At 42.2% G+C, this 114,440-nt stretch carries 116 protein-coding genes and 1 riboswitch (2 of these 117 running past the window's edge); of the genes, 96 read left to right on the forward strand and 20 right to left on the reverse strand.

What is annotated here, in order from left to right; translation table 11 throughout:
- Together AC0L46_RS11850 and AC0L46_RS11855 are read left to right on the forward strand one after the other, a co-directional pair.
- A protein-coding gene (locus AC0L46_RS11850) for an SDR family oxidoreductase (protein ID WP_473503824.1) crosses the window boundary here: on the forward strand, positions 1 to 55 show its end. It extends 821 nt beyond the left edge of the window; only the last 55 of its 876 coding nucleotides appear in the window; its start codon lies off the left edge, out of view; the stop codon is at positions 53 to 55.
- A gap of 51 nt (positions 56 to 106) precedes the next feature.
- On the forward strand, positions 107 to 517 hold the full coding sequence (locus tag AC0L46_RS11855; RefSeq protein WP_473503826.1) for a hypothetical protein: 411 nt from the start codon (positions 107 to 109) through the stop codon (positions 515 to 517).
- A 97-nt stretch (positions 518 to 614) separates the two neighbouring features.
- Here AC0L46_RS11855 and AC0L46_RS11860 read toward each other — a convergent pair whose 3' ends face one another.
- Both AC0L46_RS11860 and AC0L46_RS11865 read right to left on the reverse strand, forming a co-directional pair.
- Positions 615 to 2,534: a beta-ketoacyl synthase gene (locus AC0L46_RS11860; RefSeq protein WP_473503828.1), complete on the reverse strand. Its 1,920-nt coding sequence runs from the start codon at positions 2,532 to 2,534 to the stop codon at positions 615 to 617.
- Positions 2,535 to 2,638: 104 nt separating this feature from the next.
- Entirely contained in the window at positions 2,639 to 3,511 is an 873-nt protein-coding gene (locus AC0L46_RS11865; protein ID WP_473503830.1) for a glucosaminidase domain-containing protein, read from the reverse strand.
- Between the two features lie 383 nt (positions 3,512 to 3,894).
- Between AC0L46_RS11865 and AC0L46_RS11870 the strand changes: the two genes are divergently transcribed.
- The 3 genes from AC0L46_RS11870 to AC0L46_RS11880 all read left to right on the forward strand — a co-directional run bounded on the left by AC0L46_RS11870 (position 3,895) and on the right by AC0L46_RS11880 (position 6,760).
- The gene (locus AC0L46_RS11870) at positions 3,895 to 5,052 is read left to right on the forward strand and encodes a GGDEF domain-containing protein (RefSeq protein ID WP_473503832.1); all 1,158 of its coding nucleotides are present in this window, start codon (positions 3,895 to 3,897) and stop codon (positions 5,050 to 5,052) included.
- A 443-nt stretch (positions 5,053 to 5,495) separates the two neighbouring features.
- Positions 5,496 to 6,143, forward strand: a complete 648-nt coding sequence (locus AC0L46_RS11875; RefSeq protein ID WP_473503834.1) for a TetR family transcriptional regulator C-terminal domain-containing protein — start codon at positions 5,496 to 5,498, stop codon at positions 6,141 to 6,143.
- Positions 6,140 to 6,760 carry a LysE family translocator gene (locus AC0L46_RS11880; protein WP_473503836.1) on the forward strand — a complete coding sequence of 207 codons (621 nt, stop codon included), beginning with the start codon at positions 6,140 to 6,142 and terminating at the stop codon, positions 6,758 to 6,760. The genes AC0L46_RS11875 and AC0L46_RS11880 overlap by 4 nt, the downstream gene beginning before the upstream one ends.
- Positions 6,761 to 6,847: 87 nt before the next feature.
- Here the strand turns inward: AC0L46_RS11880 and upp are convergent, their stop codons facing one another.
- Entirely contained in the window at positions 6,848 to 7,504 is a 657-nt protein-coding gene (upp, locus tag AC0L46_RS11885) for a uracil phosphoribosyltransferase (RefSeq protein WP_317002987.1), read from the reverse strand.
- Between the two features lie 263 nt (positions 7,505 to 7,767).
- Between upp and lon the strand changes: the two genes are divergently transcribed.
- Positions 7,768 to 10,209 (forward strand): endopeptidase La, encoded by a 2,442-nt coding sequence (gene lon, locus AC0L46_RS11890; RefSeq protein WP_473503838.1) that lies wholly within the window; start codon positions 7,768 to 7,770, stop codon positions 10,207 to 10,209.
- Positions 10,210 to 10,350: 141 nt separating this feature from the next.
- Positions 10,351 to 11,730, forward strand: coding sequence for an MATE family efflux transporter (locus AC0L46_RS11895; RefSeq protein ID WP_473503840.1), 1,380 nt, complete (start codon positions 10,351 to 10,353; stop codon positions 11,728 to 11,730).
- Between the two features lie 10 nt (positions 11,731 to 11,740).
- On the opposite strand, the gene AC0L46_RS11900 is transcribed toward AC0L46_RS11895, so the two are convergent.
- On the reverse strand, positions 11,741 to 12,505 hold the full coding sequence (locus AC0L46_RS11900; protein ID WP_473503842.1) for a TlyA family RNA methyltransferase: 765 nt from the start codon (positions 12,503 to 12,505) through the stop codon (positions 11,741 to 11,743).
- Positions 12,506 to 12,626: 121 nt separating this feature from the next.
- Between AC0L46_RS11900 and AC0L46_RS11905 the strand changes: the two genes are divergently transcribed.
- The 4 genes from AC0L46_RS11905 to AC0L46_RS11920 all read left to right on the forward strand — a co-directional run bounded on the left by AC0L46_RS11905 (position 12,627) and on the right by AC0L46_RS11920 (position 16,298).
- Positions 12,627 to 13,466, forward strand: coding sequence for a sulfurtransferase (locus tag AC0L46_RS11905; protein ID WP_473503844.1), 840 nt, complete (start codon positions 12,627 to 12,629; stop codon positions 13,464 to 13,466).
- Positions 13,467 to 13,578: 112 nt separating this feature from the next.
- Complete coding sequence (locus AC0L46_RS11910; RefSeq protein ID WP_414680516.1) at positions 13,579 to 14,748, forward strand: nucleotide sugar dehydrogenase; 1,170 nt, start codon at positions 13,579 to 13,581, stop codon at positions 14,746 to 14,748.
- Positions 14,749 to 14,802: 54 nt separating this feature from the next.
- Positions 14,803 to 15,870, forward strand: a complete 1,068-nt coding sequence (locus tag AC0L46_RS11915) for a CDP-glycerol glycerophosphotransferase family protein (RefSeq protein WP_473503847.1) — start codon at positions 14,803 to 14,805, stop codon at positions 15,868 to 15,870.
- Positions 15,871 to 15,884: 14 nt separating this feature from the next.
- The gene (locus AC0L46_RS11920) at positions 15,885 to 16,298 is read left to right on the forward strand and encodes an FAD synthase family protein (RefSeq protein WP_473503849.1); all 414 of its coding nucleotides are present in this window, start codon (positions 15,885 to 15,887) and stop codon (positions 16,296 to 16,298) included.
- A gap of 53 nt (positions 16,299 to 16,351) precedes the next feature.
- Here the strand turns inward: AC0L46_RS11920 and AC0L46_RS11925 are convergent, their stop codons facing one another.
- Positions 16,352 to 17,167 carry a glycosyltransferase family 2 protein gene (locus tag AC0L46_RS11925; RefSeq protein WP_473503851.1) on the reverse strand — a complete coding sequence of 272 codons (816 nt, stop codon included), beginning with the start codon at positions 17,165 to 17,167 and terminating at the stop codon, positions 16,352 to 16,354.
- A gap of 83 nt (positions 17,168 to 17,250) precedes the next feature.
- Positions 17,251 to 18,384 carry an AGE family epimerase/isomerase gene (locus AC0L46_RS11930; protein WP_473503853.1) on the reverse strand — a complete coding sequence of 378 codons (1,134 nt, stop codon included), beginning with the start codon at positions 18,382 to 18,384 and terminating at the stop codon, positions 17,251 to 17,253.
- Positions 18,385 to 18,482: 98 nt separating this feature from the next.
- Here AC0L46_RS11930 and hldE point away from each other — a divergent pair, with 98 nt between their 5' ends.
- From hldE to AC0L46_RS11960, 6 genes are all read left to right on the forward strand, one after another.
- Entirely contained in the window at positions 18,483 to 19,910 is a 1,428-nt protein-coding gene (gene hldE / locus AC0L46_RS11935; RefSeq protein ID WP_473503855.1) for a bifunctional D-glycero-beta-D-manno-heptose-7-phosphate kinase/D-glycero-beta-D-manno-heptose 1-phosphate adenylyltransferase HldE, read from the forward strand.
- Complete coding sequence (msbA, locus tag AC0L46_RS11940) at positions 19,911 to 21,695, forward strand: lipid A export permease/ATP-binding protein MsbA (protein ID WP_473503857.1); 1,785 nt, start codon at positions 19,911 to 19,913, stop codon at positions 21,693 to 21,695.
- 2 nt (positions 21,696 to 21,697) lie between these two features.
- Positions 21,698 to 22,924: a 3-deoxy-D-manno-octulosonic acid transferase gene (locus AC0L46_RS11945; protein WP_473503859.1), complete on the forward strand. Its 1,227-nt coding sequence runs from the start codon at positions 21,698 to 21,700 to the stop codon at positions 22,922 to 22,924.
- A gap of 22 nt (positions 22,925 to 22,946) precedes the next feature.
- Positions 22,947 to 23,064, forward strand: a riboswitch (TPP riboswitch).
- Positions 23,065 to 23,121: 57 nt separating this feature from the next.
- Positions 23,122 to 24,135 carry a thiamine ABC transporter substrate binding subunit gene (gene thiB / locus AC0L46_RS11950; RefSeq protein WP_473503861.1) on the forward strand — a complete coding sequence of 338 codons (1,014 nt, stop codon included), beginning with the start codon at positions 23,122 to 23,124 and terminating at the stop codon, positions 24,133 to 24,135.
- An 11-nt stretch (positions 24,136 to 24,146) separates the two neighbouring features.
- Positions 24,147 to 25,739: a thiamine/thiamine pyrophosphate ABC transporter permease gene (thiP, locus tag AC0L46_RS11955; RefSeq protein ID WP_473503863.1), complete on the forward strand. Its 1,593-nt coding sequence runs from the start codon at positions 24,147 to 24,149 to the stop codon at positions 25,737 to 25,739.
- The gene (locus AC0L46_RS11960) at positions 25,726 to 26,430 is read left to right on the forward strand and encodes a thiamine ABC transporter ATP-binding protein (RefSeq protein ID WP_473503865.1); all 705 of its coding nucleotides are present in this window, start codon (positions 25,726 to 25,728) and stop codon (positions 26,428 to 26,430) included. Before thiP ends, AC0L46_RS11960 begins: the two co-directional genes overlap by 14 nt.
- 9 nt (positions 26,431 to 26,439) lie before the next feature.
- Here AC0L46_RS11960 and AC0L46_RS11965 read toward each other — a convergent pair whose 3' ends face one another.
- A complete protein-coding gene (locus AC0L46_RS11965) occupies positions 26,440 to 27,333 on the reverse strand; it encodes a DMT family transporter (protein WP_473503867.1) in 894 nt (297 codons plus the stop codon).
- Positions 27,334 to 27,344: 11 nt separating this feature from the next.
- Positions 27,345 to 28,238, reverse strand: coding sequence for a DMT family transporter (locus AC0L46_RS11970; protein WP_473503869.1), 894 nt, complete (start codon positions 28,236 to 28,238; stop codon positions 27,345 to 27,347).
- 320 nt (positions 28,239 to 28,558) lie between these two features.
- Here AC0L46_RS11970 and rpsF point away from each other — a divergent pair, with 320 nt between their 5' ends.
- The 7 genes from rpsF to AC0L46_RS12005 all read left to right on the forward strand — a co-directional run bounded on the left by rpsF (position 28,559) and on the right by AC0L46_RS12005 (position 33,732).
- On the forward strand, positions 28,559 to 28,963 hold the full coding sequence (gene rpsF / locus AC0L46_RS11975) for a 30S ribosomal protein S6 (protein WP_317003010.1): 405 nt from the start codon (positions 28,559 to 28,561) through the stop codon (positions 28,961 to 28,963).
- Positions 28,964 to 28,989: 26 nt separating this feature from the next.
- Positions 28,990 to 29,220, forward strand: a complete 231-nt coding sequence (gene rpsR / locus AC0L46_RS11980; protein WP_024023215.1) for a 30S ribosomal protein S18 — start codon at positions 28,990 to 28,992, stop codon at positions 29,218 to 29,220.
- A gap of 21 nt (positions 29,221 to 29,241) precedes the next feature.
- Positions 29,242 to 30,105, forward strand: coding sequence for a hypothetical protein (locus AC0L46_RS11985; protein WP_414680503.1), 864 nt, complete (start codon positions 29,242 to 29,244; stop codon positions 30,103 to 30,105).
- Positions 30,106 to 30,127: 22 nt separating this feature from the next.
- Positions 30,128 to 30,571 (forward strand): 50S ribosomal protein L9, encoded by a 444-nt coding sequence (gene rplI / locus AC0L46_RS11990; RefSeq protein WP_317003012.1) that lies wholly within the window; start codon positions 30,128 to 30,130, stop codon positions 30,569 to 30,571.
- A gap of 111 nt (positions 30,572 to 30,682) precedes the next feature.
- A complete protein-coding gene (gene dnaB, locus AC0L46_RS11995) occupies positions 30,683 to 32,068 on the forward strand; it encodes a replicative DNA helicase (RefSeq protein ID WP_473503871.1) in 1,386 nt (461 codons plus the stop codon).
- A 102-nt stretch (positions 32,069 to 32,170) separates the two neighbouring features.
- The gene (locus tag AC0L46_RS12000) at positions 32,171 to 32,971 is read left to right on the forward strand and encodes a PAS domain-containing protein (protein ID WP_473503873.1); all 801 of its coding nucleotides are present in this window, start codon (positions 32,171 to 32,173) and stop codon (positions 32,969 to 32,971) included.
- 35 nt (positions 32,972 to 33,006) lie between these two features.
- Entirely contained in the window at positions 33,007 to 33,732 is a 726-nt protein-coding gene (locus tag AC0L46_RS12005; protein WP_473503875.1) for a methyl-accepting chemotaxis protein, read from the forward strand.
- A gap of 104 nt (positions 33,733 to 33,836) precedes the next feature.
- Here AC0L46_RS12005 and bioA read toward each other — a convergent pair whose 3' ends face one another.
- Together bioA and AC0L46_RS12015 are read right to left on the reverse strand one after the other, a co-directional pair.
- Complete coding sequence (bioA, locus tag AC0L46_RS12010) at positions 33,837 to 35,126, reverse strand: adenosylmethionine--8-amino-7-oxononanoate transaminase (RefSeq protein WP_473503877.1); 1,290 nt, start codon at positions 35,124 to 35,126, stop codon at positions 33,837 to 33,839.
- Positions 35,127 to 35,201: 75 nt separating this feature from the next.
- A complete protein-coding gene (locus AC0L46_RS12015) occupies positions 35,202 to 35,510 on the reverse strand; it encodes a ComF family protein (RefSeq protein WP_473503879.1) in 309 nt (102 codons plus the stop codon).
- Between the two features lie 475 nt (positions 35,511 to 35,985).
- Here AC0L46_RS12015 and bioB point away from each other — a divergent pair, with 475 nt between their 5' ends.
- From bioB to AC0L46_RS12215, 40 genes are all read left to right on the forward strand, one after another.
- Positions 35,986 to 37,065, forward strand: coding sequence for a biotin synthase BioB (gene bioB / locus AC0L46_RS12020; RefSeq protein WP_473503881.1), 1,080 nt, complete (start codon positions 35,986 to 35,988; stop codon positions 37,063 to 37,065).
- Positions 37,049 to 38,236: an 8-amino-7-oxononanoate synthase gene (gene bioF / locus AC0L46_RS12025; RefSeq protein WP_473503883.1), complete on the forward strand. Its 1,188-nt coding sequence runs from the start codon at positions 37,049 to 37,051 to the stop codon at positions 38,234 to 38,236. Before bioB ends, bioF begins: the two co-directional genes overlap by 17 nt.
- A 9-nt stretch (positions 38,237 to 38,245) precedes the next feature.
- Positions 38,246 to 39,049, forward strand: coding sequence for an alpha/beta fold hydrolase (locus tag AC0L46_RS12030; protein WP_473503885.1), 804 nt, complete (start codon positions 38,246 to 38,248; stop codon positions 39,047 to 39,049).
- Positions 39,033 to 39,851 carry a malonyl-ACP O-methyltransferase BioC gene (gene bioC / locus AC0L46_RS12035; protein WP_473503887.1) on the forward strand — a complete coding sequence of 273 codons (819 nt, stop codon included), beginning with the start codon at positions 39,033 to 39,035 and terminating at the stop codon, positions 39,849 to 39,851. Before AC0L46_RS12030 ends, bioC begins: the two co-directional genes overlap by 17 nt.
- A 3-nt stretch (positions 39,852 to 39,854) precedes the next feature.
- Positions 39,855 to 40,532, forward strand: coding sequence for a dethiobiotin synthase (gene bioD, locus AC0L46_RS12040; protein ID WP_473503889.1), 678 nt, complete (start codon positions 39,855 to 39,857; stop codon positions 40,530 to 40,532).
- 96 nt (positions 40,533 to 40,628) lie between these two features.
- Complete coding sequence (locus AC0L46_RS12045; RefSeq protein ID WP_317003023.1) at positions 40,629 to 41,099, forward strand: helix-turn-helix domain-containing protein; 471 nt, start codon at positions 40,629 to 40,631, stop codon at positions 41,097 to 41,099.
- A complete protein-coding gene (locus AC0L46_RS12050) occupies positions 41,099 to 42,253 on the forward strand; it encodes a sensor histidine kinase (RefSeq protein WP_473503891.1) in 1,155 nt (384 codons plus the stop codon). The genes AC0L46_RS12045 and AC0L46_RS12050 overlap by 1 nt, the downstream gene beginning before the upstream one ends.
- Before the next feature lies 1 nt (position 42,254).
- A complete protein-coding gene (locus tag AC0L46_RS12055; RefSeq protein ID WP_473503893.1) occupies positions 42,255 to 43,601 on the forward strand; it encodes a sigma-54-dependent transcriptional regulator in 1,347 nt (448 codons plus the stop codon).
- Positions 43,602 to 43,705: 104 nt separating this feature from the next.
- Positions 43,706 to 44,065: a flagellar hook-basal body complex protein FliE gene (gene fliE / locus AC0L46_RS12060; protein ID WP_473503895.1), complete on the forward strand. Its 360-nt coding sequence runs from the start codon at positions 43,706 to 43,708 to the stop codon at positions 44,063 to 44,065.
- A gap of 28 nt (positions 44,066 to 44,093) precedes the next feature.
- Positions 44,094 to 45,758 (forward strand): flagellar basal-body MS-ring/collar protein FliF, encoded by a 1,665-nt coding sequence (gene fliF, locus AC0L46_RS12065; protein ID WP_414680490.1) that lies wholly within the window; start codon positions 44,094 to 44,096, stop codon positions 45,756 to 45,758.
- A 3-nt stretch (positions 45,759 to 45,761) separates the two neighbouring features.
- Positions 45,762 to 46,772, forward strand: a complete 1,011-nt coding sequence (gene fliG / locus AC0L46_RS12070; RefSeq protein ID WP_414680489.1) for a flagellar motor switch protein FliG — start codon at positions 45,762 to 45,764, stop codon at positions 46,770 to 46,772.
- 7 nt (positions 46,773 to 46,779) lie between these two features.
- Positions 46,780 to 47,583 carry a FliH/SctL family protein gene (locus AC0L46_RS12075; RefSeq protein ID WP_473503898.1) on the forward strand — a complete coding sequence of 268 codons (804 nt, stop codon included), beginning with the start codon at positions 46,780 to 46,782 and terminating at the stop codon, positions 47,581 to 47,583.
- A 2-nt stretch (positions 47,584 to 47,585) separates the two neighbouring features.
- Positions 47,586 to 48,917 (forward strand): flagellar protein export ATPase FliI, encoded by a 1,332-nt coding sequence (fliI, locus tag AC0L46_RS12080; protein WP_473503900.1) that lies wholly within the window; start codon positions 47,586 to 47,588, stop codon positions 48,915 to 48,917.
- 55 nt (positions 48,918 to 48,972) lie between these two features.
- The gene (gene fliJ, locus AC0L46_RS12085; RefSeq protein WP_317003028.1) at positions 48,973 to 49,404 is read left to right on the forward strand and encodes a flagellar export protein FliJ; all 432 of its coding nucleotides are present in this window, start codon (positions 48,973 to 48,975) and stop codon (positions 49,402 to 49,404) included.
- A 42-nt stretch (positions 49,405 to 49,446) separates the two neighbouring features.
- Positions 49,447 to 51,282 carry a hypothetical protein gene (locus tag AC0L46_RS12090; RefSeq protein ID WP_473503902.1) on the forward strand — a complete coding sequence of 612 codons (1,836 nt, stop codon included), beginning with the start codon at positions 49,447 to 49,449 and terminating at the stop codon, positions 51,280 to 51,282.
- 2 nt (positions 51,283 to 51,284) lie between these two features.
- The gene (locus AC0L46_RS12095; RefSeq protein ID WP_473503904.1) at positions 51,285 to 53,165 is read left to right on the forward strand and encodes a hypothetical protein; all 1,881 of its coding nucleotides are present in this window, start codon (positions 51,285 to 51,287) and stop codon (positions 53,163 to 53,165) included.
- Between the two features lie 27 nt (positions 53,166 to 53,192).
- Positions 53,193 to 53,495 carry an STAS domain-containing protein gene (locus tag AC0L46_RS12100; RefSeq protein ID WP_414680483.1) on the forward strand — a complete coding sequence of 101 codons (303 nt, stop codon included), beginning with the start codon at positions 53,193 to 53,195 and terminating at the stop codon, positions 53,493 to 53,495.
- Positions 53,496 to 53,500: 5 nt separating this feature from the next.
- Complete coding sequence (locus AC0L46_RS12105; RefSeq protein ID WP_473503906.1) at positions 53,501 to 55,204, forward strand: SpoIIE family protein phosphatase; 1,704 nt, start codon at positions 53,501 to 53,503, stop codon at positions 55,202 to 55,204.
- 51 nt (positions 55,205 to 55,255) lie between these two features.
- Positions 55,256 to 56,794 carry a flagellar hook-length control protein FliK gene (locus tag AC0L46_RS12110; protein ID WP_473503908.1) on the forward strand — a complete coding sequence of 513 codons (1,539 nt, stop codon included), beginning with the start codon at positions 55,256 to 55,258 and terminating at the stop codon, positions 56,792 to 56,794.
- Positions 56,795 to 56,912: 118 nt separating this feature from the next.
- Positions 56,913 to 57,410 carry a flagellar basal body-associated FliL family protein gene (locus AC0L46_RS12115; protein ID WP_414680480.1) on the forward strand — a complete coding sequence of 166 codons (498 nt, stop codon included), beginning with the start codon at positions 56,913 to 56,915 and terminating at the stop codon, positions 57,408 to 57,410.
- 5 nt (positions 57,411 to 57,415) lie between these two features.
- On the forward strand, positions 57,416 to 58,393 hold the full coding sequence (fliM, locus tag AC0L46_RS12120) for a flagellar motor switch protein FliM (protein WP_473503910.1): 978 nt from the start codon (positions 57,416 to 57,418) through the stop codon (positions 58,391 to 58,393).
- A gap of 1 nt (position 58,394) precedes the next feature.
- Positions 58,395 to 58,853, forward strand: a complete 459-nt coding sequence (fliN, locus tag AC0L46_RS12125; RefSeq protein WP_473503913.1) for a flagellar motor switch protein FliN — start codon at positions 58,395 to 58,397, stop codon at positions 58,851 to 58,853.
- A gap of 98 nt (positions 58,854 to 58,951) precedes the next feature.
- Complete coding sequence (gene fliO / locus AC0L46_RS12130) at positions 58,952 to 59,272, forward strand: flagellar biosynthetic protein FliO (RefSeq protein WP_414680477.1); 321 nt, start codon at positions 58,952 to 58,954, stop codon at positions 59,270 to 59,272.
- A complete protein-coding gene (gene fliP, locus AC0L46_RS12135; protein ID WP_473503915.1) occupies positions 59,269 to 60,006 on the forward strand; it encodes a flagellar type III secretion system pore protein FliP in 738 nt (245 codons plus the stop codon). Before fliO ends, fliP begins: the two co-directional genes overlap by 4 nt.
- Before the next feature lie 3 nt (positions 60,007 to 60,009).
- Positions 60,010 to 60,279 (forward strand): flagellar biosynthesis protein FliQ, encoded by a 270-nt coding sequence (gene fliQ / locus AC0L46_RS12140; protein ID WP_414680476.1) that lies wholly within the window; start codon positions 60,010 to 60,012, stop codon positions 60,277 to 60,279.
- Complete coding sequence (fliR, locus tag AC0L46_RS12145) at positions 60,279 to 61,061, forward strand: flagellar biosynthetic protein FliR (protein ID WP_414680475.1); 783 nt, start codon at positions 60,279 to 60,281, stop codon at positions 61,059 to 61,061. The genes fliQ and fliR overlap by 1 nt, the downstream gene beginning before the upstream one ends.
- Positions 61,054 to 62,190 carry a flagellar biosynthesis protein FlhB gene (flhB, locus tag AC0L46_RS12150; protein WP_473503918.1) on the forward strand — a complete coding sequence of 379 codons (1,137 nt, stop codon included), beginning with the start codon at positions 61,054 to 61,056 and terminating at the stop codon, positions 62,188 to 62,190. Before fliR ends, flhB begins: the two co-directional genes overlap by 8 nt.
- A gap of 34 nt (positions 62,191 to 62,224) precedes the next feature.
- Positions 62,225 to 64,345: a flagellar biosynthesis protein FlhA gene (gene flhA, locus AC0L46_RS12155; RefSeq protein ID WP_473503920.1), complete on the forward strand. Its 2,121-nt coding sequence runs from the start codon at positions 62,225 to 62,227 to the stop codon at positions 64,343 to 64,345.
- A gap of 100 nt (positions 64,346 to 64,445) precedes the next feature.
- The gene (gene flhF / locus AC0L46_RS12160; RefSeq protein WP_473503922.1) at positions 64,446 to 65,732 is read left to right on the forward strand and encodes a flagellar biosynthesis protein FlhF; all 1,287 of its coding nucleotides are present in this window, start codon (positions 64,446 to 64,448) and stop codon (positions 65,730 to 65,732) included.
- A 113-nt stretch (positions 65,733 to 65,845) separates the two neighbouring features.
- The gene (locus tag AC0L46_RS12165) at positions 65,846 to 66,583 is read left to right on the forward strand and encodes an RNA polymerase sigma factor FliA (protein WP_414680471.1); all 738 of its coding nucleotides are present in this window, start codon (positions 65,846 to 65,848) and stop codon (positions 66,581 to 66,583) included.
- 55 nt (positions 66,584 to 66,638) lie between these two features.
- A complete protein-coding gene (locus AC0L46_RS12170; RefSeq protein ID WP_207923232.1) occupies positions 66,639 to 67,019 on the forward strand; it encodes a chemotaxis response regulator CheY in 381 nt (126 codons plus the stop codon).
- Positions 67,020 to 67,028: 9 nt separating this feature from the next.
- Positions 67,029 to 67,811, forward strand: a complete 783-nt coding sequence (locus AC0L46_RS12175; RefSeq protein ID WP_414680470.1) for a protein phosphatase CheZ — start codon at positions 67,029 to 67,031, stop codon at positions 67,809 to 67,811.
- Positions 67,812 to 67,823: 12 nt separating this feature from the next.
- Positions 67,824 to 70,070, forward strand: coding sequence for a chemotaxis protein CheA (locus AC0L46_RS12180; RefSeq protein WP_473503925.1), 2,247 nt, complete (start codon positions 67,824 to 67,826; stop codon positions 70,068 to 70,070).
- A 26-nt stretch (positions 70,071 to 70,096) separates the two neighbouring features.
- Entirely contained in the window at positions 70,097 to 71,161 is a 1,065-nt protein-coding gene (locus AC0L46_RS12185) for a protein-glutamate methylesterase/protein-glutamine glutaminase (RefSeq protein WP_414680468.1), read from the forward strand.
- Entirely contained in the window at positions 71,161 to 71,898 is a 738-nt protein-coding gene (locus tag AC0L46_RS12190) for a flagellar motor protein (RefSeq protein WP_473503927.1), read from the forward strand. Before AC0L46_RS12185 ends, AC0L46_RS12190 begins: the two co-directional genes overlap by 1 nt.
- The gene (locus AC0L46_RS12195) at positions 71,891 to 72,709 is read left to right on the forward strand and encodes an OmpA family protein (RefSeq protein WP_414680466.1); all 819 of its coding nucleotides are present in this window, start codon (positions 71,891 to 71,893) and stop codon (positions 72,707 to 72,709) included. The genes AC0L46_RS12190 and AC0L46_RS12195 overlap by 8 nt, the downstream gene beginning before the upstream one ends.
- Before the next feature lie 69 nt (positions 72,710 to 72,778).
- On the forward strand, positions 72,779 to 73,555 hold the full coding sequence (locus tag AC0L46_RS12200; RefSeq protein ID WP_317003051.1) for a ParA family protein: 777 nt from the start codon (positions 72,779 to 72,781) through the stop codon (positions 73,553 to 73,555).
- Between the two features lie 6 nt (positions 73,556 to 73,561).
- The gene (locus AC0L46_RS12205; protein WP_473503929.1) at positions 73,562 to 74,440 is read left to right on the forward strand and encodes a chemotaxis protein CheW; all 879 of its coding nucleotides are present in this window, start codon (positions 73,562 to 73,564) and stop codon (positions 74,438 to 74,440) included.
- Positions 74,441 to 74,476: 36 nt separating this feature from the next.
- Positions 74,477 to 74,968, forward strand: a complete 492-nt coding sequence (locus tag AC0L46_RS12210; RefSeq protein ID WP_317003053.1) for a chemotaxis protein CheW — start codon at positions 74,477 to 74,479, stop codon at positions 74,966 to 74,968.
- Between the two features lie 21 nt (positions 74,969 to 74,989).
- Complete coding sequence (locus AC0L46_RS12215) at positions 74,990 to 75,400, forward strand: DUF2802 domain-containing protein (RefSeq protein ID WP_317003054.1); 411 nt, start codon at positions 74,990 to 74,992, stop codon at positions 75,398 to 75,400.
- Here the strand turns inward: AC0L46_RS12215 and AC0L46_RS12220 are convergent.
- Both AC0L46_RS12220 and fliK read right to left on the reverse strand, forming a co-directional pair.
- Positions 75,397 to 75,639 (reverse strand): EscU/YscU/HrcU family type III secretion system export apparatus switch protein, encoded by a 243-nt coding sequence (locus AC0L46_RS12220; RefSeq protein ID WP_347983058.1) that lies wholly within the window; start codon positions 75,637 to 75,639, stop codon positions 75,397 to 75,399. The two genes, AC0L46_RS12215 and AC0L46_RS12220, sit on opposite strands and share 4 nt — an antisense overlap.
- On the reverse strand, positions 75,639 to 77,267 hold the full coding sequence (gene fliK, locus AC0L46_RS12225) for a flagellar hook-length control protein FliK (RefSeq protein ID WP_473503932.1): 1,629 nt from the start codon (positions 77,265 to 77,267) through the stop codon (positions 75,639 to 75,641). Before fliK ends, AC0L46_RS12220 begins: the two co-directional genes overlap by 1 nt.
- Before the next feature lie 107 nt (positions 77,268 to 77,374).
- Here fliK and ccmA point away from each other — a divergent pair, with 107 nt between their 5' ends.
- From ccmA to AC0L46_RS12285, 12 genes are all read left to right on the forward strand, one after another.
- Positions 77,375 to 77,989: a cytochrome c biogenesis heme-transporting ATPase CcmA gene (gene ccmA, locus AC0L46_RS12230; RefSeq protein ID WP_473503934.1), complete on the forward strand. Its 615-nt coding sequence runs from the start codon at positions 77,375 to 77,377 to the stop codon at positions 77,987 to 77,989.
- Entirely contained in the window at positions 77,986 to 78,648 is a 663-nt protein-coding gene (gene ccmB, locus AC0L46_RS12235; RefSeq protein WP_473503936.1) for a heme exporter protein CcmB, read from the forward strand. Before ccmA ends, ccmB begins: the two co-directional genes overlap by 4 nt.
- A complete protein-coding gene (locus AC0L46_RS12240; protein WP_473503938.1) occupies positions 78,648 to 79,394 on the forward strand; it encodes a heme ABC transporter permease in 747 nt (248 codons plus the stop codon). The genes ccmB and AC0L46_RS12240 overlap by 1 nt, the downstream gene beginning before the upstream one ends.
- 22 nt (positions 79,395 to 79,416) lie before the next feature.
- Positions 79,417 to 79,560, forward strand: a complete 144-nt coding sequence (ccmD, locus tag AC0L46_RS12245) for a heme exporter protein CcmD (RefSeq protein WP_473507140.1) — start codon at positions 79,417 to 79,419, stop codon at positions 79,558 to 79,560.
- On the forward strand, positions 79,560 to 80,015 hold the full coding sequence (gene ccmE, locus AC0L46_RS12250; RefSeq protein ID WP_473503940.1) for a cytochrome c maturation protein CcmE: 456 nt from the start codon (positions 79,560 to 79,562) through the stop codon (positions 80,013 to 80,015). The genes ccmD and ccmE overlap by 1 nt, the downstream gene beginning before the upstream one ends.
- A gap of 24 nt (positions 80,016 to 80,039) precedes the next feature.
- A complete protein-coding gene (locus AC0L46_RS12255; protein WP_473503942.1) occupies positions 80,040 to 81,986 on the forward strand; it encodes a heme lyase CcmF/NrfE family subunit in 1,947 nt (648 codons plus the stop codon).
- Positions 81,979 to 82,488 (forward strand): DsbE family thiol:disulfide interchange protein, encoded by a 510-nt coding sequence (locus tag AC0L46_RS12260; RefSeq protein ID WP_473503944.1) that lies wholly within the window; start codon positions 81,979 to 81,981, stop codon positions 82,486 to 82,488. Before AC0L46_RS12255 ends, AC0L46_RS12260 begins: the two co-directional genes overlap by 8 nt.
- Entirely contained in the window at positions 82,485 to 82,895 is a 411-nt protein-coding gene (locus AC0L46_RS12265; RefSeq protein ID WP_473503945.1) for a cytochrome c-type biogenesis protein, read from the forward strand. The genes AC0L46_RS12260 and AC0L46_RS12265 overlap by 4 nt, the downstream gene beginning before the upstream one ends.
- The gene (locus AC0L46_RS12270; RefSeq protein ID WP_473503947.1) at positions 82,892 to 84,073 is read left to right on the forward strand and encodes a tetratricopeptide repeat protein; all 1,182 of its coding nucleotides are present in this window, start codon (positions 82,892 to 82,894) and stop codon (positions 84,071 to 84,073) included. Before AC0L46_RS12265 ends, AC0L46_RS12270 begins: the two co-directional genes overlap by 4 nt.
- A 65-nt stretch (positions 84,074 to 84,138) precedes the next feature.
- Positions 84,139 to 85,170, forward strand: a complete 1,032-nt coding sequence (gene zipA, locus AC0L46_RS12275; protein ID WP_473503949.1) for a cell division protein ZipA — start codon at positions 84,139 to 84,141, stop codon at positions 85,168 to 85,170.
- 97 nt (positions 85,171 to 85,267) lie between these two features.
- Positions 85,268 to 87,286, forward strand: a complete 2,019-nt coding sequence (ligA, locus tag AC0L46_RS12280; protein WP_473503951.1) for an NAD-dependent DNA ligase LigA — start codon at positions 85,268 to 85,270, stop codon at positions 87,284 to 87,286.
- Positions 87,286 to 87,522, forward strand: a complete 237-nt coding sequence (locus AC0L46_RS12285; protein WP_473503953.1) for a YheU family protein — start codon at positions 87,286 to 87,288, stop codon at positions 87,520 to 87,522. Before ligA ends, AC0L46_RS12285 begins: the two co-directional genes overlap by 1 nt.
- A 38-nt stretch (positions 87,523 to 87,560) precedes the next feature.
- On the opposite strand, the gene cysE is transcribed toward AC0L46_RS12285, so the two are convergent.
- The gene (gene cysE / locus AC0L46_RS12290) at positions 87,561 to 88,376 is read right to left on the reverse strand and encodes a serine O-acetyltransferase (RefSeq protein WP_317005958.1); all 816 of its coding nucleotides are present in this window, start codon (positions 88,374 to 88,376) and stop codon (positions 87,561 to 87,563) included.
- Between the two features lie 116 nt (positions 88,377 to 88,492).
- Here cysE and AC0L46_RS12295 point away from each other — a divergent pair, with 116 nt between their 5' ends.
- A complete protein-coding gene (locus AC0L46_RS12295; protein WP_414680451.1) occupies positions 88,493 to 88,822 on the forward strand; it encodes a hypothetical protein in 330 nt (109 codons plus the stop codon).
- A gap of 49 nt (positions 88,823 to 88,871) precedes the next feature.
- On the opposite strand, the gene mnmC is transcribed toward AC0L46_RS12295, so the two are convergent.
- Both mnmC and AC0L46_RS12305 read right to left on the reverse strand, forming a co-directional pair.
- Positions 88,872 to 90,866: a bifunctional tRNA (5-methylaminomethyl-2-thiouridine)(34)-methyltransferase MnmC2/FAD-dependent 5-carboxymethylaminomethyl-2-thiouridine(34) oxidoreductase MnmC1 gene (gene mnmC, locus AC0L46_RS12300; protein ID WP_473503956.1), complete on the reverse strand. Its 1,995-nt coding sequence runs from the start codon at positions 90,864 to 90,866 to the stop codon at positions 88,872 to 88,874.
- Positions 90,856 to 91,410 carry a peptidylprolyl isomerase gene (locus tag AC0L46_RS12305; RefSeq protein WP_414680449.1) on the reverse strand — a complete coding sequence of 185 codons (555 nt, stop codon included), beginning with the start codon at positions 91,408 to 91,410 and terminating at the stop codon, positions 90,856 to 90,858. Before AC0L46_RS12305 ends, mnmC begins: the two co-directional genes overlap by 11 nt.
- Before the next feature lie 78 nt (positions 91,411 to 91,488).
- Between AC0L46_RS12305 and AC0L46_RS12310 the strand changes: the two genes are divergently transcribed.
- Positions 91,489 to 91,770 (forward strand): Rdx family protein, encoded by a 282-nt coding sequence (locus AC0L46_RS12310; protein WP_317003071.1) that lies wholly within the window; start codon positions 91,489 to 91,491, stop codon positions 91,768 to 91,770.
- A gap of 80 nt (positions 91,771 to 91,850) precedes the next feature.
- Here AC0L46_RS12310 and AC0L46_RS12315 read toward each other — a convergent pair whose 3' ends face one another.
- Entirely contained in the window at positions 91,851 to 92,147 is a 297-nt protein-coding gene (locus tag AC0L46_RS12315; RefSeq protein WP_414680448.1) for a YciI family protein, read from the reverse strand.
- Between the two features lie 152 nt (positions 92,148 to 92,299).
- Between AC0L46_RS12315 and AC0L46_RS12320 the strand changes: the two genes are divergently transcribed.
- From AC0L46_RS12320 to AC0L46_RS12350, 7 genes are all read left to right on the forward strand, one after another.
- Positions 92,300 to 93,151, forward strand: a complete 852-nt coding sequence (locus tag AC0L46_RS12320) for a PHP domain-containing protein (RefSeq protein ID WP_473503958.1) — start codon at positions 92,300 to 92,302, stop codon at positions 93,149 to 93,151.
- Positions 93,152 to 93,198: 47 nt separating this feature from the next.
- The gene (locus AC0L46_RS12325) at positions 93,199 to 93,819 is read left to right on the forward strand and encodes an L-threonylcarbamoyladenylate synthase (RefSeq protein WP_414680446.1); all 621 of its coding nucleotides are present in this window, start codon (positions 93,199 to 93,201) and stop codon (positions 93,817 to 93,819) included.
- Between the two features lie 117 nt (positions 93,820 to 93,936).
- Positions 93,937 to 94,833 (forward strand): 23S rRNA pseudouridine(2605) synthase RluB, encoded by an 897-nt coding sequence (gene rluB, locus AC0L46_RS12330; RefSeq protein ID WP_347983037.1) that lies wholly within the window; start codon positions 93,937 to 93,939, stop codon positions 94,831 to 94,833.
- A gap of 37 nt (positions 94,834 to 94,870) precedes the next feature.
- Positions 94,871 to 95,326, forward strand: coding sequence for a DUF1499 domain-containing protein (locus tag AC0L46_RS12335; protein ID WP_414680445.1), 456 nt, complete (start codon positions 94,871 to 94,873; stop codon positions 95,324 to 95,326).
- 81 nt (positions 95,327 to 95,407) lie between these two features.
- A complete protein-coding gene (locus tag AC0L46_RS12340; protein WP_414680444.1) occupies positions 95,408 to 96,124 on the forward strand; it encodes a response regulator in 717 nt (238 codons plus the stop codon).
- A 6-nt stretch (positions 96,125 to 96,130) separates the two neighbouring features.
- Positions 96,131 to 96,484 (forward strand): hypothetical protein, encoded by a 354-nt coding sequence (locus AC0L46_RS12345; protein WP_473503962.1) that lies wholly within the window; start codon positions 96,131 to 96,133, stop codon positions 96,482 to 96,484.
- 5 nt (positions 96,485 to 96,489) lie between these two features.
- The gene (locus AC0L46_RS12350; RefSeq protein WP_473503964.1) at positions 96,490 to 97,644 is read left to right on the forward strand and encodes an ATP-binding protein; all 1,155 of its coding nucleotides are present in this window, start codon (positions 96,490 to 96,492) and stop codon (positions 97,642 to 97,644) included.
- 36 nt (positions 97,645 to 97,680) lie between these two features.
- Here AC0L46_RS12350 and AC0L46_RS12355 read toward each other — a convergent pair whose 3' ends face one another.
- Together AC0L46_RS12355 and argF are read right to left on the reverse strand one after the other, a co-directional pair.
- Positions 97,681 to 98,607: a LysR family transcriptional regulator gene (locus AC0L46_RS12355; protein WP_473503966.1), complete on the reverse strand. Its 927-nt coding sequence runs from the start codon at positions 98,605 to 98,607 to the stop codon at positions 97,681 to 97,683.
- 88 nt (positions 98,608 to 98,695) lie between these two features.
- Positions 98,696 to 99,601: an ornithine carbamoyltransferase gene (gene argF / locus AC0L46_RS12360; RefSeq protein WP_473503968.1), complete on the reverse strand. Its 906-nt coding sequence runs from the start codon at positions 99,599 to 99,601 to the stop codon at positions 98,696 to 98,698.
- A gap of 262 nt (positions 99,602 to 99,863) precedes the next feature.
- Here argF and grxD point away from each other — a divergent pair, with 262 nt between their 5' ends.
- Positions 99,864 to 100,193 carry a Grx4 family monothiol glutaredoxin gene (gene grxD, locus AC0L46_RS12365; protein WP_317003082.1) on the forward strand — a complete coding sequence of 110 codons (330 nt, stop codon included), beginning with the start codon at positions 99,864 to 99,866 and terminating at the stop codon, positions 100,191 to 100,193.
- Between the two features lie 59 nt (positions 100,194 to 100,252).
- On the opposite strand, the gene AC0L46_RS12370 is transcribed toward grxD, so the two are convergent.
- Both AC0L46_RS12370 and AC0L46_RS12375 read right to left on the reverse strand, forming a co-directional pair.
- Positions 100,253 to 101,206 (reverse strand): LysR family transcriptional regulator, encoded by a 954-nt coding sequence (locus tag AC0L46_RS12370; RefSeq protein WP_317003083.1) that lies wholly within the window; start codon positions 101,204 to 101,206, stop codon positions 100,253 to 100,255.
- Positions 101,207 to 101,333: 127 nt separating this feature from the next.
- The gene (locus tag AC0L46_RS12375) at positions 101,334 to 102,221 is read right to left on the reverse strand and encodes a LysR substrate-binding domain-containing protein (protein ID WP_414680441.1); all 888 of its coding nucleotides are present in this window, start codon (positions 102,219 to 102,221) and stop codon (positions 101,334 to 101,336) included.
- 268 nt (positions 102,222 to 102,489) lie between these two features.
- Here AC0L46_RS12375 and AC0L46_RS12380 point away from each other — a divergent pair, with 268 nt between their 5' ends.
- The 10 genes from AC0L46_RS12380 to cbiE form a co-directional block, all read left to right on the forward strand.
- A complete protein-coding gene (locus tag AC0L46_RS12380; RefSeq protein WP_473503970.1) occupies positions 102,490 to 103,086 on the forward strand; it encodes a YitT family protein in 597 nt (198 codons plus the stop codon).
- Positions 103,087 to 103,341: 255 nt separating this feature from the next.
- Entirely contained in the window at positions 103,342 to 104,532 is a 1,191-nt protein-coding gene (locus AC0L46_RS12385) for a response regulator (protein WP_473503972.1), read from the forward strand.
- Positions 104,529 to 105,122: an EAL domain-containing protein gene (locus AC0L46_RS12390; protein ID WP_473503974.1), complete on the forward strand. Its 594-nt coding sequence runs from the start codon at positions 104,529 to 104,531 to the stop codon at positions 105,120 to 105,122. Before AC0L46_RS12385 ends, AC0L46_RS12390 begins: the two co-directional genes overlap by 4 nt.
- Before the next feature lie 29 nt (positions 105,123 to 105,151).
- Positions 105,152 to 107,845, forward strand: a complete 2,694-nt coding sequence (locus AC0L46_RS12395) for a hybrid sensor histidine kinase/response regulator (protein ID WP_473503976.1) — start codon at positions 105,152 to 105,154, stop codon at positions 107,843 to 107,845.
- A 216-nt stretch (positions 107,846 to 108,061) separates the two neighbouring features.
- Complete coding sequence (locus AC0L46_RS12400) at positions 108,062 to 109,810, forward strand: ATP-binding protein (protein ID WP_473503978.1); 1,749 nt, start codon at positions 108,062 to 108,064, stop codon at positions 109,808 to 109,810.
- Positions 109,807 to 111,171 carry a cobyrinate a,c-diamide synthase gene (locus AC0L46_RS12405; protein WP_473503980.1) on the forward strand — a complete coding sequence of 455 codons (1,365 nt, stop codon included), beginning with the start codon at positions 109,807 to 109,809 and terminating at the stop codon, positions 111,169 to 111,171. The genes AC0L46_RS12400 and AC0L46_RS12405 overlap by 4 nt, the downstream gene beginning before the upstream one ends.
- A 2-nt stretch (positions 111,172 to 111,173) precedes the next feature.
- Entirely contained in the window at positions 111,174 to 112,301 is a 1,128-nt protein-coding gene (locus tag AC0L46_RS12410) for a cobalt-precorrin-5B (C(1))-methyltransferase (protein ID WP_473503982.1), read from the forward strand.
- Positions 112,298 to 113,095, forward strand: a complete 798-nt coding sequence (locus AC0L46_RS12415) for a precorrin-6A/cobalt-precorrin-6A reductase (RefSeq protein ID WP_473503984.1) — start codon at positions 112,298 to 112,300, stop codon at positions 113,093 to 113,095. The genes AC0L46_RS12410 and AC0L46_RS12415 overlap by 4 nt, the downstream gene beginning before the upstream one ends.
- On the forward strand, positions 113,092 to 113,745 hold the full coding sequence (locus AC0L46_RS12420; protein ID WP_473503986.1) for a precorrin-8X methylmutase: 654 nt from the start codon (positions 113,092 to 113,094) through the stop codon (positions 113,743 to 113,745). The genes AC0L46_RS12415 and AC0L46_RS12420 overlap by 4 nt, the downstream gene beginning before the upstream one ends.
- A gap of 11 nt (positions 113,746 to 113,756) precedes the next feature.
- On the forward strand, positions 113,757 to 114,440 hold the 5' portion of the coding sequence (gene cbiE / locus AC0L46_RS12425; RefSeq protein ID WP_473503988.1) for a precorrin-6y C5,15-methyltransferase (decarboxylating) subunit CbiE. It continues 648 nt past the right edge of the window; 684 of the gene's 1,332 nt are visible here — the first part of the coding sequence; its start codon is at positions 113,757 to 113,759; the stop codon falls past the right edge of the window.

The following is a 114,440-nucleotide window of genomic DNA, read 5'->3' on the forward strand; positions in this document are numbered from 1 at the left end:
ACCATGGCGCTCAAAACTACGAAATTTGGTTAAAGAATTATATCAAGCGCAGTAATCGGTGGGCTTGAGGTGCTCATAAATCGAAAAGGTGGATGATGTGTATAGAATGAATTTTAAAGCAATAATCTTGGTATTTGTTTTTCAGATCATTGCTGGCGTGCTTTGGTATGCATCAACCCCTTCATTATTTTTAGGGCGATCATTGCTGGAGGATGTTAGCCAGCAACAGCCGGAAGCTAAAGTTGTCTTGATGTTCGCTTTTTCTGCTTTTATGTATTTGTTGTTCATTGCTTGGTTGTTAGGAAAAGTTCAGATTCCATCTATCTTTGGGCGATTCTGTTTGGTGGTGGGGATATGGATTTTTATTGTACTTCCAAACTTGTTCTTCGTGAGTTTGCACTTAGAACTTGGCCCATCTGAAGAAATGTATCTTTTATCTTATGGTTTGGTGAACACTCTGTTGGCCGCTTTAATACTACCTTTGTCCCGAACTTCCAGATCGATATTTAAAGATTAGAAATTCGTTGTAGAAGAAGAGTTGCCGTAGAAAGGTATTTATTCAAAGAAGAGATCAGCCAACACCTTATTTTAGATGTTGGCTGATAAATGAACGCTTATTTCAAATCGCTAAATTCATTTTCGATATCGCTTAGATTTACTGCAACATCGTATCCAGGTAGCTGGATTTCATTGCTAGAAATGTCTAGATCTTCACCACCAAGTACATTGAAGCCGAATTTATAAATAGGCAAAGCTTCACCTTTAATCGCTGCTTGATTGTATTGCTCTGCTGCGTCAAGTACCTTGGCATTCTTTGCTTTGTACTCGTCTATCTGCCCAGCGTTATAGCGTTTCTCTAGCATTTTCATCGTCTGATTTGGTGACAGCAAAACCGCTGTTGCATTATTTCCGCCGAAACCTTTTGAGTTAAGAAGAGCAGCGTCAAAGTAATCTTTGCCGTACGCTTCATGCTTCAGTTGAAATTTCAAACCGTCTTGATAAACGTCATCTGCTATTGCATGAGATGTTGTGATTCCAGGTAAAATACCGTCTTTCCAAACACCGAGAGATAAATGAAGTTGATCTCCGCCAGCGGTTCCTTGGGAATGTCCTAAGAAAGCTTTCATGGCAACAACGGGAATATCGGTCGCTCCAAAGCTGGTGGCTGCTTTGCTCAGTACGTGAGATTCCGTCACTCTGTTTTGCGGTGTGCTAGTACCATGAGCTTGAATGAAAGTACGCTGAGTTAAGCCATCATTACCAATGATGTTTTGCAAATACGCCATGGCTTTGCTCATGGTTAGGTAGTTGCCAATGCCAGGTGCAGAGATGGATTTTTTGTGCCCATCAGCATAAGAGAATACAGCAGGAATCGCGCCGTAAATTTCCGCTCCAAGCTCGATGGCAAGTTCATCATCCATAAGCAATGTCCACTGGCTTGACTCGCCAATAGTAAAGCCGCAGTTTTGTGCAAAAGGACGACAGCTGCGAGTATGGTCTGGCTCTGCTTGATTACTGATTTGGTCTAAGGCAAGAAGAGCTGTGTCTTCTGCCAAAGCTCCCATAGTTCTAAAGCCTTCAATGATTTCAGCTGTAATTGGAGCATCACTGCCACCAACCATAGCAACACGGAATTTTCCTGATTTGATGCCATCGATGGCTTTTTCTAAGTTGAAAAAGTAGGTTGCACATGCACCGATAGAAGTACCAACACTTCCGACGCTGCCTAGTATGTAGGCATTAACGAAGTCAGCAGGCATTTGAGCATAGCCTAAAGGAAGGTGTTTTGATGTCGTGCGCTTACCCATTAGGGCAGACTTAAGCATACCACCAAAGCCAAGGTCGTCCATTTGGCCAATGGAGTTTGCAGCATAAACAGCCATTTGATCAGGAGCCACTTTGCTACGAATAACTTCCCAGTCGATTCCGCTGCTTTTTATTGCATCAGATGCGCCATATACCGTCATTTGTAAGCCGCGAGGATGGTTGCGGCTCTGGTAAAGCTTGGAAGGGTCAAACCCTGTTGGCAATTGTCCAGCAGCTTTAACAGATAAAGGTCTTGTGTCTTTTATAAAGGTTTCTAAGCTTCCATCGACAACAACTTCGCTCAGTGTGTCTGAGATTTCAGTGACTTGCCAATTTGTTGGGCGCTCTTTTGGTAGTGAGCGAGTTTTTGTTGTAAAGCTTAATTTTTTATCAGGAGTACTGGCGTTCAACGTCGTCGATTTATGTAGCACAACATTATCTACATCGAAAAGGTCAGGGTGAATACGACGAATTAATGTGCGAGCGAGTAAAGAGTCACCAATGCTGTCGATAAGGGATGCAGAATCTAATGATTCTCCGCTCTCTGTGTGCCACATGCCATTTTTGTATTCTGCCATATTGGTCAGAGTGGCAAGATCTAGTAAAACGTCCTGCTGGATAGAGCTTGGTAAAAGGTCAAAAACAATTCGGCGATATGCTTGATGTGAAGAAGTACGACCAGCCGAATTTATTCCGCCAAAGCCAACAATAACAGGTAAACGGGCCAATTGAATTTCCTCGTTTGGTGAGTGGGTAAAATATTACGGTATTGTAATGAAGGGGGGCACTCTTAGCCACCCCATAGAAGAGATTTCCTAATACTTATATGGATTTATTGCGCTTTTGGATTGGGTTGTGATTTGTTAAAGCGCCACAGTTTGTTGTAACTGATAAGTCCTTCAATTTCTTCAACATAAGCGTGGCCTCTCTCAGAATAGTGCTCTAGGCCATGAACCAGAATTAAGCCTGTTATGGCTTTACCTTTTTGGCGTAACGTTGCACGAGCGGCTCTGAGCTCTTTGTAAGCTGCGTTACTGTTTAGGTTATCTATGTAGGCAAAAACAGACTCTCTTGCATCGTGGAATTTACGAACTTCATGATCTGCACCATCATTTCTGGAGGCTGGAACTAACCCACAGCCTTTTCGGAAACACCATTGGCCAAAAAAGTTATTGCCTTCAGTGGCAAAGCGAGATGTGCCCCAAGCAGACTCATTAGCTGCCTGTGCTAATACAAGTGACACTGGAATAATGTCTACACGATGTAACAAGTCTTTCAAATCCGTTTTTGAGTACTCTTCACGCTGCTTTAGTTTGTGGAACTTGCGCAATGCGCTAATCCATTCTTTATCTTCAGTGGACATTTTCTTACTAGTGTTTATTAAAGCTGTAATACGCTTTCGGTCAGCTAGGTTGAGGCGGTTTTTTTCGTGTGCAAACGGAGCAAGGTAATTAAAAAAGGCTTCTTTTCGAGCCTTAATGTTTGCAATGCTCAAAAAGTCGGGAGCTTGTGTCTGAACAGGATGAGACTTAAAGTAGATTTTTTCATACGGGCTTGCATCGCCATCATCTTCTTCTTGAGATTCATCTACATCGTCTTGTACTAGGCTTAAGTTGTCTTGGCTAGTGTAATTAACGGCAATGCCAAGAATCACTAACATAAGAATGATGATAGAAAACGATGTGTCTAAGCGTTTGTTTTTCATAAAAAACCACAAGTCTCAAGTCAATTCTAAATATAGACGCTTCAAGCATAAAGTCTTAAAGAATCAGTAAGGAAAATGTAAAAAAAGTATTACCATTATCCTTAAAACAAACAGGTTTTAATAGACTTATTCTACGGCTTTTATTTTCTTTAAATGTGTTTCCTTAATTGCCCTTCGACAAAGTTTCTTTTGTACCTTTAATGAAGTATTTCGATCTTATTGTTTTCATTGAAGAATTCACTTTTAGGGTAGCGGCCTAATCTTGTCGTATTTCTTTCTGTAAGCCTGATATAGAATAGTTAAAATGAAGTAATGCAAATAAATTGTAATCAAGGCACTATATTTGTCATTGTGAGTTAAAGGGTCGATAGGTCTAAAGTTTTATGTCTGAGCGTTTGAAGTCACTGTTGGCACCGTTTTTAATCCTCATTGTTAGTGTGTATGCTAGTTTATATGTAAACCACTTGTCATCTTTATGGCTTGGTTTGTTGCCTTTGTTACCTGTGATTTTAGCCGGTGTGGGGATTCTACTCTCGTGGCATTTCAACAAAGGTCGTGTCCTCCTCTTGGTTCTTTTGCTCTTGATTCCGAAGTTATATGGCGACTTTGACCAAGACGCGTCTCTAACGGCTTATTTAGTGGTTTCATGTTTTTGTATTGCTTTGCTTGGATTTGTTCAAGAACGAGGCTTTTTTAATCGATTTGCCATCAATCGCGGCTTATTCATTTTGATGTTGGTGAGCTGGTGTTATGCCATTGAACGTAATTGGGTATCGTTTGCTTTCCTAGATAAAGCTTTCTTTCAGACGGCAACCACTTGGTCCGTTGTTCTACTTTGGTGTGTGTTGGCGGTGAGCCTATCTGCGATCAGTGTTGCTTGGTGGTTAAGCGGTGATGCTTTTAGGGCCTGCGGTTTGATGAGTATTGTAAGTCTGCTGATCATCAGTCATTTCGCGATATCAGATATTCAATTTGATGCACTCCTTTCTGCTCAGTTTTTACTGTGGATTTGGTTTTTGCTGATGGAAAGTCACCGTATGGCTTACCTTGATGATATGACCAAATTGCCAGGCAGGCGTGCGTTAAATGAAAAGTTGGTTGGTCTGCCAAAGCAATATGCATTAGCTATGGTGGATGTTGATCACTTCAAGAAGTTTAACGACACTTATGGTCATGATATGGGAGATAAAGTGTTAAAGAGTGTTGCGACTCAATTGAAGCGTTTTTCTAGCCCAGGACGAGCTTTTCGTTATGGTGGGGAGGAATTTACCGTAGTTTTTCGTCATGATCGAATTGATGAAATCGTAGAAGTTTTAGAATTGGTTCGTGAAAACATACAAGAAACGTTAGTCCAAGTACTGGAGCCAAAAAAGAAGCGAGAGATAGATGTTAACGTTACGGTAAGTATTGGCGTTGCTTTTGCTGATCTAGGAGAGCTTCCAGATTCTGTACTAAAAAGGGCAGATGAGGCCTTGTATCGTTCTAAAAAGAAAGGTCGAAACCTTGTTTCTAAGTCTTTACCTCCTAAAAAAGCACAATAAACTAAAAAAAATTGATCGATCGGTCAATTTTTTATCTTCTACCTATTGCACTGTGAAATCAGCTGCATATAATCAATGTATGACTTACATAAGCCATTGTGTTTTTCTCTGAAAATGAAGGATCAAAGCACAGTGTGTTTTCGGTAGATTTTTCTTTCTACTGACGATGGTTTTTCCATCGATTCAAAACATTGATTCTGCAATGCTTTCATTGCGATCAATCACAGCGCCAACGTGGTGTAGCAGTTAGCCTAGTGACGAATGCCTATAGTCACGCAGGTCTCTGCTACGAGGGGAAATGGGGGGCTTCGGCTCCCTTTTTTTATGCTGCTAATTTCTTCGTGCTTATTCTAAAAAATGTTATCCTACTTGCTTATGATTTATATCGAATGACTTCAGTATGAAGGCTTTTTTAGTGTATCTGTGAGCAGTGAGGCATATCCTTGACTAAAACAACAAGAGCAAAAGATCAGCTAAAATCCCATATTAGAGAGCAGAACCAAGCGCTTATTTTAGAAACATCAGAGCGTGTTTTTGCGCGCCAAGGTTTAGCGAAAACGACAACACAAATGATTGCGAATGAAGCTGGGCTGCCAAAGGCGAATATTCATTATTATTACCGCTCTAAGAAAGACTTATTAGAAGCAGTCCTTGAGCGTATTTTGCGACTTTGGCTGGATTCGGTAAGCGAATTTAATGTTGAAGATGGGCCTAGAATTAATCTTACTCGTTATATTAGTGAGAAAGTTGATCAATCTCGAATGAACAAAAATGCTTCTAAAGTGTTTGCGATGGCGTTGATTGGAGAAGAGCCGTTTGTGCTCGATTATTTAAAACGTTTGTTTGTCACTGAATTGGCTCGTGAAAAAGCGACGCTACAAACTTGGATTGATCAAGGTCTGATGAAACCTGTCTCTACTGAGCACCTTTTTATCAGTATTTGGGCGATGACTCAGACGTATGCTGATTTTGACGCGCAGGTGAAAATTGTTTTGCAAAAAGACACTCTAGAAGATTCCGACTATGAAGAAGCAAAACAGTTTATTACTCGTATGGTATTAGCCAGTTGTGGCGTGGAGTTAGAGGAATGACACTAGAAAGCGGTATTACTTTTTTCTTTGCAATTTTGATTTTTGCGGTGACGCCAGGTCCAGGTGTGTTTGCTGTGATCGCTAAAAGCATGACAAAAGGTGCGCGCGCCAGTGTTTCTCTTTGCCTTGGCATGGTGATGAGTGACATTGTTTATTTGGTGATGGCTTGTTTTGGTCTGGCTGCGATTGCGTCTACTTGGGAAGGTGTTTTCTTGGCGATTCGCTATATTGGTGCTGCGTATCTTATTTATCTCGGTTGGAAAATGTGGGTGGCGCCAGTAGTCACGTCTTCTGAAGATTTTACTCAGCTTGAATCAAAAAGCGAAGTAGCCAGCTTTATACAAGGCTTTATGATTTCTGCATCGAACCCTAAAGTGATTCTATTTTATATCGCCTTTTTACCGACTTTTATGGATTTAACGGTATTAAGTGGTTTTGACATTGTGATTGCGGCGGTACTGGCTTTCACCGCTCTGATGCTGGGAATCAGTTCAATTTCTGTCGGGGCTTCACAAGCCAGACGTTTAATGAAATCTGAGCGTTCAATGAAGAGACTGAATCGTACGTCAGGTGGAATCATGGGAAGTGCTGGTGCTTTTCTAGCCCTGAAAAGCTGATTGTTTGATCTTGTTTGTATATTGCAGAAGAGCCTCTTTTCTTAACCCGAAAAGAGGCTCTTTTTTAGTACTTTAGTGGTTTGGTGATTATCGAGTTCCGTAGATGCGATCGCCAGCATCGCCAACACCTGGGCGAATGTAGGCATGATCATCCAATCCACGGTCGATTGCACCTATGTACATTGCAACATCTGGATGAGCTTTTTTGAATGCTTCTATGCCTTCTGGAGCCGCAAAAAGGCAGATGAAGCGTATGTCTGTTGCCCCCATTTCTTTCATTTTATCGATGGCCATAATTGCTGAATTACCTGTTGCAAGCATAGGGTCGACCACAATGATGGTGCGCTCATTCACGGAATGCGGCATTTTCAAATAATATTCTACCGGTTGCTTGGTGTCTGGGTCTCGATACAAGCCAACATGGCCAACGCGCGCAGAAGGAGACAGTTTAAGAACGCCTTCTGCTAAGCCGTTGCCAGCTCGCATAATGGTCACGATACAAAGTTTCTTTCCTTTTAGCGCAGGGCACATTGCTTTTTCGAGAGGGGTTTCGATTTCAATATCCTGAGTTTCTAAGTCGCGCGTTGCTTCGTAGCCAATTAGAGTCCCAAGTTCTTCCACTAACATACGGAATTCTCTCGTGCTGGTATTTTTGTCGCGTAGGCTGGTGAGTTTGTGTTTTACAAAAGGGTGCTCGATTACAAAAATATCATTGTAGGTACTAAGTAGTTCATCGCGGGTCATCGGCCTGTCCTTTATTTTGAACTGTGGAGGTAAGGTGGGTTTGTGCTGTGCTTATACTTTTTATAATAGCATTAAGTGAATAGAGGCCAAATAACTAATCTTGTCCTCTTGGTTGATTTTTATAAGTGAGGAAGGATGTTGAAAGGTTAGATTAAGTGTTGTTTTTAGTCAGATCGTCATTACATAAGAGGGAATTAAAGATAAATCACCATGTTAATTTTTCATTCTTTTGAGAAAGAAAGGGAATTATTGAGACGTTTCTTATGATTGATGACGAACAATATTTAGATATACAAGAAGACGATAATTTAAGCCAAGAAGACGAAAGTGTTGTGGTGAGCGACCCCAAAGGTTTGGCGTTACCAGATGATGTGCTACCAGAAACTTTATTTGTTTTGCCAATCACGAGTCGGCCTTTTTTCCCGGCTCAAATTCAGCCTGTTATGGTGGATGCTGCTAAATGGGAAGACACTCTAGAGCGAATTGCAGAACACCCACAGGCAGCCGTTGGATTAGTTTATTCAGATAAAAAAGAGAATGGAGCCGCACCGACTGTTGATGAATTTCGCACGATAGGGTGTGTGGCTCGTGTCCATAAAGCGGAAAAGCAGAATGAAAAACTGACGTTTTTGGCTCAAGGTGTGAAGCGTTTCGAGGTGATTGAGTGGTTAAGTGAGACAGCTCCTTACCTTGCTCGAGTTCGCTACATTAATGACTCAAAAACCAATGACGACGAATCTAAGGCTTATTCCATTGCAATTCTGGATGCGATTAAGGAGTTGATACGCCTAAATCCTTTGTTTAGTGAAGATCTGAAACTGTATTTAGGACGTTTCTCTTTCAATGAGTCCGGATTGCTAGCGGATTTTGCGGCTTCCATTACCTCTGCTGAAGCGGAGGATTTATACGAAGTATTGGCCACAAAACCGATTCAAGCGCGTATGCGTTTGTCTTTAACTCTTTTGAAGAAAGAGTTGGAAATTGCGCGTCTGCATAATGAAATCAGTGCAGAAGTAAACGATAAAATTAGCAAGCATCAACGAGAGTTCTTTCTCAAAGAACAGCTTAAAGTTATCCAAAAAGAACTCGGGATTTCAAAAGATGATCGTACTTCTGATGTGGAAACATTTGAAGCCAGATTGGAAGGTAAAACACTGACAAAAGCAGTGAACGATAAAATACAAGATGAGCTTCATAAGCTGAGTATTCTTGAAACCGGATCACCAGAATACGGTGTGACAAGGAATTACTTAGACTGGGCAACATCATTGCCTTGGGGTGTTCATTCTGAAGATAATTTAGATATCAAACTTGCTCGTGATGTTCTTGAGTCACACCACGCTGGCCTAGGCGATATAAAAGATCGCATTGTCGAGTTTTTGGCGCTGGGTGCGCATCGCGGTGAAATGGGCGGCTCCATATTGTTGTTGGTTGGTCCTCCTGGTGTGGGTAAAACGTCGATTGGTAAATCCATTGCGGAATCATTAAATCGTAAGTTCTACCGGTTTAGTTTGGGTGGAATGCGTGACGAAGCTGAAATCAAAGGTCATCGACGGACATATATCGGCGCTTTGCCAGGTAAGTTTGTGCAGGCGCTAAAAGATGTTGAGGTGGAAAACCCTGTGATCATGTTAGATGAGATCGACAAAATTGGTTCTTCTTTCCAAGGCGATCCAGCATCCTCTTTGCTTGAGGCACTAGATCCAGAGCAAAACAGTGAGTTCCTTGATCATTATTTGGATATGCGCATTGATTTGTCGAAAGCCTTGTTCATTTGTACGGCCAATCAGCTTGATACCATTCCATCACCTTTGTTGGATCGTATGGATGTTATTCGTTTGTCTGGTTACATTGCAGACGAGAAGCTCGCCATTGCCAAACAGCATTTATGGCCTAAATTACTTAAGAAAAACAAGCTGTTGAAGAAACAACTCAATATTACCGATGCCGCATTGCGTCATATCATCGAACATTATGCTCGTGAAGCGGGTGTTCGAGGGTTGGATAAACTTCTACAAAAGGTGCTAAGAAAATCGGTTGTTGAATTAATGACAGGCGAAAAAGAGCACATTAATGTGGGAGTGAAAGATGTAGAAGCCTTGCTTGGTATGCCATATTTCCGTGCTGAGAAAACTTTGCAAGGAGTCGGCGTGGTCACTGGTTTGGCTTGGACTTCTATGGGGGGAGCGACATTGCCAATTGAAGCTAACAAAGTGCATGAGCTCACGAGAGGTTTGAAATTGACCGGTAAACTGGGGGATGTCATGAAAGAGTCGGCAGAAATTGCTTATTCTTATGTTTTCTCCCATACGAAGAGTTACCAAAAATCCCCTGAATTCTTTGATAAGTCATTGGTGCATCTGCATGTACCAGAAGGCGCAACACCGAAAGATGGTCCAAGTGCGGGTATTTCTATGGCGACGGCTTTACTGTCGTTAGCGAAAGGAGAGCCTGTTCGTCGAGGATTGGCCATGACGGGAGAGTTAACATTAACTGGGCAAGTGCTCGCCGTGGGCGGTATTCGGGAAAAGATTATTGCGGCTAAGCGAAGTAAAATTAACGAAGTGATTTTACCAGAGCCTAATCGTCGTGATTTTGATGAGTTACCGGATTCAGTAAAAGAGGGAATGACGGTGCATTTCGCAGAGCGTTTTACCGATGTAGAGAAAATCGTATTTAATCGTGAAAATTCCTCTATTCATTAGCGTTATCGGTAAAGTAAGGATTCTCTCAAAAGGCGAGACATGAGAAAATAAAGAACCGGACAAGAGCTTGCTTGTCCGGTTTTTTTTATTTTCAGCGCTGGCCTCTACACTGTGTTTTAGGTCGTATTTTCAGGAGACAAAATGCCAAGTCCGGCAAAACTCACACAAGGTTCAACTTTTAAACATGTTGCTGTTATGTCGATGACAGGTGCATTTGGGTTGATGTGCATGTTTCTTGTCGATCTGGTTGATATGCTGTTTCTTTCTATGCTGGGCGAGAAAGAAGCGGTTGCTGCAGTTGGTTTCTCCAGTGCTATTATGTTTTTTACGATTTCCTTGAGTATCGCTGTTTCTATTTCTGCGACGGCTCTGGTTTCAAAGGCGATAGGTAAAGGGGATGTAGAGTTAGCCAAACGGCGATCCGTGAATGTACTGGCATTTGGTATTATTTTCTCTTCTTCTGTGGTGTGGTTTTTATGGCCTAAAATCCCCCATATTCTCCTATTCGTTGGTGCGACGGGGCTTACTTTAGATTTGGCAACTGGGTATTTGCAGATATTGATTCTTGGAATGCCAGCCGTGATGATAGGCATGATTGGTTCTGGCATTATGCGTGCTTTGGGCGATGCCCGTCGTGCTATGTATGCCACTTTAGTTGGCGGGTTAATCAACGCCGTACTTGATCCTATCTTTATTTTTGCATTCGGTCTAGGCGTGCAGGGCGCTGCGATTGCTTCTTTGGTTGCCCGTTTTTCAATGGTAGCTGTGTCATATTATGGCGTGGTTTATGTCCACAAAATGTTGGCTGAATTTGATTTGATGGATTTCTTTAAAGATGTGAAATCCATTTCAGTTATCGCTGTTCCTGCTATGTTGACGAATATGTCTTCTCCCTTGGCCAATGCAATTGTTATGGAGCATACGTCGTCATTTGGGGATGATGCTGTTGCGGCTGTAGCGATTATTGGTCGTGTTATTCCTGTTGTTTTTGCTGGCGTGTTTGCTTTGTCTGGCGCTGTTGGGCCGATTTTAGGGCAAAACTACGGAGCTGGTCGTTTTGGTCGTATGCATGATGCCATTAGTAGTGCGGTTATTTATGCGTTTGGTTATTGTGTGCTCTTGTGTTTATTCTTATATCAAATACAAGATTGGCTGGTGTCTGTGTTCAATGCAACGCAAGAAAGTGCCGATTTGATCCGCTTTTTTGCGACCTTTGTTTCTTTTAGCTTTTTCTTTCAAAGTTTGCTGTTTATCGCTATCGCCGTGTTTAATAATTTAGGAAAGCCTTTTAAGAGCACCTTGCTGAACTTTGGCCGTGCGACCCTAGGAACTTGGCCTTTGATTACGATATTTGCTTTGTTTATGGGCGCTGAGGGAATATTGTTTGGGCAAGCGATTGGTTCTGTCATATTTGGCTGTTTAGGCTTTTATATGGCGAGAAACTACATCACTGAATTGGAAGAAAAAGAAGCTGGGGAAATCACTCCAAGCCAACATCTAAATTACGACGAAATATTATAAGTTCGCTTTTTTACGATTGAGCCCGAGTAGCCCAGAGTAAGAATTCTTGATTGCCATCTCCACCTTTGATTGGGCTTTCAATATAACATTGAACCTCAAATCCCAGTTCTTCTACAAAAGCTTGAATGTCATGGCTTAACTGGCTTACACGCTTTTGGTCTTTCACGATTCCTCCTTTGCCAATGAACTCCTTGCCCACTTCAAATTGTGGTTTGACCAATGTGATTAAGTGGCCGTTCTCACTCAACAATGCAGGCAATTGTGGGAGGATTTTTGTTTGAGAGATAAAAGAAACATCCATTACTGCCAAGTCGAAACCGTTTTCAGGGAAGTGCTCGTTTAAGTCGTCAACACAAAGGTTGCGAGCGTTAACACCTTCTAAGCAAGTTATGTTTGGGTTGTCGCGTAAGCGTGAATCTAATTGATCATGGCCAACTTCGATTCCGACCACATGAGCTGCACCGTGCTGTATCGCGCAATCACTAAAGCCACCAGTAGACTGGCCGATATCTATTACATTGAAACCTTTAATGTTTAGTTGAGTATGCGATAGCGCACCTTCTAGCTTTAATGCTCCGCGAGAAACGTATTTATCAGATTCATCTTGGGTGATGTTGAGTTCTACGTCGGGAGAGAGCTTTAAGCTAGGTTTGTTTGCTTTCAACCAGGTTCCATTATGTTTGTATGAGACTCGGTTTGTGCTGATAAAAGCTTGAGCCTGAGAGCGAGACTTCGCTAAACCTTGCTCTGTAAGAATGATATCAATACGTAACATAAAAAAACTCGGAAGTTGAAATAATTAGTGTGAATATTAACAAAAACAGAAGAACCAAAGTAGGCTTGTAATAGATAACAAAAGCTTGCTCGTCAATTTTTAGCCTTGTTAAGGAATGATTGTGTTATTAAAAAGCTTGATAGATGCAAATGAACTGAATGTACTGCTTGAGCAGGAAAATGTGATTGTGCTGGATTGCCGATTTTATTTAACGGACCATTCAAAGGGGTTGTCTGAATATCAAAAAGGACATATTCCCAAAGCTATTTTTGTTGATGTTCATCATCAGCTTGCATCTCCTGAGACAGAAATGACAGGGCGTCATCCTTTGCCTGAGTCAGTTGTGTTTTCCAAGCAGTTACAAGATTGGGGGATTCATTCTGAAAGCCAAGTGGTGGTTTATGATGACATGGGCGGCGCGATTGCTGCTCGAGCTTGGTGGATGCTGATTCAACAGGGTATCCATGTTCATGTATTAAATGGTGGTTTTCCTGCCTGGCTGAAAGCTGGATTGCCTGTATCTTTAGAGAATGGGGTGGCCAAATCAGTCGATTATCAGTTTGAAGTGGATTTTCCTTGGGCAGTTAATGAGCAAGCGGTTGTCGAAAACTTCGAAACAGATCAGTTTCAGTTAGTCGATGCGAGAACTCCTGATCGTTTTAATGGCGAGAATGAAACGATAGACCCTGTTGCCGGACACATTCCCGGTGCGATTAATCGTCCTTTTAGTGACAATTTGGATGCTGATGGTTGCTTCAAACCTGCAGAGCAATTACATGTCGAGTGGCAGGACTGGTTGTCGTCCAAGAGCAGTGATTATGTTTACTATTGCGGTTCTGGTGTTACCGCTTGTCATAATGTGCTGGCGTTGAACTATGCGGGAATAGAGGCGCATCTTGTATACGTTGGGTCTTGGAGTCAATGGGCTAAACGAATGCTCCGAGCAACGTCATTTTCATGATTTTTCCTTTGAATTAGTAAAAAAGATAAATTAGACGTTTTTAATTATGTAACAGGCTGTAAAATAGCTGGCTAATCGTTATGACGTTTTTGATGGATAAGGACAAAGGTTAATGAAGATTGCTGTTGCAGGAACTGGGTACGTTGGTATTTCAAATGCACTTTTGTTAGCGAAGTATAATCAGGTTGTTGCTTTGGATATTGTTCCAGCAAAAGTAGATATGCTGAACAATAAAGTATCGCCAATTGAAGACAAAGATATTGAGCGTTACCTAGCTGAAGAAGAATTAAATTTTGTTGCAACACTCGATAAAAAAGCTGCTTTTCTTGATGCGGACTACGTCATTATCGCCACACCAACAGACTACGACCCAGAGACGAACTATTTTAATACCAGTCATGTTGAATCTGTTATCAAAGACGTTATGGAAATCAATCCAAATGCCATAATGGTAGTGAAATCAACGGTTCCTGTCGGTTTTACCAAATCTGCTCGTCAAAAATACTCGACTGATAATTTGCTGTTTTCTCCTGAGTTCTTACGAGAAGGTAAGGCTCTGTACGATAATCTGTATCCTTCTCGCGTTATTGTTGGCGAGCAATCGGAGAGAGCTCAAGTGTTTGCTGATCTTCTTGTGCAAGGAGCAGAAAAAACAGACATAGATGTATTGTTAACTGATTCTACTGAAGCAGAAGCGATTAAATTGTTTGCTAATACTTATTTAGCAATGCGTGTGGCTTTCTTTAATGAATTGGATAGCTATGCGGAATCTCATGAACTTAATAGTCGCCAGATTATTGAAGGGGTTGGCTTAGACCCTCGGATTGGTAAACACTACAACAATCCTTCATTTGGTTATGGTGGTTATTGCTTACCTAAAGATACTAAGCAGCTGCTTGCTAACTATGACAAAGTGCCTAATAACTTAGTGCGTGCGATTGTAGACGCTAATGTGACTCGAAAAGATTTTGTTGCAGAATCGATTCTTAAAAATAAGCCAAAAGTCGTTGGTATTTACCGTTTAGTGATGAAAGTCGGTTCTGATAACTTTAGGGCTTCTGCTATCCAAGGTGTGATGAAGCGAATCAAAGCGAAAGGCGTTGAGGTAGTTGTGTATGAGCCGGCTTTATCAGAAGAGAACTTCTTTAATTCAAAAGTGATTAAAAGCTTAGAAGATTTTAAGGCAATGTCAGATGTCATCGTTGCTAATCGAATGACGGATGATATGTTAGACGTAAAAGATAAAGTTTACACTCGAGACTTATTTGGTGTGGATTCTTGATATTGCAATGGTTTCGAGATTGAGTTTTAAATTATTGCTTGAGAGAGTTTCTACATGAAAGTTATTTTTGATACTAAAAGCCTATATTACCTACCTCAATATTTACCAGTCCACAATGAGTTGCTAAAACTTGGAGTGGCTACAAAATTTGTTTTTTATGACAGTATTCATAACGATATTATTATCAAAATAGCGAAGGATAACGGGCTGTCTTTTAAATGGGTGGCAGATGATTTAGAGGCTTCTAGCTTTTATCAGCAAGAGAAAGCAGACTGGGTGTTCTTTGGAAATACATTTTCCTATTTAGATGATTTGCATAAAGTCTCAAAGAGTGCGCAATTGGGGCATGGGATAGGGCCGAAGGCGAGTTATTATTCAAAGTCTAATCGCACTATGACTGTTAGGTTTGTTGAAGGTGAGTATCGAAGAAGAAGGCTTGCAGATAAATACCCCGAAGGCATTTTTGTGGATGTTGGTTTTTGTAAATTGGACCCTATCTTTAATGGAGAGGTATCGGACCTTTCCTTATCAAAGGACTATGGTTTAAGGGATGATTTGCCTACGATATTGTACGCTCCTACTTTTTATCCGAGCAGTATTGAACGCTTTCCATCTAAATGGCCTAGTGAATTTCAAGATTATAATATAATTATAAAGCCCCATTATTTTTCTTTGAGCAAAAAAACGTACCGTAAGCAAAGAGCTTTGTTAAATAAGTGGTCAAAATATGACAATGTATACTTAGCTCAGGCAGAGGACTACTCACTTTTGCCTTTTTTTCAGGTGTCTGATGTACTTATTAGTGATGCATCCTCTTCTTTATTTGAATTTGCTTTATTGAATAAGCCCGTCATTTGGTGTGACTTTTTAAAGCTTAGATGGAATTATCGTGGGATTTTTTCTTATAAATTTAAAAGAAGAATGGACCAAGATTATGGGGTTTATGCAAAAGTCGCTGTACATGCTGAGAAATATAAAACTTTGAAAACTCTTGTGGATTCTCAATTAAAAAATCCGAAAGAGCTTGAGGCGATTCGTCTTGAGTTGGCAGAGCAGCTTGCAGGGAAAACGGATGGTCTAGCAAGTAAAAGAATTGTTGAATATTTAACACAAAACATGTGAATTTTAGGTGCTGTATGAAAACTATTGGATATACAACGGGTGTTTTTGATTTATTTCATATTGGGCATTTGAATGTTTTAAAGCGTGCCAAGTTAGAGTGTGATTATTTAATTGTCGGTGTTACAAGTGATGAGCTATGTATGTCGGCAAAAAATAAGAAGCCTGTTATTCCATTTCAAGAGCGGATGGAAATCGTAGAGGCGATTAAGTTTGTCGATGAAGTGGTTCCTCAGGTTAATTATGACAAAGAAGAAGCTTGGAATAACCTTAAGTTCGACAAGATGTTTGTTGGAGATGATTGGAAGGGAACGGATAAATGGAACAAGATTGAGAAAGACTTCCAAAAGCTTAATGTGTCCATTCACTATTTTTCATATACCACTCATACGTCCAGTACTAAACTTCGAGAAGTATTAGAGAAAATATAAAGCCATGAGTGAGTTGATAGAAGCCCTCTGAGAGGGCTTTTTTATCGATTAGCTTATTGGTGGTTATCGATCCCCACTCGTGCTTTTATAACCTTGTTCTTTTTTGTGTCTTCTCGGATTGCGCGACTATTGGCTAACATTTCAGGAGTGATGTAGCCACGTTTATGATCTAAGTGAATGCAAACAGCTGAATAGCGAATACGTTTTGCCTTTAAGCCGTAGTTTACCAATCTGTCGCCAAACTCACAGTCTTGCCCGCCATATTGCATAGTTTCTTCGAAACCATTAACAGCCAAAATGTGCTTTTTATAGCAGGATGCGCTGTGACCATTCCAAGTGGGACGAGCTGGACTGATTTTATTTAAAAAAGACGCCCAGGTACCTTTTGCGGTCAACTTCATTGTTTTATGGGTCTTTTTTAGCCCCATACTAACGAGCCAATCCACATCAAACGCTCTTTGGGTGGCAATGTCTTCCTTAGTGATGGCTTGGCTAATGTTCATTGGTAGCTTGAAATAGCCACCTGACAAATAAGTGTTAGGTTCTGAAAGAGCTAAATGCTGCTCAACAAAGTCTTTCCTTGGTATGCAATCCCCATCGGTGAAAATGAGATATTCACCTTCAGTTGCTAGGATAGCTTTGTTCATTATGCGACATTTCTGGAATCCATCATCTTCTTGCCAAACATGCTTGATTGTAATGGAGGTTTCTTTTCGCATTTTCTCGATCAACTCTCTAGTCTCATCACGAGAGCCGTCATCCGCTATGACAATTTCGAAGTTGGTTGCTGTTTGTTGGAAAAAACCCCAAAGAACTTTTTCCAACCAAGCAGGAGAGTTGTAAGTAGTAAAGACAATGCTTGTTTTCATTGATTTGCCTAATGTTGAGTTTGTATTTTATAAATATTGAAGCTTTGATTCTAACTTAAAGGGTCTTGTACAAAGCATAGTCTTTATTTATTAACTGTATTTGACCATTTTATCACTTCGGCTAGTCCGAGAAAAATATGATAGCTGCTGGTGCCAGGTAGTGGGTAGTCTTTTGGTGTGTTGTCCTCGTTGAGGTATTCATTCCAGCCACCGTTTTCTAGAAAGTAATAGCTTTGCAAAAAGCTAAGGGCGTTCTTTATTCTATGATTCTTCTCTTCTTTTCCTATTGGGATGGCTGTGACAGCTTTGAGGTATTCGGTAATGGGCCAAATGCGTTTTTCTTCATCAATAGGAAGGTAAGTATTGCCATCTATTTGATTGTAAATGCCGCCGTTAGCAGCTAATCCATGACGCGTCGCTGTTGACCATAAATGTTGTGCTAAATCTGTGTAATCTGTATTTGGTACTATTTTATTTGCTTCATAAAGTAACCATACCCACTCAAAATGATGGCCAGGTTCTACTTGATTGCCTGTTTTAGTGTCTAATGTCCAATCGGAATTAAAAAACTCACGTAAGGTTTTTGTTTTTTTGTCATAAAAACGCTCCAATGCGAGTGGCAGTAGTGACTTAATAACGTTTTTATAGTCTTCATTTTGTGTGGTGTTGAAGGCTGCAATATAGCCTTCTAGTAAGTGCATATGAGGGTTTTGACGACGGGTTTGATTTATATTAATGGGATATGATTCGTAAAAGCCGCCTGTTGACGCTTGCATATTGGTAATTAAGAAATGGTGCGTCTTCTCCATGTAGTGTAAGGCTTTTTTGTCTTCAGTTACCTGATAGTAATAACTGAATGAAAGTAAAACGAAAGCCAAAGCGTAGGCGTCAGATTGCTTTTCTTGAATGCTTAAATCATCGTTTAGTGAAAAAATCCAACGATCTTCTTGGAAATAGTGGTTTGTAATAAAGTCGAATAGAGGCAGAAGCTTTTCGTACCACTCTGATTTTTCTTCAAGTTGATAAGCATGGCTAAAGGTATAGAGCTGACGACACTGTGTTAATAAGCGAAGTCGGCCAACAGAATTGATGCTCCAGTCGTGATTCATACTCTCATAGCTAAAGCCATGTTCTGGATTTATGCCATATTTCGCCCAGTTTTCTAAAAGTTGCTCAAAAACAAAAGATTGGCAGCCAGAGAGGGTGTCGTTCAACATGATGTAAATAGCCTTATTTCATGTGATATTTGGTATGTCCAACTAAGTAGGGGAGTATGATAAGATGACGGCTTTCAAAAATCGAATAATATGTGACTATGAACTCTTCATACCTGAATTTTAAGGATAAGCACATCCTCGTTGTTGGGGATGTAATGTTAGATCGCTACTGGCATGGCGGCACTTCTCGTATTTCTCCTGAAGCACCAGTGCAAGTGGTGAAAGTTTCTAATATTGAAGATCGCCCAGGCGGCGCTGCAAATGTTGCGTTAGGTTTGGCTAAATTAGGTGTTTCTGTCACTTTAATTGGTGTTGTGGGCAATGATGAAAATGCGTCAGCATTAGAGCGCTGTTTAGAGTCTTCTGGTGTGACTTGTCGCTTTGTTCGCTCTGAACGACTTCCAACTATTACGAAATTACGAGTGATGAGTCGTCATCAACAATTGATTCGTTTGGACTTTGAAGAGCGCGAAGATTGTTTATCTCAAAATGATGCGGTCGCTGCCATGGTAAAAGATTGTGTACCAAGTGCAGATGCGGTTATTTACTCTGATTATAACAAGGGTTGTTTAGCGGACGTTCAATCTCTTATTCAGTTGTCTAATGCAGTAAATGTCCCTAGCTTTGTTGATCCTAAAGGTGATGACTTTTCGATTTATCGTGGTGCAACTCTAGTAAAACCGAACTTCGTTGAATTTGAAACCATAGTCGGTGAATGCTCTTCTGATGCAGATATTCAACAAAAAGGTGAAGCGCTAAGAAATCAGTTTGGTTGGAGAGCCTTATTAGTGACGCGTGGTGAAGATGGTTTGGTATTGTTTGAAAAGAATAGAGTGCCGTTTTCTTTGGCGACTTCTGCTAAAGAAGTGTATGACGTGACAGGTGCAGGCGATACGGTGATTGCAGTATTAACAGCCGTGTATGTTACCAGTAAGCGTTTTACTGATGCTATTGAATACGCGAACCAAGCCGCTGGTTATGTTGTAGGAAAATTAGGTACTGCATTTATTACGGCAGATCAATTAGCGGGGATTATGTACAAACGATCTCACTCTACTAACTTTGGAGTCCTTCCTCCAAGTGAATTATTAGACCAAATAAAACTTGCGCAAGTAAACGGTGAAAGAGTGGTGTTTACTAATGGGTGTTTTGATATTTTGCATCCTGGGCATGTTGCTTATATGAAGCAAGCCAAAGGGCTCGGAGATCGTCTCATTGTTGCTGTGAATACCGATGCATCAGTAAAACGATTAAAAGGCGAAAAAAGACCAATTAATGACCTTGTGCATAGAATGGCAGTTTTAGAAGGTGTCGGCGCTATCGATTGGGTGACTTGGTTTGATGAAGATACTCCCAAGGAGTTGATTGAGCTGTTATCTCCAGATGTGCTTGTGAAAGGCGGAGACTACAGCATTGAAACCATTGTGGGCGCTGAGCATGTATTAAAAACTGGTGGCGAAGTGAAAATATTATCTTTTGTCGATGGTTATTCGACAACTTCTATTATCGAAAAAGCGAATTTATAAATGCAAGATAAAAAAATATCCAGCTTATCGTTGGAGCAGGCGCCTGTGTCAGCAGCAAAAACCTATTTTCGTTTACTTAGGTATGTGAGCTCTTCTTGGGGAGCGCTATCATTAAGCGTTATTGGTTATATGCTTTATGCTGCAATGGAGCCAGCCTTGGCAGCTTTACTGAAACATATTGTCGATGTTGTCTCTGAAGGGCAAATAGTCGAAAGTCGTTTACTAATACCTCTTTCGATTTTAGGGATTTTTATTGTTAGAGGTGTTGGAACGTTTCTTGGCAGCTATTTTATGTCAAAGGTAGCCAATAAAGTTGTTTTCGACTTACGTACAGAAATGTTCAATAAACTTGTCTTGCTGCCTTCTAGTTATTATCACTCTATTCCTACTGGACGTTTGCTTACTAAACTCACCTATAATACAGAGCAGGTGATTGGCTCAATCACTCAAGCGATTCGTGTGCTATTGCGTGAGGGGTTGACGGTTGTTGGCTTGCTAGGCTACATGATCTACATGAATTGGCGTTTATCTTTATTATTCTTGTTAGTTGTACCTTTAATTGGTTTGGTTGTGTCTTATGCCTCTAAGCGTTTTCGTAGGTTGAGTACGCGCATTCAAAATGCCATGGGTGGTGTTACAGATGTGGCTTCTGAAGCGATTAAAGGGCATGAAGTGGTGAAAATATTTGGCGGTAGCCAATATGAGACTGAGCGATTTTATAAAGCGGCTAATGAAAACAGACGTTCACAGTTGAAAATGGCAAAAACCAAGTCTTTAAATGTGCCTATTGTGCAGTTTATTTTGGCTCTTGCTATGTCTATTTTGATTTGGTTTGCACTGAGTCCTTCTATTAGTTCTGGTATGACTCCGGGGGATTTCATTGCTTTTCTTACGGCGGCAGGCATGTTGGGTAAACCTGTTCGTCAGTTAACGGACATTAATAGTGTTTTACAAAAAGGCATTGCAGCATCCTATAGTATTTTTGAATTTTTGGATCTGAAAGAAGAAGTGGATACTGGATCTGTTTCTGTAGAGCGATTAAAAGGTGATATTGAATGGCGGTCTATGTCGTTTCAGTATCCTGGTGCCGATAAACAGGCTTTAAAGAATATTAATTTGTCTTTACCTGCAGGGAAAACATTGGCATTAGTTGGGCGTTCAGGAAGTGGTAAGTCGACGATGGCGAACCTGATTCCCCGTTTTTATAACATCGATGATGGAGAGCTTTGTATTGACGGGCACTCTATCTCTGATTATCGCTTGAAAGACTTGCGCTCTAATATCGCTCTAGTGAATCAGCAAGTGGTGTTATTCAATGGTACGATTCGTGAAAACATCGCTTACGGCTATCTGCGAGATACAAATGATGAAGAAGTGATCAATGCAGCGAAAGCAGCTAATGCATGGGACTTTATTCAAGAATTAGATCATGGCTTAGATACTATGGTTGGCGAGAATGGTGTGCTTCTATCAGGAGGTCAGCGTCAGCGTATTGCTATTGCTCGAGCTATTTTGAAAAATGCCCCAATTCTTATTTTAGATGAAGCAACTTCTGCATTAGATACAGAGTCTGAGAGAGCGATTCAGTCTGCATTAGATGGTTTGATGGAGAATCGTACAACCATTGCGATTGCCCATCGATTGTCGACTATTGAAAACGCAGACATTATTGCGGTAGTTGATCACGGTGAAATTATTGAGCAAGGTTCCCATAGTGAACTTCTTGCATTGAATGGAGCTTATGCGCAGCTTCATAATCAACAGTTCTCGGAAGAAACAGACTGATTATGTGGTTGTATCGTTCTGCTTTGTTGTTATTGACGCCGGCCATTTTATTGAAAATACGGCGCTTTCAGAAAAAATACAGTCATTACCGGCCTAAAGAAGCACTGGGATTTTGGCCTTCTGTAAGCGCTGATTTATGGATTCATTGTGCTTCAGTGGGCGAAGTGCTTGCGGTAAGGCCATTAATTGTTCAGTTGCGTGAGAAACATCCGACATATCGATTTTTAATCACTACCATGACGCCAACAGGCGCGGAGCTGGTGGAGAAAAGTTTTCCATTTGCTGAGCACAGATATTTACCCATGGATTGGCGCTTTAGTGTCAAAAGAGCGTTGAAGCAGCTTACCTGTAAACATCTTCTTATTGTTGAAACTGAGCTTTGGCCAAATTTGCTGTTTCAAGCAAAACAACAAGGCCTTCGTGTGGACGTTGTAAATGCTCGATTGAGCGAACGCTCTTTTTTGCGCTACCAAAAATTCTCTCATGTTTCTCGGCCTCTATTTAAACTGCCTGATAGTTTTTTAGCGCATGCAAGAAGTGACGCGGAACGATTTGAAGCCTTGGGTGCGAAAAAGGTGTTAACAACGGGCAGTATTAAATTTGATCTCGCTGTTTCACCTGATGTTTTGCAGGATAATTGGCGTGAACAATTAGGTTCACGTTTTGTCTGGATTGCTGCGAGTACACATCAAGGGGAGGATGAAATTGCTTTGAATGCTCATAAGGCCCTTCTGCAAAAAGAGTCGGATGCGTTGCTTTTGCTTGTGCCGCGTCATCCTGAGCGTTTTGAGACGGTTTATGCGTTAGCAAAACAGCACTTTGAAAAGGTTGGGTTGCGCAGCCAAGATTCACCAGACCAGTGGTCAAAGTTCGATGTGGTCATTGGCGATTCGATGGGGGAAATGATGCATTATTATCAGGCCTCTGATCTTGCCTTTGTTGGTGGAAGTTTGATCAAGCGTGGTGGGCATAATCCGATTGAGCCTGCGTTATTAGGGAAGGTTATTTTAGTTGGGCCTCATACCTTTAACTTTTTAGACATTACAGAGCAGTTGATACAGATAAAAGGGGCGATCCGCTGCTTAGATGAAACAGCGTTGGAAGAGGGGTTGATCTCTTTTGCTAGCAATCCTTCTCTGTGTTATCGAGTCGGGCGGGCGGCTCAACGGTTCGCAGAAAAAAATCAGGGCGCCGTTACTCGAGTGCTTTCTGAAATAGACTTCCGTTGATTGACTCTTTACAATAACGGCTCTTTATCTCATGGGGTGCTTTGGTTTGTTAGAACCTAAGCTGAGAAGCGGAATTGACTGCTAACCCACTGAACCTGATCCAGATCATGCTGGCGTAGGAATCGAGGTAGCAAGCTTTGCACTCTTAGCATCTTGCCGTTTTTCCTGTACGCCGCTCACTTTTTAGGAGCGACACATTGAATAAATTCTTGTTGAAAATATCTTCAGCGGCCCTTTTTCTCTCATCGGCTGCACTTTTCTCTTCTGTCTCATCTGCGGCGGATACATTGAATGTTTATACCTATGACTCTTTTTCTTCAGATTGGGGGCCAGGGCCAAAAATCAAAGAAAACTTCGAGAAAGAATGTGGCTGTGAATTGAACTTTGTCGCTTTAGATTCTTCTGTTGGAATCTTGTCTCGTGTTCAATTGGAAGGGACATCATCTCAGGCAGATGTATTGCTAGGACTGGATCTGAATCTAATGGAAGCGGCAAAACAGACTGGGTTGTTGGCGACGCATTCAGTGGATACATCTGACGTGACTGTCGCTGGTGGTTGGAATGACACCACTTTTGTCCCATTTGACCAAGGCCATTTTGCTTTCATTTATAACTCGGAAACGCTGAGCAATCCTCCGACGAGCTTGAAGGAAGTGGTTGAGAATCAAGATCTTCGAGTAATCTACCAAGACCCAAGAACCAGTACGCCAGGCTTAGGGCTTCTATTATGGATGAAGTCTGTTTATGGTGATGATGTTTCTGATGCTTGGGAAAGTTTGGCGAGTCACACTGTGACAGTGACCAAAAGCTGGTCTGATGCTTATGGTTTGTTCTTAAAAGGCGAGGCTGATGTTGTGCTGAGTTATACCACTTCCCCTGCGTATCATATTATTGCGGAAGGCGAGAATAAGTATAAAGCGGCACCTGCTAGTGAAGGTCTTTATCCTCAAGTTGAATTGGCTGCCATGATGAAAAATGCTCCAAATCCTGCTTTGGCGGAGCGTTTCATGCAATTTATTTTGCAGCCGGAATTTCAATCAGTGATTCCTACAGGAAACTGGATGTTGCCTGTGGTTGAGTCTTCAGAGCCTTTACCTGCTGCATTTGATAGTGCTTTGCTGCCAACTAAGAACTTAGTGTTGCCGGCTAAAGAAGTCGCCAAAAACCGTAAAGCTTGGGTTGATGAGTGGTTAAATGCGACGACTCGATAAGATTTCTTAACGTGTTTTCTTTGCGTTTATATCAAGGGCTGACGCCTGCCATTTTAGGTGTTGGTCTCTTTTTGATAATGGGAGCTGCCAGTTTGGCGGCTCTTTTGCGTTATAGTGAGTTGTCTAACTGGCTTGGCTATTTATCTCAGCCTTATCTTTGGCGTGTGATTCGTTTTTCGTTGTGGCAAGCCTTATTGAGCAGTGGGATTAGTATTTTAATTGCCATTCCTGTTGCGTCTTGTCTTGTTCATCGGCGATTTTTCGGGCGATCGTTTCTCTTGCAGCTTTTCTCTGTTTCTATGGTTGTTCCGACAATTGTCGCGATTTTAGGCTTGGTTGTGGTTTATGGCCGTACGGGTTGGTTGAGTCAGTTATTTGGTTTACAAATTCCTTTGTACGGTTTGACAGGAATTTTATTAGCTCATGTCTTTTTTAATATGCCTTTGGCGGTACGTTTTTTATTGCAAGGCTACGATTTGATTCCTTCGGGTCAGTGGCGCCAGGCGTCCCAATTAGGTTTTTCTCGCCTTTCTGCATTTCGTTTAATTGAATGGCATTATGTGAAAAAAGCTTTGCCTGGTGCTTTTGTGTTGATTTTTATGTTGTGCTTTTCCAGCTTTGCCGTGGTGCTGAGTTTAGGGGGTGGGCCAAAATCAAGCACGTTGGAAGTGGCTATCTATCAGGCTTTGAGATTTGATTTTGATCTTGGTAAGGCCAGTTTCTTAGCTCTGATGCAGGTGGTGATATGCACCTTGTTTGCTCTTGTTGTGTATCGAATTGCGCCTGTTAATCGTCAAGATGCGAGCTTACTGTCTACTGATCGATATATTTTGAAAGACTCTTTCTGGGCGAAAGCCTCAGACCTTGCAGCTATGCTGTGTGTGTTTCTTTTGGTTTTTCCGCCCTTTATCGCGATTTTTGACCCTGTATTTTCGGCTACTTTTTTCGATACTTTGTTGTCTTCTTCTTTATGGAAGTCCGTCATGGTGTCATTGCAAATCGCTTTGCCCGCTGCGGCGGTCAGTTTATCGCTAGGGATTTGCTTTGGTGTTTTGGCTCGATTTTGTGTTGGGCGCAGATACTTGTCGTTTTTGCCCAATAAGATTGAGCACCTCGGTAATATGATTTTGATGGTACCTGGCTTGGTGATCGCAACGGGGCTTTTTTTGCTGTTGCGTGATTTCGGTTGGGGGCTTCAGTCGAGCTATTGGATTGTTGTGTGGGTTAATGCCGTGATGGCTTTGCCGTTTGTACTCAGAGCTTTAATGCCTGTTTTGTATCAGCAAGAGCGACGCTTTCGAAATGTATATTTGAGTTTGGGAGTCCGCGGTTGGTCTCGCTGGTGTTTGGAGTGGACTCTCATTCGTCAGTCTGTCGCGCAAGCATTTGGGTACGCTTTGTTGTTGTCCCTTGGTGATATGGGTGTGATTGCTTTGTTTGGCAGTCAAGGTTTGGTGTCCTTGCCTTTGTACCTTTTTCAATTAATTGGTTCTTATCGGTTAGAAGAAGGGGCTTGTGTCGCAGTGGTATTGATCACGCTCTGTTTGGTTTTGTTTTATCTGTCATCTCGGCTTATTGGAGGGCAAAAGAATGTTAAAAATTAACCTTCAATACAATTGGGATAACTTTCATGCGGATTATCGTGTGAATATTTCATCGGGTGTGACCACTCTGTTGGGTGCAAGCGGGGAAGGGAAGAGTACACTTTTACATTTGCTTGGCGGCTTTCTGGATGGTCATGGAGTATTGGATTTTAATAGTGAGCCATTACTTGCCTTGGCTCCCTATGAAAGGCCGATTTCTACTTTGTTTCAGAGTGACAATCTTTTTCCTCAGTTAACGGTTTGGCAAAATGTAGCGATTGGAATGTCGCCTTCTCTGTCTCTAAATACCGAGCAAAAAGATAAGGTCAGTTGGGCTTTAGAGAAAACGCAACTTGTTGATAAAGCGGATCGTTTTCCACAAGCTTTATCTGGTGGGCAAGCTCAACGTGTTGCAATTGCTCGTGTTTTGGTAAGGAATAAGCCGATACTTTTATTGGATGAGCCTTTTAGTGCGCTAGATCCTTCTTTGCGTGAAGAAATGCTTTATCTAGTGAAAGAGGTGACAGAAGAGCTTTCCTTGACGACTTTATTGGTTTCACATTTGCCTCAGGAAGCCAGTTTAGTGGGCGGAAATGTGCTCTTGATTGAGCAAGGTAAAGTCGTCGCTCATGAGCCGGTATCTGTTTTGAGTCAAACACCGGCACATCCATCGTTTGTAGACTATTTTGGTAAGTCTGGTCAGTCTTTATAAAAACAAATTTTAAGCGGCTTGTTGTCGTTTGTTGTGGAGTATCGTCGCCACAAAAATACCTGAGAAAATGAGCACAATCCCCACATAATGAAAACGAAATAAGCTTTCTCCCAGAAAAATGACGGAAAGGCCTATGCTGAAAACAGGCAGTAAATGGATGAATTGTCCTGCTGTTGCTGCGCCCAGTTTTTGAATGCCAGTATTCCAGCATAGGAAAGCACCAATTGAAGCGAAAAGCGCCATATATAAGATGATACCTAAGTTCCCACTTGTTAAATCTGTTAATTGTGTTTCGCCGAATAAAAAGAAAAGCGGCATTTGAAATAGCATCCCAATAATAGCAGTACTGGTAAAAAAGCCGATCAGAGACATTTCTTTTGGCCTTTTGACGATCAGAACGGAATAAATTGCCCAACTGACAGCGGCGGCAATAATCCATAAATCACCCTGTGAAATGGTTAGGTGTAAAAGAGTGTCCAGACTTCCACGACTTACTATGGTGATGGCGCCAACAGTGGAAATGAATATGCCCAGATTTTGTAGCCAAGAGGTTTTGTTTCCTAGTAAAAATCTGGCTGTAATTAGAATCATCACAGGCATAATGGAGTTCAATAGCACGGCATTGGTAACAGTCGTTGAGGTCAGTCCAATGTATAAAAATAGGTTGTAGTTACAAATGCCGAGCCAACCGAAAAGGGTAAGCAGCGGCCAATTGGCAGCGATGGTTTTGCGCTCTTGCCAGAGTTTTTTATAGGCGAAAGGGAGCAGAATTAAACAGGCTAGGCTCCATCTAAGAAAAGATATTGTGTAAGGGTCTATGCCATTAGAAACGGTTAACCTTCCTAAAATGTAATTGCCAGACCAAAACATAATAGGGAGCAGCAAATAGATAAAAGCTGGCATTGAGTGTCCTTTTACTTTGTTTTTTTAGCCCAATTTTGTATGAAAAGGCCGACGAGGATGCACGCTAACCCAACTAGAGTAGATTGTAAAATGGGTTCACCAGCGAATTGAGATAGCCAAATGATTGAAAGCAAAGGCGATAAGAATATTAGATTGGCTACTTGGCTTGCATTAGATGTAAGTTTGAGTGCCTGATTCCATAGTACGAAGCTAAGTCCCATCTCAAATAATCCAATGTAAACAGCGCTCCACAATCCTTCTTTATTCCAATGGGTAAGTTCGCCTGTCATGGCAGCGTATAGAGTAATCAATGGTAAGGCAAAAGCGAAATTCAGTGTTAGGCCTATTAGGCTAGGTCGCTTGTCCTTCGTATTTAGCAGCCAATACATGGCCCAGATCACTGTGCTTAAAAGAGCAAAAGCAACACCAATGCCATTGGAAAACTCTAAGGAGGTGATTTGTCCCCGAGTTGAAATGTAGAGAACACCAAAATAACACATTGCCGCTGCGACATAATCTGTGGGTTTAAGGCGCTGCTTTAAGATTGGGACAGCCATGAAGCTGAGCATAATCGCCCAAGTGTAATTGATGGCTTGTGCTTCTTGAGCGGGAAGCATGTTATAGGCTTGAAGCAAAACCAGATAATAAATAAAGGGATTGATAGCCCCGAAAAAGAATGAAGATTTCCAAGACTGCTTGGCTGATGTGAGAAGTTCTTTCAGGTCGCCTTTACATGCAATCAGTACAATTAGGAACACAAGTGATACAGCATTCGCAACAAGGAGCAGCTGTGTGGGCGTTAAATATTTAAGCGATATTGAAAATGCAGTTGCAACGGTGGACCAAAGTAAAACAGCGCCGAGCCCGAACAAGATAGCTTGAGTATTATTAGAGAGAGTTTTCATCTGTGTTTGTCTAATCCTTAACTAAGATAAAACCATACTAAAGGCTAATATTTAGCAATAAGAGGGCTGGAATTCTATAGTGCTTTTACTGTCCCTGTAAGTCTTTCTTTCCCTATTTAATTTTGTATTTGGTGTTTTGTTAACTACTCACTTAACTGGTTTAACAAATAACAAGTAGAGTCGACTCTATCTGAATTGATTTCGTTTACTTATTGTCCTCTATTGCTATATAATACGCGTCCCTGTAAATCAATACTCCTTGTCTCACAGCTTTTTAACAGGGGAAGCGTGGAGACTAAGAACCCATAAGGAGAGCTTAAATGCGTCATTATGAAATCGTCTTTCTGGTTCACCCAGATCAAAGCGAACAAGTACCAGCAATGGTTGAGCGTTACACTAACCTAATCACTGAAGATGGTGGTCAAGTACACCGTCTAGAAGATTGGGGTCGTCGTCAACTAGCTTACCCAATCAACAAAATTCACAAAGCACACTATGTTCTTATGAACGTTGAGTGTTCTGACAGTGTTTTGTCTGAATTGAACGACACTTTCCGCTACAACGATGCAATCATCCGTAACTTGGTGATTCGTCGTAAAGGTGCGGTAACTGACGTATCTCCTATTAAAGCTTCTGAAGGCCGTGAAGATCGTCGTTCTGCTCCTCAACGTGAAGAGCGCAACAACGAAGCGACAGCTGAAGCAACTGAAGAATCTGAAGATTAATCAATATTTTTTATTAGGAGACACTCATGGCTCGTTTTTTCCGTCGTCGTAAGTTCTGCCGTTTTACTGCAGAAGGCGTTAAAGAGATCGATTACAAAGATCTAGACACACTGAAAGGTTATGTTACTGAAACTGGTAAAATCGTACCTAGCCGTATCACTGGCACTAAGGCTCGTTACCAGCGTCAGCTAGCGACTGCTATCAAACGCGCTCGCTACATTGCTTTACTTCCTTACACTGACAGCCACTTTAATTAATAGGCTGAAGAAGCGCTTCATATGAGTGGTTTAGCTAAATGGGTAATGAAGAAACGCTTGAACGCCATTATTGGTGTCATGTTGTTTACTTTGATCCCTATGATGTTTTGGCTAGCTGCTGCAATCTTAGGGTTGGTGGTGCTTCGTAAAGGTGTAAAAGAAGGAATACCTGTATTAGCTTGGGGTTGTTTACCAGCACTTGTGTTGTGGGTGCTCCAAGGAGATGCAACGGCGTTATTGGTGTTAGCGGATGTGATGTTGTTGAGCTATTTACTTAGGTCGACAATGTCATGGAGTTGGGTGTTATTAGTAGGCAGTTTTCTAGCCGTTATTAGCACTCTAGTTCAACCTTTATTAATGGAAAATGTTTTGAATTTGGCGGTTAGTCTTGTTCAGAATGTCTTGTCTTCGGAAGAGGGCGTTGAAGTTCCAGATAGAGGTTTGATCTTTGATCAGGCGGTGGTGGCTATATCCATTTTCCAAGTGGTCATTGCTGTACTTTCTTTGTTTTTAGCAAGGAAATGGCAAGCAGGACTCTATAACCCTGGTGGGTTGCGTACAGAATTTCATCAATTAAGATTGCCTGTGTCGTTTAGTTTGGTACTGGGTGGAATGATACTTATCGGAGAAGGCTTAGGCGGCTCCTTTACGGTATTCTCTCAGGCCGCTATACCTGCATTGGTGTTGCCCGGTCTCGCTTTAGTACACGGTATTCTAGCAAAAAAAGAAATTGGGGTTGTTGGACTAATTGCATTTTACCTTGTTGGTTTTTTTGTTCTAAATGTGTATTTCGCAAATATTTTGGTCACCTTGTGTGTGATCGACAGCTTTGTAAATATTCGTTCTAGAATTCAAGGTAAATCGTCCGACTCAAGTAATGGCTAATGATTAATTAGAGGTGATCGAGATGGAAGTTATTCTACTCGACAAAGTAAACAAGCTAGGCGGTATTGGCGACGTTGCAGTTGTTAAACCAGGTTATGCTCGTAACTTTTTGATTCCGAACAAAAAAGCTGTAATGGCTACAAAAGCTAACTTGGCTAGCTTTGAAGAGCGTCGTGTAGAGCTTGAAGCTCAAGCTGCTGAGCGTAAAGCTGCTGCAGAAACTCGCGCTACAACACTTGAAGGCAAAACTTTCACTATCGCTGCAAACGCTGGTGATGAAGGTAAGCTTTTCGGTTCTATCGGTACACGTGATATTGCTGATGCTATCTCTGCTGAAGTAGCAGTAGAAAAAGCAGAAGTTCGTCTTCCAGAAGGCGCGATTCGTCACACAGGTGCTTTTGAAGTAGATCTACAACTTCACCCAGAAGTAGTAGTGACTGTTACTTTGAACGTAACTGCTGAGTAATTTAGTTCTCTAAATTATTCGATCAAAGAGGGTGTCTTGCTGATTGCAAGATGCCCTTTTTTTATGGGCGTGATAAGCTAACCTTCCTAATTTTTCTCCGCATTTTTATGGATGTTTTCTGTGCAGCTAAATGATTCTGAAGTCTCTTCTATTAAATTGCCGCCTTATTCTATTGAGGCTGAGCGTTCTGTTGTTGGTGGATTAATGCTGGATCCACAAGCTTGGGAGAAGGTCTCTGAGCTAGTGATTGCCGATGATTTTTATCGACCAGAACATCAACTTATTTTTGCTGTGATTGCTCGCTTAGCCGATGAATCTGAACCCATCGATGTGGTTACGATTGGTGAGCGATTAGATAAGCGCGGTGATTTAGAATCCATCGGCGGCATGGGTTACTTAATCGAAGTTGCGGAAGCGACACCAAGCGCTTCAAACATTGCATCATACGCCGACATTGTTCGTGAACGATCGATTCTTCGCCGTTTGATCTCGACAACCAACGATATTTCCTCTCGAGCTTTTCACCCTGAAGGAATGACTGCTGCTGAAGTATTGGATGAGGCTGAGCGGAAGATTTTCCAAATCGCGGAAGGTGGAGAGAAAAAAGGCGGCCCTCGAATTGCCGCGGATATCTTAAGTGCCACCGTAGATAAAATCGATGAGCTTTATCATCAAGAAGGCGCTATTACCGGCTTGAGTACAGGATTTACGGATCTAGATGGCATGACGGCAGGAATGCAGAAGTCTGATTTGATTATCGTGGCGGGTCGTCCTTCTATGGGTAAAACGACCTTTGCTATGAATTTGGTGGAAAATGCCACCATGATCACAGATCAACCTGTGATCGTTTTCAGTTTGGAGATGCCATCAGAACAATTGATGATGCGTATGTTGTCATCATTGGGACGTATCGATCAGACTCGAATGAGGTCTGGTCAATTGATACAAGAAGACTGGGATAAGCTCATGTCTGCGGTAAAAATGCTGAAAGATCGCAAGCTCTTTATCGATGATACAGGTGGTATTAGTCCGACTGAGATGCGCTCCCGAGTACGTCGTATTGCCAGAGAGCATGGAAGTCCTGCGCTGATCATGGTCGATTACCTTCAGTTGATGCAGATCCCTGGTTTCACCGAAGGCCGAACAAATGAAATCTCGGAAATATCTCGATCTCTAAAGGCCATCGCGAAAGAAATGGAATGCCCTGTGGTTGCTCTGTCTCAGCTTAACCGTAGTTTGGAGAATAGACCCAATAAGCGTCCGGTTAACTCAGACTTGCGTGAGTCTGGTGCGATAGAGCAGGATGCGGATGTGATTTCTTTTGTTTATCGTGATGAGGTTTATCATGAAGATACGCCTCATAAAGGGATTGCTGAAATCATCATTGGTAAGCAACGTAACGGGCCGATTGGTACTTGTCGGTTGGCGTTTGTTGGTAAATATACCCGCTTTGAAGATTTAGCGCCTGGAGCTTACCAAGATTTTGATGATGAATAGGGTTATGTTTACTTTTGTACCTTTTCAGAATTAATATGGTTGCCCACGTTTTTAGTACATATTTTTTATAGAAAAATAACTCTGCCACTCAGGGATTATCGTATGCGAAAGATGCCAGTTACCAACAAAGAAAATGATTTTCCAGAAAGCGATGTTTTGGTTTCCAGTACGGATGTGAAAGGTCGAATTACTTTTGTTAATGATGCTTTTTGTGATGTGGCAGGTTATTCATCTGAGGCCTTAATTGGAGCACCTCATAACGTTATTCGTCATCCTGATGTGCCTTCTGCTGTTTTTGCCGATATGTGGGCGAATTTGAAGCAGGGCAATAGCTGGATGGGGATTGTCAAAAATCGTTGCGAAAATGGCGACCATTATTGGGTAAGCGCACATGTGAGCCCTTTGTTAGATGGTAATAAAGTCATTGGTTACGAGTCAGTTAGACGAAAGGCGACAAGAGAAGAAATTCAACATGCCCAAAGCATTTATGATCGACTAAATGCAGGAAAAGGCTTGTTGCCTTTTGCTGCGAAAGTTCGCTCTCATTTGGCGAATGCCGCATGGCCTGTATTAGCTGCGTTTGTGCTCTTGGCTGTGGCTGGATTAACTTCCAACTTATTGATTATCCAAATACTATCTTGTGCTTTGGCTGCGTTGGGCGGAGTTTTGTCTTTGTATCAAAATCAAAGCTTAAATATGGTTGTTGATGGCTTGTCTAAAGAGTCAAAGAACCCAATTGGCCAATATTTATACTGCAAAATGATTGGCTCTAAAGCCGCTGTTAAGTTTGCCCAAATTCACCAAGAAGCCGCAGGGAATACCTTTAGATATCGTTTGAAGGAAGGTGCAGGTCAGCTTCAAAAAGAGCGTCAGAATCCAAAGCGAGTGTTACCGCTAACTTAAATAACTTTAATAAGCAGCGCGGCACTTTTCAAAGTGTGGTGGCGTCTAGCTCTCAGTTATTGTCCAGCGTGACTCAAGTCGCAACACACGTTAACGTGGCGGTTGAAGCAACTGAGTCTGTTGGCTCTTTGACGCGAGACAGTCGTTTATTAGCGCAGCAAACGGGCGAGACGATGCGAGCTGTGTATAAAGATATTTCGGATGCTAAAAAAGTTGTTGCTGTTTTGGCTGAGCGCAGTGATAGCATCAATGAAGTGGTTCACTCGATTAGTGATATCGCAGATCAGACTAATTTATTGGCCTTGAATGCGGCGATTGAGTCTGCTCGAGCGGGTGAAGCAGGAAGAGGTTTTGCAGTCGTGGCAGATGAAGTCCGAGCATTGGCTATTCGGACACAAAATGCGACGCAAAATATCCACACTATGACGGAAGAATTGAAAAAGAATACTTCTGATGTGACCGAGACAATCGATAAAGGTACTTTGGTTGCGCAGCAAGGCGTGGACAGTGTTAATCAAGTTGCACAAAAGATGGGAGACATTGAGGCAGCTATTAAGAAAGTTGTGGAAATGACGGCACAGATTAATGTCTCATCAGAAGAGCAGGCGGCAGTAGCCCGTGACTTGAATGATAAAATGGAAGATGTAGATGCCTTGAGCCTGGATAGTATTCGCAGTGCAGAAAATATTGTGTTGAATATCACACACATTGAAGAAGAAGCTTACGAACAAAAGAATCTTGCTGAAAGAATGAAACAGTAAGGTTTTACTCTTTTAAAACGGTTTGAAGTTTTTTAAAGCCCCAACAAGCATTCTTGTTGGGGCTTTTTTCTGTGTTGCTATTGCTTGAGTCACTCAATAAAAAGTTAAAGTTCACTTACAACTTTGTAGATAGCGTTTCCTAATTTTTGTATTTGGTCTTTAGAAATGACATAAGGCGGCATGAGATAAATGAGTTTGCCAAAAGGTCTGACCCAAACACCAAGCTCAACAAATTTAGGCTGAATTTGATGTAAGTTCACCGCGTTTTTCAGTTCGACAACCCCTATACCACCAAGACATCGAACGTCTTGGACTTGCTCTAATGCTTCACATTGAGCGAGAGTTTCTTTCATCCAATTTTCTAACTGAGATATTTTCTTTGGAATCTCGTATTGGCTTAATAAAGTTAAGCTGGCGTTGGCCGCAGAGCAGGCGAGAGGGTTTCCCATAAAGGTTGGTCCGTGCATGAAAACACCATCTTCGTGGCTTATTCCTAGCGCAACGCGATCGTTTGTGAGTGTGGCGGCTAGCGTTATGTAGCCGCCAGTTAATGCTTTGCCAACACACATTATATCAGGGCAAATATCAGTGTGATCTGTCGCGAATAGCTTTCCCGTTCGACCAAAACCTGTCGCAATTTCATCAAAAATTAGCAAGATATCAAATTCATCACACAGTTCACGGATTCGGTTTAGATAAGCTGGGTTATAGAAACGCATTCCACCTGCATTTTGCACGACAGGCTCAATGATAAAGCCAGCTATTTGCTGATGATTTTTCTGAAAGCTTCTGCGTATTTCGTCTAGATAGTCTGTTTTTACGGGTTCTTCAAACCCCGTTGGAGGCGGGCTTATAAAAAACTGTTGTGTAAGTGCGTTGCTAAACAAGTTGTGCATGCCGTTTTCTGGGTCACAAACGGACATGGCTGCAAATGTATCGCCGTGATAGCCACTTTTCGGAGTAATGAAAAATTGCTTCTCTGCTTTTCCTTGAGTATTCCAATATTGAATGGCCATTTTTAAAGCGACTTCGACAGATACAGAGCCTGAATCAGAAAAAAATACACGCTGTAGGTCGCTGTGCGTTATGTCGATAAGTTTTTCAGCAAGTTCTATTGCGGGTTTATGAGTAAAGCCGCCAAACATAACATGAGAAAACTCAGTGATTTGTTTTTCTATTGCAGCATTTATTGTTGGGTGATTGTAGCCATGAATGACACTCCACCAAGATGACATACCATCAACGAGAGTGCGGCCATCACTTAATGTAATTTGGCAGCCGTCGGCTTTTTCAACGAGATAATGTGGCGTTGGTTGGCTCATTGAGGTGTATGGGTGCCAAAGAAGTTGCTTGTCCAAATTGACATAATCTTGTGTTGAGCGTGTGTTTTTCATTGAATCGCCTGTCATTATTTTTGCTGCATACTAAACAATGAAAAAGCCTAAGGCTAGGTTATCTGCTTGGCAGAATTATTTTTCCTTGTCTGGTGTGCGAGCAATAACCCAAACATCAACTCGTTCCGCACCGGCGTTTAATAGAAGTTTTGTGCAGCTTTCTATGGTGCTTCCTGTGGTCATTACGTCATCAAATAAGGCGACATGTTTAGCGATAGGGGCTGTTACTTCGTAGAGCTTTGTCTTGTTTTTAAGTCGGTCTTTTCTGCGCAATAAATGCTGAGCTTGGGTGTGTTCTCGTTTTCTAAGCGGGTTTTGACGAGCTTGTTGTGGGTATTGGTCACCAAGATGTTGTCGAAGGTTTTTTAGTAAATGATTGGTCATTGTTTTGGTCTGGCAGAAACCACGTTCTTTGATTCTATTCGGGTGGCTCGGAACGTAGATTAGTTGGTCGGGCCAAGAATCTGAGGAGTAAGTCTGTATTAGGTGTTCGCTCAATAGTTGCGTTAGTGGGCGAATATAATGATTTCCTTGGTTGAATTTGATGCTATGGATCAGTGTTTTGACAATTCCTTCGAATCGATAAGGTGCGATACAAAGCTGATATTCAGGTGTGGATGCTTGGCAGTTACCACAGAGAATGTTTGGAGTTTGGGTGGGACATTTGCAGTGAAGGCAATGTTGTTTGTTTTTCGGAAAGCCTTTGTGGCAGTGTTGGCAAAGTGTGCGGTCGCTTTTTCGATGACAAATATAGCACTGGTTTATTAATAAACCATAGTAAACTTCATTTATTTTTTGTGTTGACAGTTTTATCCAGTCCATTAGTATTGCTCCATCCATTTATTCCATTGAGGTCAGTATGTCTATAAATATGCCTATAAATACGTCTGTCGAAAACACTTGTGAGCCTCGCTTTGATTGGACTCATGCGGAAGTGAAAGCGCTTTTCGATTTACCATTTATGGATTTACTGTTCCGTGCTCAAACTGTACATAGAGAAAATTTTACGCCAAATGAAGTGCAAGTGAGTACTCTTTTGTCTATTAAAACCGGGGCTTGCCCTGAAGACTGTAAATATTGCCCGCAAAGTGGTCATTACAATACCGAGCTTGAAAAAGAAAAATTGATGGAAGTTCAAAAGGTGCTTGAAGAAGCTGCTTTGGCAAAAGAAAAGGGCGCGAGTCGTTTTTGTATGGGAGCGGCGTGGAAGCATCCTTCTGAAAAAGATTTTCCTTATGTGCTCGAAATGATCAAAGGTGTTAAATCATTGGGCTTAGAGTCTTGTGTGACATTGGGGACATTAAATGATGATCAAGCTAAGCGATTGTCTGATGTTGGCCTAGATTATTACAATCATAATTTAGACACGTCCGCCGAATATTACGACAGTATTATCACGACTCGAACGTATCAAGATCGTTTGGATACGCTTTCTCGAGTTCGAGATTCTGGTATTAAATTATGTTGTGGCGGCATTATGGGAATGGGCGAAGAGCAAAAAGACCGTGTCGGTTTGTTACGCCAGCTTTCTCATATGACGCCTCATCCAGAAAGTGTGCCAATTAACATGTTGGTGAAAGTTGAAGGTACGCCATTAGAAAATGTAGATGATCTTGATACATTTGAATTCATTCGCACCATTGCGGTAGCGCGAATCATAATGCCTAAATCCCATGTTCGCTTGTCTGCCGGTCGTCAAGGTATGAATGAGCAAACGCAGGCTTTGTGTTTCATGGCGGGTGCGAACTCCATATTTTATGGTGAAAAATTGTTGACGACAGGTAATCCTGAAGCAGACAAAGATATGGCGTTGTTTGCAAAATTAGGCATAAACCCTGAAAAACGAGAAGAGCATTCGGATGAAGCGGTTGCGGAATCTATTGCTGCACAGGTGGTGAAGCAGGAAGAGTCTAAGTTGTTTTATGAAGCCAGTGTCTAATAATACGCCTGAGTGGATGTTGGCGTCGCTTCAAGAAAGACATCAGCAAGACTTAATGCGTCGTCCTGTTGTTCTTGATAGTCCACAAAGGCCTAACGCAAGAATTAATGGTCAGGAATATAAGGCCTTTTGCTCTAATGATTACCTTGGTTTAGCTAATCACCCTGCGCTTGTTGCTGCTATGCATGAAGGTGCTTTGCAATACGGTGTTGGTGGTGGTGCTTCGCATTTAGTTTGTGGTCATTTGAAGCCTCATCAGCAACTTGAAGAAGTGTTGGCAGACTGGCTTGGCTACGACCGAGTTATGTTGTTTAGCACCGGCTATATGGCGAATCTTGGTGTTTTGTCTGCGCTGGCGGGAAAGCAACGGCCTATTATTCAAGATAAATTAAATCATGCCTCTTTGATAGATGGCGCTTTGCTTGCGCAGGCGCCTTTGCGTCGCTATTTACATGGTGACGTGGCAAGTGCTGAAAAACTGTTGTCTAAATCACCTGAAGCTGGGCTTCTTGTTACAGATGGTGTTTTTAGTATGGACGGAGATCTTGCTCCGTTAGCGGATTTATCTCGGTTAGCGTCAGATCACGGCTGGATGTTTATGGTTGATGATGCACATGGCTTGGGATGCATGGGTGAAAACGGTAAAGGCAGTTTGTCTTTGACTGGATTAAACTCAACGAGTTTGCCCATTTTAGTGGGTACTTTTGGTAAGGCGTTTGGTACTTCCGGCGCTTTTGTTGCGACGTCTCATGATTATGCTGATTATTTAACGCAGTTTGCGAGACCTTATATTTACACTACTTCCATGTCTCCCGCGATGGCGTGTGCCACTTTAGCTTCTCTGCAAATTATCCAATCCGATGAAGGGCAAGAGAGACGAGAGAAGTTGGCTTGTCATATTCAATATTTCCGACGAAGAATGCAGGCTCTTTCGATTCGATTAATGCCATCTGACACTGCGATTCAGCCGATTATCATTGGTGATAATGGATTGACGTTAGAAATCAGCGAGCGTTTACGTCAACTTGGAATATGGTGTACCGCTATTCGTCCACCGACTGTACCTGTTGGCAGCGCACGCTTAAGAATTACCTTAAGTGCAGATCACTCAGATGAAGATTTAGTGTTATTATGTGATTCACTCGAACAGATTTTAACATCAGAAGAATAGAGGGATTGCATGCGCGCACGTATTGAAACAGAAGCATTTGGAGACCCAACTCACCAGGCTATTTTTATTGTGTCTGGATGGGCTATGCCGAAAGAAGTTATGCATGCTTTTGCGCAGCGTTTAAGTCAGCGTTTTTATGTTGTATTAGCCAATTTACCTGGTATTTCACTGGATGAGCAATGGATAAGCCGCTCTCGCATTGGCCCCAATTATGATATCGATGCATTAACAGAGCAGCTGATTGAAGTGGCGCCGAAAAGATCCTGGTGGATTGGTTGGTCTCTTGGTGGCATGGTTTCTACTTATGTGGCGGCTCGCCGCTCTAGTTGTGTACGTGGGTTGATTACTTTGTCGGCGGCGCCTAGTTTTGTGGTCCGAGATAACTACCCAAATGCTATGTCCATAGATGACTTCGATGCTTTTTCATCCTTGGTTGAAAGCTCACCAGAACAAGGTCTTAAACGTTTTGTCGTTTTACAAACAAAGGAAGCGGAAGGTGAACGTGCTCTTATTAAGCGATTACACTCTTTTTTACCGATAAAAACGCTTAGTCGTGCCGCGTTAATCGGAGGCCTTAGGTTACTAAAATCTCTGGATGTTCGTCGTGAACTGTCGATTTTAGATTTGCCTAACTTGCATATATTCGGCGGTAAGGATGCTTTGGTTTCTGTGCAGAACCTAGAGCAGCAAATTGATGCAAATCCTCTGCAGCAATCTGTTGTGTTACCTAACTGTGCACATCAGCCCTTTCTTGAAGACGAAGAAACCTGTGTGCGTCATATAGAAAACTTTATAGATGCTAACCAATTATGATGTTTCTCCGCTTAGCTACAAACGGCAATTAGCTAAGCGTTTTGATCGTGCTTCTTTGTTTTACGATACTTATGCCGACTTTCAAAAAATTGTCTTAAAAAAATTGCTGTCGCAACTGCCTGTTGAGTCCGCAGATAGCGTTTTGGATCTGGGGGCAGGAACTGGGCAAGCCTTAGAGCAATTAACCAACCGACTAACGCCTACTTCGTGTGTTGCTTTAGATTTGTCTCAGCAAATGTTGGGAGTGGCTAATGCGCGATCTTCCCATGTGCCGAATATCCATTATGTTTGTGCGGATGCCGAGGCTTTGCCTTTCTCTCCAAACACTTTCGATTGTGTTTTCTCAAGTTTGGCTATTCAGTGGTGTTTGAAGCCAAGAGGTTTATTTAATGAACTTTATCGTGTGACTCGACCAGGTGGTTTTGTGGTTTTTTCGACCTTATTAGAAGGTTCTATGCCTGAGATTGATCGAGCATGGCAGAGCTTGGATGAGCGAAAGCGTGTTCATGAATATATGTCTGAAACGTCCTTACTTGGTTGTCTTGAGTCTGGTGGTTTTGAACGAATATCTTCCGAAGAGTCTTGTATCTCTATGTCATTCGAGACGGCAGAGAGTGCGATTCACTCTTTGAAAAAAGTGGGTGCGAGCCTGATTTCGTCAAATGCTCATGCGTCACTTTCTCCGGCCAAATGGAAAGCGTTTTTACATCAATACGAAGCGCAAAGAGAGGAAGCCGGTATTCCGTTAAGTTATCAGGTGGCGTTTGTTGTTGCCCGTAAACCTATAAATTGTCAGGAGTAATTTGTGAGAAAACGTTTTTTTGTAACCGGCACAGATACAGATGCAGGCAAAACCTTTGTAACTGCGGGATTGTTGGCGGCCGCTAAGCGAGCAGGTGTGAGATCTCTGGGGCTTAAGCCTATTGCAGCAGGAGCCCAAGAAATAGACGGTGCTTTGCGTAATGAAGATGGCTTGTTGATTCAGCAAGCGAGCAGTGTGGCGTTACCGTATGAGCAGGTGAATCCAGTCGTTTTTGCACAACCAATCGCGCCTCATATTGCAGCGATGCAGGAAAATAGATTGATAACGGCTTCTCGTTTAGAGGGCTTTATTAAAGGTGCTTTGTTAACACCCCATGAATTTGCTTTGGTGGAAGGTGCTGGTGGATGGCGCGTTCCATTAAATGACAGAGAGTTATTGTCTGACGTGGCAAAGCTGCTTGGTTTTCCTGTGATTCTTGTTGTTAATATGAAGTTAGGTTGTTTGAATCATGCCATTTTGACGGCAGAATCTATTGCAAGGGATGGATTGCCGCTCGCTGGTTGGGTTGCAAATACAGGGCCCGAAAAAATGCCATATTATGATGAGAATTTAGAAACCCTCAAGGCGATGCTTTCGGCTCCGTTATTAGGGACTTTATCTTGGTGTCAGGACGAGAAAGTCTCGCAAAATCAGTTCGATAAATTATTTTTGGCGTTATAATAATTCTCAATAAAACTTGAAAGTTAGAGATGTAAACGCATTATAGTTATAACGTAGATGGGAATGATTGATTTTGCTTAACGCTGGGGTGATGTTGTGAATGCTTGGTTGTGTGGTTTAGATGAAAATGAATACGCGAGTGTTTCAAGCATCTTAACCTTTATAGGTGTTGAACACAGCACATCTTTGACTGCCTTTCAGTTGCCGGATTTTGTTGTTTTAGGTGAGGCGGTTCAGTCTTTTGAGTTGGATGAAATGCTGCCAATTATCTCTCTAAGCCATTCTATGGAAGTGTTTGGTGATTACAACGTCTGGCTTGCGCCTTTGCCTTGGCGTTCTCAGACGCTTTCTTCCATCCTTAAAAGCATTAAGCAACTGCATACTTTTCCTCAAGCCTCTGGCGTAAACTTGAACTTACATGTACGTCATTTGGAAGCCTTGCTGATTCGTCAGGCTTTGGCTTCTACTCAAGGTGTGGTTTCCAAGGCGGCTCAAAACCTGCAAATACAGAGAACTACGCTAATCGAAAAAATGCGTCGATATAATATTGATAAGTCGGAGTTTTAGTGACTAAAGATGAGGAAATAGCGGAATTAAAAGCCGCTTTCAAAGCATTTACTGAATCTTCGGATATTTTGGCGAAATCTTATTTAGACCTTCAGCAAGAAGTCACTCGACTGTCTTCTCAGTTAGAGAGTGCAGAGCAAGCAAAGCGAGAAGAGCAAGATAAAAACCGGGTTTTAGTTTTGCAGTTCCAGCAATTGTTTGAGTCCATGCCTGTTGGGGTTTTGCTGCTGAATGAAGAAGGCGTGGTTGTAATGGCGAATCCCGTTGCAGAGCGCTTATTCGAACTGTCTTTGGTTGGAAAATCTTGGGCGTCGATTGTTCCTTTAAGTTTTCGGCCTCAAGAAGATGACGGACATGATGTTAGTATGGTGACAGGGCGACGAGTGAAAGTAGAGACGGCTTCACTGGGGAATGTGCCGGGTCAGTTGGTGATTCTGGTTGATTTAACAGAAGCTTATTTGTTGCAGAAGAAACTTAATCATCATGAGCGTTTGTCTAATATGGGGAAAATGGTTGCGGCACTTGCTCACCAAATTAGAACACCTCTCTCTTCAGCCACTTTGTACGCGGGGCATTTGCAAAAGCCAGAACTTGCTCCTGTGATGCGTCAAACCTTCGCTAATAAATTGGTGGATCGGTTATCCAATATAGAAAAGCAAATTCGTGATATGCTGATTTTTTCTCGTAGTGAGATTAAATTAGATGAAACGGTAAGTGCTAATCTCTTTATTTCAGAGTTAACGGATCATTGCCAAGAAATCACAGAGCAGAAAAATATGCTGTTCGAGGTCAGTGGTGAAGAATTCCCCGATACAGATTATATTCAATGTAATAAAGAGACCTTGTTGGGTGCTTTGTTGAATTTGCTAAATAATGCCATTGATGCTCAGTCAGAAGGCTCGACGGTTAAGTTGGGGTGGTGTAGTCAAAACGGCAACATAACGCTGATGTTTAAAGATCGCGGTGTGGGGATGTCGAAAGAACATTTGGAATACGTACAAGAAGGCTTTGTCACAACAAAGCAGCATGGAACTGGATTAGGCCTTATGGTGGTGAAAGCCATAGCAAGGGCTCATCATGGAAAATTTGAAATAGACAGTATAGAGGGGGCTGGCACAACAGCCAGTCTGACACTTCCTCTTGTAAGGGTATAGCATGTCTGATGTTCGTTTATTAATAGTAGAAGATGATAAAGGGTTGGCTGAGGCGCTAGAAGATACGCTTATGCTGGCCAGTTACCAATGTAAAATGGTTTATAGCGCCGAAGAAGCTGTGCTTGCTCTGAAACATAATCCGTTTGATATGGTTGTATCAGATGTGAATTTACCAGGTATGGATGGTTATGGGCTGCTTCATCATGTGGTCGATACTTATCCTGAGTTGCCTATTATGCTTATGACCGCCTATGGCGATATTGCACATGCAGTAGAAGCGATGCGAGATGGTGCGGTCGATTATTTATTGAAGCCATTTAAAGAAGAAGAATTGCTGAGTGCGATTGCTAAATATACGATTAAATCGTCCTCTTCTTCTAATAGTCAACCAATCGCAAAAGACCCTTCAAGTGTGGCGTTGCTTGAACTTGCAAAGCGCGTTGCTGTTACAGATTCAACTGTATTGGTTTGTGGTGAAAGTGGTACTGGTAAAGAGGTGTTGGCGCATTTTATTCATCAAGAGTCGAATCGATCTAATGCACCTTTTGTGGCGATTAACTGTGCTGCGATACCTGAAAATATGCTGGAAGCAATCTTATTTGGTTATGAAAAAGGCGCTTATACCGGAGCGGTTTCTTCGCAAGCGGGTAAATTTGAGCAAGCCAATGGCGGTACTTTGCTGCTAGATGAAATTACTGAAATGGATGTTGGTTTACAGGCTAAGTTGTTACGGGTTTTGCAAGAGCAGGAAGTGGAGCGTTTAGGCGGGAAAAAAGCGATTCCTCTTGATGTTCGTATTATTGCTACCACAAACCGAGACTTGGCAGATTACGTGCGTGAAGGCGGTTTTAGGGAAGATCTATATTATCGTTTGAATGTTTTTCCTCTTCGTTGGTCGCCAATTCGTGAGCGTAAGGGTGATATACTACCCATTGCGCAGCATTTGTTGGCTAAACATGCAGCTAAGATGCGTATTGCGTCAGCGGTTTTTAAACCATCGGCACAGAGCAAATTAGAGTCACACCCTTGGCCTGGTAATGTGCGAGAGCTTGATAATGTCATCCAGCGTGCACTTATATTGAGCCCAAATGCTCAAATTAGTGAGGAACACATCGCTTTTGATATGATGAGTTTGTCGCCTTCTAGTCCAGAAGTTGAGGAGGAAAAAGACAGCGTTGCTTCTATTCTGGGTAAGGGTGTACAACAGCACGAATTCCGTATTATTGCTCAAGCTTTAATTGATGCAAACGGTAAGCGTAAGGTGGTTGCAGATAAGTTGGGTATTAGTCCTCGCACCTTGCGCTATAAAATTGCAAAAATGCGCGAAAGTGGCATAGATGTGGATTGATTTTTGTATCTTGTTTCAATTAACTTTATGCTAAGCTTAACTAATAATAAAAGTTGAACGAATCTGTGTTAAATTGTGTGAATGTAGTTTTTTAGGTGAGTAGCATGGTTACTGGTCGACCAGACATTAATCAAGTGTTGTCCCAAATGCGGGAAATGCAATCGCAAGTTCGTGCGCCGAACTCTCCTGCCTCTAATATTGCAAATGTAGGTGAGGTTGAAGGGACTCAGGCAGTAGAACGTGCTGATTTTGCTGAGATGCTAAAAAACGCAGTGAACAATGTGAACACATTGCAAAAAGATGCAACTCAGTTAGCTCAATCGTATGAACGTGGTGACGAAGGGGTTGATTTGCCTCAAGTCATGATTGGCCTGCAAAAATCAAGTGTGTCATTTGAAGCTATGACACAGGTGCGTAATAAACTTGTCGATGCGTACGAAAAAATCATGAATATGCCGATATAGGCATTTATAAACCGCTTGGCGCTTTTTAATGGATAATGTCCCTGCAGAACAATCAGAACAAAAACTCTATTTAGAGTTGGTTACAGGCTTTAATAAGCTGACAGTGATTCGTCAGCTTGCATTAATGGTCGGATTAGCGGCCTCTATAGCAATTGGTTTATCTGCAGTTCTTTGGAGTAATGGTCCAGAATACAAGCCAGTCTTAAGTAGTATTACTGATTACAATGCAGATCAAATCGTTGAACTTCTTAGTACAAATAATATTCCTTTCAAGTTAGATGAAAACACGGGAGCTTTACTCGTTGAATCTGACTTCTATCATCAAGCTCGTCTTAAATTAGCTGGTTCAGGTATTGTTTCCGACAACATTGTTGGCATGGAAATTATGGATCAAGAGCAAGGTTTAGGGACTTCCCAGTTCGTTGAAACCACTCGGTATCGACGAGGTTTAGAAGGGGAACTAAGCCGTACAATTACCAGCCTTCAAAGTATCAAAAGCGCTCGTGTGCATTTGGCTATTCCTAAAGAATCTGTGTTTGTTCGAGATACTCGTAAGCCTTCTGCTTCCGTATTTTTAGAACTTTACCCTGGAAGACGTTTAGATCGAAGCCAAGTTGAGGCCATTGTTAATCTTGTTGCTTCTAGTATTTCGCAATTGAGTGATAAAGATGTCACGGTTGTGGATCAGCGCGGTACTTTACTAACAGAGAAAGACGTTGATTCGGAATTGTCTGTTGCCGGTAAGCAGTTTGAATACACTCGTAGAGTGGAAGATGTTCTTTTGCAACGTGTTAATAACATACTTGGCCCTGTTATCGGTCAAGGGCGTTTCAAGGCTGAAGTGTCTGCTGATGTGGACTTTACTGCCATCGAGAAGACAGATGAGCAATATAACCCTGATTTGTTGGCTTTGCGCAGTGAGCAAACATTAAGAGAAAATCGTAATGGAGCGAATACCAGCGGTATTCCTGGTGCTTTAACGAATCAGCCGCCTGGTGCTGTGTCTATTCCAGAAGCTGTAGATGAAAATGGCGCACCTATTGGTGGCAGTAATCCCGCCAATGGACAATCTCGTGAAGAAACAACACGTAACTTTGAGTTAGACAGAAGTATCAGTTACACCAAGCGTCAACAAGGAACGGTTAGACGATTATCGGTTGCAGTTGTCGTCGATGATTTGGTGAGTCTAGACTCAGAAACATCCGCTTTAATTCGTACTCCTTGGAGTGATGATGAGCTGGGACGTTTAACTTTATTGGTCCGAGATGCCGTTGGCTATGATCCATCTCGTGGCGACAGTGTTAGTGTCATTAACTCGCCTTTCGCTGTACCTGATCCAGTTGAGCCAGTTGCTGAAGTGCCTTTCTATCAACAAACTTGGTTCTTGAATCTATTGCAACCGACATTGGTTGGGATATTCGTTTTAATACTTTTATTGGTTGTTGTTCGACCAATTCTGAAAGCGCTGAACGAACAGAACAAAATTGCTGTGGCAGACGATACGGAAGCGGCTATTTTTTCTGATGAAACCGATGAAATTTCTGATGATCAAGTATCCTTGGTGAGTGCGGAAGACATATTAGTACCGGGCTCTCCTGAGAAAATTGAACGACAGCTAAACGCAATTCGTGGTTTGATAGCAGAAGAACCAGAGCGTGTAGCACAAGTTGTTAAACAATGGGTTATGGAATAATAAATGAGTAGTACAGGCCAAGGCGAATTAAGTTCAGTTGAAAAAGCGGCAGTGCTTCTGATGTCGTTAGGTGAATCTGACGCTGCGCAAATTTTGAAACATATGGGGCCAAAAGAAGTTCAAAAAATTGGTCAGACTATGGCGCAATTGGCCAATGTACAGCGTCATCAGGTAGAAAAAGTATTAGATGATTTTCTAGTCTTGGTAGGCGATCAGACCGGTTTAGGGTTAGGTGCTGATGGCTACATTCGAAATATGTTAAGAGAAGCCCTTGGTGAAGAAAAAGCCGGCAGCTTGATTGATCGGATTCTGTTGGGTGGGAACACGACAGGTCTGGACACACTGAAATGGATGGAATCTCGCGCTGTTGCAGATGTAATTCGTTACGAACACCCTCAGATCCAAGCCATTGTTATTTCCTATTTAGACCCAGACCAAGCCGCAGACATTCTTGCAAACTTTGATGAGCGGGTGCGTTTAGATATTGTCTTGCGTGTCGCTGCGTTAGAAACAGTTCAGCCGGCAGCATTGAAAGAGTTGAACGATATTCTTGAACGTCAATTTTCCGGTAATCAATCGACTCAATCTACAACCATTGGCGGTATCCGCACAGCAGCCAATATTATGAACTTTATCGATAGTACGGTTGAGTCTGAATTGATGGAGTCTATCCGAGATGTAGATGAAGACTTAGCCAATACCATTCAAGATTTGATGTTTGTATTTGATAACTTATTAGAAGTTGATGATCGTGGTATTCAGGTTATTCTTCGTGAAGTGGAGTCGGAAACATTGATTTTGGCATTGAAAGGGGCAGACCCAGATATGCAAGAGAAAATCTTCAAAAATATGTCTTCCCGTGCTGCTGATATGTTGAAAGATGACTTGGAATCCAAGGGTCCTGTTCGTGTCAGTGAAGTTGAAGTCGCTCAAAAAGAAATATTGGCTGTGGCCAGACGCCTTGCAGATAACGGAGAGATTGCTCTCGGTGGCGGTGGCGAGAAGATGGTCTAGTTAGCTTATGTCGGATCAAGATAACGATAAACCTGAGCGTAAACTAACTGCTTATGAGCGATGGGAACTGCCTCACCTAGATCAAAATGCTCCAGTGAATTCTGGGCCTGCGATTCTAGTACAAAAAGACGCTGTCGTTATGACAGAAGAAGTTGATCAAGACTCCCTCGTGTATGAACCTTTAACGGCCTCCCAATTAGAAGAAATCCGCTCAGCTGCCTATGAAGAAGGTTTTATTCAAGGTGAAGAGGAAGGCCATCAAAAAGGCTATGACGATGGTTTCTCAAAGGGCGAAGTGAATGGCTTTGAAAAAGGTCATGAAGAAGGTTTGGCTGTTGGTATTGAGGAAGGAAGAGAGAAGGCTAAGCTTGATGCGCAAGCTCAATTCGCTTCTGCTGAGACTCTTTTGGCAGAACTTATTAAAGAAATCACTCGACCATTAGAAGATAGCCGCAGCGCGGTTGAAGCCTTGTTATATCAATCTATGGTAAGAATGATAGAAAACGTATGTCTTTCAAAGTTAAACCAAGATGGTCATCAGACACTAAAAGAACAGTTATCGCGTGTATTTGATGAAATTGGAGAGTACGAAGGGCGCATCCGTATTCTTTTGCATCCAGATGATGTTTCTGTTCTCGACTCTTTAGGTGTTAAAGAGCGACTGACTTGTCAAATAGACACAGATGACACCTTAATCAGTGGTGGCTTCGTTGTTGACTCTAAATCTTTTCATATTGATGGCCGAGTGGAGCAGCGTTTAGAATCTGTGTTTGATGAACTTCGCCAACTTTCCCTATCTGAAAATAATTAATTGTGTCTACTTTAGCTGAGCGTTTAAGCAAACTAAATAGCGTTTCAATAGATCCTATGTTGCCTCAACGAGAAGGCAAAGTGACTCGTATGGTCGGGCTTACTATGGAGGCTGTTGGTTGCGTTGTTGCGCTTGGCGATCGCTGCTCCGTTCAAGTTGGTAGGAATCGTTGGGTTGAGTCGGAAGTTGTTGGTTTTACAGGTGATTTAACCTATCTCATGCCAACCGAAGCGATTGAAGGTATTTCTCCAGGAGCCCGAGTCCGTCCGTTACTGGAAGATAGCAAAATGCCAGTTGGGGATGAGCTGTTAGGGCGCGTTGTGAATGGCTTAGGTAAACCTCTGGACGGAAAAGGGCCAATAAAAACCTCCGATGCAGTCAGCTTGCATGGCGATGTTATTAACCCGCTTCAACGCAAACCTATTCATGAACCTTTGGATGTTGGTATTAAGGCCATTAACAGTTTGCTGACAGTTGGTAAAGGTCAGCGTTTGGGGCTTTTTGCCGGTAGTGGTGTTGGTAAAAGTATGCTTCTGGGCATGATGACACGCTTTACCGAAGCGGATGTTACGGTTGTGGGCCTAATTGGCGAGCGTGGTCGAGAAGTAAAAGAGTTTATTGATCAGATTTTAGGCGAAGAAGGTTTGGCGCGCTCTGTTGTTGTTGCTTCACCAGCCGATGACTCTGCATTGATGCGTTTGCGTGCCGCAATGTTGGCGACGCGTATTGCTGAATACTACCGAGATCAAGGTAAAAATGTTCTTTTGCTTATGGATTCTCTGACTCGTTATGCACAGGCGCAGCGTGAAATAGCTCTGTCTGTGGGAGAACCTCCAGCCACGAAAGGTTATCCACCTTCCGTGTTTTCAAAATTGCCTCAACTTGTTGAGCGAGCGGGTAATGGGCGTGATGGAAGTGGTTCTGTAACTGCCTTTTATACTGTCTTAACAGAAGGTGACGATCAACAAGATCCTATTGCCGATGCTTCTCGAGCCATTCTTGATGGCCACATTGTTCTTTCTCGTCGTTTAGCGGAAGAAGGTCATTATCCAGCGATTGATATAGAGGCATCTATTTCCCGTGCTATGCCTCAAATAGTCAGTGAAGATCACTTGTACGGCGCAATGAGAGTTAAGCAGCTCTATTCTAAATTCCAGCAAAATCAAGATTTAATCTCGGTTGGCGCGTATGCGAAAGGAAGTGACCCCGATTTAGATCAGGCCATCATCCAGATGCCTGAAATACGTAGTTTCCTCCAGCAAACTTTGACTGAGAGTTTTACTATAGATCAGAGTTTAGAGGCGTTAGTTACCGCTATGACGAAAGAGCAGTAGACGACAGCGCTTAAAGCGGTCTACTATTTAGTCAATCATTTGATGGATTATGAGCATGAAAAAGTCGCATCGTATGCAAATTTTGGTGGATCTTGCAAAACGCAAAGAAGATGCTGCGGCTCAACAATTGGCTCGTGATAAGGCAAAAGTTGAGCAAGACGTTAGAAAGCTAAACGAACTAAAAGAATACGCAGGTCAATATGAGTCAGAGCGAAACTTACTCGGCTTGGGAGCTTATTTAACGACTAATTATCAGCACTTTGTTGACCGTGTTCAACAGGCTATTTTACAGCAAGAAGCGGCTATTGGTCGTGCTGAGCAACAAGCTGATATGAGCATGCGTGGTTGGTTGCAAGCAAGAACCAAGACAAAAAGCATGGACTGGTTGAAAGAGAAAAACCACAAAGCTGAGTTAATGGTCGAGGCGAAGCAAGAACAGCGTCAAAGTGATGAGTTTGCGATGCGCCGTTTCTTAGATCGCTCTTAGTTATTTTTAATACGAAACACGCCATGTCTGGGTAACGGCTTTATGGATAGGTACTCGTTTATTACTGATGTGGAAGCTGCACTTCATGAATATGCTTGTGTACCTCAGGTTGGTTTAGAACACTTTCAAACTTTACTAATTTCTTTTCAAACAGAAGCTCAGCTAGATGCTTTTGACGATGTTTTTCAATCTCGATTCACCTCTTTGATCGCCGCTGTAGACGATCTTTTGTTGTCTGGTTCTCCTTATTCTTCTGACTATCATGTTGCCTTCTTATCGGCTGCTGATGCTCTATTTCAGGTGTTTATTGGGCATCAATTTGGTCCAGACAGAGTTCTGCAGCTTTCTCCTCTTTTATCTCTTGATCGCCCAGTTTGGGCTTTTTTATGTTCTTTGAATAGTGAAGGGAAAACAGAGCCTACCTATTCTGATTATAGTGCTGCTCTAAGTTCAGAAATGTCTAAATCTTTAGTCGGCGAGTATTTAGCGTCTCTTGCGTCGGTCGGACAAGTATCTTTTGGTGTGAGTTCTTCGAATGGGGGATTATTGAAGGGGCGTTTTGCTTTAACCAGTGCTCAGTCTCTTTCTTGGCTTAAGTCTCGATTCCCTGATTTTCAATGGGAGCTTGTGTCAAAAAGCTATGATGAGAATACTTTACGAGACCTTTGTGAAGAGAGTTTTCTACCGATTTTCCAGCATCCTACGATGCCAAGCGATGAGCGTCGACGTTTTTTGAATGTCTATGAAAAGCAATTGACGCAGTTGTTCTATCGAGCATTTGGCTCGTTGTTCACATCGAAAATAATGAACATAAAACAAGCCAGCCGTATGGTTCCGATTGTTAGTAGTATGGGGGCTCGACTATGCGAAGATGTGGGAAAAGGTGATGTTGTTTTGCCTATACGGCACGGTGGTGTTTTTTATACCGCTGTTGATCGTTGTGATGGGGCATTTAGTTTGTCTTGTTTGGGGCGTGATTATTTACCTTCCTTTTTGTATGAAATCGAAACAGTTAAAGGGCGATTTGTCTTTGATCAAGTAGAAACCACAGGCCTTTTTTCAGTAGCTATAGATAAGTTAAAAAGAGTGGGGGACACTGCGTATTTTGAGTTTGACGAAGGTGTGAAATCTCAATTCCAATTTAACTTATTCGGTTATGATTCTATCGAAGTGTTTTTTGCTTCATCATCACATCAAGAGATTGATGTGTTGGTTGTTGATCAGGCAGGACAATATTTTGCTTTGCCTTACTATAAGGTTCGGGAAGTTGAAGGTGTTTGCTCTTTGTTTAACGATCAAAAATCTTGGGCTAAAAATGTTTGGTTAGATCGAGATGGCTTGCCGTACATAGAGCCTTGGTTGATAGATATAAGGCGGTTTTCTTATTCTTCTTCATTGGTTACCAATAGTCTGTTTAAGCCTGAACCCAAAGATGGTTATTATGTAGGATATGTTTTTACTAAGTATTATGTGATTGAGGCGGGCCTGGTATCGGCTTTAAGTTCTTACCGAGCGCCTTTTTCCTATTTAGACTTTGAGAGTGAGTCTTCGACTTCTTTTGTTGCTCAAGGTTGGCGATGCCTAGAAAAAGTCGTGACAGCCAATTTGGTTGGCGATTTTTCGCTTGATAGAACAGAGAGATATGCATTTTCTGCTATTCTTGATTGGATGGATGAGACGGCTGTTTTACCTCTAGAGTCTTGTCAATGGAGTGAGGCGTTACCAGATGTGAATGATTTAAATAAAATGTTTTCAGGCGGCCAAAAGAATTTTATTGCTTCAACACAGGATGATGTTGTCATTATTGATAAGACAAACTTTTTATCCTTTATTGGTGGATTATGGCCATCTTCATTACCTTTGAAAAGTGACTGTTAATTATGAGTGCACCACATACATTGTCTTCTAAATATCCAAGAAAAGAGCTTGTTGGGCGCTTACAAAAAAGCGTTGTGAGTTTGATATTTGTTTCGCTGGTGGCTTTGTCTGGGTTGTATTTCTATATTGATATGAAGCTGAATGAGCAAAATAACCAGCAGAAAGAAATTCACGCGTTTTTAGATGTTGCTCATAGCGCTAAAGAGTATTGGTATGAACTGCTGTTATTGGAGGAAAAGGATTCTGTAGTGGAGGTTGATTCGGCTTCTTTGGAGCAGCTGCAGCAGATTCTAGTAAGTGAATATGAATTGATCGAGCAAGGGATTTTAGACTTTGGCTTGCACTCTGTAGTTGATGTGTCTGAGTCGAATGCTTTATTGGATGGATTGAGTTCAGAGAATCAAACAGACTTTTTATTAACACAAGAAAATAAAGCCTCTATTTATGCGGCTTTGGCTGTTTTAAAAGAGTTGGATGATGCGTTGTTGAAGGTTCGCTTAGAGGCAGATTATCAGCAACAAGTATTTATGGAGCAGTTAATCTGGTGGGCAGTTGCTGCTTTTGTCTTAATTTCCCTTATTGCCATCCTCTCGGCTACTGACTTTGTCCGTCAGTTGCGTTCAGGTTTTGCTGGTGTGCATTATGTTTTAGACCACCGTAAGCACGGCCACGCTGCGATTTATCCCCCTCGCAATCTGGTTGATGAATTGACAGATTTGAGTCATGTGATTGATAACGAGTTGGTTTCTAGAGGCTATGACCTTAATGATAAAGAAGAATATTTGTCCATTGTTGATGTTGCTTTATCAAAGATAAATGATGCTTTTTTTATTACTAACAAAGAAGGTGATATCGCATGGTTAAGCGCTGGTGCTGAGCGGTTATGGTTTAAGAATACAGCTCTATTTGAATCAGTGCTGGGGATAGATTCAGGTCTAGATGAACCAACAGGTGAGCGAGTGCTTGATTCTATCCTTATGCAGGATGAGGATTTAACATTAGAGCTGTCTGATGGGATGTACAGCTTAAAAGTTCAGCGTTTAGAATTTGAAATGGGTTCTGAATCAGAAGAAAGCAACCAATCTTGTGTTATATCGATTCAGCTAAAATCCGAATTGGCAGAGCTCCAAGTGTTGCACCATAGCTTGAAATTAATGGAGCAAGACGTATGGGATATCCCAGTTCGAGTTTTAAGAGCGGAATCTCCTTATGTGGCATTTGCTCGATCTTTAGAAATCGTACGCCAAAATGTTACTAGGCTTTTTGATAATGTCGAAAATGTGTGTTTGCACACAAAGCCATTTGAAAAAATTACCAAACTACAACAAATAGCATCCCTAATTGACGAAAAAAACAACCACAATGTAATGAGTAATAATGACGTTGTCGTGACGGCTGAACCTTCTGAGAAGGTTGAAGCCGAACTCAATGAAATGGCTTGGTTATCCGAGCAAATTCGAGATTCGTTGATACTTGGTTATGAATTGGTGCTTCAGCGTTTAGCCTTAGTTGAAAAAGATTTGTCCTCGGATGCTTTCTTGTTAACTGATGTTGATCGTTGTTTGAATGAGGTCAGATCTGGCGTTTTATATAGTCTTTCTGCTACAGAAGGTGAAAGCGAAAAAATTCGCCGTCGATTTGCTGTTGATTTAGAGCACGATATCAGTAAGGTTCAAAGCCAAATTGAAGGTATGAAAACAACGCTCGACTCTACGCTGTCTTTGCTAGGGGCTGACCGAAGTGTTGGTTTAGCGAGACTGGATAGAGCGAGAGAGTCTGTTAACGAAATTATTGAAAAACTTCATGAGTTAATCACGAAAATGCCTGCTAATGCATTAGAGGATGAGTCTAATAGACTATCTAATGATTATGATGATCTATAGGTTTAATTGTGACTCGAGGTATAAGTTGTGGTTGAAAGTTTTTTTGATGAACACGCGGGACGTTTACAAATCCACGTAAAAGGTCGTTTCGATTACACTTGCCATAAAATGTTCAAAGAGGCATTCACGGTAACGGAAAATGTTAATTCCTACGATGTGGATTTGGCTAAGGTAGATTACTTGGACAGTTCTGCGCTTGGTATGCTGCTCTTACTCAGAGATCATGCTGGTGGTGATCAAGGGTGTGTGCGTTTGATGAATGCAAAGGGAGCTGTTGTAGATATTTTGAAAATTGCAAACTTTCACCGCCTTTTTGAAATTGTTGAGTAGCTTTTATGGAGCAACTTTTAACCATCTTGGTGGCGGATGATAATCCAACGGATAGAGTTTTATTAAAGGCTATTTTAAGCCAATTTGGGCACAATGTTATTGTGGCTGTCGATGGGCAAGATGCTGTTGATAAATTCGACCCAGAGACAATTCAGCTGGTGTGTTTAGATATTAAAATGCCCCATAAGAATGGCTGGGAAGTTGCTTTAGAAATCCAAGAAATAGCGGGTGATAAGTTTGTCCCCATTGTTTTCTTGTCTGGTGTGGCTGATCCAGTTGCACTATCAAATTGTTTGAAAATCGGTGGTACCGATTTCATTTCCAAACCTTACAGTCCAGCTCTCATTACAGCAAAGCTGAACGCCATTGTTCGCTTGTTGGTTATGCAAAAAACGCTTGAAGAGCAGCGTGATGAGTTAGCACATTACAATGAGAAACTGCTTCACGAGCAAGAAGTCGCCAAAGTCGTATATGAGAACATAACAAATTCTAATTGTTTAAAAGACGCCGCGCTGTCTACTATTCATTACGGTACAAACACATTTAATGGTGATGTTATTTTGGCCGCTTATAAACCAAATGGTGGCATGCATTTGCTGTTAGGTGATTTTACTGGTCATGGTTTGTCTGCAGCAATTGGGGCTTTGCCTCTTGCCGATATCTTTTTCGATTGGACAAAGAAAGGCTTTTTGATGCGCCAGATTATTCCTGAAATCAATGCGCGCTTAAAAAGTGTGTTGCCATCGAATGTGTTTTGTAGTGCTGCTTTCATTGATATTAAAGTCAACAACAAAAGCATTGAAGTTTGGAATGGTGGTTTGCCTGACTTGCTATTTTTCTCTGAGAATGCCCAAGCTCCGAAACGGCTAACGTCTAAAAACCTACCTCTGGGTGTTCTTTCACCTGATGTATTTGAGTGTCAAATTGATCTTGCCTCCTTTGTTCCTGGTGATCGTTTGTTGGCTTTTTCTGATGGTGTTTATGAAGCGTTCGATTCGGCTGGCAACATGTTTTGTAATTCTGTACTTCAACCTCTTTATGATGGAGAAGTACCAGCTTCTGATTCAATGGATTGGCTTGGAAGTCAACTGCATAAAGAAGGTGTATTGGATAACCCGCATGATGATATCTCGTGTCTTGGCGTCCGCTTAGATTCAAATATCGGTATCGATTCACCCGTTCATGATGCCCCTCGAAGTCACGATGAGGCGCCAGCCGACTTTTCATTTGAGTATGTTTTGAATGCGGACTCTCTTCGTAATACCGACCCTTTACCTTATGTGTTGCAAATTATTACGACGGTTCCTGGGTTGAGCCGCTATTCCAGCCAAATTTTTATGATCCTTTCTGAGTTGTACTCTAATGCACTTGAGCATGGTGTTTTAAAGCTAAGTTCAACGAAAAAGCATTCTAGTGATGGTTTCTCTCTTTATTATGAAGAACGAGAACGCAGTTTGGCTGCGTTGAAAGAAGGGTTTGTTAAAATATCAGTGAAGGTTACATCAGATAAGAATGATCGTGTTCTTATCTTGTATGTCGAAGATAGTGGTGAAGGGTTCGACTTTTCAAGAGTGAATTACGACATTTCGAATACAGAGTTACTTTATAACCGTGGGCTTGCCTTGTTAGATCAGCTTTGTCAGAAACTTGAATTTTCAAAAGGTGGTCGCGCTGTATCTGCCCATTATCACTGGAGTGTAGGGCCGTAACGTCAGGTTGGCCTTGCTATTGCATAGTCTCTTTTATCGTTGGAGGAAATTATGCGAACAGATTCAAATACGGTGTTATCTTTATCGTCAGGTGTATTGCCGAAAACCTCAAAATCACCTCTACCAGCTTCAGAAAATGGAGCGGCTTTTGAAGATGATTTCAAAAAAGCAAAAGCAGCGTTTGGCCCCGAAAATAAAGACTCTGCAGATAAAAAGACGCTCAAAGAGCGTGCTTTATCTGATGAAAGTCATGTATCAACAAAACCTGTTGAGCAATCTGAGAATGCTTCGAAAGAAGGTTCTTCTGATGCTGTTGTAGCAAAAGAAGACGGCAAAGTTTTGCAGCCGGAAGGCGATGTTTCTCCTGCCAAATTGAATGATTCTAAAGAAAATTCTGAACTTGCTTCCTTGTCGTTATCGGACTCTTTAGAGGTTGAGCAGGGTGTTCAAGTGGGTGACTCTGAAGCTCAGGCGCTATCTGAACTTTCAGGAGCAGATTTGGATCTACAGGACTTTCAGAATATAGAAGAAAGTGATTTTAGGGCAGACTTGCAGAAAGGTGATCCTGTACTGGCTTCTGTTTCTTTATCGAATAGTGAAAAACCAATTGAGGTTCTTGATCCGCAAAATCTAGCGTTAACGCCTTTGTCTCAAGGTGTTAAGCCTGTAAATAAAGAGAATGAGTTAGTTTGGGTTGACTCAGAAGGACTGGAAGTTGAATTGCCTCTTGAAGATGATAGTCAGCTGTCCTGGGTGTTATCTCAAATGAATGCACGTACAAGCTCTGCAACTGGTGAAGGAAGCCAAGAAAGTCTGGTCGCTCCTGCAATATTGGGTGCTAGTTCGGGGCGTGGAGGCGTTGCTCAAACAAGTATTCCATTAAATGGAACTCCAGAACTTGGGACAGAAGGTTTTGACTTCACAGATGCTGCCTTAACGGATTCCACTGATACTCTACTGCCTGATGACTTGATCTCAATTGATGAGCCAATTGAGCTGCGTAAAAAAGAGCAAGAGGCTATGTTAAGTCGAATGTCTGGGCAAATTGATGGTAAAGTAATTGAAGAAGGTGTTGGCAATTTAAACAACGCGACGAATTCTATGCGTGCAGTATCGTCTGGGGCTGCTGCTGCGACTGCATCTCAAGCAAATTTAACAATGAATGTTCCGCCTCAACACCCAAATTGGGCAAGTGAAATGAGCCAGAAAGTGGCTTGGGTTGCTCGTGATGGAGGTCATACAGCTCACATTAGATTAGATCCGCCAGAGTTAGGCAGTTTGACGGTTAAAATATCAGTTGATAATGACTCCAATACGCAGGTGAGTTTTATTGCAGCCACACCTCAAGCGCGAGATTTGTTAGAAGGCCAGATGAGCCGTTTGCGAGATATGTTAGCTCAGCAAGGTATGGATTTGAGTCGCGCTGATGTTGATGTTTCTCAGCAAGATACGTCCGGCATGCGAAGAGATTCTGAGCGAGGCAGAGCTTCTAATCAGGCTGAGCTTGCGGCTCAGGATGAAATAGATGACGAACTTGTTTCAAGTAATATGTCTTATGTCACTGCAACCGGTGTGGACTATTACGCTTAAAGTGCAAATAAATTGATGGTGCTGTGTTCGATTCTTTGTAGAATAGAGTACTTTAAATAAACGAAATGCATTCTGTGCGTTTATTGAACAGAACTTAATACATCCAAGGTTTGTAAAGATGGCTGATGACGACGGTTTAGATATTGGTGGCGAAAGTGAAAAGTCAGGAGGCAAGAAAAAGCTGATTATTATCATTGCTCTTGTTGCTTTGTTGGGTGGAGGCGCAGCTGCATATTTTTTGTTGTTTAGCGGAAGTGGCGAACCTGAAATGTCTGAAGAAGAAATGTTAGCTAAAGCGCCTTCTATATATTTATCACTAGACCCGGCTTTTACAATTGATTTTATGGTTGATGGCAGACAGCGTTATGTGCAGTTAAGTATGACGGTAAAGTCAAAAAGAGCTGAACAAATAGACGCTGTGACACTTCATATGCCTTTGATACGAAACAGTTTGGTTTTACTTTTCTCTAGTCAGTCGTTTACTGAACTACAAACAGAGCAAGGAAAAATAGCGTTGAAACAAGCTTCGGTTGATGTGATCAATGGAATCCTTGAGCAGGAAACTGGTCTAGGTGGCATTGATAATGTTTTATTCACTAACTTTGTGATGCAGTAAGAATTATGTCCGCTCAAGATTTATTATCACAGGATGAGATAGATGCTCTTTTGCATGGGGCTGATGAGAAACCTGCAGAAGACGATAATAAAGACGCTAATGGTGTGGCGTCTTATGACATTACAAGTCAAGAGCGTATTGTTCGTGGGCGTATGCCCACATTGGAGATGATAAACGAACGTTTTGCACGTTATACGCGGATTAGTTTGTTTAATATGCTTCGTCGTACTGCTGACGTATCGTCTGGTGGTCTTCAGGTTATGAAGTTCGGTGAATATGTTCACACATTGTACGTACCAACCAGTTTGAACTTAGTTAAATTTAGGCCTTTAAGAAGCACCGCGTTATTTATATTAGATGCGAAGCTGGTATTTAAGCTGGTGGACAACTTTTTTGGTGGCGATGGCCGTCATGCCAAAATCGAAGGGCGAGAATTTACGCCAACGGAAATCCGTATTGTTCAGCTTATGTTGGAGCAAGTGTTTGTTGATTTAACGGAAGCTTGGGCGCCAGTACTTAAATTAGATTTAGAGTACATTAGCTCAGAAGTAAACCCAGCGATGGCAAATATTGTTAGTCCTAGTGAAGTGGTTGTTGTCTCAACATTTCATATTGAATTGGACGGCGGTGGTGGTGAGTTGCACATTACTCTTCCGTATTCAATGATTGAACCTGTACGAGAGCTGTTAGATGCCGGTGTCCAGAGTGATGTGGATGAAAAAGATGACCGCTGGGGTAAATCACTTGAACAAGACGTGAAAGATATTGATGTTAAGCTATCTGTTAATATTGCAAAACGGAAAATTGCGTTAGGTGAAGTGCTGAAATTCAAAGCGGGTGATATTATTCCAATTGATATGCCCGAGTTTGTCACAGTTCGAGCGAATAATGTGCCTACCTTCAAAGGGAAGTTGGGTGTTAGTAATGACCATTACTCAGTTCAAATGGTCGAAAGTTTTAAACCGACTAAGGTAACGAAATAACATGGCAGAAGAATCTCCAGATCAAGCAGGAATGGATGAAGGCTTAGCGGACGAGTGGGCCGCGGCAATGTCGGAAGCTGGCGAAACAGAGGAAAGTGACGGTCTTGAAGATGAGTGGGCGTCGGCAATGAATGAGCAAGAAGCCGAGCCAGTCAAACTGGAAACACTTTCGAACCCACAAGTTTCTAATGGTGATGTGGGCTCTGATCTCGATCTTATTATGGATATTCCCGTAGTTCTTTCTATGGAATTGGGTAATACGGAGATAGCCATTCGTAATTTAATGCAGTTGACACAAGGCTCCGTTGTTGAGTTGGATCGCTTTGCTGGCGAACCGTTGGATGTACTGGTAAATGGAACATTAATTGCGCACGGGGAAGTCGTTGTAGTGAATGATAAATATGGTATTCGCTTAACTGACGTTGTAAGCCCTAGTGAGCGCATTAGACGATTGAAGTAGCGCTATTGAATTCCTTCTTTGTTAATAGATATCTTATCGCGGCCATATTTAGTATGGCCGTTCCTTGTTTACAGGCCTCAGAAGTGCAGGACATTTCTGTGACTTCGTCTGTATGGAAAATGGTTGTTTCTCTTGTTTTTATTATCGCGTTTATTCCTGCCTGTTTGTGGGTGATGAAGCGCTTTCAATTGGCTCAAATGAAGTTTGGTCAATCTGATATCAAGATAGTGAATGTTCAGTCTCTTGGCACAAAAGAGAAGCTAATGCTTGTTGAGGTTGAAGGTGAGCGAATTCTGATCGGTGTCACTGCACACAATATTTCTCATTTAAAGAGCTTTCCTCTAAAAGAGGGTTCATTTGCTTCTGTTATGGAAGAAGTGAGCAGAGAAAAAAGCGATGCTAATGAGGGTGTAAAGTGATTCGTTTTCTAGTGCTGCTGATCTTGCTGGTTCCAGGAGTATCTTTGGCTGAAGTTGGTTTGCCTGCTGTGAAAGTGGTGACTAACGCAGATGGCAGCCAGGATTATACGGTTTCGCTGCAAATCTTGTTCATCATGACGGCTTTGACGCTTTTGCCGGCGGCTCTAATGATGATGACCTCATTTACCCGAATTATTGTAGTGCTAGCTATTCTTCGGCAAGCAATCGGTCTTCAGCAAACTCCTTCTAACCAGATAATGGTCGGTATGGCGCTTTTTCTTACCTTATTTATTATGACGCCTACTTTGGATAAGGTGAATGAAGTAGCTTTGCAGCCTTATCTAAACGAAGAAATGACATCAGGACAAGCTGTCGAAGCGGCTTCTGCTCCTATTAGGGATTTTATGTTGGCTCAAACACGAGAAGACGATATTGCGCTTTTCGTGAAATTGGCTGGGCGTGAAGGGACAATTCAGTCCATGGAAACCTTGCCTTTTACGATTTTGATGCCTGCATTTGTGACCAGTGAATTGAAAACGGCATTTCAAATTGGTTTTATGGTTTTTATCCCATTTCTTATTGTGGATATGGTTGTGGCTAGTGTTTTGATGGCAATGGGTATGATGATGTTGTCTCCTGTTATTATTTCCTTGCCATTTAAGATCATGCTGTTTGTTATGGTGGATGGTTGGGCGATGATTATGGGTACTTTAGCGGCAAGCTTCGGGATTTAAATTATGAATCCTCAGGTGGTGTTAGACTTATACGGGCAGGGCTTTTATTTAATCGTCTTAATCGTTGGTGCTGTAATGGTGCCAAGCTTATTGGTCGGTTTGATTGTGAGTGTGTTTCAAGCTGCGACACAGATTAATGAGCAAACCCTTTCTTTCCTGCCGAGGTTGATTGTCACTATTCTCGTTATCATGCACCTAGGGCCGTGGATTTTGACAGAGTTGACGGACTTTACGACCAACTTGTTTATTAATATACCTATGATAATAGGCTAATGTTAGAACTTAATCCTGATGAACTTCTGAATTTAACGATTAGCTTTCTTCTGCCTTTTTTTCGTATTGGTGCTTTCTTTATGGCGCTACCTTTGTTTGGTAGCCGTTTGGTTAACGCCAGAGTTCGTGTAGCTTTTTCCTTTTTAGTCGCTGTTATTGTGACGCCAGTCATCGATGTGCCCGATTATGACCCTATATCACCTGCTTACATTGTTCTGATTGCCGAGCAACTGGTGATTGGCTTTGTCTTGGGTTTCGTCATTACCATCTTGTTTCAATTGTTTTCATTGGCTGGGCAATTGGCGGCAATGAAGGCTGGTCTTGGCTTTGCTATGTCTAATGATCCAGCCAATGGTATTTCGGTAGCAACGTTAGGTCAGTATTATTTGTCTATGGTTGCGCTGGCTTTTCTAGGGACTGATGGTCATTTGGTCATGATAGAGTATTTGGCTGAAAGCTTTAATTACTGGCCAATTGGCGGAGGTTTTGAGAGTCAAAAGTATTGGCAATTGGTATTGCTCGGCGGTTGGATGTTTGAAAAAGCCTTGCTGATAGTTCTACCATTAGCAATTGCTGTATTAGTGATCAACTTATCATTTGGTGTCGTTGCTAAAGCTTCGCCTCAGCTGAATATTTTTGCTCTTGGTTTTCCTATTATTATGTTGTTTTCTCTCTTCTTTTTCTGGATTATGTTGGAAGACTTCTTAGATATTTATTTGCTGTTTTTCAGAGAAGTGATGGATTGGATGAAAAGCACATGGGGGATTCAGTTAAATGGCTGAAAACGAAGACGGCAGTGAAAAAACGGAAAGTGCCAGTAGTAAAAAGCTTCAGGATGCCCGTGATAAAGGTAATTTGCCTAGGTCAAAAGACTTAAGTTCTGCTTTGTTATTGATCGTGGCTGCGGTGACAATTTATGGTACTGGTACCTTGTTGGCTCGTGATTTGGCTGCCTTGTTCGACTTCAATTTTCTCATGGAGCGAGAAGACTTATTTGATTTGAGTCGAATGATCTTCCATCTTTATCAGTCTGTTGTCGCTATGATGGATTCGATGTTGCTACTGATGAGTGTGTTGGCGATAGCTGGTATTGTTGGAAGTATTGCTTTGGGTGGTCTTAATTTTTCTTGGGAACCTCTGACGCCAAAATTAAGTAAGTTGAGCCCTATTTCTGGTTTGAAGCGAATGTTCTCTGCTCAGTCTTTGGTTGAGCTATTAAAGTCGATTGCTAAAGTATCTTTGGTAGGGCTTATCTCAGTAATTGTGCTGAACTATTTCTTGGCTGAAACTTTAGGTTTGACCTTTCAGTCTATTCAACTCGCTATTTCTCATGGCATCGATGTTGTTATTTGGTCGTTTATCTTTGTATCTCTCGCTTTGGTTTTAATAGCTGCTATTGATGTACCTTTTCAAATTTGGTCGCACAAAGAAAAGCTCAAAATGACCAAGCAAGAAGTTAAAGATGAATTCAAACAGCAAGAAGGTGATCCTTTGGTTCGTGGGCGAATACGTCAAATGCAGCGACAAGCAGCAATGAATCGAATGATGGCAGATGTCCCTCAAGCCGATGTAATCATTACCAACCCGACTCACTTTTCTGTTGCACTGAAATACGATCAAGCAGGTGGCGCTGCGCCTAAGCTTCTTGCGAAAGGTGGTGACTTTATTGCATTGAAAATTCGTGAGGTTGGCAATCACTATGATATCCCTGTGATACAATCTCCAGAATTGGCTCGAGCTGTTTATCACCATACAGAAATTGGTGATGAAATCCCCCAAGGGCTTTTTAAAGTAGTGGCTCAATTACTGGCTTATGTATATCAATTGCGTAACTCTCGTATGGGTGCGCCAAGACCTGAGAGCATGCCAAATTTGGATGTGCCGGACGAATTTAAGTGGGATGGCAATTGATCATGCTTTTTTGTTTTTCTATTAGGGATCTAGTGTGAATTTTGACCGTGATCGACTTGCGGGGCAAGTGCAGGGTATTTTTAGTGGAAATCTAGGTATTCCTATTTTGTTGTTGTCGCTTTTAGCGATGATGATTTTGCCTATCCCAGCTTTTTTGTTGGATGTTCTTTTTACCTTTAATATTGCCTTAGCCATCGTTGTGCTTTTGGTCGCAATATACTCGATGCGCCCTCTCGATTTTGCTGTTTTTCCTACGGTTTTGCTGGTTTCAACTTTAATGCGCTTGGCACTTAACGTGGCATCAACGCGTGTGGTTTTGCTGAATGGTCACGAGGGCGGTGACGCGGCAGGGAAGGTAATCCAAGCCTTCGGTGAAGTGGTTATTGGTGGTAACTATGTTGTTGGTTTCGTTGTTTTTGCCATCTTGATGATTATTAACTTTGCAGTTGTAACGAAAGGTGCGGGACGTATTTCGGAAGTAAGTGCGCGTTTTACTTTGGATGCAATGCCAGGTAAGCAAATGGCGATTGATGCGGATTTAAATGCGGGCATGATTGATGCTGAGCAGGCTAAAGAGCGTCGGATTGAGATCGCTTCTGAAGCCGAGTTTTATGGTTCTATGGATGGTGCCTCCAAATTTGTAAAAGGTGATGCCATTGCCGGTTTATTAATTCTTGGCATTAATATTATTGGTGGCTTGTCCATTGGTATGGCGCAGCATGATCTTTCTTTTGCTGAAGCGATTGAGCGTTACTCGCTTTTAACCATAGGTGATGGTTTGGTTGCTCAATTGCCTTCTCTTATGTTGTCTACTGCGGCAGCGATAATGGTAACTCGAGTTAATGAGAGTGGGGACATGGGGTCGCAGATAATGCGACAAATGTTTGGCTCGTCAAAGGCTTTGTATGTTGCTGCAGGTGTGATGACTATTATGGGTGTTGTACCCGGAATGCCGCACTTATCTTTTCTTGCTTTGGCTGCTTGTTTAGGCGGTCTTGCTTACTTTATGGAGTATCGCAAGAAGCAGAAGTCTAAACAGAAGCAAAAAACAGGGAGTACCAATAAGTCTGCTTCAAATAATGCGCCTGCAGAAGTGAAAGATTTAAGTTGGGATGATGTGGCTCCGGTAGATATGCTGGGGTTGGAAGTAGGTTATCGGTTGATCCCTCTGGTTGATAAAAGTCAGGGCGGAGAGCTTTTAGCAAGGATTAAAGGTGTGCGCCGTAAACTGTCTCAGGACTTGGGCTTTTTGGTTCCCAGTGTGCACATCCGAGATAACTTAGATTTAATGCCTAACGCTTATCGAGTTACCTTGATGGGAGTGAGTTTAGCTGAGGCGGAAGTGCATCCGGATAAAGATTTGGCGATTGATCCGGGGCAGGTGTTCGGCACAATTGATGGCGTGCCAGGTAAAGATCCATCATTTGGTTTGGACGCTGTATGGATTGATCCGAAAAAGAGAGACCAAGCGCAAACTTACGGCTACACAGTGGTTGATGTGAGCACAGTGGTAGCAACGCATATTAACCAAATTATGTATAAACATGCCTATGAGCTAATTGGTCATGATGAAGTTCAGCAGTTGTTGAGCTTGTTGAAACAGTACAACCCAAAATTGGCGGAAGAATTGGTTCCAAATACCATTCCGTTGAGCGTTCTTTTGAAAGTGTTGCAGAACTTGTTGATTGAAGGTGTGCCTCTTCGAGATATGCGGACCATCGCGGAATCTATTATGGGAGTACAGCCTAAGACTCAAGATCCTATGATATTGACGGCCGCTGTTCGAACTTCTCTGTCCCGTTTAATTATTCAGACATTGGCTGACGGTATTGAGGAAATTCCAGTCTTAACATTAGAACCTCAGTTGGAAAAAATGTTGATGCAAACGGTGCAGCAAAGTCAGCAGTCTGGTATAAAAAATGAAGAGGCACTTATTTTAGAGCCGCAAATGGCTGAGCAATTACAAAACTCCTTGAAACAGTCAGCTGAGCAGCAAGAGGCAATGGGAAATACGCCGATTCTTATTGTATCTGCTCCAATTAGACCAATGTTGGCGCGATTTATGCGTTACGGTATGGTGAATATGTCTGTGCTTTCATATCAAGAAGTACCAGATCACAAACGTATTACTGTGGTTGGTGTAATTGGGCAATAAGTTTGATGATTTGTCAGATTAATAGTATCTATATTTATTTGAATCTTTCGGGTAAGCTATGGATTTGTAAGAAAAATATACTGGAAGGATTAAGTTATTCATGCAAATTAGGCGGTTTAGAGCTCCTGACATGCGGCAAGCGATACGAAAGGTACGCGATGCTGTAGGTCCTGATGCTGTTATTTTATCGAATCAACGTCTTCCTACCGGAGAGATAGAGATTGTTGCCGCTTTGGATTACGACGGTTCCCTGCCTTCTAGTATGTCCTCCAAACGCCCTGTATCTAATCACTCGCCTGAACGTCGCACGCCAAGCTCTGAATACCTAGAACGCATAGAACAAGCCAAAAAACAGCCTCTCAAAGAAGAAACTGTGTCTGACGATGAAAGTCGGGCTAAGCCTTCTTACCGTTTTGAAATGCCGCCACTATCAGAAGATAAGACAGACCCTAAAGTTGAAGAAGCGCTATCTATTCGCAATGTTGATGGTGAACGACAGATGCGTGAAATGGAGCTGGAACTAAAAAATGTTCGAGCTATGTTAGATCGTCGTCAACAAGAGGAAGATCGAGCGGATGCTAAGGTTGGCTCTGCTGAGACGAAAGCGCGACAGCAGCTACAAGGGTTGGGGTTATCAGACTTTGTTGTTTCTAGGTTAATAGATGATATTGATTTAAAAGGCCGAGAAGATGATTGGAACCGCTTGCTTGCGAATTTAGCAGACTATATTCCTGTACGTTCCAACTCTAGTGAACTTCGAGGTTGTATTGCCTTTATGGGGCCAACAGGTGTGGGTAAAACCACCTCTATCGGTAAAATTGCAGCCCAGCATGTTTTAAAACATGGTTCTGATGGTGTGGTTTTAATAACAACGGATACTTATCGAATCGCTGCCCATGAGCAATTAAAAACATTTGGTCGTATTTTAAATGTTCCTGTTGAAGTTGTAAGTGAATATTCAGACTTAAATGACGTTTTGGCGAAATATGCGGATTATCCGTTAGTGCTTGTTGATACGGCGGGTATGAATCCGAGAGACTCTAACCTTGAACGTCAGCTTCTAATGATGAAACGTGCACGCCAGAACTTGAAGAAACTTTTAGTCTTGCCTTGCACTAGTCAAAGACAAGTATTAAAAACCGTCGTTGAAATTTATTCTCAAGTTCAACTAGATGGCTGTGTTTTAAGTAAATTGGATGAGTCAGCTTCTCTTGGAGAAGCGATTAGTGTAGTAATCGAAGAAAGTTTGCCTGTTGTTTATATTGCCGACGGTCAACGTATTCCTGATGATATTGAGCCGGCTCGTGCGCATAATTTAATTAGTCGAGCGGTTTATACGGCTGAACATTATAGTCAGCTATATGGCTCATTAAAATATGGCGGGTAGAAAGGTATGGTAGTTAGTAAAAATATGTTATTACTGAAAGCGCTGCGTCAAACAATGTAGTACAGTTAGTTGACGCAACTAACTTAAATAGTAAAGGTTGCCTAGAATATTTTATGCAGACCAAGAATGGATATAACACATACTCAAAGAAAGCGACGCTCTCAATTGATGCGATTGTTGAGCAGTATGGGTATTTAGTAAAGAAAATAGCTTACCATTTGTTGGCTCGTTTGCCTGATAGTGTTGATGTCGATGATTTGACTCAAGCGGGTATGATGGGGTTGATAGAAGCCTACAAACGCTTTGAGTCAACAAAAGGGGCCAGCTTTGAAACCTACGCAGGTATTCGCATTCGTGGTTCTATGATGGACGAAGTGCGGAAGTCTGATTGGGCCCCTCGTTCTGTTCGTAGAAATGGTAGAGCTGTTACCAACGCTATTAAAGAATTAGAAGCAACTCTTGGGCGCGAAGCTGGTGATACAGAAGTCGCTGCACATATGGGAATAGGGATTGACGAATATCATGAGATGATTCAGTCCTCCATGTCGACCCAATTGTTTAGTTATGAAGAAATGCTGGATTCTGACACGAATAATCTGGAAAGCTCAGAATCCGAATTTGAAAACTCTCCTTATTCACTTGTTGAAGAAGATGGTTTTCAAGATGAATTAGCAAGAGAGATCGAAAATCTTCCAGAAAGAGAAAAATTAGTATTATCTTTATACTACAATGAAGAACTGAATTTAAAAGAAATTGGCGCTGTACTAGGCGTCAGTGAATCAAGAGTTAGTCAAATACATAGCCAAGCGGCTATGAGGTTGCGAGCTCGACTAAGTAATTGGCGAGATTAAATTATGAGTTGTGGAATATTACCTTTGGGGTGTGGAGGTTGCATTGGATAAAAACATGAAAATCCTGATTGTTGATGACTTCTCGACAATGAGACGAATCATTAAAAACTTATTACGGGATTTAGGATTTACCAATACAGTTGAAGCAGATGATGGAACAACAGCACTGCCGATACTTCAAGCTGGGTCTATTGATTTCCTAGTGACGGACTGGAATATGCCAGGTATGACAGGGATTGAATTGCTCCGAGCTGTGAGAGCAGATGAAAAACTGAAAACGATTCCTGTTTTGATGGTAACGGCTGAAGCCAAACGTGACCAAATTATTGCGGCTGCTCAAGCTGGCGTAAATGGTTATGTTGTGAAGCCTTTTACTGCCGTCGCTTTGAAAGAAAAAATTGAGAAAATATTTGAACGAATAGACGCTGCGAAATAGGAATTTTGGATGTCAAATGAATTGGGGTCTGGACTAGTGGAATTTGAAAGCCTAGTTAAAGATGGTGCTATAGAGCTTCAAAAACATATCGAAGTCGGAGACTTTGGTGGTGCAATCAAAATAATCCAAGAGTTAAGTGAAGCTCGACATAATAGCTTTTATAACGAAGTGGGTTTTTTGACGCGAAGTCTTCATGATGCCATTCGTGATTTTCAAGTTGATTCAATGGATTTGGTGTCAGGGGAAGGCGAAGCTACAACGAAAATTACAGACGCTTCAGATCGACTGAACTATGTGATTGAAACAACCAGCGCTGCCGCTAACAAAACCATGGATATGGTGGATGGTAGTGTTCCTGTCGCCAGTGAATTACAAGTCCGCGCTAAAGAGTTGCGTAAAGATTGGGGGCGTCTAATTCAAAGAGATTTGACACCACAAGAGTTCCGCGATTTGTACAAGCGAATTGATGTGTTTTTAGCATACGCTGATGAAAGCGCAACAACCTTGCATTCAAACCTCAACACGATTCTTCTAGAGCAAGGTTATCAAGATCTAACCGGTCAAGTAATTGCTAGAGTGAATGATTTAATTCGAGATGTAGAAGAAAAACTTGTGCATCTCGTCGCTGTTGCTGGACGCGTTGATAGTATCTCCGGAATTGAACACCAAGAGAAAGAGTCTGGTCACGATGATACTCGTGGTCATGGCCCAGCTATTAATAAACAAAACAACCCAGAAGTATTGAATAGTCAAGACGAAGTAGACGACTTGCTATCAAGTCTTGGTTTCTAGAAGGGGCTGAGGATGAGTTTTGAAGTCGATGAAGAAATTTTACAGGATTTTTTGGTAGAAGCTGGAGAAATCTTAGAGCAGCTTTCTGAACAATTAGTAGATTTGGAACAGAACCCTGATGATAAAGCATTGCTTAATGCAATCTTCCGTGGCTTCCATACGGTAAAGGGTGGTGCAGGATTTCTGCAGTTAACAGCATTAGTTGACTGCTGCCATTACGCTGAAAACGTTTTTGATATCTTAAGAAACGGTCAGCGTAAAATAGACTCTGATTTAATGGATATTGTTTTACAGGCACTTGATGCTGTAAATGAAATGTTCGATACCGTTCGTGCTGGTGGTGAACCGGAGCGAGCATCCCCAGAATTAATCTCGGCATTAAGTGCGTACGCTACCCCTCCTACGGAAGAAGAGTTGGCTGGCGTGGATGAAAATGACGCTGTTGAAGAGCCGAGTGAACCTGTTGAATCCGATGACTTTTCAGCTGATGAAGGCCAAGACTCTGTCACTTCAGGTGAAGATGTTGATATTTCTGATGATGAATTTGAATCTCTACTCGATGCTTTGGGTGGTGCAGATACGTCACCTGATGATGAACCTAAAGCTGATGCAGCTGACGATAGCGATGAAATCACAGAAGATGAATTTGATGCACTTCTGAATCAGTTGCACGGTAGCGGTGCTCCAGGTGTTTCTGATGAGCCAGTGGCTGAAGAAAAGTCAAATTCAGCAGAATCAGATGAAATTACAGAAGACGAATTCGAAGCTTTATTGGATAAACTTCACGGCGAAACGGGTTCTCCATCTAAAGACGCCAAGAAAGACGAAAGCTCAGAACCTTCCTCTGATGTACCTGCTGGTTCAGGTGATCTAATAACAGAAGATGAATTTGAGTCACTTCTAGATAGTTTACAAAATCAGAAGAAAGAAACTGAGAAAAAAACAGAAAAGCCTAAAGAGCCAGAGAAGCCGAAAGCTAAGGCAAAAACTGCGCCAGAGAAGCCAGCAGCACCTAAACCAGCTGCTAAGGCCAAGCCTGTAGGAGCTGATGCTGAAGCGCCTAAGGAAAAAACTGTTAATGCACCTGTTACACAGGAAGCAACGGTTCGTGTTGATACTAAACGCTTAGATGACATTATGAACATGGTTGGCGAGCTTGTATTGGTTCGTAACCGTCTCGTTCGATTGGGTCTTCAAAGTGAAGATGAGTCGATGGGTAAAGCAGTATCAAACTTGGATGTTGTAACTGGTGACTTGCAAAACGCGGTAATGAAGACGCGAATGCAGCCAATCAAAAAGGTGTTTGGTCGTTTCCCACGAGTGGTTCGAGATCTTGCTCGAAACATGAAGAAAGAAGTAAACCTTGTCTTGCGTGGTGAAGACACAGATTTAGATAAAAACCTAGTAGAGGCGTTAGCGGATCCACTTGTTCACTTAGTGCGAAACTCTGTAGACCATGGTGTTGAAGGGCCAGATGTTCGTGAAGCCAATGGCAAACCTCGAGTTGGAACGGTTATTTTATCTGCTGAGCAAGAAGGTGATCATATCCTGTTGTCTATTGAAGATGACGGAGCTGGTATGGACCCTAACTTCCTCAGAGGAAAAGCGGTTGAAAAGGGCATAATGGATGCTGATGCCGCCGAGCGTTTATCAGATGATGAAGCATTTAACTTAATATTTGCGCCAGGGTTTTCTACTAAAGTAGAAATCACAGATGTATCTGGTCGTGGTGTTGGGATGGACGTGGTGAAAACCAAAATATCTCAACTAAACGGTACCTTAGATATTAAATCTGTTCTTGGACAAGGTTCTCGCTTCATTATCAAGGTGCCATTGACGCTTGCGATTATGCCGACGTTAATGGTTACTCTGGAAGATCAAGCTTTTGCTTTCCCTCTTGTTAGTGTGAATGAGATATTCCACTTAAACTTGAAGAAAACCAATATTGTTGATGGTCAGCAAGTTGTTGTCATTCGTGGTAAAACACTACCTATTTTCCATCTTAAGAGCTGGTTAGTTAAAGGTAGCAGTAAGAATGACTTACCGTCGGAAGCTCATGTCGTCGTTGTCCAAGTGGGCATCAATGAGGTTGGTTTTGTGGTTGACCAATTGGTAGGCCAAGAGGAAGTCGTTATAAAACCATTGGGTAAAATGTTGCAAGGTACCGCAGGAATGGCTGGTGCTACAATTACTGGTGATGGTCGTATTGCATTGATTTTGGACGTTCCTAGTATGCTGAAAACTTATGCATCAAGGTAATACGATTTTCGCTTAGGGGATGTTATATGCCTGTAAAGGTACTAGTTGTTGATGACTCAGGTTTTTTTCGACGTCGTCTAGTTGAGATATTTGAAGCAGATCCAAGACTGGTTGTTGTTGGTACAGCGAATAATGGTAAAGAGGCGATAGACAAGGTTCAATCTCTGTCGCCTGATGTAGTAACTATGGATTATGAAATGCCTGTTCTTGATGGCATTGCCGCTGTAGTTAACATCATGAAGCTTAAACCAACGCCAGTGCTGATGTTTTCTTCGCTGACCCATGAAGGAGCTAAAGTTACTTTAGATGCTCTGGAGGCGGGTGCAGTTGATTTTATGCCAAAGAATTTCGAGGATATTTCTCGAGATTCTGCCGTAGTCAAACGAGCGTTGGTTGATAGGGTTCTCGCTGTAGCAAGAACTCGTTTAACGGGCGGTCGTGTATCTGTTGAAGCTCTAGCTCCACGAGAAGCTCCTAAACCAATTGTAACTGACCGTGGTGTTATCATTCCGCGAGCTAGAAAACGGGTTAGTTTGGTTGCTATTGGAACCTCTACTGGCGGGCCTATGGCTTTGCAAACCGTTTTGAGCAAGTTGCCTAAAGACTTTTCAGCTCCTCTAGTATTGGTCCAGCATATGCCAGCTGCTTTTACGAGCGCTTTTGCTGACCGATTAAATAATATTTGTCAAATTACCGTTAAAGAAGCTCAAGACGGAGATCGTCTACAAGCCGGTGTTGCATTATTAGCTCCTGGTGGAAAGCAAATGATGGTAGACCCTAGAAATGGTGGATGTGTACGCATCTTGGATGGGGATGAAAGGCTTAATTATAAACCATCTGTCGACGTTACCTTTGGCTCAGCTTCAAAGTGTTACCCAGGAAAAGTGTTATCTGTTGTTATGACAGGAATGGGAGCAGATGGTCGAGAGGGGGCTCGTATGCTGAAGAACACAGGCTCTAGAGTTTGGGTTCAAAGTGAAGAGTCTTGTGTTATTTATGGCATGCCAATGGCTGTCGAAAAGGCTGGCTTGGCGGACGATATTATAGATCTACAACATATTGGTGAGCGTATTGCACGAGAGGTAAGTTAGTGGATCTCGTTACTTTAGCTGGCTTATTAATCGCTTTTAGTTCGGTCTTTCTTGCTAACTGGTTAGGAGGAGGGGAAATAGTTCTTCTATTAAACCTTCCTTCTGCAATCATTGTTATTGTTGGTAGTATTGGCGCTACACTTATTCAAAGTAGTATTCAGGAAGCCATTCGAGCCTGCGCTCTTTTAAAATGGAGCCTATTCCCCCCCGTTTTTGATTTTAATTCTTCCCGTGCTGCAATCAATAGTTTAGCTCATAAGGCGAGACGACTTTCCTTGTTGGCTTTAGAGTCAGATATAGAAGTACTTGGCAGCAACTTTTCTAATCGTGCTTTGCAGATGGTCATTGATGGTGCTGATCCTGAATTATTGGAAGGCCGCCTTAATGATGACGCTACGCGCATTTATAATAAGCGCATGAAAAGCATCACCTTCATTGAGTCTATTGGTGGTTATGCGCCTACTTTAGGGATTATGGGCTCTGTTCTCGGTTTAATCCAAGCGATGGCAAATCTGGATAGCCCTGAAGCCTTAGGGCACGGTATTGCTGTAGCCTTTGTCTCTACATTGTACGGTCAAGGCTTTGCTAATCTAGTGATTTTCCCAATCGCGAAGAAATTGTCTGGCTATGCTGATCGAGAGCTTCTTTATCATCAGTTATTAATTGATGGTATCTGTGGTATTGCAACAGGCAAACATCCTTATCGATTAGAGTTAGAGCTGAGCACTTATGAGTAATGCTCCAAAACGGAAGTTAAGTGGCCGTAGAGCAGTTGCTAAGGTGACATCATCACAGGGTGATAACAGAGACCGCTGGATATTATCTTATGCAGACTTTATTACCCTATTGTTTGCTTTCTTTGTGGCCTTATATGCTCTTTCATCAAAAAATACAGGAGATGAGCCGCGACTGAAGGAAACGTTGCATGGCGTTTTCGAAGCGGTTCAAAAATCCGTTAAGCCTATTAATATTGGTGAACCTATTGTCGGTGAACCAAAAGATATTGAAGTGGTTGAAACCAAGCCGATACCTTCGGCGATTCCGACGATAGAGGAAAGTCATTCCTCTGCTGTTTATTCCCTATTATCTCAAGTTGTTGAAAACCAGTTTTCAGGATTGCATGCTGACGGCCAAATTTCGGTGTCTGAGTCTGCGGATTGGGTGAGTTTGGAGCTTAACTCTGGTTTAGTCTTTGGACAGGGAGAATACGATTTAACGAATGAAGCTGTGGCCTTGTTGATTTTGGTTGCAAATATATTGAAAGAATACCCCACCGTTATTTTGGTCGAAGGTAACACAGATGATACGCCTGTCAGCTCAAGGAATTTAGTTTCGAATTGGCATTTGTCTAGCTTGCGCTCTGCTTCTGTGGTGGATGAGTTAATTTATCGGGGTGTTAAACCTGAAATGATTGCACCGGTTGGCTTTTCCAGTGAGCACCCAAAAATCGACAATAATAGCGAAGAGGCTCGTCAACAAAATCGTCGCGTGGTGATACAAATTAGTAAGCAGGACGCTGATAATGTTCATGATTACTTGTTTAAGTAGCCAGTTACTGTATATGATTGCAAAGAATTCGTAAGCAAAATAACAGCATAGGATATCAGGGGAGTCAGAGTGCACATTTGGGCGGTGGCGAATCAAAAAGGTGGTGTGGGAAAAACGACAACAGTTGTTTCCTTGGCAGGTCTATTAGCAGATGCTGGCAACCGTGTATTAATGGTGGATTTAGATCCGCATGGATCTCTGACGAGCTATTTTCGTTTTGACCCAGACTCCATTGAGCACAGTGCGTATAACCTTTTTCAGACTGCAGGAAAAATACCTGAAGACCTTCCGGCTTCTTTGATACTTGAAACTGGACATCCTAATTTATCTTTGTTGCCTGCTTCCACAGCCTTAGCAACGCTAGAGCGCCACGCTCAAGCTCAAGGTGGAATGGGGCTTGTGATCTCAAAAACTCTGGCCATTTTATGGGACGATTATGACTATGTCTTAATTGATAGTCCGCCAGTATTGGGTGTTTTGATGATTAATGCACTAGCCGCTTGTCAGCAACTTGTTATTCCTGTGCAAACTGAGTTTCTGGCGATTAAAGGGTTGGAGCGAATGGTAAGAACGCTCACCATGATCAATCGTGCTAGAAAGCGTCCTGTTCCTTTTTTAATCGTGCCTACGTTATTTGATCGACGAACCCAAGCTTCAAATAAAAGCTTGAGAAGTTTAAAAGACACATATGAAGAATTAGTCTGGCATTCAGTCATACCTGTTGACACCAAGTTAAGGGATGCAAGTACTGCCGGCATAGCGCCATCGGCTTTAGATCCGAATGCTCGTGGCATAAAGGCGTATGCGAGTTTGGTGGATTCTTTACTGAAGCCAGCAGGACAGTAATCATTTATGAAAGAAACAAAGAGTAAGGAACAAACGTTAATAGGTCCTCAAGCTGCGGTTCAAAAGTATCTTGATGATTTATTGCATGAAGCGACAACAGAACAGCCGCCCATTGAAGTTGATGAGGCTTTGTTAGATCAAGATGTAGATGATGTAACGAATGATGAACCTGCTACAGAGGAGTCTGGTTTAAGTGAAGAGGAGTTGTCCTCTTTAGATGCTTCATTTGAAGAATTTGAAAAAGCGATATCAGAGTCAACAGATGAGTTGCCAGTAGAATTAGAAACGCAAGAGACTATTGAGCCAGAGCCAGAGCCAGAGCCAGAGCCAGAGCCAGAGCCAGAGCCAGAGCCAGAGCCAGAGCCAGAGCCAGAGCCAGAGCCAGAGCCAGTTAAAAAAATATCGAAAACAGACCCTTTACCTTGGGCAGTTGGTCGTTTTGAATGCTTACTCTTTTATGTTGGAGGCTTAAAAATGGCCGTTCCACTCATTGAGCTGGGTGGGATTTTTCAAAGTGAAAAAGAGAAATTAACCTCTATCTTTGGGCAGCCGGATTGGTTTATGGGTGTCGCGAATGTTGGTGACTTCAACCTTCGTACTGTGGACACGGCAAGATGGGTAATGCCGAATCATTATGAAGGTGATTTAAAAGAGCAGTTTCATTTTGTGATACAACTGGATAGATCCAACTGGGGGGTTGCTTGTGAGCGCGTAGCTGAAGCAATAACCTTAGAACCATCCCAAGTAAAATGGCGAAGTGATAGAAGTAAAAGACCTTGGTTAGCCGGTACCGTAATTGATCATATGTGTGCCATACTTGATGTACAGGGTTTTATAGAATTGTTAGAAGATCCAAAAAATGGATTTAAAGGCTCGCTCAAATAATTGTGATGATCAGCTTTTGATCGTGGGAGATGAATAATGTCGACTAGTTTAGCGTTAAAAAGTGAAACTCAATCAGAAGATCCTATGTTGCAATGGGTGACATTTTGCCTAGAGAATGAAATCTATGGTGTAAATGTTATGCAAGTTAAGGAAGTTTTGCGTTACTCTGAAATTGCTCCTGTGCCAGGTGCTCCAAGCTTTGTTTTGGGGATTATTCATTTGCGCGGTACTGTGGTAACTGTCATGGATACTCGCCAGCGCTTTGGTTTAGCTTCTGGTGAAATTACAGACTCAACTCGAATCATGATCTTGGAAGTGGAAGGTCATGTAATTGGTATGTTGGTTGATGCTGTATCTGAAGTGGTTTATTTACGTCAATCTGAGATAGAAGTGTCTCCGAATGTAGGAAATGAAGAGTCTTCTAAGTTTATTCAAGGCGTTTGCCATAAAAATGATATTTTGTTGATTCTTGTGGATTTGGATAAGCTTCTATCAGAAGATGAATGGTCTGAAGTGAGCTCAATGTAAGTAATAGGGTAGTTGTATTTAATGGAATCTCAATGGTTATTTAACCTTTTACTGACACTTCAATTTGTGTTGCTAATTGCGGTTAGTGTCTGGGCGTTTCGTATGTCTAGACACCTGAAGGCAATGAAGCGTCAGCAGGTTGAGTCGGATCAGAACCAAAAGAAACAGGTGCAAGTACTTGCCTCTGGGTCAATTGGTATGGGGCGACGACTGGTAGCTATTGAGAAGAAATTAAATCTCGCGGTTGAGAAACAGTCAGAAATTTTGTCGAAAGAGGGCAGTGTTTCTTATAATCGAGCTATGGAGCTTTTGGAAATGGGCGCTACGATTGATGATCTAGTATCTAAGTGTGGGTTGATCCGCGCCGAAGCAGAATTGATTAGCTTGTTGAAGAAAGAATCTCGTCATAAACATAGCTCAGACTACCATTAATAATCCTTCACTTTGTGGGCGAAAGCGATAATTTCAGCAACCGCCAAATAAAGTGACTCTGGAATTTCCTCTCCTAACTCCAAGGTACTTAGCATTTCAACGAGCTCAGGGCTTTGGTGTAGCATGACATCGTTTTCCTTTGCTACCTCCATGATTTTTTCTGCTAATAATCCACTTCCTTTTGCGCTGACAATAGGGGCTGTGTTGTAGTCGTATTTTAGCGCGATGGCCTTCTTCATCAGGTTCTCACATCGATTAAAGGTTTATTATGTGTTTGTAGGCTTTTTTCTGGGTTAGCTAGCTTTGCTTGAAACGTATCCAACCTTTCGACTTCTATGTCTTTGTCTCGCAATTGTTCCTTCAGTTTAGGCATGTTTTGTTTGAGTTTATGCAGTGTGTCGGCTTCTTCTGCAATGAAAATAATACTCACTTTGTTGGCTTGTATGCTGGTGCTGGCTTCAAACTTTCCTGTCTCTTCAAAATCAAACTTGAGCTTTACTAGCCAACGTCTTTCTTGTTTTCGTTCTCCTTGATTGCTTGAGTCCTTATGAATTTCTATTTGCACCAGATTCTGAGTAAGGCCGTTTCTAATCGGCAGCTCGATATGAAGAGGATAGGTTGGAGAGATGGTTTGGTTATTCTCCGAAAAATTGCGTAATTGAGTGGTGGTAATTCGCTCAATAGCATTTGCGATTTGTTCTGTTGGAACTGTACCAAGTCGTAAAGCGCCAGTACTTTCTTGAACATCTTTAAGTCGAGTCAAGTTGAGCTTTAAGTCTTCTGGAAGTTGCGTTTTGCTGTCTTGTAAGAGTAAAGACTCGCTAAAAGTACCGCTGGTTTGGATCGCTTGTTTCATGGCTTCTGGCGAAGAAGTAAGGCCTGTGAGCGTTGGCAAACTCTGTACGAGCTGTTTCAGAGCTTGTTGTGTTTGAGTTGGAAGATTTGTTGCTTCGCTCATGTTGCTCAACTGTCTGACTAGCTGAGTCATGCCTTCTAGAGACAGTTGCTTCGGTAGGCTCTGTTTTAGCGCTTCTTGATGGGAAGAAAGTGAAGCGGCTTCTGCTTTTGGTGGTAATGCTTGCATTTGATTGTTTGTATCAACAAGGACTCGAACAACATCCCCTCGCTTTAACTCGGTTTGGCTTAGAATAGAAAATTCTGTTTTGCCGTCTGTTACCGTAGCAAGTAAGGGAGTGTTGCTTGGTGTTATGTTTCCAGATGTCGAGTTTGCGGGTGTTGTATTGCCTTGTGCTATTTGAGAAGGGTTAGGTGCTGATGTATTAGCCGATGTCATTTGTGTTGGTTGGGTGTTGGTTTGATTATTCGTTTGTGTGTTTGCTGTTGATGGCGCGACCGGATTAGAGGCATTCGAACTAGGGGTCTTCGGCTGAGTGTTATTTTGTGAATTACTGGTGACCTGATTCGCAGTTGAAGTGACAGCAACAGGTGTCGATATAACGGTCAGGTTTAACACTCGAGAAGCGAGCACCAAATTTTCTGTACGGCTCGTTTGAGTAGTTTGAGGTTGGTTGGTTTGTGTCGGCAAGCTTTCTTTTGTTGTGGTTAAAGTGGCTTGAAGCGGATTAGTCTTATTAAGTTGAGCACTTTTGATGTCACTAAGGTCAATTGGCGCCCCTGTATTAATTAAAGTAAAAGGCTGCTGTGAGCTGATGGCGTGTAAAAGTTGAACAGGCTTGCCTTGGTGGTTGAGGGTTTCACTGCCTTGAAATTTAATTAAGCTCATATTCTCAATGAACTTGAGTTCATTCGCGAGTTTAGCAAGCGTCCCTGTATAGTTTGAAACTGTGCCGTTCATATTCTGCTTGTCAGAGTTTGCATTGAGCGTTGAACGGATGTCAGAGATCATGTGCTTGCCTACGAGTTCGTTATTTAAGAAAGAATCTCATATAATACGAGAGCTTTAATATTCACTAATGATGTTGATTAATATATCGACCTGAATGGATAAATCTTTTGCAATCTTCTTCTTTTTTAACAATATCAGACCTTTGGATTGAGCGCGGAGAGAGGGATCTTTGTAAAAGCCTTTCGTTCGATGTTCAGTTTGGTGATGTTCTTCGCATTTTAGGAGAGAACGGAACAGGGAAAAGTTCTCTGTTGAAGGTGATTGCAGGCATTTTATCGCCATTAGAGGGCGATATATTTTATAAAGGTCAAGAAGTAACAGAAAAGCGCCAAATCCTACAGGAGAATACCTTATATTTAGGTCATTCGGCAGGTGTGAAAAAAGCCCTCACTGTTGAAGAAAATCTTCGTTGGTATTGTCCTACATCTTCATCTGATGAACTGCATTCAGCATTAAATACATTGGAGTTGTTGGCTTTTTCAGATTCTTCTGTCAGTACCTTGTCCGCAGGTCAAACAAAGCGCGTGGCCTTGTCTCGATTATGGCTCAGCAAACAAAAACTATGGCTGTTGGATGAACCTTTTGCTTCTTTGGATGCCGAAGGTGTGAGCATTTTAGAAAAGCGTATAGCACAACATACAGCATCAGGTGGCGCAGTGATGTTAACAACACACCAAGATTTATTGTCTCTTCAATCTAGAGATATTTGCCTGCCTATATGACGTATTTATCTTTTATTAAAGCCGAAATTTTAGTCTTATGGCGACGTAAGCAAAACGTTTTTAATGCGCTTTTGTTTTTTCTGATGGTTGTCGTTTTGTTTCCTTTGGGAGTTAATCCTTCGGCTGAATTTTTAGCGCCGTCGGCCGATGGAATTGTTTGGTGTGCGACGCTGCTTGCGGTTCTCATGGCAACAGAAAGTATGTTTAAAGAAGATTATGCAGATGGCTCATTAGAGCAATTGATTATGAGTGGTTTGTCTTTGCCTTTATTGATGTTGCTTAAAACAACGGCGCAGTGGCTTGTTGTACTTTTACCCTTGTTATTCATGATGCCTCTGTTAGCCGAAATGTTGTATTTGCCAGATGGTAGTTTTTGGGTGCTTATAGCCACTCTGGTGATTGGCTCGCCGAGTTTGTTTTTAATCGGTGCAATTGGTGCCGCTTTAACGGTTTCCTTAAAACAAGGTGCTATTTTAGTGATGCTTTTGATTTTGCCCTTTTATTTGCCTGTTATCATTTTTGCTACATCGGCTGTGCGAGCAGCTCAACTAGGCTTGCCTTATTTAGGCTTGTTGGCGATCTTGTTGGCTATTTTCTTATTGTCTTTGGTCATTGCGCCTTTCATGACTGCAATTGCTATAAAAGCGAGTACAAACTAATGAATTGGGCTTGGTTTCATAAACTGGGATCGCCGAAGTGGTTTTTTCATTGTTCCAAACCTTGGGCGTTACCCTTATTTATTGTTGGCTGCGTTAGCTTGGTGGTTGGTTTGATTTGGGGGCTGGCTTTTGCTCCTGAAGATTATCAGCAAGGTAACAGCTTTCGGATTATTTATATTCACGTTCCTGTCGCTATGTTGGCTCAGTCATGCTATCTCGCTTTGGGCGTTTCTGGGTTGGTTTTCCTTGTTTGGCAAATGAAAATCGCCCCTATCTTTATTAAAGCCGTTGCTCCTATTGGTGCGGTTATGGCGTTAATGGCTCTGGTGTCTGGTGCGATTTGGGGAAAGCCGACTTGGGGTACTTGGTGGGTTTGGGATGCAAGATTGACCTCTGTACTAGTGCTTTTTTTATTGTATATGGGAATTATCGCATTACAGAATTCATTGACTGACCTGCTATTAGCCAATAAGGCGGTTGCAGTATTGAGTGTGGTTGGGTTACTCAATTTACCCATTATCAAATACTCTGTTGAGTGGTGGAATACGCTACATCAAGGCGCGACATTCACATTGACGGAAAAACCAGCGATGCCAGTGGAAATGTGGTTGCCTTTATTGTTCTCCACAATTGGTTTGTATTGTTTGGTTGCTGGGTTGGCATTATGGCGTATGCAGACGGAAATTTTGGCTCGGGAACACAGGTCGCATTGGGTGAAAGAAGAGGTGATGAAATATGGCCTTTGACAGCCTAAACGACTTTTTTGAAATGGGCCGACACGGTGTGTATGTTTGGTCCGTATATGGATTTAGTGTCGTGTCTTTGATTTTTATAACTTGGTCGACTTTATCTAAACGTCGACATGTAAAAAAGGCACTGCGTAAACGCTTTCAAAGAGATGAAACTATCTGATGCATCCTATTAGGAAAAAACGCTTATTGGTCATCCTAATCATTCTTATGCTGCTAGGTGCGGCGGTTGGTTTGGTTATGTATGCGCTTCAACAAAATATAAACCTGTTTTATTCGCCTTCTCAGATAGCGGCAGGTGAAGCGCCATACAATGCGAATATCCGTGCAGGTGGAATGGTGGTTGAAGGCAGTGTTGTTCGTCATCCAGAGACTTTAGCGGTTTCTTTTGATGTGACTGATTTTCAACATAAAGTGAAAATCGAATTTAGCGGTATTTTGCCCGATTTATTTAGGGAAGGTCAGGGCATTGTGGCGCAAGGAAAGCTGAATTCTGATGGTGTACTGGTTGCGACTCAAGTACTGGCAAAACACGATGAAAAATATATGCCGCCAGAAGTCACAGAGGCATTAGAAAATGCCCAAGGCGAATCATCAAAGACGATGACGAAAAAATAATTTACTCATTAATCTAGGCTTTATATGCTTCCCGAAATTGGTCAGTTCTCGTTAATACTGTCATTGTTTTTTGCCTGTTCTCTGGCGTTTGTTCCCTTGTTTGGCTACTGGGCTAATAACCGCTTGCTGTTGGAAATGGCCAGACCGCTTACTTTCATCATGTCATTCTGGGTGTTAATTGGCTTTGTTATATTGACTTGGTCTTTTGCCATCGATGATTTTTCTGTTTTGTATGTCAGTCAAAACTCGAATTCTCAACTGCCAATTTGGTACAAGCTGAGTGCTGTTTGGGGTGGCCATGAAGGTTCTTTGCTACTTTGGGCGTTGATTTTAGTTGGTTGGTGTTCTGCCGTTGCTTTAAAAATTAAAACGCTTCCAAAAGACATTGGCCCTATTGTTTTGGCTGTTTTAGGAATAATAAGCACAGGTTTTCTGGCCTTTCTTCTTTTTACTTCTTCTCCTTTTATTCGTTTGTTACCCAATACTCCGGCAGATGGTGGTGATTTAAACCCATTACTACAAGACTTTGGCTTGATTGTTCATCCGCCACTTTTGTATATGGGCTATGTTGGTTTTTCTGTCGCCTTTGCTTTTGCGGTTGCTGCACTTATTACTGGAAATTTAAGTTCCTCTTGGGCTCGCTGGGCAAGACCTTGGACGGCAGCTTCGTGGGCGTTTTTAACGCTTGGCATTACTTTGGGAAGTTGGTGGGCTTACTATGAGCTTGGTTGGGGCGGCTGGTGGTTCTGGGACCCAGTTGAAAATGCGTCTTTCATGCCTTGGCTAGCTGGAACGGCCTTATTGCATTCGTTAGCCGTAACAGAAAAGCGAGGCGTTTTTAAAAGCTGGACGGTTTTACTGGCCATCTTTACTTTTTGTTTGTCTCTGCTAGGTACGTTTTTGGTTCGCTCTGGCGTTTTAACGTCTGTTCATGCCTTCGCTGCTGATCCAACTCGTGGCGTCTTCATTTTGGCCTTATTGTTCTTATTTGTTGGCGGTAGTTTGTTGTTATACGCGATTCGAGCCGCTCAAGTGAGATCGACCGTGTCATTTGGCGTGACAGGTCGAGAGGCTTGGTTGTTGCTGAATAATATTCTACTCACAGTGCTAACGCTGACAGTGTTGCTTGGCACTTTATATCCATTGATTTTTGATGCTTTGGGTTTAGGCAAAATATCCGTTGGTGCGCCTTATTTCAATACGGTATTTACTCCTATCGCGTTACTGTTAATTGTCTTTATGGCGGTTGGTCCTCTTTCAAAATGGCATCACACCAAAGCCAATGTATTCCTCTGGCCTTGTTTAGTGTCGGCGGCTTTATCGATTTTGCTGTCTGCCATTGTGATCTTTGTTTATGAGCTGAACTTCATTGCTTGGTTGAGTCTGGCGGTTGTCTTCTGGGTTGTTTGTTTGTCTTTTAGTGACTGGTTTAGCAAGGTTTCGGCTGGAACCAAAGGTATTATTCCTCGTGCTCGCCAACTACCAAGAAACTACTACGGCATGTTGTTGGCTCATCTTGGCATTGTTGTCTCGCTAGTTGGAATTGTTTTAGTGAGTCTCAATAGCAGCGAGTCTTTATTAAGACTCTCTCCGGGAGATTCAGCTAATTTTGCTGGTTATGAATTCCGATTTGATGCTTTAGAGCAAGTAAGAGGGCCAAATTATGTTGCTGATAAAGGACATTTTACGGCTTACAAAAATGGCGAACTTGTTGCTGAACTGCACCCTGAAAAGCGTTTGTTCACAACGAGGCAGCAGGTTATGACAGAAGCCGCGTTGGACGCTGGTTTTACGAGGGATTTATATATTTCATTAGGCGAAAAACTGGACGGTGCTGCTTGGGGTGTTCGGATTTATGTGAAATCCTTTGTTCGCTGGATATGGTTAGGCGGTTTGATGATGATGGCTGGTGGTTTATTAGCGGCACTGGATAAGCGTTATAAAAGACGAGTAGGTGCGGCCAATGCGTAAAATTTTACTCTTTATTCCGTTTTTCGTGTTTTTGATATTGGGCGTCTTCTTCTACCTTCAGTTGGGTAAAGACACTCAATATATGCCTTCGGCTTTGATTGGGAAAAAGGTGCCAGATTTTAAGTTGGTTTCATTGGAAACGGATCAACTTCTGACCCAAGAGGATTTACCCAAGCAGGCTTATTTGATTAATTTCTGGGGCACTTGGTGTCCTGCATGTCATGTCGAGCATCCATTCTTGGTAGAACTTGCCGAACAAGGTGTAACCTTGGTGGGCGTGGATTATAAAGATGAGAAAGCGTTGGCTGAACAATGGCTCAGTGAAAAAGGTAATCCATACACAATGATATTGATGGACGAATTGGGACACTTTGGTGTTGATTTAGGCGTGACCGGCGCACCAGAAACCTTTGTTGTGAACCGTTCTGGTGACATTGTATATCGGCATCAAGGTCCCATTACAGCTGAAAACTGGCCAGAGATTCGAGGCTATTTACAATGACTTCACTGAAAGTACTTTTTACATGGCTTGTATTGGCTTTTTCTGTCAGCAGTATGGCAGATGAAATTATGCAATTTAGTTCTGCTTTGAATAAAACGCGCTATCAAAGTTTGATTGAAGAGTTACGTTGCCCGAAATGTCAGAATCAGAATTTAGCGGACTCTGCTTCCGGTATTGCTGTTGATTTACGAGAGCAAGTTCATCAAATGATCGAAAATCGAAAAACAGACCAAGAAATCATCGAATACATGGTCGCTCGCTATGGTGAGTTTGTGCTTTATCGACCACAACAATCTTCTGCGACTTTTTTGCTCTGGTACGGGCCTTTTATTTTACTTGGGTTGGGACTTGTCGCCTTTGTTCTAGTCTTAAGGGCAAACCGAAGAGAACGTGAGGCTTCTTTATGATTGTGGCTTATTTAATTATGTGCGCCATGATGGTGTTGAGCATTTTGTTTCTTTATTACTCAATCACGTTAGGTTCTGCTAAGAGGGCGAACAAGGCTCAGCAAAATTTTGCCAAGGTACGAAGAGCGGAAATTGCAGAAGAAGTGGACGCCGGTCGATTAACAGAATTGGAGTCGGCGCAGCTTTTAAAAGATATTGAGCACGAGTCAAATCAAGATTCCACTATACGATCTTTTTCTTTTGGCAGCGATTCTCGGTTGGCTCATTGGGTCATGTTGCTGATCATTTCCATTGCCGTATTAGGCAGTGTGAGCCTTTATCAGTGGATGGGTTATTCAAAAGAAGTTGCTTTTACACAAGATTTGCAAAACCAACAACTGACACCAGAAAAAATAAGTGATTTTCTTCAGTATCGAAGCCGTCGCTACGACCGAGCAGAAGATTGGTATTACGAAGCCACGGACTTTGTCAGTGCGGGAAAGTACAACGAGGCTGTTATCGCTTTTGAAAAAGCATTAGATAAATTGCCAGAAAGTGCTGAAAACCGCATAAGTTTATTAGTCGAATATGCGCAAACTATTTTTTATGCGAGCGGCAATCAAAGCTCAAATAAAATGCGTCGAGTAGTGGATCAAATACTAAATGATGTACCGACAGAAGCCACCGCTTTGGGTTTAAAAGGTGTGTCGGAATTTGATCAGAAGAATTATCTTGGCGCTGTTTTAGCGTGGCAAGAAGCCATTCGTTATAATCCTCGTTCAGCAGAACGTATTGCCTTGATGTCTGCTATTAACAAAGCTCGTGAAGAAGGCAATATTGGCTATGATCAAGTCGCTCCTATTATTACTGACCAAATTGCGGTCAAAATAGAATGGGACCCAAGTAACCTGCAATGGCATGCTAATGATGTGTTGTTGGTTTATGCTTTAGCAGAAGGGCAAAAAATGCCAGTGGCGATACAGAGAGTATTTCCTGATGAGCTAGGGCAACCGATTTTGTTAACAAACCTTGATGCTTTGATGCCAACAGCGACCTTGGCGGAAATGGAGCAAGTCGATTTGGTAGTGAAATTGTCGAGTGTTAATGACAATGATCTGACAAAAGGACAAATTATCGGTATAAAAGAAGGTTCTGTTATAAATAGTAAAGAGATTATCGTAATCAAGGTGTCCTTATAATTGAATCCTAAGGCGCTTCGTTTGATAATACTGTCAACTTAAATAGATGTAATTCGGAATGTGTAATGGAATTTAGCTTGCGTGAGTGGCTAATCTTGATTGGGGTCGTCATTATTGTCGTTATCCTCATAGATGGATTTCGTCGTTATAAAAAAGGGCAAGAGTTTGCTCAATCAGATGATAGTTATGATGAACTGGAAGACTTGGATGAAGTGACGTCATTTACCCAAGCTCCTACGTCTTATAAAAAAGGTGAATATGATGAGCGTGCAGAGGCATCTCAAAATCCTATTGTAAATGCCTTTGAAAATGCTCGAAAAACAGCCCATGCACCTCTGACAGATGTGCCTCATAAAGTGGACTCTGGCCCTGAGTTAGATAGAGATGACGAGTTGCATCTTGATGAGCTTGCTTCCTTGGTGCCAGAAAAAGAGTTTGATGGCACAGCCATGGCCGAGCAAGACTATTTAGACGACGGCTTCTATGAGCAAGATGAGCTTGACCTTGATACACCAGCTGAGGTTCAAAGCAGCGCTGGTTATCAGGATGAAGAAGATTATGAGCGTAGCTATTCTGAAGTCGATATTGGTCAGGTAACACCTCAAGGCATTATTGATGACTTGGAAGAAGATGATTTCGACGAAGAAGCCGCACCGACAGAAATTGAAGAAGTCATTGTTATAAATATCTTTGCGCCGGAAGACCAAAATTTTGCAGGTATGGAATTGCTTCAGCTTATTTTGAACTGCGGCATGCGTTATGGCGATATGGACATTTTCCACCGTCATGAAGATGGTTTCGATCGTGGTCGAGTTCAATTTAGCATGGCAAATGCCATTGAGCCGGGCACTTTTGATTTAGAAACCATGGGCGAAGGTGAGTCTCCTGGCGTGAGCTTTTTTATGGGCTTACCAGGGCCTAAAAACAGCATGAAAGCATTTGATTTTATGCTTGAAACAGCTCAAACCCTAGTCAGAAATCTCGGTGGTGAATTATACGACGAGCGTCGAACGCCGATGAGTGAGCAAACGATTGCTCATTGTCGCCAGCGAATACGTGATTTTGAACGTCGCCGACTAATGCGTAACAAACAGTAGAAAACGAGATCTAAGAAGAAATCAGGGCCCTAAGGGGCCTTGATTGTTTTAGACACAAGATTTTGAGTTTACCTAATATATGAGCCAAGAAATAAACATGACGCAACAGCAAATGCTGAACTTGATTCAGCAACTTAACGATTACAGTTATGCCTATCATGTAAAAGATGAGCCAATCGTTCCTGATGCGGAATATGATCGTCTTTATCGCCAACTTCAAGAAATCGAATCAAGTCAGCCAGATTGGATTCAACCAGATTCTCCAACCCAACGCGTTGGTGAAAAGCCTGATAATGGCTTTGCCAATGTTGCTCATACTGTTCCTATGCTGTCTTTGGATAATGCGTTTGATAATGAATCCTTAGCGGACTTTGATCAGCGTATTCGCAAACTGCTTAATGCTGAAAAACTTGTGTATTGCTGCGAGCCAAAATTAGATGGTTTGGCCATTAGCTTGCGTTATGAAGAAGGGCGTTTGGTTCGTGGTGTGACTCGTGGCGATGGTTTGTCAGGTGAAGACATAACATCCAATATTAAAACCCTTTATTCCGTGCCTTTAAAATTACGCACAGACACACCTCCTGCTGTTGTTGAAGTGCGTGGTGAAATTTACATGCCGAAAGACGGCTTTGAAAAGCTGAATCAGTTGGCGGCAGAGAAAGGTGACAAAGTATTCGTAAACCCTCGCAACGCAGCAGCAGGTAGCCTGCGCCAATTAGACCCTAAAATTACCGCGTCGCGTCCTTTGGTGATGTGTGCTTATTCCATTGGCTATGTGGAAGGTTGGGAGCAGCCTGAAAGCCATTATGATGGTCTGTTGCAGTTAAGCGAATGGGGCTTCCGTATCAATGATCTTATGCAGCGGGTTGAAGGATCTGAAGGTTGTATTGAGTACTATGAAATGCTCAATGAAAAGCGCGCAGACCTGACTTATGACATTGATGGTATTGTTTATAAAGTCGATAAAATTGCACTGCAAAATCAGCTAGGCTTTATTGCTCGTGCACCTCGATGGGCGATTGCGAGAAAATTCCCCGCTCAAGAAGAAATGACGAAAGTCTTGGGAATTGACTTTCAGGTGGGGCGAACAGGGGCTATTACGCCTGTAGCAAGGCTTGAGCCTGTTTTTGTGGGTGGTGTAACGGTGTCTAATGCGACATTGCACAATAAAGATGAAATTGCTCGTTTAGGTGTTCAAGTAAACGATTATGTCATCATTCACCGTGCGGGTGATGTGATCCCAAAAGTGGTGCAAGTTGTTGTTGAAAAACGCCCTGAGAACGCTTTTGAAGTGGATTTTCCAAGCACTTGTCCTATCTGTCATTCGGATGTTGAGCAAGTGGAAGGGGAAGCTGTTATTCGCTGTACTGGCGGCTTGGTTTGTGGTGCTCAATTAAAAGAGTCCTTGAAGCATTTTGTATCGCGTAAGGCGATGGATATTGATGGTTTAGGAGATAAATTAATTGAACAGTTAGTAGATCAGGAAATGGTCAAAACGCCTGTTGATATCTTTACCTTGCATGAGAAGAAAGAAGCTCTTTTGAAGATGGAGCGTATGGGGCAGAAGTCGGTAGAAAAGCTACTCAGCTCGATTGAAAGTGCGAAAGCAACTCAGTTTAATCGCTTTATATACGCTTTAGGTATTCGTGAAGTGGGTGAAGCAACTGCGCGAGCATTAACCAGCTACTTCAATGAGTTGGAAGATTTGATGGCGGCTGAGCAAGAAGCGCTGGTGGAAGTAGATGATGTAGGCCCGATTGTCGCGCAACACGTCAAAATGTTTTTCGATCAAGAAGCAAATAGAGAAACGATTCATGGCTTGTTAGAAGCCGGTGTAACCTGGGAGAAAAAACAGCAAGCATCACTTGAAGAGCTTCCATTAGCAGGAAAAGTGTATGTAGTGACAGGGTCTCTAAGTCAATTTAGTCGAGATCAAGTCAAAGACAAACTGCTGGCTCTTGGTGCTAAAGTGAGTGGTTCTGTTTCGGCAAAAACAGATTGTTTGGTTGCAGGTGAAAAAGCAGGCTCAAAACTCACTAAGGCCCAATCTCTTAATGTGCCTATTATAGACGAGGCGGGTGTGATTGCTTTGTTACATGAGCATGGAGCACTGTAATGGATACTTTGATTCCTCATGGCTCATTGGAAGCTTCTACACTAGAGACCATCTTAGACGATATTGTGTCCCGTGATGGTACAGACTACGGTGAGTATGATTTATCGGTTGAACAGAAGCGTAAACAAGCATTACGGGCTTTAGAAAGCGGTGATGCGTTCTTGCTGTTTGATACGGAGAGTGAAACCATCAAAATGGTTCCAAAGGATGCTTTAAATAATTACGACCTCATGTGAGGTCGTAATTATTTTTTAGCGCAGTGAATAGTCTGTGATTATTTTGAGCTATCACGCAGGCAATGGTTGATGTTGTGATCCATTTCCAGAGCTGGCTCTTCTTCCGTATTACGCCCGACGACTTTCGCTGGCACACCCGCGACTGTTGTATGGTGCTCAACTGCTTCTAGCACAACACTTCCGGCACCGATTTTGGCACCAACACCCACTTCGATATTGCCCAGAATTTTCGCACCTGCGCCAATAAGCACACCAGAACGAATCTTAGGATGGCGGTCGCCGTGTTCTTTCCCTGTACCGCCAAGGGTAACGGATTGCAAAATTGAGACATTGTCTTCAATAATGCAAGTTTCACCAACAACAAGACCTGTTGCGTGGTCGAGCATGACGCCGCAGCCAATTGTCGCAGCTGGGTGAATGTCGACACTAAACACCATAGACATTTGCCCTTGTAAATACAGAGCTAAACTCTTTCTGTTATTTTTCCATAACCAGTTTGCAACGCGATATGTTTGCAATGCGTGGAAACCTTTAAAAAATAACAAAGGCGTTGTAAGCGTGTCGCAAGCGGCGTCCCTTTCTTTAATTGCTAAAATATCTTGCTCGATGGAGCTGACAATGCCAGAGTTAGTGTCTGCCATGGCTTCTTGGAATACTTCTCGCAAAACCATGGCGGGTATTGATATGCTGTCTAATTTACTGGCGAGCAAAAAGCTTAACGCTGAACACAATGAGTCATGACGTAAAATTGTGGTGTTGAAGTAGCTGGCTAAAATTGGCTCGTCTTGTGCAAGTTTTTCTGCTTCGGCCTGTAGAGATTGCCATAAATTGTTTTGGGTCACGGCATGAGGCATTGTTGTACTCAAGGGGTATTCACCTATATTCGTTCATGTTTAGAATGTAGGTTATAAGGTTAGGGTGAAACATTACAAGGGGCAATGCGAAGATTGCTCAAAAAGATGGAGATAATATGTCTAAAAAGAATGTTGCTGATGCACTGCATATTTTTTATGAACTGAATGCGTCCTTTTCTGATGCTTATTGGGAGACCAATGATATTAGCCAGAAAGATCGTTTGTTTGCGATGAAAAGTACTTTGCAAGATGAGCTAGATGAATTGCACAAATTGAGTTTGCAAGACCATGTTTATCCATACGAGCCAATGAACCCAAATTTGTTGCAGCTCAGTAAAAAGTTGCGTTCCTTGCTGCCTGAGTTAGATAAATACATCTATCGTCAACAAACAGCCAATAAATTAGCAGAGCTTATTCCAAGTGCTTGTGAGTTGTTTGAGTCCTAGAAAGTAAAATCAAAACCTGCATTGAAATGGCTCAATGCAGGTTGATTGGTTACCCTTGGCGACGCTTCAATTCGCGAATGATGAATCGGCTCGGGTGCAGTTTATAACCTACTTCCTGTTCGATAGGCGAAGGTGTGTGGGTAATTAAGCTGGCAATATATTGTCCACTTAATGGCGTTGAGACTAAACCTCTTGAGCCATGACCGATATTCAAATACAGCTGATTCAATGGCTCAGCCACTTCATCCGATTTCCATTTCGCGTTCTTTTGCAAATGCGCATAAGCTTCTTGGTATCTATCTTCAGACATGACAGGGCCAACAATGGGCGTGTAATCTGAGACAGTACAACGAAATGAAGCTCGACCTTCGCAATCCTCTGTTTTGAAAGTGTCATTGGGCGCATCAAGAAGCGTTTCCAAAATGGTCAGATTTCTTTTATGACCTTCTGCTCGCACCTGAGAGTCATCGTCTTTTAAGTCGTATGTAGAGCCAAAATGTATCAAGCCATTCATTGGTGGTGACACATAGCCGAATTCACATAGCACCTTTTCAATTGTAATCTTGTCGAGAGGGATGTTTTTCTCTGAACAAGACTGCTGTGCTTTTTCTAAAGTAAGGCAAGAAACTTGTCCACGAACTGGTTTAATGGGCATGTTCGCTGAGACGTTTAAGGTATTTGTATCGTTAGCGGTACAAAGCACCACATGAGAGAAAAGTGCTGATTGAGAGCCAGATGTGGCTTTCCAACAGTTTGAGTCTTTTGTGACTTGCTCTAGTTGCTCTAAAGGTGTGTTGAGCTGTACTTTGATATTATCGTGAGACAAAAGAGTACGACACAATTCACCCGGTGCAACCCAGCCGGACAAAGGCAGTAGAATACTGCCTGGTTTTTCATTTGAGGCTTGTAGAACAATCTCTGGGTAGAGCTTTGCTTCTAAAAGCGTCTGGAAACGCTCATTCTCTTTATCATTTTTGGGGATTTGAATAAGCCCACATTGATCCCAAAACGCTTTATTTTTATCAAGCTTGGCATAGAGTCGAGTTGCGTGTAGATAGCCAGATAAATAAAAGCGATTTAGGAATGAGTCTTGTGCGGTGAGTTTTGGGTAAAGCATGCCTTGCGGATTGCCTGATGCTGCGCAAGCGATATGACTTCCTTTTTCCCAAACAACCACTTGAACACCTTGCTGAGCCAATGCATAAGCTGTATTGGCTCCAGCTAAACCAGAACCAACCACCAATACTTTAGTCACCTCAGGCGCGGCTTCAGATCGAACATTAAACCAAGCTTCCCCTTGAGACATGCGTTCTGTAATAGGGCGACTGTCCTGTGTTAATTCAGCGACAACCATTTCTCTTTTTTGGCCAAAGCCTTTTACTTTCTTAACATCGAATCCAACTTCTTTTAAGCCTCTGCGGACAATGCCTGCGGCTGTAAAGGTTGAACAGGTTGTGCCTTGGTGACTCAATCTATGAATGTGTTGGAAAAGTTTGTCTGTCCACATTTCTGGGTTTTTACTAGGTGCAAAACCATCAAGAAACCAAGCGTCTACATCGGCGTTTAGAGCCGCGAAACCTTCTTCAGCTTCGCCAAACCACAGGGTGAGTTGAATTCGGCCTTGCTCAAGCTCAATTCGATGAAAACCATGACAAACCTCAGGATAAGCTTCGACCAATTGCTGACTAAAATCATCGATAGAAGGCCACATTTTTAACGCTGTTTTCAGCGCTTCTTTTGAAAGAGGGTACTTTTCGACAGAAATAAAATGCAGCTGTTTATCCGCTGGAGCAATATCTAAAAACGCTTGCCATGCACATAAGAAGTTAAGACCTGTGCCAAAGCCTGTTTCTGCAATGACAAAGGCATTTTGCTCCAGATTTTTCCAGCGTTCAGCCAGTTTGTTTTGTTTTAAAAAAACGTAGCGAGTTTCTTCTAAACCAGATTCTTTATCAAAATACACGTCATCAAACTGAGTGGAATGGGGTGCGCCGTCTTCCCCCCAGTTTAATTTTGGTTCTGTGAGACGGTAACTAGTTAACACGAGTAATACTCTCGATTACAACAGGTGTTCTAGGAACATTTTGGTAAGGCCCAACTGTGGTGGTTGCGGAAGCGGCAATGGCATCAACCACTTCCATTCCAGAAAGAACTTCGCCAAATACGGTATAGCCTGCACCGCCGTTGCGAGCACCATGATTCAAGAAGACATTGTCTACATGGTTAATAAAAAATTGGGATGTTGCGCTGTCTGGGCTTTGAGTACGGGCCATAGCAAGTGTTCCACGAATATTTGCCAACCCATTATCGCCTTCATAAGCCACGGCTTTGTGTGTTTTCTTACGTTCTAGCTCTTCAGTAAAACCACCACCTTGAATCATAAAACCGCGAATAACACGGTGGAAGATGGTGTTTTCATAGAAGCCTTCATCTACATAGCGTAGGAAGTTTTCGACGGTTTTTGGCGCTGCTTCATCTTTTAGGTCAACTCGAATCGTTCCTTGGTTGGTTAAGATATCTACTTCGGTTGCTTGTATCGATGAACAAAAAGCGAGTAGGGCAAGGCTAGTAATGATAGATTTGCGCATAGAGTCTTCCTTTATTTAAATGTATACCCAATATTATTGGGAAATTAATAACTTGTGAATGTGCCGGAGAGAAAGCAAATGCGAACTGCTGCCGTAGAAATTGAGTATTGTACTTTATGTCGCTGGATGTTGCGCGCTGCTTGGTTAGCCCAAGAGCTATTAACGACATTTGATGATGATATTAAGAGTGTGACCTTGCTGCCGACTCAAGGGGGAATTTTTAAAGTACGAGTCAATGGCCAAGAAATTTGGTGCCGCAAAGCGGAAGAAGGTTTTCCTGAAGCGAAAGTGTTAAAGCAAAGAATGCGTGATGTCATTGATCCTGAAAGAGATCTCGGGCATTCAGATGTGAAAGCCTAGTTTTCATGTTGGATAAAATATAAGAATGAAATGAGCTTCTTAGTCATAAAAAGCTCATTTACTACAGAGCAAGCAATGCCTTAGAAAACTTGCTTGAAGGGTTTTACAGTAACCGTTTGATAAACCCCAGCGGCAACGTATGGGTCGGCATCTGCCCATGCTTTTGCTTCTTCAAGGCTTGGAAATTCAGCAATGACAACACTGCCAGTAAAGCCTGCTTCACCTGGATCGTTAGAATCAATGGCTGGGTTTGGTCCAGCTACGATTAAACGGCCGGCATTTTTCAGTTCTTCTAAACGGGCCAAATGTGCTGGGCGTGCAGACTGACGAGCGGATAAGCTGTTTGGAACGTCTTCACCAATGATAGAGTAAAGCATGTTTATTCCTTTTCTTTGTATGTGGGATGGAAATAAATAATGTGTAACAGAATAAAAGTAACGGCTATATCGAATAGTATTTTCATATAAAAACTATTTTATGTATGCTGATCTAATGATAAACACCATTTCCTTTAAAAAACAGTCTACTTATGCCTGAAGATGCGCGTTATCGAAAAGTCGATTTGCATTCACATTCTAGTTGCTCAGACGGGCGCCTTTCACCTGCTGACTTGGTAAGCCTTGCAGCAGAGCAAGAAGTTTCATTATTCGCACTCACTGATCATGACACATTAGATGGTATTCCTGAGGCGAGTCAAAAAGCGAAAGACCTTGGGATTAGTTTCGTGAATGGTGTTGAGTTATCCACCCAGTGGAAAGGTATTCCTTTGCATATGGTGGCTTTGAACTTTGATCGAGAGGATCCTGCGGTACTGTCGGTTGTTGAGAAAAATCAGCTAATCCGCTTGGATAGAGCTCGACGTATTGCGGATTTGCTGGTGAAACAAGGCTTACCCGATTTGTTTGATGAAGCTGTTACTTTAGCGGGAGAAAGCCAACTTGGTCGCCCTCATTTTGCGAGCTTATTGGTTGAGAAAGGCTTTGTGAAAGATTCAAACAAAGCATTTGACCGCTACCTAGGAAATAAAAAGCTAGGGCAATTACGCGATGTTTGGCCTGAGTTAGAAGACGTTCTCACGACCTTGTCCGGACAGAATATAGAGTTGGTTTTAGCTCATCCTAAGCGTTACCCATTAACAGTGACTAAACTTAAACGATTGCTAGCAGACTTTAAAAAATGGGGCGGGACTGGCATGGAAGTCGCGTCTGGGAATGAGCGTCCCGATAGCGTTCGTTTATTGGAACGTTTATCGGTGGAGTTTGGTTTAAAGGCTTCCGTCGGAAGCGATTACCACGGACCTTTTGGGCCTTGGATGCAGGTCGGAAAATACACGCCAATTCATGGCAGTGAAGTAGATTTAATATGGCAGAATTGGCATTAAATCTATTCGAATTTTGATTTTTATAAGTAGCACCAACGGAGATTGTCTTGAGTCAATTTTTTCAGATACACACAGAAAACCCTCAGGCTCGCTTAGTTAAGCAGGCGGCTGAAGTAATACGCAATGGCGGTGTCATTGCGTATCCGACTGATTGTGGGTATTCGCTTGGGTGTCATTTAGGAGACAAATCAGCACTGGATCGAATTCGAGCGATTCGACGCTTAGACGATAAACATAATTTCACTCTGGTGTGTCGCGACTTATCTGAAATATCCACTTATGCTCGTTTTGATAACCGCTTGTATCGCTTGCTAAAACACAACACACCAGGGCCTTATACTTTTATTTTTGGGGCAACATCGGAAGTGCCAAGACGATTATTGCACCCTAAAAGAAAAACCATCGGGATTCGAATTCCGGACAATAAAATTGTCGCGGCTTTGCTAGAGGAGTTGGGCGAACCTATCATGAGCTCTTCCCTTATATTGCCAGGTGAAACAGAGCCAATGACGGATCCTTATGATATTCGCGATACTTTAGAACATGCGTTAGATTTAGTTATTGATGGTGGTTTCTGTGGCTTATTGCCAACCACTGTTGTGCAGATGGACGCTGATAATATTGAAGTGATTCGTGTCGGTGCAGGAGATCCATCTCCGTTTCAATAAAAATGTTTGATATTCAGCTGTTAAGCCCGATACTCTGTGGCTTATAATGAAACAAACCAGTCATTTATATTATTTAAAATCGGGTTGCTGAGAAGCATTCCCCCAATGAGGTTCGTAATGGACGAAAAGTTACAAAAAGTATTAGCAAGAGCAGGCCAAGGTTCCCGTCGTGAGATGGAGAATCGCATACGAGAAGGTCGTGTTTTAGTCAATGGTGAAGTGGCGACACTCGGTGATCGAGTGAGCTTAACAGATTCCATTACGATAGACGGTTATGCGATTGTTGCTACAGAAGCAGGTGAAAACCGCCGAGTGATTATTTACAACAAACCAGAAGGTGAGGTTTGTACTCGTAAAGATCCAGAAGGCCGACCTACTGTCTTTGATAAGTTGCCTAAATTAAGAGGCGAGCGTTGGATTGCTGTTGGCCGTCTAGACATCAACACCTCTGGTTTGCTCTTGTTCACCACAGACGGTGAATTAGCAAATAGATTGATGCACCCATCAACAGAAATTGACCGCGAATATCTTGTGCGTGTGATGGGAGAAGTGACAGAAGAGCATATTGCTACCTTGAAGAAAGGTGTCACTTTAGAAGATGGTCCTGCGCGCTTTACTGATATTGTTGATGGTGGTGGCGAAGGTATTAACCGTTGGTTCTATGTTTGTGTGATGGAAGGCCGTAACCGCGAAGTTCGTCGTCTTTGGGAATCGCAAGGCGTAAAAGTAAACCGTTTGAAACGCGTACGCTTTGGTCCTATTTTCTTACCTTCTAAAGCAAAAGTAGGCCGTTGGGTTGAAATGGAAGATTCCGAAGTAAGTTCATTGTGTAATATGGTTGATCTTAAAGTAGCTGAATCTAAGCCTAAAACACAACAGCAAAAAATTGAGCTCAAGCGTCACAAAAATAAAGCTACTGCAGGTGGTGCTCGTCGACCAAAAGGGTTTGATTGGCAAAGTACAGATAAGCCAGAATTTAAACCTAAGAAGCCTGGCAAAAGATCTTTTCGTTAAAGGTATTGTAGGAACAGTGAGTGAGAGGAAGTAAAGCATGATCCGGTGGATAATTATTACTGTTGTCGTCCTAGTGATAGGGCTGTGTATTTATGTTGGGTTTGCTAACAAAATGCCTAAAGGATTAGGTGTGACAGATGGCTTATTAAAAGCTTGTCCTTCGTCTCCGAACTGCGTTTCAACACAAGCTCCTGTTGACGACAGTACTCATTATGCCGAAGCCATTACTTATAGCGGAGAGCGTAAAGAAGTTCAATTATTGATTGAGTCTCATATGTTGAACCAAGGTGATGCTCATATTGTCAGTAGCTCTTTGGGGTATGTTCATTTTGAAGTGAAAAGTAAGCTCATTGGTTATATCGATGATGTTGAATTTTACTTACCTGAAACTGAAAAAGTGATTCATTTCCGCTCAGCATCACGTGTTGGTTATTCTGACCGAGGTGTTAACCGTGACAGAATGGAAAAAATTTATAGCCTTTTAGCTGATTAATTACATAACAGTGAATTAATAGTTAAAGCATGGTTTTTCGATGTTAAATTTAAAACGAAAATAACTGGACGAGGATTGTTCATGAGCTTAGACGACCAAACAATTTTGATTGTTGAAGATGATGAGCGCTTAGCGCTTCTTACTCAAGAATACTTGCAGAAAAATGGTTTCAAAGTAGATATTGAACCTGATGGACGTAAAGCGATTTCGCGTATTGTTGCAGAGCAACCTTCGCTTGTGATTCTTGATTTAATGTTGCCTGGTGCTGACGGCTTTACTGTTTGTCGTAGTGTGCGTAACGAATATAAAGGGCCGATCTTAATGTTGACGGCTCGTAGTGACGATGTTGATCAGATCTTAGGTTTGGAAATTGGTGCAGACGATTATGTTTCTAAACCAGCTAAGCCTAGAGTGCTATTAGCACGAGTTCAGTCTTTGTTGCGACGTAGTACACAAGATGTGGATACATCTGCTGTAGCAGCTAAAGAAGAACAGAACTTGGTCTTTGGTCCTTTGACTATTGATAATTCTCGCCGAGAAGCTTGGTTGCTTGAGGAAGAAGTTGAATTAACAAGTGCTGAGTTTGATTTGCTCTGGTTGCTTTCTAGCAACGCTGGGCGAATTCTGAGCCGAGAAGAGATCTTCGGTGAGTTGCGTGGCATTGAATATGACGGTCAAGACCGTTCTGTCGATGTTCGAATCTCTCGAATTCGTTCAAAAATCGGTGATGATCCGATTCACCCTCGTCGAATAAAAACTATTCGAAGCAAAGGGTATTTGTTTGTTAAAGAAGTATAAAAGCGAATGAGAGAAGAGATTTGGCGACTTTACCGACATCTGATTTTAAGCGGTTTTGCTATTGTTGTTTGTTGCTTTGTCGCGATTGAGTTTGCTCACAATGAATTTGCTGACTCAAAAACTGAGCAGTTATTTTATGTTGATGCTGAAATTAGCTCAGCTCTTCTCTTGTCTGGCGTTGCTAAGCAGGTTCCTGAATCTCAATTTGATTGGAACCTGAGCAGTGCTGCTTCGTTACCTTTCCCGAATATTCCGTCTTTGATCGAGACGAAAAAGTGGCTTGCTTCTGATGAGGCAAGCTACAGCGTGTCTTTTCAACAATCTGCTACTCCTGTTTTAACCGCAATGCTTCGACGTTGAATCCAATGTTTCAATTCAAAACATTATTAGAGCGACTGCTACTAACACCGCAGCTTGAATACTCCGATAAAGTCGCTTTGATTGAAAGTATGTCTAGCTTGTCTATAAACCAATATGATTCCCAAGGTTCTGCGTTGCTTTCTGGGGTTGCTCTGGTACAGGGAACGGCTCAAGAGTACGGTTTTTTGTGGAAGGATGAAAACGCTGAAAAACCAAGCTATATAACGCTGACAAAAACAGATGTTTTTCCGCTTACTTTGGTTGTCGTGGTGATTATCAGTGTTGGTGTTGCCATTATGTTGTTGCTCATTTGGCGTGAGCTGATGGCATTAGATGTAAAGCGCAAAACCTTTGAAAGTATTACTCGACAAATTGCCCGTGGCAGAAGTGGTTTGCCTCAAGGTGTGCCAGATAATAACAGTACTTTAAAAGAGCTAGCTTACTCTTTTGACTCTATGTCGTCTCATATTGAGCGTTTACTGAAAGTTCAGCGCGAGATGATCAACGCCATTTCTCATGAATTAAGAACGCCCATTGCGCGCCTTCGGTTTGGTTTGGAGATGGTGAAAGATGAAGTTGACGATGATGTAGGACCAACAATTGAGGCCTTGGAAGGCGATGTTGAAGAGTTGAATACTCTTGTTGATGAGGTTTTAACCTATGGAAAGTTAGAGGGCGGTTCTTTGGAACTTAACTTTAAAGAGCTTTCTATCAGCCAGCTCATTGACGAAATATTGCAGCATAATCACCTTTTGCTTCAGCATCTTACGGTAAACACGAGTATCGATTCAGCAGACATTGTTGAAGCTGATGAGCATCATATTAGTCGAGCATTACAAAATCTTATTTTGAATGCATCGAAATATGCAGCGAGTACTATCACGGTTTCTTTTTCCCAAGATTCAGAAAGGTGGCAGCTAGATATCGAAGACGACGGTCCAGGTATTCCTTTTGAAGATCGCGATAAAGTCTTTATTCCTTTTCAGCGATTGGATAACAGTCGTACAAGAGCGTCGGGCGGTTATGGATTAGGTTTGGCGATTGTTCAGCGTATTGCCTTTTGGCATGGTGGCGCGGTATTGATCGATGAGAGTGAATCTGGCGGTGCTAAGTTTAGTTTTATCTGGTCTCGTAATCAGCATCAAAAAACGGTGTCATAATGTATTTTGATGCTGATTTACTCGTTGCAGAAAGCGTTACAGATCAGGCGCTAAAATCCCTTTCAGGTTTTTGAAGCAAGTTTTGGATGCTGTGGAAATCAAATCTTCCATGTAGGCATTGTCTCTTTGGTCTTTTCTGATCGCCAAATAGAGTTTGCACCAAACACCTTCTTCACCTAATGATTTGCTAATGACATATTGTCGATTAGTGTATTCCGTCAATGCCCAGTTAGGTATACAACAAACACCTCGTCCACTGGCAACCAATTGCATCATCATTAGGGTTAATTCGCTGTGGCGGATTTTAGCAGGCGACACATCGGCTGGTTGCAGGAAGTGCTTGAAGATATCAAGTCGTTCAATCTCAACAGGGTAGGTAATGAGCGTTTCTTTTTCAAAGTCTTCAGGACTGAGATAGTCCTTCTTAGCTAATGGATGATGACGCGAGAGTGCTACCTGAGATTCATATTGAAACAAGGGTATGTATTCGATGTTTGGAATATCTTGTGGGTCTGATGTAACCACTAAATCTAAATCGCCTCGGGCCAAAGCGGGAAGTGGCATAAAGCCAAAGGCCGTCGATAAATCCAACTCAACATCTGGCCAATGTTCACGAAAATGATCAATAGTGGGCATAAGCCATTCATAGCAACTGTGGCATTCTATGGCGATATGTAATCGTCCACTTTCGCCTTCTGCGAAACGTTGTATATCTCGTTGAGCAGAACGAAAAGACAGGAGAACATCATCGGCCAGCTGTAATAATCTTAAACCAGCACTCGTAAAGCGAACCGGCTTGGTTTTACGAATGAACAGTGGGCACCCTAATTTTTCTTCAAGATCTTTTAACTGATGAGATAAGGCTGACTGAGTCAAATGTACTCGTTCCGCAGCTTCAACCAAACTGCCTGTTTCCCTGAGAGCGGCCAATGTTTTTAAATGTCTAACTTCAATAATGCTCATGATAATTCACAGTTGATGAGTGTTATTCAACACCTAGAGTATAAAAAAGGCCCGTTGAATACTGATTTCAATCGAGCCTAGAATGCTATTAGTGACACAATAGGAATTCAAGTAATGCTTTTTGTGCATGTAGACGGTTCTCTGCCTCATCCCAAACTACAGATTCTGGATGATCGATAACATCCGCTGTCACTTCTTCACCTCGGTGTGCTGGTAAGCAATGCATAAATAGAGCATCTGAATTGGCTTTTGCCATCAGCTCGGCATTGACTTGGAAACCATCAAAGTCTTTTAGGCGTTGCTCTTGTTCATCTTCTTGTCCCATGGACGCAAAAACATCTGTCACGATTAGATCGGCATTAGTAGCAGCCTCTGAAGCATCATGAAGAACCGTTACTCTGTCTTTGTGTTCCGCAACAAGCTCTGCATTTGGCTCGTAGCCAATCGGGCAAGCAACAACAAGTTGGAAATCAAGTAATTCAGCGGCATTGATGTAGGAATTACACATGTTATTTCCGTCACCAACCCAGACTACTTTTTTGCCTTCAATTGAACCACGATGCTCTTGATAAGTTTGCATGTCGGCTAATAACTGACAAGGATGGTAATCATCGGTTAATGCGTTAATCACAGGAACAGAGGAGTATTTAGCAAAAGTTTCTACTGTTTCATGATCAAAGGTTCGGATCATTACAGCATCGACCATGCTAGAAATAACTCGTGCACTGTCTTCTACGGGTTCGCCACGACCAAGTTGTGTATCACGAGAAGAAAGAAAAAGTGCATGACCACCAAATTGTGCCATACCTGCTTCAAAAGATACGCGGGTTCGTGTCGATGATTTTTCAAAGATCATTGCCAATACGCGATTTTTAAGCGGCTGGAATAGGGTACCTTCATGGTGAATTTTCTTAAGCTCAGAAGCTCGTGATAATAACTGCTTTAACTCGTCGGAAGATAAATCCTTCAGAGTAAGAAAATGTCTTGGCGACACGCTTGGACTCCTTAATTGTCTTTTTTAAAAGGGAATCAGCCAATTTAATACACTCGGCTACTTGAGTAAAGGGTAATTAACTTGATAAAGCGGGAAGGAAAGCTTCTTTTTGGGGTTGTAAATACACCCTTCGACCCAATAAACTGATGCAAGTTTAATGGGTTTTATTGTCGTTAATTTTGTAACTAGGTGTTGGCACCTTATATCGCCGCATTGAGCTATTGAATTAAAGTGAGCGTAATTGAAAAACGAGGTTTTTAACATGAGTAATACAATCGAAACAATTAAAGAGCAAATCAATAACAACGACGTTCTGCTTTATATGAAAGGCAATCCTCGTGCGCCACAGTGTGGTTTTTCTTCACAAGCAGTACAGGCTCTTATGTCTTGTGGTGAACGCTTTGCTTTTGTGAATATTTTGGATAATCCAGATATTCGTGCAGAACTGCCAAAATACGCAAACTGGCCGACTTTCCCTCAGCTTTGGGTAAAAGGCGAGTTGGTTGGTGGTTGCGATATTATTGTTGAAATGGCTAATAACGGTGAGCTACAGACTTTAGTAAAAGAAGCTGTGGGCGAATCTGAAGAGTAATATCGGTTCTATAAAACGAAAGGCACATATTGCTTACATCGCAATATGTGCCTTTTTTGTTAGATCTTAGTTTGCGTTATAAATTCGTTTGCGACATCCATTACTTGTCTTCTAAACCAAATATGGCTCGCGTCATGGTGCAGTAATGGGCTCCAGATCATCTTTAGTTCAATTTTAGGAATATTGAAGGGTGGATCTAGAATCACAAAGTCAGGGTTTTTCTTATTGATCATGGCAACTTTTTTAGGAAGTGTGGCGATCAGGTCTTGCTCAAGCGCCAAATGCATGGCCGTATGATAGCTTCGAGTAAAGACTCGAATACTCCGTTTGTGGCCTAATGCTTGTAATGCTTCATCTACCCAACCGAGTTTTTGCACATCATTTGGATCCATGCCAACGCCAATACCAAATCCCGTTTTACTAACCCAAATATGCTGTGCCTGTAGGTAAGCTTCAATATCAAAGTTATTACGCACCGGATTGTTTGAACTCATCATGCAGACAAAGGTGTCGAGCCAGACGCTTTTTTGATGGAAGGATTGAGGGAGCTCTTCAAAGCGATTAATCGCCATGTCTATTTTCCCAGCTTCAACATCATGAAACGTCACGTCGCTTGGTGTCATGATGTCCAACGTTATGCCTGGCGCATATTCTCTAAGACGGTTGAGCAGTAAAGGTATAACCGTTGAGGTGGCGTAATCACTGGCCATGATTCTAAAAACGCGGGTACTGACTTTTTCATCGAAGTCGGCTTCTGGCTGTAGTGCTTCTTCAAGGTCGAGTAACACTTTGCGAACAATGGGTTGTAAGCGAAGTGCTTTTTCTGTGGGTTTCATACCTTCACTGGTCCTAACCAGCAATGGATCATTTAATAAATCTCGAAGCCTCTTTAAGCCGTTACTCATGGCTGGCTGAGTGATATTTAGTTTATTGGCAGAGCGCGTGACGTTGCACTCTCTTAGTAATACATCAAGATAGATGAGCAGGTTAAGGTCGATCTTATTAATATTCATTGTTTAATGGTATTCACGCGCCTTATGAATTGAAGGTATTTACCCTGCCAAAAAGTATAACCCTAAAACACTCATTGCGAAATGAATAGAAGAACCGCTTTTTAAGGCGGTTTCTAACTTTTATCCATTAAATTGTGGATGTATCCGCGGATGTACAGCATAGGTCGATAAAACGCTGAGCATTTTGTGTCAACGCTGTATTTTTGGGCGTAACAATTAACAAATTTCGATTTAAGGCCAGAGGTGTTTTATAAAGTCGAATTAAACCAGAGTTAAGCTCTTGAGATATTGCCATTCGAGACAAACAGCCTAATCCCATTTGGTGAATAACCGCTTGTTTAACCGCTTCCATATGAGCGAGTGATAACACAACGTTGAGTTGAGGAATATGAGACGCGGTTGACTGTTCTAAGATATTTCGTGTGCCTGAACCTGCTTCTCGCATTACCCAACTGGCTTGCTCTAAGTCTTCCCAAGAAAGTTCTTCAGGGCGATCTTCTTGAGCAGAACCAAAGACAACAAGTTCATCCTTTAGCCAAACTTGAGTCATTAACTCGGCATGCTGACAATAACCTTCGATAAAGCCTACTTCAGCTTTTCCTGTTAATAGTTGTTGAATAACACTTTGCGTGTTGCCGATGTCTAACGTGAAGCGAATGTTTGGGTGTTGGCGTTTAAACGAGGACATTTGTTTGGGAAGCAAGTAGTTTCCCATACTGACACTGGCGGCAAGGTGAAGTGATCCGCTTAGCTCATCTTCATTGCCCATGCTCTCGATTTGCTCAATCTGACTAAGCACCGCACGAGCCTGTGGCAAAAGATGCCTAGCTTGAGGTGTGATTTGTAGGCGTTTACCATGACGGCGAAAAAGCGGGCGACCTAATAGCGCTTCTAGTTCTCTCAGTGCTTGACTGGCGGCTGGTTGACTAATAGAAACCATCTCCGCGGCTGCGGTGACTGAGCCTGTATGAACAACGGCTTCAAAAATTTGTAATTGTCTAAGTGTAATTCTCATCCCTTTATTGTAGCCCCGTTTCTGTTTTGATGAGTAGTCTAATCTTGCTATAAATTCAATTCGATTGAGGTAAAAAGTGCAGCGTAAAAAATAATATTTAGTTTTTCCCATAATGGTATGGAAAATGCTTTAATACGCAGTGAAATCTCAGGTAAGACGCTATCCGTCTTGTTGATATGTTCAGACGTAAGTCGACTTCCACAAGAAGTAAATATTACAACTTCTGTTATTAGCCAAAAGCTAATGCAGTCCATGTTAAGGACATGTTATGAAAATTACACACCGTTGGCTCTCTATCCTAGAGGGTTGTATCCTAGTTGCTCTAGGACTACATATTCTAAACTCAGCAGGACTCTTGATCAGTGGTACCGCAGGCGCTGGTATGATTTTGCTTAGGCTTACTGATTTGTCTTTCGGACAGCTTTTCTTCCTGTTAAATCTTCCGTTTTACATTCTAGCTTGGTACACCTTGGGTCGAGACTTTACGCTTCGAACCTTTGCTAGCGTTAGCTTGTTGTCGATTCTCTCTGAGTTAATGAAATATTACGCAGTCTTGTCCATTCATCCATTGTTGTCGGCGACGCTAGGCGGTTTATTGGTTGGTTTCGGGCTGATTATTTTATTTCGTCATAACACGTCTTTGGGCGGATTAAATATATTGTCGGTTTACTTGGAACGAAAATTCAATATTCATGCGAGTAAAACAACTCTTATTGCTGATATATTTGTTTTGATCGCCGCCATTACCTTCCTTGATTTAACACACTTAGGACTTTCTTTAATTGCATTTGTGCTTTTAAGCTCTGTCGTTGGTCGTTATCACAAACCACCAAAATGGGCCGAAGTTCAAAAAGCCGATGCATAGAATGCGTGCAATGTGTTTTTCTTCGTTTTAAATATGCACTGATTTGTTGCGTTTGAGTTTAATCATAGCCAGATATTAACGGCATTATCTGCATAATATTAAATACTTAACTTAAGTGGATATTGTGTACAGAATGGCGTTAATATTAGTGAGCGTTGTATGTTTATTGCTTGATAATGGTGCTTGATTATAACTACCTGAATAAGCTTGCCCAATCGAGAAATTTGTAAATCAAATGGAAGGGCGTAGCAAAGAATGAAGCAGTCTCCAACAGTATTGATAGTTGATGATGTTCCTGAGAATTTACGTGTTTTAAAAGATGTCATTACGGCGTTAGATTGCCAGATTTCTTTTGCTAATTCGGGAGAAAGAGCCCTTGCTCTTTTGGAAAGAACACAACCCTGCCTGATTTTACTCGATGTTATGATGGGCGGCATTGACGGTTTTGAAACATGCCGCCGCATCCGAAACCATCCAATCCATAAAGACGTTCCAATCATTTTTGTCACTGCATTAGCTGATGATATCAACCGTGGCTTTGAGGCTGGTGGAAATGATTACATCAGTAAGCCTATTCGAGTTGAAGAAGTGCGCGCTCGTGTGATGCATCAATTGGAGAAGTTTCAATTAGTAAATGAGCTAAAAGAACTGACCACGTCATTGGAAGAAAAAGTTCGAGAACGCACAGCCAACCTCAATTTAGCAAACCGTAATTTACGCAAAGAAATAAACGAAAGACGTTATATGCAAGATCGTCTCAAATATCTTGCTCAACACGATTTTGTGACTCAGCTTTATAATCGTGATGCATTGGATGAGCATGTCTCTCATATTATTTCTGAAATCCAATCCCAATCCATAGTTCATACACCTTATTTTGTGTTAATCGATATTAACGAATTTCGACTAATCAACGATTCCTGTGGTTGTATCGCAGGCGATGAATTATTGCATCAGTTTGCCATTTTGATGAGCGAACACATCAGCCCGCAAAGAGATTTTTGTGCTCGTCTTAGTGGTGACAAGTTTGCCATTGCGATTAGTGCGGGAAGTGAAATCGTATCCTCTTTTTTCCGTCTACTTGAGGAAAGCATAAAAGACTTTGTTTTTGTTTGGGACGAGCGACAGTTCCGAATCAGTTTGACGCAAGTAGCTGTTCCTATTACCGAAGAAATGGTGTCATTCGAGCAGGTTATCATGCTCGCAGATGAAGTCTGTTATTCCAGCAAAAAATCAGGCGTGCTTTCTCGGGTTGTTAAAAATGCAAGCGACCTTGCTTATGAGGAGCATCGAGGCAACCTTAATTGGGGACTTCGAATTATTGATGGCCTTGAGAAGGATTTATTTGAGGTGCATTTTCAGGAAGTGTTGTCTTTAAATGGTGCTGACACGAATAAAAAAGTTGAAATTCTGGTTCGCCTTAAAGATGAAAATACCGCAAATTGATTTACCCAAATGATTTTATTAGAGCGGCTGAACGCTTCGGTATTATCTCGAAAATTGACCGTTGGGTGATTCATAATACGATGAAGCTTTTTTCTGAACGAGAGAGTTTATGGGAAAGTGTTGATCAAGTTGCCTTAAATGTTTCCGCTTTATCGGTGCGTCAATCCGATTTTGCCCAATTCATCGTAGAACAATTATCGCTATTCCAATTAGATGGGCGTAAGTTCTGCTTTGAAATTACGGAAACGGAAGCGCTGAATAATTTCACAGACACGCGTAACTTTATGTCTCTTCTTCATGAAAGTGGGTGCAGTATCGCATTAGACGATTTCGGAACAGGCTTCTCATCTTTTGCTTACCTAATGGATTTGCCATTCGATTTAATCAAAATAGACGGCATGTTTATTAAAGATATGCATGTTAATGAAATTCATTATGAAATGGTGGATTCCATCGTTAAGTTAGCGAAAATGTTGAAGAAACCTGTGGTGGCGGAATTTGTCGAGAATCAAAATATCGTTAACCAATTGAAAGAGCTTGGTGTTGAGTGGGGACAAGGTTACCACTTCCATAAACCAGAAAAGCTTTAATTATTGGGCTATCAAACGGAGTTTTGAACATGGGCGATCAGCTATCTACTCTTCTTGGTTTATTGGCAATTATTTTTGCCGTTATAGCGACCTCTCTTATCATTCTACAATTAGTTTTTTTGGTGCGTTTTAAGCAATTGCAACGCCGATACTCAAGAGCAATTTTGGCAACAAATTCTGGTGTTTGGGAGTGGTTTCCAGGCAATAATCGTCTCTATATTTCTTCTGATTTTTTCCTCCGGTTAGGTTTTCGGGAAAAACAAGTTCCTACTCGTCTTAGTGAATGGTTGGAGCTGTTATCTGTAGAAGAGAAGGATATTTTTGAACGCTGGCAAGATGAACTTTTACAGCAGAAAAAAGGTGTAGTTAAGCCAGTCAGGCTTAGCATAGAGAACCAAGATAAGAAAAAATATTGGATTGAAATACGCGGCAGTGTGACGCGTGTTGACCGCCTAAATAAAGCGCAAAGCGTTGCTGGTGTCATCGAGGAAGTTAGCCATTTAGTCGCAGCAGAAAAAGCTTTGCTTGAAGCGAAAGAAGAGGCACGACGTAGGGAATTATTGCTAACCTCTTTGATTAATAATATCCCAGATATAATTTGGTCGAAGGACGAGCACGGCAAATACCTCGATTGCAACCAAGCCTTTTTAGAGTTTAATTCGCTGACCTCTCAAGAAGTGAAAGGAAAGTCTGACCAAGAACTGAATTTGGATGGCAAAGGTGATTATTACCAGGAGCAAGATAACCAAGTTCTAAAAACAGGTATTACCTTTCACGAGCAGAATTGGGGGCACTCTCAAGGTGACGAGTCTAGATTGTTTGATATTCACCGAGTGCCAGTGATTGAGCCGAGTATCCATTTTCGTGGGGTTCTTGGTATCGCCAGAGACATTACAGAACACCATCATCTGCTAAAACAACTTAAGTCGTTTAAAAGCTTTGCTGATAACTCAGCTCAAGGCTTTGCAATGGCCTCTTTTTACGACGGTAATATCACCTACTTCAATAAGAAGATGTGTGACTTATTAGGCGTGAATGATGATGTGGATGATAAGTCGCTGAAGCAATTTCATTTCTTAGAGTTCTATCCAGAAACAACGCAGAAATTCCTTCAAAATACTGTCATTCCGTATGTAAAAGAACATGGTGTGTGGGAAGGTGAGTTGGAAGCTCGAAGCCTGGATGGGCGCGTGTTCGCAACCTATGAAACCTACTTTGTACTTCATGATGAAAACGGTCGTGCGACTTCTGTTGGCGATATCATGAATGATATTACAGAACAGAAAAATGTCTCTCAGCAGCTAGAGCAAGCCAAAGAAGCTGCAGAGCAAGCCAATCAGGCAAAAAGCCATTTCTTAGCGAATATGAGCCATGAAATTCGCACCCCATTAAATGCCATTATTGGCTATGCCCAACTGATCGAAGAAGACGACACTTTAAGCGGCGTTTCACGTTCTCGTTTTACCGCTATTGCCAGCGCCGGTGAGCGTTTGTTGGGTCTTATTAATGATATTTTAGACATTGCACGCATAGAATCAGGGCGACTTATTTTGCATGAGCAAAAGGTGAATATCTGCAAAGAAGTCAAACAAATTGGAAAGCTGTTTAGTGGACAAGCTCAAGAGAAAGGTTTGTCGCTCTTTGTTGAATGTCACTTGGAAGATGGTCCTTTAGTTTGGGTTGATCCAGTGAAATTTCAGCAGGTTTTGACGAACTTAATTGGCAATGCCATTAAGTTTACTCAACAGGGTCATGTAAAGGTTGTTGCTTGGGGGGAAGATCAGCAGATTCTTATTGAGATAGAAGATACTGGCCCAGGGATTGAAGACGATTTAGTAGATCATTTATTTACCCCTTTTGTGCAAGGTAAAGCTGGTGATGCGTCTGGTGGTACAGGCCTTGGCATGGCTTTGTCTTTAACATTGGTCAAACTCATGAAAGGCACTTTGTCTGTCGATTCAACACCTGAAGTGGGTACGAAAATACGCATTGCATTGCCTTTGGTCGAAGTCCCTCAAGAGGCGCTCTCAGAAGAGAATGACATTGATATATTGCTAAATATGCGACTCAATAACCCCATTACAGTCTTGGTTGCAGAGGATGATAGTTGGTCGAGAGACATTTTAGTCTCTATTTTAGAAAAAGCGGGCTGTCAGATAATTGAAGCCAACGACGGCGAGCAAGCGATTAAGGCCTTTCAAGCTAATCGGCCAGACTTTGTCATGACAGACATCCGTATGCCGATTAAGACAGGAATCGATTTTCTGAAATTCATTCAAGAGGCTGACCCTTCTCGTTCTATTCCTGTTGTTGCCGTCACAGCATCAACCCTGATTCACGAGCAGCAAGCATTAATCGATGATGGCTTCTGGCAAGTAATCGCAAAGCCATATCGAGCAGAGGAAATTTATAAAGCCTTAGTAACGCATGCCAATGTTGAATTTGTCTCTCTATTTGATAAATCCATCAAAGGGCAGATTGATGAAAGCTTAGACGTCGCAATTGAAGAAGACAGTATAGAGTTATTAAACCTAGCAGTTGAAGAGTGGCAGCCGCTGTTATTAGCAGCGCAAAATGGCGATATAGAACAAGCGGAAGAGGCTTTTTTATTGATTCAGCAGAAGTTGCCAGCTTTTCATCATAAGAAGCTTCAGTACGCCATAGCGCAATTTGATTTAGGTTTGGTTGAAGATCTCATCATAGAGTATCAAAGTATGGCGTAACGGTTTTTATATTGGTTTTATTCAATACAACCTGAGGTCTTTGCGTTTGACATAAAAATGGCACGAAGATAAGGTCTATCGAAGTAAAACACAGTAAAAACGCCTATAATAAGGCGTTTTTTTATATCGGCTTTTAAGTGGCTGCTGGCTCACCTGAATAAGCCAAAATGCTCATTTGCCAGTAGACTTTCATCAAGCACAACAACAGGTAACGCCATGAACCCTCTTGCCAATAGTAACTTTCCCTTTACTGCTGTCGCAGGACAAGAGCCGCTTAAGTTAGCTTTGATTTTATGTGCAGTGAATCCTCAAATTGGTGGGGTTCTGATTAGTGGTCCTCGCGGCTCGGCAAAATCAACTTCAGCTCGCGGTTTATCTGGTGTGATGCCTGCGTTATTGAATGATGAAGAGCTTGCCCCTTTCGCCACATTGCCGCTTGGCACCAGTGAAGATCGCCTACTTGGTGCTTTGGATTTAGAGCAAGTATTGCAAGACAAACAAGTTGCTTTTAAACCGGGTTTATTAAGCAGAGCCAATGGCGGCGTATTGTATGTGGATGAAGTGAATTTGCTCGCGGATCACCTTGTCGATCAGCTGTTAGACGTTGCGGCGAGTGGTGTAAATCGCGTGGAGCGAGATGGTGTTAGTCACGAACATGAAGCGCGTTTTTTACTGATCGGCACCATGAACCCTGATGAAGGGGAGTTGCGTCCACAACTGCAAGATCGCTTTGGTTTAATGGTAGAGCTGAGTAATCAATATAGTCTTGAAGAGCGAGTACAAATTGTTCGACTTCGAGACGAATTTGACCAAGATCCAGAGTCTTTCTGTGAAGCCTTTAAATACAAACAGCGCAACTTGAAGAACAGCATTCGTCTGGCGCGTAAAGCTTTGGGTGATATAAGCTGTCCAGATGCATTACGAATGGAAGTGGCGACACGTTGTCAGTCAGCAAATATTGATGGTGTGCGTGGTGATATTGTTTGGATTCGAGCCGCTATGGCGCATGCTGCGTGGCGTGGTGCTAAACAGGTGACAATAGATGATATTAAAGCGGTTGAAGAATTGGTTTTGGCTCATCGTCGACAGGCTAAGATACAACCGCCTTCACCACCTTCTCGTCGACCAGAGATGTCTCGACCTGAAAATAATCAACAGAAAAACAACCAAGAAACGGACAATAACGAATCAGGTAAATTAGAAAGTAGCGAAGGCGATTGGGGAAGCATGACGCCTCAAACGCTGAAGTCTTCGACACCGATTCGAGTTAATTTACAAGCGGATGCTCAAGTTCCCTCAACGGCAAAGTCTGTGAGTGAGGTGACGCCGGGAAAGTATAAAGGCAAGCAACAAGGCGGTTATCGTCTTGATGCTTCAGAATCAGGCAAAGGAGTGGATTGGTTTCGTAGTATTATCAACCAACCACAAGAATGGCCACCCAAAACATTAACTCACAAGGCCGCTAAAACAGGCCAAGCAAGATTGCATTTGGTGTTGTTGGACACATCGGCTTCTACCTTAAATCAAGGTGTGTTCGCCAAATCCAAAGGCGTAATTTTAGACATTGCCAATCGCGCCTATTTAGCCCGTGAGCAGATTGCGATTCTTGGTTTTGGGCAAGATGGTGTTTCTTCGATTTTGCCAAGAATACGAGCGCCAAAAGAAATATCTGAGTTACTGGATAACCTTGGTGCTGGTGGCGGAACACCTTTTCGAGTGGCGATCGAAGAGGCTAGAGATTATTTGGTAAAGCAACACAAAGGAAACGCCGACTTGTACAGCCAAACCTATATTTTGACTGACGGACGAACACAAGCGGATGTGTCAGACCTTGAGCTTTTAGGGCAAACAGTATTGATCGACATAGAAAATGCCGCCATTAAACGTGGCCGCGGCCAAGATATTGCTCAGCATTTGGGCGCACATTATATTTCATTAAATTCGCTTTTAGAGACTGTATTATGACTGCTGATAACGGCAACTTGGTTGATAATGACGCGGTTAGCTGTCCTGCTTTATTTTTGACAGCACCGGCTTCAAACCAAGGAAAAACCACTATTACGGCTGCTTTGGCGCGTTATTTCACTCAGCAAGGTAAGGTGGTTCGAGTATTTAAAACAGGTCCAGATTATCTTGATCCACAAATTCTTGCTCAGGCGTCTAAACAGCCGGTAGAGCAGTTGGATATTTGGATGGCAGGCGAAGACTACTGCCAAGACAAACTCTATCAAGCAGCGAAAGAAGCGGACTTGATTTTAGTCGAAGGCGCAATGGGCATGTTCGACGGCGATCCTTCTAGTGCTGATTTAGCCGCCCGTTTTGGTATTCCGATGGCGATTGTCATGGATGTAAAAGGCATGGCACAAACTGCTGCAGCGTTGGCGACGGGGTTGGCGAACTTCCGTGATGATGTGCAGGTTGCGGGGCTGATTGCCAACCGTTGTGGTAGTGAGCGCCATGCAGAATTGATTCGAGACGCGCTGCCAGAAAACTTGCCTTTACTAGCTACTTTAAAACGTGATGAAGCCATTATATTGCCAGAACGTCACTTGGGCTTAGTTCAGGCTGCTGAAGTGAAAGATGAATTGGAAGAACGCTTTGAAGCCGCTGTTGAATGGTTAAAAGAAACCCGTGATACCGGCTTATTGACCTTGCCGAAAGCGGTTTCCTTTGCTCCTGTAAAAGAACTCACTTCAGCTGATGTGACGACGGAAGTACAACAAAGTTTGGTGGGCAAAACCATCGCAGTCGCAAAAGACGCGGCATTTAGTTTTATTTACGATGCAAACCTGATTGCTTTGACAAGTATGGGCGCAAAAGTCGTCTTTTTCTCCCCATTAAAAGATCCATCTCTACCTGAAGCGGATGCTCTTTGGTTACCGGGCGGTTATCCAGAATTACATGCAAAAGCCTTGTCAGAAAATGTCTCCATGCGCCAATCTATTCAAGACTTTTACCAAACAGGGAAAAGTATTTTGGCAGAATGTGGCGGCATGCTTTACAGCTTGGAAGACTTAACAGATTTAAACGATGCCTGTTATCCCATGTTAGGTATTTTAGAAGGCCAAGGTGCGATGCGAGGCAAGCGTGGTTGCCAAGGCATGCAAACAGCCGTTATTCCACAAGGTGAGATTCGCGGCCATGCTCATCACCGATCACGTAGCGCTAATACACCTGAGCCTGTTGGTCACGGTCGTCGTCAGCGTCACCCTGCGCCGGGGGAAGCGATTTATCAACAGAAAGGCTTAACGGCGAGTTACTTACATTTGTTTTTTCCGTCTAATTTGGAAGCAACAGCCAAACTTTTTCTCGGTGAGAATTTATAGCCATGTGGCCTGAAAGTGCTGAATCGCCCGCACCATTACGCAGTGGTTTAACCACCGGAACCTGCGCAACCGCTTGTTGCGTAGCGGCAGCTCAAGCACTTTTCGCTCAACAGCAAGACGCGTCAGTCAGCGTGACACTGCCGAAAGGTAAGGTTGTGGACTTGCCCATCATTGATTATCAACTCATTGATGGCGGCATGAAAACCGCGACCATCAAAGATGCAGGCGATGACCCAGATGCAACCCATGGCGCAACCTTATTTGTTGAACTTCGTTTATCACCAGAACAGGGAATACGATTTCATGCTGCAGAAGGTGTGGGAATTGTGACTCGCACTGGCTTATTGTTAGATGTTGGCGAGCCTGCGATCAATCCCGTTCCACGAAAAATGATGACAGAACATTTAGAAGGTTTTGCTCAGACTTATCAATATCAAGGCGGTTTTGATGTGTCTGTTGGCGTGATTAATGGGGAACAAATTGCACAAAAAACCATGAATCCACGCCTAGGTATTTTGGGTGGTTTGTCTATTTTGGGTACCACGGGCATTGTTCGTCCTTTCTCTTGTGCAGCCTACATTGCATCGATTCATCAAGGTATTGATGTGGCGCGTGCTAATGGCATTACTCATATTGCAGCAACAACTGGTAACAGCAGTGAAGAGGCAATCAAAAGCTATTATCAGCTTGATGATATGGCTTTGATTGAAATGGGTGATTTTGTTGGTGCTGTGTTAAAGCACATCAAGAAAGTAGAGCAAGACGATTCCAAGCAGCTGATGAAACTCAGTATTTGTGGGGGCTTTGGGAAAATCAGCAAGCTGGCACAACAACACATGGATTTGAATAGCCGAGCTTCCAGTATTGATTTGAACAGACTTGCGCAGCTCGCTGAAACATTGGGTGCGAGCCATGAACTACAAGATAAAATGATTCAGGCAAACACCAGTGTGGAAGCCTTGTCTTTTGCTCAAGATGCAAACCTTGAATTGGCCGATGCGGTTTGTCAGCAAGCACTAGAATTCGCCAGAAAATACATACCTGATCATATTGAGCTAGAAGTCTGGGCAATTGATCGTAAAGGGTTTTTCGTAGGTAAAGCAGCTGAGTTAGCAGGATCTCAAACATGAAAATTCTATTGCTTGGCGGCACAGCTGACGCTCGACGTTTAGCTGATGCACTTCATCAAGCTGGTACTCTCCAGAATAAGATGAAAGTCGTTTACAGCTTGGCTGGTCTGGTTCGAGTGCCAAAAGTGGATTGCGAATTGGTGGTGGGCGGCTTTACTCAATTTGGTGGCTTGGCTACCTATTTGCGTGAGAATGGCATTGGCGCAATTCTCGACGTCACTCATCCTTATGCGCAAACCATGAGTACAAAAGCCGTGAATGCGGCAAAGGAAGTCGGCATTCCTTGCTGGCGTTTTCATCGTCCCGCTTGGCAAGCGCAACAAGGTGATTTATGGAGCGAATATCAATCCGATGCTGATTTACTCACGCAACTGGATGGTTTTCGTGTGCCGTTATTAAGTGCAGGTCAGATGAACGAAGATTTATTAGCGAAAATTATCCAATTGCCAAGTGTTGAGCGAGTCGTCTGGCGAACTGCGGTTGCTCCGAAATTTGCTATGCCAGAAGGAATAGAATGGATAAAAGCCATTGGACCTTTTGTTTTAGAAGATGAACAGCAATTATTACGAGAGCAAGGGATAGACGTTATTGTCAGCAAAAACAGCGGTGGTTCGGCAACCTACTCCAAACTCGAAGCGGCGCGTGAAATGTCTATTCCTGTGCTACTTCATCGTCGACCAGTATTGCCAGAAGCAGACAGAGAATTCAGTGACACACAAGATTGCTTGCAAGCCTGTTTAGCGGCGTGGGGCAATATTCATTCTAAGAATCAACAAAAAGACAGCCAACAGTGAATCCTTCAGATAAATATCAATACGAAAATAACCCACAAGCTATAGAGCATGACAGTTTTCGACAAATTCGTGAGTTAACCGATTTATCGAATTTAAATCAAGATCAGCAGCAGGTCACTATGCGCGTGGTTCATAGTCTTGGCTTGCCAGATGTGGCGACACAAGTTCGATTCAGTGCGAACGCAACACAAGCAGGGCGAGAGGCTTTGGCAAAAAACTGCGCCATTCTATGTGATGTAGAAATGGTAAAACAGGGTGTGACCAAACGTATGATAGAGCGCGAACCTTTGTGCTTTTTAAACGATCCACGTACGGCCGAGTTAGCCAAAAGTAACGGTGAAACTCGATCTATGGCAGCGCTCAGTTTATGGCAAGACAATCTAGCGGGCAGTGTTGTCTTGATTGGTAATGCGCCAACTGCCTTGTTTCGTTTGTTGGAAATGATAGAGCAGGGAGTGCCAAAACCTGCTTTGATTATCGGCATGCCGGTGGGCTTTGTGGGCGCTGCGGAATCAAAAGATGCACTTTGGCAAGTGCATGAAAAGCTTGGTATAGAATGCATTACTTTATTGGGACGAATGGGTGGCAGTGCCGTGACTTCCGCCAGCTGTAATGCATTATTGCGTTGTAATTTGGGCGAGTATTACTGATTGTGAAGACGATGACAGAGCAAAAAGAGTCGCTAAAGATTCATGTTATTGGGTTAGGCGTTAATGCAAAAGCGAGCCTTGATGAATCGGCTCAATCGGCTTTAGCGAGTTTGTCTGAGCAGGATATCGTGTTGGGTTCGCCTCGCCAGCATGACACCATTTCGACTTATTCCCATGTGGGAAAAGTGTGCGATTTACCTAAGCTCAAGCAGTTGGAAAAGGATTTTGAAATTTGGCAGCAACAAGGCGCAAAGCAAGTTGTCGTGCTCGCCTCTGGCGATCCTTTATATTACGGCATTGGCGCTTGGCTAATGCGGACTTTTTCTAAAACGCAGCTGAACTTTTACCCTAATGTTTCTAGTATTCAAGTGGCTTGTCATCGCCTTGGTTTGTCTTTGCAAGATGTTCAAGTCGTCAGCCTTCATGGTCGCCCTTTAGTGAGTTTACGTCGCTGTTTAAAAGCGAATCAGACTTTAGTTTTGCTTACGGACCAACACAGTCAGCCGCAGCATATTGCCCAAGAGTGTATAAAGGCTGGACTGAGTGGAAGCGAGATTATCGTCTGCGAAGCACTAGGTTACGAGCAAGAGCAGGTGCGCAGCTTTACCACGGCTGAACTGATAGATAACGAATCCGTTTTTGATCCACTTAATGTCATCCTTGTGAAAACCAGTCAGCAAGTTAGTTTTTATCCG

This window comes from Marinomonas sp. 15G6-16, from assembly GCF_055809555.1.

What these genes read in the sequence shown, in the direction of transcription:
- AC0L46_RS11855 (WP_473503826.1), top strand. Translation starts at nt 107, where the DNA reads ATGAATTTTAAAGCAATAATCTTGGTATTTGTTTTTCAGATCATTGCT.
- AC0L46_RS11865 (WP_473503830.1), bottom strand. Translation starts at nt 3,511, where the DNA reads ATGAAAAACAAACGCTTAGACACATCGTTTTCTATCATCATTCTTATG.
- AC0L46_RS11870 (WP_473503832.1), top strand. Translation starts at nt 3,895, where the DNA reads ATGTCTGAGCGTTTGAAGTCACTGTTGGCACCGTTTTTAATCCTCATT.
- AC0L46_RS11880 (WP_473503836.1), top strand. Translation starts at nt 6,140, where the DNA reads ATGACACTAGAAAGCGGTATTACTTTTTTCTTTGCAATTTTGATTTTT.
- upp (WP_317002987.1), bottom strand. Translation starts at nt 7,504, where the DNA reads ATGACCCGCGATGAACTACTTAGTACCTACAATGATATTTTTGTAATC.
- lon (WP_473503838.1), top strand. Translation starts at nt 7,768, where the DNA reads ATGATTGATGACGAACAATATTTAGATATACAAGAAGACGATAATTTA.
- AC0L46_RS11895 (WP_473503840.1), top strand. Translation starts at nt 10,351, where the DNA reads ATGCCAAGTCCGGCAAAACTCACACAAGGTTCAACTTTTAAACATGTT.
- AC0L46_RS11900 (WP_473503842.1), bottom strand. Translation starts at nt 12,505, where the DNA reads ATGTTACGTATTGATATCATTCTTACAGAGCAAGGTTTAGCGAAGTCT.
- AC0L46_RS11910 (WP_414680516.1), top strand. Translation starts at nt 13,579, where the DNA reads ATGAAGATTGCTGTTGCAGGAACTGGGTACGTTGGTATTTCAAATGCA.
- AC0L46_RS11915 (WP_473503847.1), top strand. Translation starts at nt 14,803, where the DNA reads ATGAAAGTTATTTTTGATACTAAAAGCCTATATTACCTACCTCAATAT.
- AC0L46_RS11920 (WP_473503849.1), top strand. Translation starts at nt 15,885, where the DNA reads ATGAAAACTATTGGATATACAACGGGTGTTTTTGATTTATTTCATATT.
- AC0L46_RS11925 (WP_473503851.1), bottom strand. Translation starts at nt 17,167, where the DNA reads ATGAAAACAAGCATTGTCTTTACTACTTACAACTCTCCTGCTTGGTTG.
- AC0L46_RS11930 (WP_473503853.1), bottom strand. Translation starts at nt 18,384, where the DNA reads ATGTTGAACGACACCCTCTCTGGCTGCCAATCTTTTGTTTTTGAGCAA.
- hldE (WP_473503855.1), top strand. Translation starts at nt 18,483, where the DNA reads ATGAACTCTTCATACCTGAATTTTAAGGATAAGCACATCCTCGTTGTT.
- msbA (WP_473503857.1), top strand. Translation starts at nt 19,911, where the DNA reads ATGCAAGATAAAAAAATATCCAGCTTATCGTTGGAGCAGGCGCCTGTG.
- AC0L46_RS11945 (WP_473503859.1), top strand. Translation starts at nt 21,698, where the DNA reads ATGTGGTTGTATCGTTCTGCTTTGTTGTTATTGACGCCGGCCATTTTA.
- AC0L46_RS11960 (WP_473503865.1), top strand. Translation starts at nt 25,726, where the DNA reads ATGTTAAAAATTAACCTTCAATACAATTGGGATAACTTTCATGCGGAT.
- AC0L46_RS11965 (WP_473503867.1), bottom strand. Translation starts at nt 27,333, where the DNA reads ATGCCAGCTTTTATCTATTTGCTGCTCCCTATTATGTTTTGGTCTGGC.
- AC0L46_RS11970 (WP_473503869.1), bottom strand. Translation starts at nt 28,238, where the DNA reads ATGAAAACTCTCTCTAATAATACTCAAGCTATCTTGTTCGGGCTCGGC.
- rpsF (WP_317003010.1), top strand. Translation starts at nt 28,559, where the DNA reads ATGCGTCATTATGAAATCGTCTTTCTGGTTCACCCAGATCAAAGCGAA.
- rpsR (WP_024023215.1), top strand. Translation starts at nt 28,990, where the DNA reads ATGGCTCGTTTTTTCCGTCGTCGTAAGTTCTGCCGTTTTACTGCAGAA.
- AC0L46_RS11985 (WP_414680503.1), top strand. Translation starts at nt 29,242, where the DNA reads ATGAGTGGTTTAGCTAAATGGGTAATGAAGAAACGCTTGAACGCCATT.
- rplI (WP_317003012.1), top strand. Translation starts at nt 30,128, where the DNA reads ATGGAAGTTATTCTACTCGACAAAGTAAACAAGCTAGGCGGTATTGGC.
- dnaB (WP_473503871.1), top strand. Translation starts at nt 30,683, where the DNA reads ATGTTTTCTGTGCAGCTAAATGATTCTGAAGTCTCTTCTATTAAATTG.
- AC0L46_RS12000 (WP_473503873.1), top strand. Translation starts at nt 32,171, where the DNA reads ATGCGAAAGATGCCAGTTACCAACAAAGAAAATGATTTTCCAGAAAGC.
- bioA (WP_473503877.1), bottom strand. Translation starts at nt 35,126, where the DNA reads ATGAAAAACACACGCTCAACACAAGATTATGTCAATTTGGACAAGCAA.
- AC0L46_RS12015 (WP_473503879.1), bottom strand. Translation starts at nt 35,510, where the DNA reads ATGACCAATCATTTACTAAAAAACCTTCGACAACATCTTGGTGACCAA.
- bioB (WP_473503881.1), top strand. Translation starts at nt 35,986, where the DNA reads ATGTCTATAAATATGCCTATAAATACGTCTGTCGAAAACACTTGTGAG.
- bioF (WP_473503883.1), top strand. Translation starts at nt 37,049, where the DNA reads ATGAAGCCAGTGTCTAATAATACGCCTGAGTGGATGTTGGCGTCGCTT.
- AC0L46_RS12030 (WP_473503885.1), top strand. Translation starts at nt 38,246, where the DNA reads ATGCGCGCACGTATTGAAACAGAAGCATTTGGAGACCCAACTCACCAG.
- bioC (WP_473503887.1), top strand. Translation starts at nt 39,033, where the DNA reads ATGCTAACCAATTATGATGTTTCTCCGCTTAGCTACAAACGGCAATTA.
- AC0L46_RS12055 (WP_473503893.1), top strand. Translation starts at nt 42,255, where the DNA reads ATGTCTGATGTTCGTTTATTAATAGTAGAAGATGATAAAGGGTTGGCT.
- fliE (WP_473503895.1), top strand. Translation starts at nt 43,706, where the DNA reads ATGGTTACTGGTCGACCAGACATTAATCAAGTGTTGTCCCAAATGCGG.
- fliF (WP_414680490.1), top strand. Translation starts at nt 44,094, where the DNA reads ATGGATAATGTCCCTGCAGAACAATCAGAACAAAAACTCTATTTAGAG.
- fliG (WP_414680489.1), top strand. Translation starts at nt 45,762, where the DNA reads ATGAGTAGTACAGGCCAAGGCGAATTAAGTTCAGTTGAAAAAGCGGCA.
- AC0L46_RS12075 (WP_473503898.1), top strand. Translation starts at nt 46,780, where the DNA reads ATGTCGGATCAAGATAACGATAAACCTGAGCGTAAACTAACTGCTTAT.
- fliJ (WP_317003028.1), top strand. Translation starts at nt 48,973, where the DNA reads ATGAAAAAGTCGCATCGTATGCAAATTTTGGTGGATCTTGCAAAACGC.
- AC0L46_RS12090 (WP_473503902.1), top strand. Translation starts at nt 49,447, where the DNA reads ATGGATAGGTACTCGTTTATTACTGATGTGGAAGCTGCACTTCATGAA.
- AC0L46_RS12095 (WP_473503904.1), top strand. Translation starts at nt 51,285, where the DNA reads ATGAGTGCACCACATACATTGTCTTCTAAATATCCAAGAAAAGAGCTT.
- AC0L46_RS12105 (WP_473503906.1), top strand. Translation starts at nt 53,501, where the DNA reads ATGGAGCAACTTTTAACCATCTTGGTGGCGGATGATAATCCAACGGAT.
- AC0L46_RS12110 (WP_473503908.1), top strand. Translation starts at nt 55,256, where the DNA reads ATGCGAACAGATTCAAATACGGTGTTATCTTTATCGTCAGGTGTATTG.
- AC0L46_RS12115 (WP_414680480.1), top strand. Translation starts at nt 56,913, where the DNA reads ATGGCTGATGACGACGGTTTAGATATTGGTGGCGAAAGTGAAAAGTCA.
- fliM (WP_473503910.1), top strand. Translation starts at nt 57,416, where the DNA reads ATGTCCGCTCAAGATTTATTATCACAGGATGAGATAGATGCTCTTTTG.
- fliN (WP_473503913.1), top strand. Translation starts at nt 58,395, where the DNA reads ATGGCAGAAGAATCTCCAGATCAAGCAGGAATGGATGAAGGCTTAGCG.
- fliQ (WP_414680476.1), top strand. Translation starts at nt 60,010, where the DNA reads ATGAATCCTCAGGTGGTGTTAGACTTATACGGGCAGGGCTTTTATTTA.
- fliR (WP_414680475.1), top strand. Translation starts at nt 60,279, where the DNA reads ATGTTAGAACTTAATCCTGATGAACTTCTGAATTTAACGATTAGCTTT.
- flhB (WP_473503918.1), top strand. Translation starts at nt 61,054, where the DNA reads ATGGCTGAAAACGAAGACGGCAGTGAAAAAACGGAAAGTGCCAGTAGT.
- flhF (WP_473503922.1), top strand. Translation starts at nt 64,446, where the DNA reads ATGCAAATTAGGCGGTTTAGAGCTCCTGACATGCGGCAAGCGATACGA.
- AC0L46_RS12165 (WP_414680471.1), top strand. Translation starts at nt 65,846, where the DNA reads ATGCAGACCAAGAATGGATATAACACATACTCAAAGAAAGCGACGCTC.
- AC0L46_RS12170 (WP_207923232.1), top strand. Translation starts at nt 66,639, where the DNA reads ATGAAAATCCTGATTGTTGATGACTTCTCGACAATGAGACGAATCATT.
- AC0L46_RS12175 (WP_414680470.1), top strand. Translation starts at nt 67,029, where the DNA reads ATGTCAAATGAATTGGGGTCTGGACTAGTGGAATTTGAAAGCCTAGTT.
- AC0L46_RS12180 (WP_473503925.1), top strand. Translation starts at nt 67,824, where the DNA reads ATGAGTTTTGAAGTCGATGAAGAAATTTTACAGGATTTTTTGGTAGAA.
- AC0L46_RS12185 (WP_414680468.1), top strand. Translation starts at nt 70,097, where the DNA reads ATGCCTGTAAAGGTACTAGTTGTTGATGACTCAGGTTTTTTTCGACGT.
- AC0L46_RS12195 (WP_414680466.1), top strand. Translation starts at nt 71,891, where the DNA reads ATGAGTAATGCTCCAAAACGGAAGTTAAGTGGCCGTAGAGCAGTTGCT.
- AC0L46_RS12205 (WP_473503929.1), top strand. Translation starts at nt 73,562, where the DNA reads ATGAAAGAAACAAAGAGTAAGGAACAAACGTTAATAGGTCCTCAAGCT.
- AC0L46_RS12210 (WP_317003053.1), top strand. Translation starts at nt 74,477, where the DNA reads ATGTCGACTAGTTTAGCGTTAAAAAGTGAAACTCAATCAGAAGATCCT.
- AC0L46_RS12215 (WP_317003054.1), top strand. Translation starts at nt 74,990, where the DNA reads ATGGAATCTCAATGGTTATTTAACCTTTTACTGACACTTCAATTTGTG.
- AC0L46_RS12220 (WP_347983058.1), bottom strand. Translation starts at nt 75,639, where the DNA reads ATGAAGAAGGCCATCGCGCTAAAATACGACTACAACACAGCCCCTATT.
- fliK (WP_473503932.1), bottom strand. Translation starts at nt 77,267, where the DNA reads ATGATCTCTGACATCCGTTCAACGCTCAATGCAAACTCTGACAAGCAG.
- ccmB (WP_473503936.1), top strand. Translation starts at nt 77,986, where the DNA reads ATGACGTATTTATCTTTTATTAAAGCCGAAATTTTAGTCTTATGGCGA.
- AC0L46_RS12240 (WP_473503938.1), top strand. Translation starts at nt 78,648, where the DNA reads ATGAATTGGGCTTGGTTTCATAAACTGGGATCGCCGAAGTGGTTTTTT.
- ccmD (WP_473507140.1), top strand. Translation starts at nt 79,417, where the DNA reads ATGGGCCGACACGGTGTGTATGTTTGGTCCGTATATGGATTTAGTGTC.
- ccmE (WP_473503940.1), top strand. Translation starts at nt 79,560, where the DNA reads ATGCATCCTATTAGGAAAAAACGCTTATTGGTCATCCTAATCATTCTT.
- AC0L46_RS12255 (WP_473503942.1), top strand. Translation starts at nt 80,040, where the DNA reads ATGCTTCCCGAAATTGGTCAGTTCTCGTTAATACTGTCATTGTTTTTT.
- AC0L46_RS12260 (WP_473503944.1), top strand. Translation starts at nt 81,979, where the DNA reads ATGCGTAAAATTTTACTCTTTATTCCGTTTTTCGTGTTTTTGATATTG.
- AC0L46_RS12265 (WP_473503945.1), top strand. Translation starts at nt 82,485, where the DNA reads ATGACTTCACTGAAAGTACTTTTTACATGGCTTGTATTGGCTTTTTCT.
- AC0L46_RS12270 (WP_473503947.1), top strand. Translation starts at nt 82,892, where the DNA reads ATGATTGTGGCTTATTTAATTATGTGCGCCATGATGGTGTTGAGCATT.
- zipA (WP_473503949.1), top strand. Translation starts at nt 84,139, where the DNA reads ATGGAATTTAGCTTGCGTGAGTGGCTAATCTTGATTGGGGTCGTCATT.
- ligA (WP_473503951.1), top strand. Translation starts at nt 85,268, where the DNA reads ATGACGCAACAGCAAATGCTGAACTTGATTCAGCAACTTAACGATTAC.
- AC0L46_RS12285 (WP_473503953.1), top strand. Translation starts at nt 87,286, where the DNA reads ATGGATACTTTGATTCCTCATGGCTCATTGGAAGCTTCTACACTAGAG.
- cysE (WP_317005958.1), bottom strand. Translation starts at nt 88,376, where the DNA reads ATGCCTCATGCCGTGACCCAAAACAATTTATGGCAATCTCTACAGGCC.
- AC0L46_RS12295 (WP_414680451.1), top strand. Translation starts at nt 88,493, where the DNA reads ATGTCTAAAAAGAATGTTGCTGATGCACTGCATATTTTTTATGAACTG.
- AC0L46_RS12305 (WP_414680449.1), bottom strand. Translation starts at nt 91,410, where the DNA reads ATGCGCAAATCTATCATTACTAGCCTTGCCCTACTCGCTTTTTGTTCA.
- AC0L46_RS12310 (WP_317003071.1), top strand. Translation starts at nt 91,489, where the DNA reads ATGCGAACTGCTGCCGTAGAAATTGAGTATTGTACTTTATGTCGCTGG.
- AC0L46_RS12315 (WP_414680448.1), bottom strand. Translation starts at nt 92,147, where the DNA reads ATGCTTTACTCTATCATTGGTGAAGACGTTCCAAACAGCTTATCCGCT.
- AC0L46_RS12320 (WP_473503958.1), top strand. Translation starts at nt 92,300, where the DNA reads ATGCCTGAAGATGCGCGTTATCGAAAAGTCGATTTGCATTCACATTCT.
- rluB (WP_347983037.1), top strand. Translation starts at nt 93,937, where the DNA reads ATGGACGAAAAGTTACAAAAAGTATTAGCAAGAGCAGGCCAAGGTTCC.
- AC0L46_RS12335 (WP_414680445.1), top strand. Translation starts at nt 94,871, where the DNA reads ATGATCCGGTGGATAATTATTACTGTTGTCGTCCTAGTGATAGGGCTG.
- AC0L46_RS12340 (WP_414680444.1), top strand. Translation starts at nt 95,408, where the DNA reads ATGAGCTTAGACGACCAAACAATTTTGATTGTTGAAGATGATGAGCGC.
- AC0L46_RS12345 (WP_473503962.1), top strand. Translation starts at nt 96,131, where the DNA reads ATGAGAGAAGAGATTTGGCGACTTTACCGACATCTGATTTTAAGCGGT.
- AC0L46_RS12350 (WP_473503964.1), top strand. Translation starts at nt 96,490, where the DNA reads ATGTTTCAATTCAAAACATTATTAGAGCGACTGCTACTAACACCGCAG.
- AC0L46_RS12355 (WP_473503966.1), bottom strand. Translation starts at nt 98,607, where the DNA reads ATGAGCATTATTGAAGTTAGACATTTAAAAACATTGGCCGCTCTCAGG.
- grxD (WP_317003082.1), top strand. Translation starts at nt 99,864, where the DNA reads ATGAGTAATACAATCGAAACAATTAAAGAGCAAATCAATAACAACGAC.
- AC0L46_RS12370 (WP_317003083.1), bottom strand. Translation starts at nt 101,206, where the DNA reads ATGAATATTAATAAGATCGACCTTAACCTGCTCATCTATCTTGATGTA.
- AC0L46_RS12375 (WP_414680441.1), bottom strand. Translation starts at nt 102,221, where the DNA reads ATGAGAATTACACTTAGACAATTACAAATTTTTGAAGCCGTTGTTCAT.
- AC0L46_RS12380 (WP_473503970.1), top strand. Translation starts at nt 102,490, where the DNA reads ATGAAAATTACACACCGTTGGCTCTCTATCCTAGAGGGTTGTATCCTA.
- AC0L46_RS12385 (WP_473503972.1), top strand. Translation starts at nt 103,342, where the DNA reads ATGAAGCAGTCTCCAACAGTATTGATAGTTGATGATGTTCCTGAGAAT.
- AC0L46_RS12395 (WP_473503976.1), top strand. Translation starts at nt 105,152, where the DNA reads ATGGGCGATCAGCTATCTACTCTTCTTGGTTTATTGGCAATTATTTTT.
- AC0L46_RS12400 (WP_473503978.1), top strand. Translation starts at nt 108,062, where the DNA reads ATGAACCCTCTTGCCAATAGTAACTTTCCCTTTACTGCTGTCGCAGGA.
- AC0L46_RS12405 (WP_473503980.1), top strand. Translation starts at nt 109,807, where the DNA reads ATGACTGCTGATAACGGCAACTTGGTTGATAATGACGCGGTTAGCTGT.
- AC0L46_RS12410 (WP_473503982.1), top strand. Translation starts at nt 111,174, where the DNA reads ATGTGGCCTGAAAGTGCTGAATCGCCCGCACCATTACGCAGTGGTTTA.
- AC0L46_RS12415 (WP_473503984.1), top strand. Translation starts at nt 112,298, where the DNA reads ATGAAAATTCTATTGCTTGGCGGCACAGCTGACGCTCGACGTTTAGCT.